87 protein-coding genes and 1 other annotated feature (1 of these 88 running past the window's edge) are annotated in these 115,343 nt (G+C 62.9%); of the genes, 68 read left to right on the top strand and 19 right to left on the bottom strand.

Annotation, left to right across the window (positions count from 1 at the left end):
* Positions 1-1,439 carry the 5' portion of a 2-isopropylmalate synthase gene (gene leuA / locus H7B90_RS05910; protein WP_185134926.1) on the bottom strand. Its footprint begins 238 nt before the window's first position, so the window shows 1,439 of its 1,677 coding nt (coding positions 1-1,439); the start codon lies at positions 1,437-1,439; the stop codon falls past the left edge of the window.
* A 78-nt stretch (positions 1,440-1,517) separates the two neighbouring features.
* Positions 1,518-1,784 (bottom strand) — a binding site (T-box leader).
* A gap of 175 nt (positions 1,785-1,959) precedes the next feature.
* Between leuA and H7B90_RS05905 the strand changes: the two genes are divergently transcribed.
* Positions 1,960-3,507 (top strand): MFS transporter, encoded by a 1,548-nt coding sequence (locus H7B90_RS05905; protein ID WP_221481930.1) that lies wholly within the window; start codon positions 1,960-1,962, stop codon positions 3,505-3,507.
* A gap of 156 nt (positions 3,508-3,663) precedes the next feature.
* Here the strand turns inward: H7B90_RS05905 and H7B90_RS05900 are convergent, their stop codons facing one another.
* Complete coding sequence (locus H7B90_RS05900) at positions 3,664-4,257, bottom strand: TetR/AcrR family transcriptional regulator (RefSeq protein WP_185134924.1); 594 nt, start codon at positions 4,255-4,257, stop codon at positions 3,664-3,666.
* Positions 4,258-4,538: 281 nt separating this feature from the next.
* On the opposite strand from H7B90_RS05900, the gene H7B90_RS05895 reads away from it, so the two are divergent.
* The gene (locus tag H7B90_RS05895) at positions 4,539-4,943 is read left to right on the top strand and encodes a VOC family protein (RefSeq protein WP_185135008.1); all 405 of its coding nucleotides are present in this window, start codon (positions 4,539-4,541) and stop codon (positions 4,941-4,943) included.
* Positions 4,944-5,003: 60 nt separating this feature from the next.
* On the opposite strand, the gene H7B90_RS05890 is transcribed toward H7B90_RS05895, so the two are convergent.
* Positions 5,004-5,960 (bottom strand): helix-turn-helix domain-containing protein, encoded by a 957-nt coding sequence (locus H7B90_RS05890; RefSeq protein WP_185134923.1) that lies wholly within the window; start codon positions 5,958-5,960, stop codon positions 5,004-5,006.
* A 200-nt stretch (positions 5,961-6,160) separates the two neighbouring features.
* Here H7B90_RS05890 and H7B90_RS05885 point away from each other — a divergent pair, with 200 nt between their 5' ends.
* The 23 genes from H7B90_RS05885 to H7B90_RS05775 all read left to right on the top strand — a co-directional run bounded on the left by H7B90_RS05885 (position 6,161) and on the right by H7B90_RS05775 (position 33,769).
* A complete protein-coding gene (locus H7B90_RS05885) occupies positions 6,161-8,284 on the top strand; it encodes a glycoside hydrolase family 52 protein (RefSeq protein ID WP_185134922.1) in 2,124 nt (707 codons plus the stop codon).
* Positions 8,285-8,603: 319 nt separating this feature from the next.
* Positions 8,604-9,752: a family 8 glycosyl hydrolase gene (locus H7B90_RS05880; RefSeq protein WP_185134921.1), complete on the top strand. Its 1,149-nt coding sequence runs from the start codon at positions 8,604-8,606 to the stop codon at positions 9,750-9,752.
* Positions 9,753-9,794: 42 nt separating this feature from the next.
* Complete coding sequence (locus H7B90_RS05875) at positions 9,795-10,874, top strand: hypothetical protein (RefSeq protein ID WP_185134920.1); 1,080 nt, start codon at positions 9,795-9,797, stop codon at positions 10,872-10,874.
* Between the two features lie 59 nt (positions 10,875-10,933).
* On the top strand, positions 10,934-12,259 hold the full coding sequence (locus tag H7B90_RS05870) for an AMP-binding protein (protein ID WP_185134919.1): 1,326 nt from the start codon (positions 10,934-10,936) through the stop codon (positions 12,257-12,259).
* Positions 12,260-12,272: 13 nt separating this feature from the next.
* Positions 12,273-12,536 (top strand): phosphopantetheine-binding protein, encoded by a 264-nt coding sequence (locus H7B90_RS05865; protein ID WP_185134918.1) that lies wholly within the window; start codon positions 12,273-12,275, stop codon positions 12,534-12,536.
* An 11-nt stretch (positions 12,537-12,547) separates the two neighbouring features.
* Entirely contained in the window at positions 12,548-13,546 is a 999-nt protein-coding gene (locus H7B90_RS05860; protein WP_185134917.1) for a Gfo/Idh/MocA family protein, read from the top strand.
* A gap of 32 nt (positions 13,547-13,578) precedes the next feature.
* On the top strand, positions 13,579-14,700 hold the full coding sequence (locus tag H7B90_RS05855) for a DegT/DnrJ/EryC1/StrS family aminotransferase (RefSeq protein ID WP_185134916.1): 1,122 nt from the start codon (positions 13,579-13,581) through the stop codon (positions 14,698-14,700).
* A gap of 29 nt (positions 14,701-14,729) precedes the next feature.
* Positions 14,730-15,011 carry an acyl carrier protein gene (locus H7B90_RS05850; RefSeq protein WP_185134915.1) on the top strand — a complete coding sequence of 94 codons (282 nt, stop codon included), beginning with the start codon at positions 14,730-14,732 and terminating at the stop codon, positions 15,009-15,011.
* On the top strand, positions 15,008-15,967 hold the full coding sequence (locus H7B90_RS05845) for a DUF6005 family protein (RefSeq protein ID WP_185134914.1): 960 nt from the start codon (positions 15,008-15,010) through the stop codon (positions 15,965-15,967). The genes H7B90_RS05850 and H7B90_RS05845 overlap by 4 nt, the downstream gene beginning before the upstream one ends.
* Positions 15,924-17,285: a glycosyltransferase family 4 protein gene (locus H7B90_RS05840; RefSeq protein WP_185134913.1), complete on the top strand. Its 1,362-nt coding sequence runs from the start codon at positions 15,924-15,926 to the stop codon at positions 17,283-17,285. Before H7B90_RS05845 ends, H7B90_RS05840 begins: the two co-directional genes overlap by 44 nt.
* Positions 17,272-19,083, top strand: coding sequence for an ABC transporter ATP-binding protein (locus H7B90_RS05835; RefSeq protein WP_185134912.1), 1,812 nt, complete (start codon positions 17,272-17,274; stop codon positions 19,081-19,083). Before H7B90_RS05840 ends, H7B90_RS05835 begins: the two co-directional genes overlap by 14 nt.
* A complete protein-coding gene (locus tag H7B90_RS05830) occupies positions 19,080-20,603 on the top strand; it encodes a class I adenylate-forming enzyme family protein (RefSeq protein WP_185134911.1) in 1,524 nt (507 codons plus the stop codon). Before H7B90_RS05835 ends, H7B90_RS05830 begins: the two co-directional genes overlap by 4 nt.
* Entirely contained in the window at positions 20,587-20,844 is a 258-nt protein-coding gene (locus tag H7B90_RS05825; RefSeq protein WP_185134910.1) for a phosphopantetheine-binding protein, read from the top strand. The genes H7B90_RS05830 and H7B90_RS05825 overlap by 17 nt, the downstream gene beginning before the upstream one ends.
* Positions 20,841-22,007 carry a phenylacetate--CoA ligase family protein gene (locus H7B90_RS05820; RefSeq protein ID WP_185134909.1) on the top strand — a complete coding sequence of 389 codons (1,167 nt, stop codon included), beginning with the start codon at positions 20,841-20,843 and terminating at the stop codon, positions 22,005-22,007. Before H7B90_RS05825 ends, H7B90_RS05820 begins: the two co-directional genes overlap by 4 nt.
* Positions 22,004-22,984, top strand: a complete 981-nt coding sequence (locus tag H7B90_RS05815) for a hypothetical protein (RefSeq protein ID WP_185134908.1) — start codon at positions 22,004-22,006, stop codon at positions 22,982-22,984. The genes H7B90_RS05820 and H7B90_RS05815 overlap by 4 nt, the downstream gene beginning before the upstream one ends.
* On the top strand, positions 22,974-23,834 hold the full coding sequence (locus H7B90_RS05810; RefSeq protein WP_185134907.1) for a sugar phosphate isomerase/epimerase family protein: 861 nt from the start codon (positions 22,974-22,976) through the stop codon (positions 23,832-23,834). The genes H7B90_RS05815 and H7B90_RS05810 overlap by 11 nt, the downstream gene beginning before the upstream one ends.
* Positions 23,831-25,132 (top strand): ATP-grasp domain-containing protein, encoded by a 1,302-nt coding sequence (locus H7B90_RS05805; protein WP_185134906.1) that lies wholly within the window; start codon positions 23,831-23,833, stop codon positions 25,130-25,132. Before H7B90_RS05810 ends, H7B90_RS05805 begins: the two co-directional genes overlap by 4 nt.
* Positions 25,129-26,397 (top strand): type III PLP-dependent enzyme domain-containing protein, encoded by a 1,269-nt coding sequence (locus tag H7B90_RS05800; RefSeq protein WP_185134905.1) that lies wholly within the window; start codon positions 25,129-25,131, stop codon positions 26,395-26,397. The genes H7B90_RS05805 and H7B90_RS05800 overlap by 4 nt, the downstream gene beginning before the upstream one ends.
* 71 nt (positions 26,398-26,468) lie before the next feature.
* Positions 26,469-28,079, top strand: a complete 1,611-nt coding sequence (locus tag H7B90_RS05795) for a response regulator transcription factor (protein WP_185134904.1) — start codon at positions 26,469-26,471, stop codon at positions 28,077-28,079.
* On the top strand, positions 28,076-29,842 hold the full coding sequence (locus tag H7B90_RS05790) for a sensor histidine kinase (RefSeq protein WP_246578654.1): 1,767 nt from the start codon (positions 28,076-28,078) through the stop codon (positions 29,840-29,842). The genes H7B90_RS05795 and H7B90_RS05790 overlap by 4 nt, the downstream gene beginning before the upstream one ends.
* A 119-nt stretch (positions 29,843-29,961) precedes the next feature.
* Entirely contained in the window at positions 29,962-31,683 is a 1,722-nt protein-coding gene (locus tag H7B90_RS05785) for a type 2 periplasmic-binding domain-containing protein (protein ID WP_185134903.1), read from the top strand.
* 130 nt (positions 31,684-31,813) lie between these two features.
* Entirely contained in the window at positions 31,814-32,764 is a 951-nt protein-coding gene (locus tag H7B90_RS05780) for an ABC transporter permease (protein WP_246578659.1), read from the top strand.
* A gap of 54 nt (positions 32,765-32,818) precedes the next feature.
* On the top strand, positions 32,819-33,769 hold the full coding sequence (locus tag H7B90_RS05775) for a carbohydrate ABC transporter permease (protein WP_185135006.1): 951 nt from the start codon (positions 32,819-32,821) through the stop codon (positions 33,767-33,769).
* Positions 33,770-33,910: 141 nt separating this feature from the next.
* Here H7B90_RS05775 and H7B90_RS05770 read toward each other — a convergent pair whose 3' ends face one another.
* On the bottom strand, positions 33,911-34,180 hold the full coding sequence (locus H7B90_RS05770; RefSeq protein WP_185134901.1) for a hypothetical protein: 270 nt from the start codon (positions 34,178-34,180) through the stop codon (positions 33,911-33,913).
* Positions 34,181-34,489: 309 nt separating this feature from the next.
* Between H7B90_RS05770 and H7B90_RS05765 the strand changes: the two genes are divergently transcribed.
* A complete protein-coding gene (locus H7B90_RS05765; RefSeq protein ID WP_376701717.1) occupies positions 34,490-36,466 on the top strand; it encodes a heavy metal translocating P-type ATPase in 1,977 nt (658 codons plus the stop codon).
* Between the two features lie 9 nt (positions 36,467-36,475).
* Here the strand turns inward: H7B90_RS05765 and H7B90_RS05760 are convergent, their stop codons facing one another.
* From H7B90_RS05760 to H7B90_RS05750, 3 genes are read right to left on the bottom strand one after another with little or no spacing between them, the layout of a single operon-like run.
* Entirely contained in the window at positions 36,476-37,615 is a 1,140-nt protein-coding gene (locus tag H7B90_RS05760; RefSeq protein WP_185134900.1) for a GerAB/ArcD/ProY family transporter, read from the bottom strand.
* The gene (locus tag H7B90_RS33810; RefSeq protein ID WP_260410785.1) at positions 37,612-38,805 is read right to left on the bottom strand and encodes a Ger(x)C family spore germination protein; all 1,194 of its coding nucleotides are present in this window, start codon (positions 38,803-38,805) and stop codon (positions 37,612-37,614) included. The genes H7B90_RS05760 and H7B90_RS33810 overlap by 4 nt, the downstream gene beginning before the upstream one ends.
* A complete protein-coding gene (locus H7B90_RS05750; protein ID WP_260410784.1) occupies positions 38,802-40,481 on the bottom strand; it encodes a spore germination protein in 1,680 nt (559 codons plus the stop codon). The genes H7B90_RS33810 and H7B90_RS05750 overlap by 4 nt, the downstream gene beginning before the upstream one ends.
* Positions 40,482-41,053: 572 nt before the next feature.
* On the opposite strand from H7B90_RS05750, the gene H7B90_RS05745 reads away from it, so the two are divergent.
* The 15 genes from H7B90_RS05745 to pqqE all read left to right on the top strand — a co-directional run bounded on the left by H7B90_RS05745 (position 41,054) and on the right by pqqE (position 55,358).
* Positions 41,054-41,194 (top strand): hypothetical protein, encoded by a 141-nt coding sequence (locus H7B90_RS05745; protein WP_185134899.1) that lies wholly within the window; start codon positions 41,054-41,056, stop codon positions 41,192-41,194.
* Positions 41,195-41,214: 20 nt separating this feature from the next.
* Positions 41,215-42,675 carry a spore germination protein gene (locus H7B90_RS05740; RefSeq protein ID WP_185134898.1) on the top strand — a complete coding sequence of 487 codons (1,461 nt, stop codon included), beginning with the start codon at positions 41,215-41,217 and terminating at the stop codon, positions 42,673-42,675.
* A gap of 25 nt (positions 42,676-42,700) precedes the next feature.
* Complete coding sequence (locus H7B90_RS05735) at positions 42,701-43,813, top strand: spore germination protein (RefSeq protein ID WP_185134897.1); 1,113 nt, start codon at positions 42,701-42,703, stop codon at positions 43,811-43,813.
* Positions 43,788-45,011 (top strand): Ger(x)C family spore germination protein, encoded by a 1,224-nt coding sequence (locus H7B90_RS05730; RefSeq protein ID WP_185134896.1) that lies wholly within the window; start codon positions 43,788-43,790, stop codon positions 45,009-45,011. The genes H7B90_RS05735 and H7B90_RS05730 overlap by 26 nt, the downstream gene beginning before the upstream one ends.
* Positions 45,012-45,194: 183 nt before the next feature.
* The gene (locus H7B90_RS05725) at positions 45,195-47,048 is read left to right on the top strand and encodes a cache domain-containing sensor histidine kinase (protein ID WP_185134895.1); all 1,854 of its coding nucleotides are present in this window, start codon (positions 45,195-45,197) and stop codon (positions 47,046-47,048) included.
* On the top strand, positions 47,045-47,848 hold the full coding sequence (locus H7B90_RS05720; RefSeq protein ID WP_185134894.1) for a response regulator transcription factor: 804 nt from the start codon (positions 47,045-47,047) through the stop codon (positions 47,846-47,848). The genes H7B90_RS05725 and H7B90_RS05720 overlap by 4 nt, the downstream gene beginning before the upstream one ends.
* Positions 47,849-47,988: 140 nt before the next feature.
* Entirely contained in the window at positions 47,989-49,338 is a 1,350-nt protein-coding gene (locus H7B90_RS05715) for an extracellular solute-binding protein (protein WP_185135002.1), read from the top strand.
* Between the two features lie 90 nt (positions 49,339-49,428).
* Positions 49,429-50,310: a carbohydrate ABC transporter permease gene (locus tag H7B90_RS05710; RefSeq protein WP_185134893.1), complete on the top strand. Its 882-nt coding sequence runs from the start codon at positions 49,429-49,431 to the stop codon at positions 50,308-50,310.
* Between the two features lie 16 nt (positions 50,311-50,326).
* Positions 50,327-51,208, top strand: coding sequence for a carbohydrate ABC transporter permease (locus tag H7B90_RS05705; RefSeq protein ID WP_185134892.1), 882 nt, complete (start codon positions 50,327-50,329; stop codon positions 51,206-51,208).
* Between the two features lie 118 nt (positions 51,209-51,326).
* Entirely contained in the window at positions 51,327-51,893 is a 567-nt protein-coding gene (locus H7B90_RS05700) for a DUF1697 domain-containing protein (RefSeq protein ID WP_185134891.1), read from the top strand.
* A 281-nt stretch (positions 51,894-52,174) separates the two neighbouring features.
* Positions 52,175-52,246 carry a pyrroloquinoline quinone precursor peptide PqqA gene (gene pqqA, locus H7B90_RS33835; protein WP_373315954.1) on the top strand — a complete coding sequence of 24 codons (72 nt, stop codon included), beginning with the start codon at positions 52,175-52,177 and terminating at the stop codon, positions 52,244-52,246.
* A 52-nt stretch (positions 52,247-52,298) separates the two neighbouring features.
* Entirely contained in the window at positions 52,299-53,204 is a 906-nt protein-coding gene (pqqB, locus tag H7B90_RS05690) for a pyrroloquinoline quinone biosynthesis protein PqqB (protein ID WP_185134889.1), read from the top strand.
* Between the two features lie 2 nt (positions 53,205-53,206).
* Positions 53,207-53,914, top strand: coding sequence for a pyrroloquinoline-quinone synthase PqqC (gene pqqC, locus H7B90_RS05685; protein WP_185134888.1), 708 nt, complete (start codon positions 53,207-53,209; stop codon positions 53,912-53,914).
* Complete coding sequence (pqqD, locus tag H7B90_RS05680; RefSeq protein ID WP_185135015.1) at positions 53,911-54,207, top strand: pyrroloquinoline quinone biosynthesis peptide chaperone PqqD; 297 nt, start codon at positions 53,911-53,913, stop codon at positions 54,205-54,207. The genes pqqC and pqqD overlap by 4 nt, the downstream gene beginning before the upstream one ends.
* Positions 54,180-55,358, top strand: a complete 1,179-nt coding sequence (gene pqqE / locus H7B90_RS05675) for a pyrroloquinoline quinone biosynthesis protein PqqE (RefSeq protein ID WP_185134887.1) — start codon at positions 54,180-54,182, stop codon at positions 55,356-55,358. The genes pqqD and pqqE overlap by 28 nt, the downstream gene beginning before the upstream one ends.
* 212 nt (positions 55,359-55,570) lie before the next feature.
* Here the strand turns inward: pqqE and H7B90_RS05670 are convergent, their stop codons facing one another.
* Entirely contained in the window at positions 55,571-56,095 is a 525-nt protein-coding gene (locus H7B90_RS05670) for a hypothetical protein (protein ID WP_185134886.1), read from the bottom strand.
* A 2-nt stretch (positions 56,096-56,097) separates the two neighbouring features.
* Between H7B90_RS05670 and H7B90_RS05665 the strand changes: the two genes are divergently transcribed.
* The 18 genes from H7B90_RS05665 to H7B90_RS05580 all read left to right on the top strand — a co-directional run bounded on the left by H7B90_RS05665 (position 56,098) and on the right by H7B90_RS05580 (position 86,215).
* A complete protein-coding gene (locus H7B90_RS05665; protein ID WP_185134885.1) occupies positions 56,098-56,940 on the top strand; it encodes a class I fructose-bisphosphate aldolase in 843 nt (280 codons plus the stop codon).
* Positions 56,940-58,106: a Gfo/Idh/MocA family protein gene (locus tag H7B90_RS05660; protein ID WP_185134884.1), complete on the top strand. Its 1,167-nt coding sequence runs from the start codon at positions 56,940-56,942 to the stop codon at positions 58,104-58,106. Before H7B90_RS05665 ends, H7B90_RS05660 begins: the two co-directional genes overlap by 1 nt.
* Entirely contained in the window at positions 58,103-59,341 is a 1,239-nt protein-coding gene (locus tag H7B90_RS05655) for a carbohydrate kinase family protein (RefSeq protein ID WP_185134883.1), read from the top strand. Before H7B90_RS05660 ends, H7B90_RS05655 begins: the two co-directional genes overlap by 4 nt.
* 43 nt (positions 59,342-59,384) lie before the next feature.
* Entirely contained in the window at positions 59,385-59,933 is a 549-nt protein-coding gene (locus H7B90_RS05650) for a D-lyxose/D-mannose family sugar isomerase (RefSeq protein WP_185134882.1), read from the top strand.
* Positions 59,934-60,025: 92 nt separating this feature from the next.
* The gene (locus H7B90_RS05645; RefSeq protein WP_185134881.1) at positions 60,026-60,796 is read left to right on the top strand and encodes a DeoR/GlpR family DNA-binding transcription regulator; all 771 of its coding nucleotides are present in this window, start codon (positions 60,026-60,028) and stop codon (positions 60,794-60,796) included.
* Positions 60,797-60,827: 31 nt separating this feature from the next.
* A complete protein-coding gene (locus H7B90_RS05640) occupies positions 60,828-63,161 on the top strand; it encodes a helix-turn-helix domain-containing protein (RefSeq protein ID WP_185134880.1) in 2,334 nt (777 codons plus the stop codon).
* Positions 63,162-63,532: 371 nt separating this feature from the next.
* Positions 63,533-64,444 carry an ABC transporter permease gene (locus tag H7B90_RS05635; protein WP_185134879.1) on the top strand — a complete coding sequence of 304 codons (912 nt, stop codon included), beginning with the start codon at positions 63,533-63,535 and terminating at the stop codon, positions 64,442-64,444.
* A 22-nt stretch (positions 64,445-64,466) separates the two neighbouring features.
* The gene (locus H7B90_RS05630) at positions 64,467-65,396 is read left to right on the top strand and encodes a carbohydrate ABC transporter permease (RefSeq protein ID WP_185134878.1); all 930 of its coding nucleotides are present in this window, start codon (positions 64,467-64,469) and stop codon (positions 65,394-65,396) included.
* A 73-nt stretch (positions 65,397-65,469) separates the two neighbouring features.
* A complete protein-coding gene (locus H7B90_RS05625; RefSeq protein ID WP_246578843.1) occupies positions 65,470-67,065 on the top strand; it encodes an extracellular solute-binding protein in 1,596 nt (531 codons plus the stop codon).
* Positions 67,066-67,614: 549 nt separating this feature from the next.
* Positions 67,615-68,667, top strand: coding sequence for a DUF4432 family protein (locus H7B90_RS05620; protein WP_185134877.1), 1,053 nt, complete (start codon positions 67,615-67,617; stop codon positions 68,665-68,667).
* A 243-nt stretch (positions 68,668-68,910) separates the two neighbouring features.
* Complete coding sequence (locus H7B90_RS32515) at positions 68,911-73,086, top strand: fibronectin type III domain-containing protein (protein WP_260410780.1); 4,176 nt, start codon at positions 68,911-68,913, stop codon at positions 73,084-73,086.
* A 146-nt stretch (positions 73,087-73,232) separates the two neighbouring features.
* On the top strand, positions 73,233-74,183 hold the full coding sequence (locus H7B90_RS05610) for an ABC transporter permease (protein ID WP_185134876.1): 951 nt from the start codon (positions 73,233-73,235) through the stop codon (positions 74,181-74,183).
* 17 nt (positions 74,184-74,200) lie between these two features.
* Positions 74,201-75,076, top strand: coding sequence for a carbohydrate ABC transporter permease (locus tag H7B90_RS05605; RefSeq protein ID WP_185134875.1), 876 nt, complete (start codon positions 74,201-74,203; stop codon positions 75,074-75,076).
* 31 nt (positions 75,077-75,107) lie between these two features.
* A complete protein-coding gene (locus H7B90_RS05600; protein WP_185134874.1) occupies positions 75,108-76,784 on the top strand; it encodes an extracellular solute-binding protein in 1,677 nt (558 codons plus the stop codon).
* Between the two features lie 92 nt (positions 76,785-76,876).
* Positions 76,877-82,324, top strand: a complete 5,448-nt coding sequence (locus H7B90_RS05595; RefSeq protein ID WP_185134873.1) for a sugar-binding protein — start codon at positions 76,877-76,879, stop codon at positions 82,322-82,324.
* A 42-nt stretch (positions 82,325-82,366) separates the two neighbouring features.
* Positions 82,367-84,316, top strand: a complete 1,950-nt coding sequence (locus H7B90_RS05590) for a cache domain-containing sensor histidine kinase (RefSeq protein ID WP_185134872.1) — start codon at positions 82,367-82,369, stop codon at positions 84,314-84,316.
* Positions 84,309-85,115, top strand: coding sequence for a response regulator transcription factor (locus H7B90_RS05585; protein WP_185134871.1), 807 nt, complete (start codon positions 84,309-84,311; stop codon positions 85,113-85,115). The genes H7B90_RS05590 and H7B90_RS05585 overlap by 8 nt, the downstream gene beginning before the upstream one ends.
* A 20-nt stretch (positions 85,116-85,135) precedes the next feature.
* Positions 85,136-86,215, top strand: coding sequence for a glycoside hydrolase family 88 protein (locus H7B90_RS05580; protein ID WP_185134870.1), 1,080 nt, complete (start codon positions 85,136-85,138; stop codon positions 86,213-86,215).
* Positions 86,216-86,274: 59 nt separating this feature from the next.
* On the opposite strand, the gene H7B90_RS05575 is transcribed toward H7B90_RS05580, so the two are convergent.
* Entirely contained in the window at positions 86,275-87,510 is a 1,236-nt protein-coding gene (locus H7B90_RS05575) for an LCP family protein (protein ID WP_185134869.1), read from the bottom strand.
* Positions 87,511-88,175: 665 nt separating this feature from the next.
* Between H7B90_RS05575 and H7B90_RS05570 the strand changes: the two genes are divergently transcribed.
* From H7B90_RS05570 to H7B90_RS05560, 3 genes are all read left to right on the top strand, one after another.
* A complete protein-coding gene (locus H7B90_RS05570) occupies positions 88,176-89,246 on the top strand; it encodes a bifunctional 3-deoxy-7-phosphoheptulonate synthase/chorismate mutase (protein WP_185134868.1) in 1,071 nt (356 codons plus the stop codon).
* A gap of 177 nt (positions 89,247-89,423) precedes the next feature.
* Entirely contained in the window at positions 89,424-90,008 is a 585-nt protein-coding gene (locus H7B90_RS05565) for a Uma2 family endonuclease (protein ID WP_246578841.1), read from the top strand.
* A gap of 24 nt (positions 90,009-90,032) precedes the next feature.
* Positions 90,033-90,938, top strand: a complete 906-nt coding sequence (locus H7B90_RS05560; RefSeq protein WP_185134866.1) for a LysR family transcriptional regulator — start codon at positions 90,033-90,035, stop codon at positions 90,936-90,938.
* A 789-nt stretch (positions 90,939-91,727) separates the two neighbouring features.
* On the opposite strand, the gene H7B90_RS05555 is transcribed toward H7B90_RS05560, so the two are convergent.
* From H7B90_RS05555 to H7B90_RS05540, 4 genes are read right to left on the bottom strand one after another with little or no spacing between them, the layout of a single operon-like run.
* Positions 91,728-93,176, bottom strand: coding sequence for an ABC transporter substrate-binding protein (locus H7B90_RS05555; protein WP_185134865.1), 1,449 nt, complete (start codon positions 93,174-93,176; stop codon positions 91,728-91,730).
* 32 nt (positions 93,177-93,208) lie between these two features.
* Positions 93,209-94,354, bottom strand: a complete 1,146-nt coding sequence (locus H7B90_RS05550) for an efflux RND transporter periplasmic adaptor subunit (RefSeq protein WP_185134864.1) — start codon at positions 94,352-94,354, stop codon at positions 93,209-93,211.
* Positions 94,355-94,400: 46 nt separating this feature from the next.
* Entirely contained in the window at positions 94,401-95,294 is an 894-nt protein-coding gene (locus tag H7B90_RS05545) for a carbohydrate ABC transporter permease (RefSeq protein ID WP_185134863.1), read from the bottom strand.
* Complete coding sequence (locus H7B90_RS05540; protein ID WP_221481927.1) at positions 95,291-96,166, bottom strand: carbohydrate ABC transporter permease; 876 nt, start codon at positions 96,164-96,166, stop codon at positions 95,291-95,293. Before H7B90_RS05540 ends, H7B90_RS05545 begins: the two co-directional genes overlap by 4 nt.
* 276 nt (positions 96,167-96,442) lie before the next feature.
* Here H7B90_RS05540 and H7B90_RS05535 point away from each other — a divergent pair, with 276 nt between their 5' ends.
* Both H7B90_RS05535 and H7B90_RS05530 read left to right on the top strand, forming a co-directional pair.
* Positions 96,443-97,135, top strand: coding sequence for a response regulator transcription factor (locus H7B90_RS05535; RefSeq protein WP_185134999.1), 693 nt, complete (start codon positions 96,443-96,445; stop codon positions 97,133-97,135).
* Positions 97,132-98,790, top strand: coding sequence for a sensor histidine kinase (locus H7B90_RS05530; protein ID WP_185134862.1), 1,659 nt, complete (start codon positions 97,132-97,134; stop codon positions 98,788-98,790). The genes H7B90_RS05535 and H7B90_RS05530 overlap by 4 nt, the downstream gene beginning before the upstream one ends.
* 100 nt (positions 98,791-98,890) lie before the next feature.
* On the opposite strand, the gene H7B90_RS05525 is transcribed toward H7B90_RS05530, so the two are convergent.
* Positions 98,891-99,523, bottom strand: a complete 633-nt coding sequence (locus tag H7B90_RS05525) for an FMN-dependent NADH-azoreductase (RefSeq protein ID WP_185134861.1) — start codon at positions 99,521-99,523, stop codon at positions 98,891-98,893.
* A 132-nt stretch (positions 99,524-99,655) separates the two neighbouring features.
* Between H7B90_RS05525 and H7B90_RS05520 the strand changes: the two genes are divergently transcribed.
* On the top strand, positions 99,656-100,015 hold the full coding sequence (locus H7B90_RS05520; RefSeq protein WP_185134860.1) for a winged helix-turn-helix transcriptional regulator: 360 nt from the start codon (positions 99,656-99,658) through the stop codon (positions 100,013-100,015).
* 100 nt (positions 100,016-100,115) lie between these two features.
* Here H7B90_RS05520 and H7B90_RS05515 read toward each other — a convergent pair whose 3' ends face one another.
* On the bottom strand, positions 100,116-100,337 hold the full coding sequence (locus tag H7B90_RS05515; RefSeq protein WP_246578840.1) for a DUF2642 domain-containing protein: 222 nt from the start codon (positions 100,335-100,337) through the stop codon (positions 100,116-100,118).
* A gap of 188 nt (positions 100,338-100,525) precedes the next feature.
* Positions 100,526-100,738, bottom strand: coding sequence for an alpha/beta-type small acid-soluble spore protein (locus H7B90_RS05510; protein WP_185134859.1), 213 nt, complete (start codon positions 100,736-100,738; stop codon positions 100,526-100,528).
* Positions 100,739-100,869: 131 nt separating this feature from the next.
* On the opposite strand from H7B90_RS05510, the gene H7B90_RS05505 reads away from it, so the two are divergent.
* Entirely contained in the window at positions 100,870-101,721 is an 852-nt protein-coding gene (locus H7B90_RS05505) for an ATP-dependent DNA ligase (RefSeq protein ID WP_185134858.1), read from the top strand.
* Positions 101,722-101,797: 76 nt separating this feature from the next.
* On the opposite strand, the gene H7B90_RS05500 is transcribed toward H7B90_RS05505, so the two are convergent.
* Together H7B90_RS05500 and H7B90_RS33320 are read right to left on the bottom strand one after the other, a co-directional pair.
* Positions 101,798-103,453: an extracellular solute-binding protein gene (locus H7B90_RS05500; RefSeq protein WP_185134857.1), complete on the bottom strand. Its 1,656-nt coding sequence runs from the start codon at positions 103,451-103,453 to the stop codon at positions 101,798-101,800.
* A gap of 5 nt (positions 103,454-103,458) precedes the next feature.
* Entirely contained in the window at positions 103,459-105,699 is a 2,241-nt protein-coding gene (locus H7B90_RS33320; protein WP_185134856.1) for a helix-turn-helix domain-containing protein, read from the bottom strand.
* 343 nt (positions 105,700-106,042) lie between these two features.
* On the opposite strand from H7B90_RS33320, the gene H7B90_RS05490 reads away from it, so the two are divergent.
* Both H7B90_RS05490 and H7B90_RS05485 read left to right on the top strand, forming a co-directional pair.
* Complete coding sequence (locus H7B90_RS05490; protein WP_185134855.1) at positions 106,043-112,480, top strand: lamin tail domain-containing protein; 6,438 nt, start codon at positions 106,043-106,045, stop codon at positions 112,478-112,480.
* A gap of 95 nt (positions 112,481-112,575) precedes the next feature.
* On the top strand, positions 112,576-113,760 hold the full coding sequence (locus H7B90_RS05485) for a HupE/UreJ family protein (protein WP_185134854.1): 1,185 nt from the start codon (positions 112,576-112,578) through the stop codon (positions 113,758-113,760).
* Between the two features lie 80 nt (positions 113,761-113,840).
* Here H7B90_RS05485 and fabV read toward each other — a convergent pair whose 3' ends face one another.
* Positions 113,841-115,031, bottom strand: coding sequence for an enoyl-ACP reductase FabV (gene fabV / locus H7B90_RS05480; protein WP_185134853.1), 1,191 nt, complete (start codon positions 115,029-115,031; stop codon positions 113,841-113,843).
* Positions 115,032-115,343 lie beyond the last annotated feature (312 nt).

The raw sequence follows: 115,343 nt of genomic DNA, 5'->3' as shown, positions 1-115,343 counted from the left end.
TCGAGCCGCCCGTTGCCGGAGCCCGTTATTTCCTTGACTTCGCCGCCCGTCCGGATCGAGACGACGGTCTGGAATTCCTCGTCGTCTGTAAAGCGGTATTTGACCAGTTCGACGGGCGCGTTCAAATTCACGTATTCCTTCAGGAAGATGTCGTAGATTTCATCCGGCATCAGCTCTTTCTGCTGGTGATCGGATACGTTTTTGACGCAATATCCGAAGTGTTCGCGCATTTTCGGCGGGAGATCGAGACCGTACTTTTGCTGCAGCACGTAACCGATTCCGCCTTTGCCGGATTGGCTGTTGATGCGGATAATGTCCCCCTCGTATTGCCGGCCGATATCCTTCGGATCGATGAGCAGGTAAGGGACCGACCAATGCGCAGGCTCCTTCTCTTCGCGCCACTTCATTCCCTTGGCGATCGCATCCTGATGCGAACCGGAGAACGCGGTGAAGACGAGTTCGCCGCCGTAAGGGTGTCTTTCGCCGACCCTCATCTTGGTCAGCCGTTCGTAGACGGACAGGATCCCGGGGATGTTCTCGAAGTTCAGCTTCGGGTCGACCCCGTGCGAGTACAGGTTCAGCGCCAGCGTGACGATGTCGACGTTCCCCGTCCGTTCTCCGTTGCCGAACAAGGTGCCTTCGACCCGCTGGGCTCCGGCCAGCATCCCCAGCTCGGCGTCCGCCACGCCCGTTCCTCTGTCGTTATGCGGATGAACCGATAAAATCACATGCTCCCGGAAGTTCAAGTGCTCGCTCATGTATTCGATCTGGCTGGCGTAGACGTGAGGCATCGACATGGACACCGTCGCCGGAAGATTGATGATGACCGGGTTCTCCGCCGTCGGCTGCCAGACATCGAGCACGCGGTTGCAGATGTCCAGCGCAAACTCGATCTCCGTGCCGGTGAAGCTCTCCGGCGAATACTGGAACTGGAAGTTCCCCTCCGTCTCCGCCGCGCACTCCTTCAACAGCTTGGCGCCGCTGACGGCGATATCGATGATCTCTTCCTTGGACTTGCGGAATACTTGTTCCCGCTGCGCCACGGAGGTCGAGTTGTACAGATGGACGACGGCTTTGTTCGCGCCTTTCAGCGATTCGAACGTTTTGCGGATAATGTGCTCTCTCGATTGGGTCAGCACTTGGATCGTGACGTCGTCCGGGATCAAATTTTGTTCGATCAATGCGCGCAAGAAGGCGAACTCCGTCTCCGACGCCGCGGGAAATCCGACCTCGATCTCCTTGAAGCCGATATCCACGAGCATCTTGAAGTATTCCAGCTTCTCCTCCAAGTTCATCGGGACGATCAAGGCCTGGTTGCCGTCGCGAAGGTCGACGCTGCACCAGATCGGCGCTTCCTCGATATATTCCTTCCGGGTCCAATTCAAGCTTGTCTTCGGAGGCATGAAGTAGCCTCTGGCGTATTTTTCGACATTTCTCATGAACGATCTTCCTTTCGTCGATTTCTATCGGGATCGGCAAAGCTTGAACGGACGCAAAAAAAGCCTCGCGTCTCCATTATCAGAGACGCAAGACTTTGACATCTTACGCGGTACCACTCCGAATTCACGCCGCTCGCGGCATGCACTCTGCGGATGCGGGGTCGCCACAAGCGGACGAATCCCTTATCCTCCCGATGGTAACGGCCAGGCTGCCGGCTCCGCTTACTTGGCTTGTTCAGCGAGCGACTCCAAGGCGAGTTCGGATTCCCTTCGCGGCTGCTTCGCACCGTCCAACAGCTCTCTGGTCGCTTGAGAAATCGTACTATTCCTTTTCAACGTCTTTGATTATTTGAAAGAATCTTATAGCTCCTTGGCCGCAATGTCAAGTGTTTTTCGGAATTGCGGGATGCGGAATGGGTACCAAAAATCTGTGTTGACCATAAACTGTTTAGATTATATACTGCGTACATGAACTACAGTGTATATGATAAACAGTAATCGAAAAGAGGAGAGGATTGCTTTGATTAAAGAAAATCGAACAGGGGCCCGGCTGGCGGGCCGCAAGGAATGGATCGCGCTTGCCGTTCTTTGTCTCCCGCTCATGGTCGTGTCGATGGACGTCTCCGTCCTGTTCTTCGCCGCGCCCGACATTGCCGCGGATCTGCAGCCGACCGCGAACCAGCAATTGTGGATCTTCGACGTCTACGGCTTCATTCTCGCCGGACTGCTGCTGACGATGGGCGCCGTCGGCGACCGAATCGGACGCCGGCGGCTGCTCATGATCGGCTCCGTGGGGTTCGCTCTCAGCTCGTTGTTCGCCGCGTACGCCCAGACGGCCGAAGCTCTGATTGCGGCCCGTGGGATTCTCGGGATCGCGGGATCGACTCTTATGCCGTCCACGCTCGCTCTCGTTCGCACGATGTTCCAGGACGACAACCAGCGCACCAAAGCGATGTCGATCTGGAGCGCGGTCATGGCCAGCGGCGTCACGGTCGGGCCGATTATCGGCGGCTTGCTCATTCAATCCTTCTCCTGGGGATCGGTGTTCCTGATCAACATCCCGGCGATGGCGCTGCTGCTGCTTATCGCGCCGTTCCTGCTGCCGGAGAACCGCAGCTCCTCGCCCGGCCGGATCGATATCGCAAGCTCGCTTCTGGCTCTCGCCGCCATCCTGCCCGTTACCTACGGCGTCAAGACGCTCGCGGAAGACGGATGGGCTCCGATTCCCGTCGCCCTTCTCGCGGCAGGATTGGTCGTCGGATACGCGTTCGTCCGGCGCCAACTGTCCATCGCGAACCCCTTGCTCGATATCCGGGCGTTGATGGATCGGCGGACCGGAGGCTCGATCCTCATTAACCTGATCGCCACCTTCACGCTTATGGCGAGCGCCTTGGTCAACACCCAATTCCTTCAATCGGTACTCGGATACTCTCCGTTCGTCGCTTCGCTGTGGAGCGTGCTGCCTTCGGTCGCCGTCGGGGCGGCGGCTCCGCTCGCCGCCAAGCTGTCGCTAACGCTCGGGAGGCCGCGCGTCATGGCCGGAGGCTTCGCGGTGTCGGCGATCGGATTCGGCATCCTGACCCAGGTGCGGCTCGACGGCTTCCTGCCGCTGGCCGTCATGCTCGTCGGAGCCGGATTGGTCGCGGCGGGAATCGTCTCCGTCATGACTCTCGTCGCCGATTACGTCGTGGGGGTCGCGCCGGCCGACCGCGCGGGAGCCGTCGGCGGCCTCATCGAGACCTCCAGCGAGCTCGGAGGGGCGTTCGGCATCGCGCTTCTCGGCTGCGTCCTGGCGGCCGTCTATCGGCATGCCGTAGCGCCTCTGCTGCCCGCCGGTCTCTCGCCGGAAGCGTCCGTCGCGGCCGGTCAGACGATCGCCGGAGCGTCGGCCGTATCCCATGCCTTGCCCGCCGAAGCGGCGACTCAAGTTCTGAACGCCTCCAAGGAAGCGTTCATGACCGCCATGCACGTCACCAGTCTCGTCGCCGGCGTCATTCTCTTGCTGGCCACCGCGGCTACGTTAACGCTGCTGCGCGACAAGAAGGCCGCCGTCAGCGCCGCCGCGTAACCTTCGAACGACCATGAAAAAAAAGCTATTTCCAGGATGGCGATCCATCTTGGAAATAGCTTTTTGCCGTTGGCCTCGTTGCGGAATTCTCGCAGCCGCTGCCATGTCCGCCCTCGATGCCCGGCCCCTGCCCGGTCAAGCAGCAGCCGTCTCGTACTATAGCGAAGCGAGCGCGAGTTTGATGATCGTCTTGACGAACGCGTCGTCGATCGGTTCGCGCGAGAACCAGCGGCGGTAGAAGAGCGGCCCCAGCAGGGCTGCGACGATCGTCGACGCGTCGGCGCGCGCCGGCAGCTCGCCCCTGTCTACCGCGCGCTGCAGAACCTCTCGCAGGGGGGCGGCGTGTCCGCGCTGAATCCGGCTGTGGATCTCCGCGAACTCGGGATTGCGCTCGGCGGTGTCGACGATGGACGGCAGGACGAAGGACCAGTTCGCCGTCGGCAGCAGGTGCGCGATCTCCATCAGGATGGCCGTGACGTCACCTTCGAGCGAGCCGGTGTCGGGCGTCTCCTGCTCGGCGATCATCCGTGAGCAGGCGTCGATCACGAGCGCTTCCCGCGTAGGCCAGTGGCGGTAGATGGTCGTCTTCGCGACGCCGGAACGGCGAGCCACCTCGTCGACGGAGAAGCTGGCCACGCCGCCTTCGCTGAGCAGTTCGAACGCGGCGGACAGGACGGTATGTCGGGAGCGTTCGACGCGACGATTCACCTTGGCCGACGTCTCGCGCTCGGAATTCTTAGACGGAGTCACGCTCTTCCCTCCAACATAAAAGGACTTAAACGGGGATTCGTTGCCTCGAAATAAAAGGTTCCTCCCATTATATCATAGGCGTATCCTCGGCGCCGGGTCCAGGACCGCTCCAGGTCCAGGACCGCTCCAGGTCCCGGGGACGATCTTGCAGGAGGGCGATTTGGCGCCGCTAAGATGGACGTTCGGGCAACGGCCTCTCCTTTTTGAATTGACTCCGGCGATCGGAAATGATACGATACGGTATCGTAGCGTAATAAACCATTTTGAAAGGACGATGTCTCGTGAATTTCGCTTCCGTACGCATCATTACCGACGACCTGGATCGACTCGTCGAGTTCTACGAGAGAGTCACGGAGGTATCGGCGAAGCGCCCCGCGCCTGTCTTCGCCGAGTTCGTTCTGCCATCGTGCACCCTGGCGATCGGCCACTCCCAGACGGTGCGAATGTTCGGCGCCGATTCCGTGCGCGCGGCCGACAACCGCACCGTCATCCTCGAGTTTCGCGTTCGCGACGTCGATGCCGAGTATGCGCGCTTGAAGCCGTTTGTCGACGAGTGGGTGCAGGAGCCGACCACGATGCCGTGGGGGAACCGCTCCGCGCTGCTGCGCGACCCCGACGGCAACCTCGTCAACCTCTTCGCGCCGGTTACCGAGGAGGCGCTCGAGCGGTTCAGCGGCAGGCCTTGAGGGGCGGCGTTCCTAAGCGAAGCGGACGAATGGGGGGAGCGGCGGCGAATGCGGAACGGTTCACCGCGATGAATCCTGCGCGCCGGGAGAGCCGGTCCCAACCAGAGCGCCGCGGCGATAATCGCTGGGAGCCATGCCGGTCCAGCGCTTGAATTGGCGGCTGAAATGCGCGATGTCGCGGTAGCCGAGAAGGGCGGCGATCGACTGCACCGTGAACCGCGGGTCGGCGAGCAGCTGCTTCGATTCGTACAGCACGAGCTCGGACCAGTAGGCGCGGGGGGACTTGTCGTAAATCTCGCGGAACACCCGGTTGCAGTAAGAGACGCTGATCCCGAGCTCCGCGGCGATGTCGCCGACGCCGTAATGGTCGTCGCCGGGCGTCCCTTGGCGGATGTGCTGGCTGGCGACATGCTGCAGGCGGCTCGCGATCTTGTGCGCCAGCTCGACCTTGCCGTAGGCATGCGGCGACAGCTGCAGCGTCTCGGCGGAGATCGCCTCCCACAGCTGGCCGAACAGCTCGAACACGGCCGACTGCAGCTTCATCCGGCCGGCGACGGACCGCGAATCCGCTTCGGCGTCCGCCGACAGCATCTTCGCCAGGACGGGCTCGACCTGGCGAGCGACCGCGCCGCCCGCGGGGAACAGAACCTGCTCCAGCCGGCCGAGCAGGGAGAGGAACAGCCGGTCGTCCAAGTCGAAGTGAAGGCAGAAGTATTCGAAGGGCTCCCCGTCGCCGCTGCGGCTCGAATGGACGTCGCCGGGACGCAGAAGCAGGAGGTCGCCGGGCTTCTGCTCGTACGCGGTGCCGTTGACGGTCATCGTCTGGCGTCCGGCCAGCAAGTAGTTGATCTCGTATTGCGGGTGCTCGTGGGTCGGATACGTCCAGTCCCCGGGAACCTTTCTCCGGTGGATGCCGAACAGGTTCAACGTCGTCTTCACGTCGGGATACATCGTTTCGTTCCCGAGGAATTCGGCCTCGGCCGGAGGGCCGGGTCGGATCGGAGAGGAGGAGGACATTCGGATTCGCCCCTTATCGGTCGTTCTTCTCCCAGACGGACCGCGCGGCTAACAAGCCGTGCCGGTCCGTTTTTGTCGTACCCCCAGTATAACCGATCCAGGCGCGATTTGGGTAAATATTCGTCCGTTTTGGCAATGGCTCCGATCGGACCGGGCATGGTAGGATGAACGTACCGGATGGAAGAAAGGGGTTACAACGAATGTCGAATTCGATCTTTTATAATGCGCATCATTCGCCGATCGGCGCGTTCGCCAGCTTCACGCTCGGGTTCCGCGGAGCGAAGGGGGGCCTCGGGCTCGAGCTCGGCAAGCCCGCCGACCAGAACGTCTACATCGGGCTTCAGTCGCGGGAAGGCGACGTCTTCGAGGCTCTGCCGTTCTTCGGGGCGGCCGAGGACGAAGCTTCGAGATACGACGTGGAGAAAAAGGGTAAGCAAGCGGCTTCGGTCCTCGTTCCGTTCGCCGCCTCGGCTATCTCGCGCGAGTTCCGGGCCGGGGTCGATACGTGGAAGGCCGGCGACCTGACGTTCACGGTCTATTCTCCCGTGCGCCCGGTGCCGGATCCGGCGACCGCCGGCGAAGAGGAGCTGAAGGCGGCGCTCGTTCCGGCGGTGCTCGCGGAGCTCACCGTGGACAATACGGCGGGCACGCGCCCGCGCGTCGCCTTCTTCGGCTACGAAGGCAACGATCCGTACAGCGCCATGCGCAGGCTCGGCGAATCGGAGGACGAGCCTTGCGTCGGCGTCGGCCAAGGCCGGAATACGGCGATCGCGGCTACACGGGAGAGCGGCATGACGGCAGGTCTCGGCTTCTCGTTGGAGCGGATCCTGAACCCGAAGCATCCGCAGAACCTGACGTTCGGCCTCGGCCGGACGGGCGCGCTGCTGGCGGAGACGCCGGCGGGCGAGAAGAGAACGTACCGGTTCGCGATCGCGTTCCACCGGTCCGGCATCGTCACTTCCGGACTCGAAGCTTCCTATTATTACAACCGCTTCTTCCCCCGCATCGAGGACGCGGCCGAATACGCGCTGGCGAACTTCGAGGCGCTGTCCGCGTCGAGCAAGGCGGCCGACTCGTGGACCGGAACCGAGAAGCTGTCCGAAGACCAGGCGTTCATGCTGAGCCACGCGATCCAGAGCTATTACGGCAGCACCCAGCTGCTGGAAGCGGACGGAGAGCCGATCTGGATCGTGAACGAAGGCGAGTACCGCATGATGAACACCCTCGATCTGACGGCGGACCAGCTGTTCTACGAGCTGAAGATGAATCCGTGGACCGTGCGCAACGAGCTGGAGCTGTTCGCGAAGCGGTACAGCTACGTCGACCGGGTGCGCTTCCCCGGAGACGCCAAGCTCTACCCGGGAGGCCTCGCGTTCACGCACGACATGGGCGTCGCGAACGTATTCTCCCGCCCGGGCCACTCGTCCTACGAGCTGGCGGGCATCGACGACTGCTTCTCCTACATGAGCCACGAAGAGCTGGTGAACTGGCTCGCCTGCGCCGCCGTCTACATCGAACAGACGAAGGACCGCGAGTTCCTGGACCGGATGCTGCCGACGCTCGAGGAGGGCTTCCGAAGCATGCAGAACCGGGATCATCCGGACCCGGCCCAGCGCAACGGGCTGATGGGACTGGACAGCGACCGCACGGACGGCGGAGCGGAGATCTCGACGTACGACAGCCTCGACGTGTCGCTCGGCCAGTCGCGCAACAACATCTACATGGCCGGCAAGTGCTGGGCGGTCTACGTCGCGCTCGAGAAGCTGTTCGCGGCCGAAGGGCGGTCCGAGCTGGCCGCCGAAGCCGGCGAGCAGGCCGATCGGTGCGCGGCTTCGATCGCGTCCCGCTTGAACGACCAAGGCTACATTCCGGCCGTCATCGGCGAGAACAACGATTCGCGGATCATCCCCGCGATCGAAGGGCTTATTTTCCCGTACTTCACGGGCAATCAAGAAGCTCTCGATCCGAACGGACGGTTCTCCGGTTACCTGAAGGCGCTCAAGACGCATCTGGATACCGTTCTCGTGCCGGGAACCTGCCTGTTCGAGGACGGAGGCTGGAAGCTGTCGTCCACGAGCGACAATTCCTGGCTTAGCAAGATCTATCTGTGCCAATTTATCGCCCGGGAAATAATGGGCCTGCCCTGGGACGAGCGGGGACGCGCGGCGGACGCCGCCCACGTCGCTTGGCTGAAGCATCCGGAGCTGTCCTACTGGTGCTGGAGCGACCAGATTCTGAAGGGCGAGATTATCGGAAGCAAGTATTATCCGCGAGGCGTAACGGCTGTTCTGTGGCTGTCCGAGACGCGGACGGGGAGCCGCTAAACGGCGCTGTCCGCCGTCATGGCTGCCCTGTGACGATCTGCCTACATCCTGGAAGCGGGCTAACCTGCATGCGGCCGCCGAATCCATCTACGGATTCGGCGTTTTGCCGCTTGGCCGGAAGTCGGACTGGCCTCGGAAGCGAGAAGCGTGGAGAAGAGAGCTATAGTTTTCGAAGGAAACCCTGTATTTTCTTCGGTAGGAGCAGGGCTTGCGTTGCGCTAGAATGAGGGGGCACGCCGGAATTTCCCTTTTTCGGATTAGTGAAAACGGTTGCAGAAGAACCCGGGAAGGGCGGACGGCCCCGATAAGGAGAGAGACGATGGGACAACGGCAAGGCGCATACGAGACGGGGACGTACAGGAACGTCTTCCTCGAGCTGGGCTATTCGGAAGAGGAGATCGCGGCCAGAGTCGAAGAGACGTGGAAGAGGCTGTTCGAAGGGCCGGAGGATACCCGCATCTATTACGAAGCGGGAGACCGGATGGGCTATCTGCTCGACACGGGCAATCTCGACGTCCGAACGGAAGGCATGTCGTACGGCATGATGATGGCCGTCCAATTGGACCGCAAGGACGTATTCGACCGAATCTGGCTGTGGTCGCATACGCACATGCTCATGAGCGAAGGGGAGAACGCCGGCTACTTCGCTTGGTCGTGCAACCCGGACGGCTCGAAGCGCGCGACCGGCCCCGCGCCGGACGGGGAAGAGTTTTTCGCGATGGCGCTGCTGTTCGCTTCGCACCGCTGGGGAGACGGCCCCGCGCCGTTCGATTACGGGAAGCAGGCGAGGGATTTGCTCCGGACATGCGTCCACAAGGGAGAGGACGGGGTCGGCTATCCGATGTGGAATCGGGACAACAAGCTGATCAAATTCGTTCCCAATTGCGAATTTTCGGACCCTTCCTATCATTTGCCCCACTTCTACGAGCTGTTCGCCTTGTGGGCGTATCCCGAGGACCGGCCGTTCTGGAAGGAAGCGGCGGAAGCCAGCCGGGCCTACCTGAGGCTCGCCTGCCACCCGCGGACGGGACTCGCCCCGGAATACGCCCATTACGACGGGACGCCGAACGACGACCGAGGCTACGGCAAGTTTTTCAGTGATTCGTACCGGGTCGCGGCGAACGTCGGGCTGGACTACGAATGGTTCGCGGCCGACGAATGGCAGCGCGGCCAAGCGGACCGGATTCAGGCGTTCTTCGCGGACATCCCCCCGGACGATTACCGCCGCTATACGATCGAGGGCGAACCGCTGGAGGAGAAGGCGCTGCATCCGGTCGGGCTGCTGGCGACGAACGCGATGGCTTCTCTCGCCGCCTCCGGCCCTCATGCCGAGGCCAGCGTCCGCCTTCTCTGGGAGACGCCCGTGCGGACCGGGGAGCGCCGCTATTACGACAATTGCCTCTATCTGTTCGCCGTTCTGGCGCTAAGCGGGCGGTATCGGATCTGGAAGCCGGCGGACGAACGGTAACGAGACGGCATTGTACCCTGCGGATGAAGGAGGCGGTCGGCGGTGGCGAGCGAATCGCTCCGGATCGAACCTTATAACGAGATGTGGCTCGATTGCGTCCATAACAACGTGATGTCCCTGTTGATCGGCGCGAACGAAGGGTTCCGGCGGATCCCTCTCTATCTGGACGTTCAGTACGCCAAGAAGATGACCGATCAGACCTTCGACGCCGAAGCGACCCGGACGCGGCTGCTGGCCGAAGGGTTCATGATCCCGAAGGTGCTGTACTCCATGGACGTCTTCAAGGACTTCCTGCTCAGCGAAGAGATCGAACTGGAATCGAACGAGCTGGAGAAGACTCTGGAGCTCGTGCGGACGGCGATCGGGGAAGGATTCTACGTCTTCCTGAAGGTGGACCGCTTCTTCTATCCGGCGGGCCGGGAAGCGGGGAAGACCCATCTGATCCACCCCGTGTTCATCTACGGTTACGACGACGAGAACCGGCAGCTCCGCGTCATCGAGGATTGCATGATGCCCGGAACGATGGACGACTACCTGCTGCCTTACGAGTCGGTGGCGAGATCGCTCGAGCATCTGATCGGCGAGCACCGGGTGACGCTCGTGAGATGCAGAAGCGCCGAGCGCCGGGTTCCCTCCTTCGAAGACCCGCTGGCGCCGGTCCGGGCGGCGTATGCCATGGCCCGGCGGCTGCTCGAAGGCAAGCCCTTCTACCTCGAACAGTACGATCTGCATTATCATGGAGGGCTTGCGAGTCTGGACAGCTACGCGGAGGAGCTCGAGCTTCTGTTCGGCCGCTTGGAAGACAGGCGGATGTTCGGGATGAGAACGCTGGCGTTCCAGCAAGTCCACGGGCGCAACGCGAACGTCGTGCGCTTCATGCTCGAGCGGGGCATGGCCGATCCCGGCGGCGCGGAGAAGCTCGCCCAATCGTACGGTCAGCTGCGGAAGCAATGGGAGATTTACAAAATCAAAAGCTACTATCTTCTGGATGCCAAGGCGGACGATCCTTCGAGGGTCGACGCCGATCGCTGCCGTCCGCTGCAGGCGCGGCTCGCGAATCTTCGGGCGTTGGAGGAGGAAGCCGCGGAGAAGCTCGCCCGCCTCTGCGAGCCGCTGCTCTAGAGAGTCGGCGCCTTCGCCTTCGAACAAGATAACGCATTCATTGATAGAAAAGGAGAAATATGTTCATCGTCAATAAACAGCGGTACAGCCGCGGCGACTTCGAACGGCGGAAGCGGGAATTGGCCGAGTCCATCCCCCGGGCCGGCCGGGAAGGCAAGCTCGTCGCGCTCTGCTTGACGGAACCGCTCGATATTCTGGCCGCCCTGGAGACGACGATAGACGGCGGCGGCTCCGTACTGCTGCTGAACGGCGAGACTCCCGCGGAGGAGGCTCGGAGGAAGGCCGAAGAAGCGGGCTGCGCCGGGATCTTCCATGCCGGCGGCGGACCGACGGCTTACACCGCGCTCCGTCCGTCCGCCCCGCGAACGTCCGCGGAGCCGTCGCTGCTTCAATACAGCTCCGGAACGACCGGAGAGCCGAAGCTGATCGAGCGTCCCTGGCGCGATGTCGTCGCGGAGATCGAGGCCTACAATCGGGCGTATCCCGGCGATTCGAACGATTCAAGCGGTTCGAGCGGCGGTTCGAGCGGCGGTTCGAGCGAATCGGGTGGTTCGGGCGGTCCGGGCGGATCTGGCGGCGGCTCCGAGACGCCGATCATTCTCGTTCCCGTCTCCCATTCGTTCGGGCTGATCGCGGGAGCGCTGGCGGCGCTTCGCCGCGGCGCCGAACCGATCCTCGTGACGGATAGAAATCCGAGATTCGCCGTCGGCCTCATCGAACGGACGCCCCGGCACGTCGTGTACGCCGTTCCGTTCCTGCTCCACGTCGTCGCCTCCTTGATGCGGGATCGGATCTCCTTGCGCAAGGTCGTCAGCTCGGGCTCCCCGCTGCCTCTGGAGCTGATGCGGCGCTTGGCCGATTCGGGCGTCCGGATCGTCCAGCAGTACGGCTGCACGGAAGCCGGCTGCATCGCGATCGGGGACAACCCCTCCTCTCCTTCCGACGTCGGACGGCCCCTCGATTCCGTCCGCGTCGAAGCGGCCGGGACGCCCGACACGCCGGCGGAAGTGACGGTCTCGGCTTCGGGAAGGCTCGTCCGGACGGGGGATCTCGGGTATGTGTCGGAAGGCCGGCTTCACGTGCTGGGCCGAATCGACGATCTGATCAACGTCTCCGGCCAGAAGGTGATTCCTTCCGAAGTAGAAGACGTCATCCTTCGGCTGGAGGGCGTGCGCGAGGCCGTCGTGCATCGGACGAGCCATCCGGTGTGGGGAGAAGCCGTCAAGGCCCGGATCGTTCCCGGCCGCCCCGACCTGACCGCGGCGGAAGTGAAGGAATGGTGCATGAAGCGGTTGCCGGCGTACAAGGTGCCGAGCGCGATCGAGTTCGCGGGCGAGATCCCGAGAACCGCGAACGGCAAGCTGATTCGACAACGACTGGACTAAGGAGATGAGCTTGATGAGCGACGCGACGATTCTGGATCGGCTGAAAGGGCTGATCGAGAACAACCTGGAGGTGGCGCTGCCGGAAGACGCGGCGGCGGGCCATCGGCTGTACGAGGATCTGAACATCGATTCGATCATGGTTCTGCAATTGGTCGTGTACATCGAAGAAGAATTCGGCGTGGCCGTTCCGGAAGAGGACGTCGACCCCGCCGTGTTCCAGACGCTCGGCTCGCTGGTCGACTTCGTCGAACGGCTCCGGGCGAATAGCGTCGCCTGAAGGGCCGTCCGATGAAGCAAGCGAAGCTGGGCATCGTCGGGTTCGGACGGATCGTCGAACTGGTGCACCTTCCGTTGATCCGGAGAGTGCCCGTCCTTCAGGCCGCCGGCGTGTTCGACATTACCGCGCAGCGGCTGGCGTTGGCGGAGAAGCGGGGCTTCCGCGCGTACGACAGGCTGGAGGACCTCCTCGACAGCGACGTGGACGCCGTCCTCGTCGCCACGCCCCCGAGCTCTCACAGCGAGCTGGCGATCGAGGCGCTTCGGCGCGGCAAGCACGTCATGGTCGAGAAGCCGGTCGCCGTCCGCCACGACCAGGCGGCGGAGGTCATGAACGCCGCGCGCGAGGCGGGGCGGATCGCGACCGTCTTCCATAACCGCCGCCTCGATCCGGACTTCCTGTTGGCGAAGGAAGCGATCGCGAGCGGAATGCTGGGCCAAGTGCAATTCGTGGAACGCAGGTGCCATCGGTTCGGCTCGGGAGCGTCCTTCGCCGTCAAGTCCTTCGACCCGGAATGGCGGAACAAGCCGGAGTACGGGGGCGGCGCGCTTCTGGATTGGGGCGTGCACCTGGTCGATCAGCTGCTTCAATTGAACCTGGGCCGGGTCGTTCAAGTTCAAGGCCTCGTCCGCCGTCTTCCGTGGAACCGGGGCGAAGCCGACGATTACGCGGTCGCCCGTCTTACGCTGGACAACGGCATCGTGCTGACGGCCGAGACGAACTTCGCTTCCCTGGCGCCGGAGCCGATGTGGGTTATCGGAGGGGACCGGGCGACGCTGTGCGTGGTGTCGGAGACGGAAGCCTATCTGCGGGAGCCGGGAAGACCGGCGCGGGCCTTGGAGACGGGACCGGTCTCGCGGTTCGCGGCGGCCGCGCTGTACGAAGCGTTCGCGAACGCGATTCTCGAAGGCGGGGAGCCGTTCGTCCCGATGGAGGAAGCGGTCGGCGCGATGAAGGTGCTGGATCTGGTCGAACGTTCCTCCCGGGAAGGCCGAACCGAATGGATGTAAGATTGCCGAATCGATAAGACGCGAGGTGCGCCATGGGAGTATTGTTTTCGGCCGCGTCCCGGGAGTTCGAGATCATCCGGGACGATTGGCTTCGGTCGCTGGAGGAGATCGCCGCTAGGGGAGCGTTCGTCGGCGGGCCCCCGGTGGCCCGGTTCGAGCAGGCCTTCGCCGGCTATATCGGCACGAGCGAAGCGATCGGGGTCGGGAACGGCACCGATTCCCTGTATCTCATTCTCAAGGCTCTCGGCGTGGGGCCGGGAGACGAAGTGATCACCGCGGCGAACACGTTCATCGCGACCGTCGAAGCGATCCACCATACCGGGGCGACCCCCGTCTTGGCCGATTGCCGCTCCGACGACTTCCTGATCGACGCGGAGCAGGTTCGCCGGCGGATCACTTCGCGGACGAAGGCGATTCTTCCCGTCCATCTGTACGGCCAAATCGCCGACATGGACGAGATTCTGGACATCGCCAGGGAGAGAGGAATCCACGTCGTCGAGGACAGCGCCCAAGCGGCGGGAGCGAGGCGGAAGGGCAAGGCGGCGGGAAGCTTCGGGATCGCGGGCTCGTTCAGCTTCTACCCGGACAAGAACCTGGGCGCCATCGGAGACGGCGGAGGCATCGTCACCTCGGACGCGAAGCTGGCCGCCTCCGTCCGCAAGCTGAGGAATCACGGCGGGGAGGTCCGCTACCAGCACGACGTTCCGGGCTTCAACAGCCGCCTGGATCCGATTCAGGCCGCGGCGCTGGAGCTTAAGCTGAAGCATCTGGACGAATGGAACCGCGCGCGCCGCCAGGTTGCCGGATGGTACGAGCACTATCTGGGGCCGATCGGCGGCATCGAGCTTCCCCGCCACCGCGGGGACGAGAGCCACGCGTTCCACGTCTACGTCGTCCGGGTCGACGAGAAGGCGCGAGATCGCGTTCGGAAGCAGCTTCAGAAAAAAGGGGTGTTGACGGCGGTGCATTATCCGCTGCCGGTTCACCTGACCCCGGCGTTCCGCCATCTGGGCCATCAAGCCGGCGATTATCCGGTGTCCGAGGCGTTCGCCGGACAAATTCTCTCCCTGCCGATGAACATCGCCGTCCGGGAAGAGGACGTCGCCCTGATCGCGCGGGAGCTCGCGTCGGCGCTCGGCGCCATTCACGTATAGAACGGATATAGAACGGAGGAACGACCGCAATGAGCCTAACTTACGAGCAACAGGAAGTCGAACGGTTCGTGAAGGAACGAATGGCCGACTTGATCTCGCGGCCGGAGCTCGCGGCGGAATTCAAGGAAGACACGGCCCTGGAGGAAGTCGGCATCGATTCCGTCCTGATGGTCAGCCTGATGGTTCAGCTCGAGCAGAAGTTCGATATTTTCTACGAGGACGACGAGCTGACCTCCGATAACTTCGCCACCGTCGGAATTATCGTGGAACGGCTGATGAAGAAGCTGTCCGTCGCGGAGGCCCGGCCGTGAGCGAGCCGGCGCCGAGCCATGCGCACTGCCTGCTCAGCGGCTTGGCCTACGGACTCGGGCTGGCCGGCCTGGACGACAGGCCGCTCTACATCGGCTCGTGGGACGCCCCGTTCGGCGTGACGGAGGACGGGATTCTCTCCTATTATTCCGCGGAGATCACTCCCCGAAGCCAGCTGGATTCGTTCGTCCGGCTCTACGGGGACGGGCTGTCCGAATGGTACGATCACGCCGCGGACAAGCAGGCCAATTACGGAAGCTGGCTGGAGACGCTCGGCGCCTACCCCTCGGAGGTCCATCTTCTCCAGCTGGATTTGTACTACCTGCCTTACGATAGACGCAGCTACCGGTCGGTTCACCGGCCGCATTACGTGATCGTTCGCGGCTTGCCCGGCGGCTCGTACGGGATTCGGGATCCGTACTTGGGATGGGAGGGCGAATTGGCCGAGGACACGGTCCGGGAGGCGTTCTTCGGGAACCCCCTTGGCGGCGGCATCCTCCTTCGTCCCGCCAAGCTGCATCGGCCGGAGGCCGGGCAGATCCGGAGCCTGTTCGAGGAGGCGACGGAAGACGAGGGGAACCCGCTGGCCGAAGCGGCCAGACGCCGGGTGCTCGATTCGCTGCCGCCCGAGAAGTTCGATCCGTCGACGCTGAAGGAGGCCTTCGCCCAATTGGGCATCCTCGCCCGGCGCAAGCTCGGGTATTCCCGGTTGTACGGCTACTTCGCGGAAGCGGTCTCCGAAGAGGCCGCGCCTTATGAAGCCGAGCTGGAGCGGCTCGTCAAGCTGTGGCAGTCGTTCGCTTATTCGGCGATCCGAGCCTCGATATCGGGGCGGGCCGAGCAGGTGAGCGGCCTGTTGGAGAAGCTGGATCGTCTGGAGCAGTTGGAGAACGAGCGGAGAGCGGAGTTGATCCATGTATACGAACGTTGGAAGATACGTGAGAATCGGCTGCATTAAGGGCCGGTCGCCCAAGGTGAACGAGAGGGCCATCGACGATTCATGGACGGGTTATCTCGGCCAATACGCAGACCTGGTCCGCATTCCTCCGATCCGGTTCGCGAAGTGCTTCGGCGGATCGCTCCGGAGCTGGGCCCGGAACGTGACGGAGTCGCTGCCGGCGGCGGCCGGGGAGCTGGCCCGGCTGACCCGCGAATACGGCGTCTCCCTGCTCTACGTGAACGCCCCCGCCTTCATTCCTTACCTGCTGATGGCGCGGAATTATGCGAAGCTGGACGTCGGCTTGCTGTTCATCGCCCATTCGGTCGGCTCCGCCTATTGGCTGAAGCAATGGCTGTCGATCGCTCCTTGGATCGGCGCCAAGGACGTCCTGCTGGCGAGCACGGAATCGAGCCGGCAAGCGCTTCTTCGGCTGTCGGGACGGTACGAGCTGGCGAACCGGATTCCGCTCTGCATCGATACGGCCGCCCGTTCGGAGGCCGACTTCCGGGAACGCGAGGGCAATCGGCTGCTGGCCATCGGAAGAATCGAAGACGTGAAGAACGTTCACGTGCTTCTTAGGTGCTTCGCGGAAGCGAAGCGGCGGGTTCCGGAGGCGGTCCTTACGGTCGCGGGAGCGTATACCGGCTCCTCGGCGGACCGGATCGACGAGTACCGGCGGCGGCTGGAGGGAATCGCGGCGGAACGCGGCCTGGGCGATTCCGTCGTCTTCGCGGGTCCGGTCGAAGGGGAAGCGAAGGAGCGGCTCTTCCGGGAGTCCGACGTCCTCGTCAACCTCTCCACCGATCCCGGCGAGACGTTCGGCTACAATCTGCTGGAGGCCAAGGCTTGGGGGCTTCCGGCGCTGTGCACGTATTGGGACGGATTCGCCGAGCTGGTCGAGCACGGGCGGGACGGGCTGTTCGCGAGCGTGGATTGGTCGGGGGATCGGCCCGTCATCCGCGAGGAAGAGGCCGTGGAGCATTGCGTTCGCTTGCTCCGGGACCGGGCGCTGCGGGAACGGATGTCCCGCGAAGCGCGGGCAAGCGCGGGCGAATTCGACTATCGCGCCGCGATGCCGCGAATCGTCTCGCTTCTGGAGAAGGCGCAGGCGAACCCGATCGGCGCCGATGAAGATACGCTAAGCGTCCTGTCGACGCCGCTCGCCCGGCTCGGCCATCTGTACGAACTCGACCGCCTCTCTCCGTTCGGCTGCTTGGATCGAACCCCGCTCTCCATTCTGGAGTGGGAGACGACCGATCGGCTGGAGGAGTGGATGCCGAAGGCCAAGCCGGTCATTCATCATTTTGCCGGGAGGGTGGAGCATGCACGGGTTTAAGCTGTTCATGAGATTGTCTCCGCACGTGAACGTCCGGTGGCCGCTGACGTCGACCGCCTACGCGTGCACGTTGATCCAGCTCGCATTGACGATGGCGCAGCCGATGATCTTCGCTTATCTGATCGACGACGTCCTGATCGAAGGCGACAAGGCTCTCGTGCTCCCGCTCCTGGGCTTGTCGCTTGGACTTGCGGTCTTGTCCATCCTGTTCTCCTTCGTCCGCTCCGGCCTGTTCCGCTACTTGGGCATTCGCCATACGCTGGACATTCGGGACGTCCTGCTCCGGCACACGCGCGCCATCCCCCTTCCCGACATCGAGAAGCCGGGGGCGGGCAAGTTCACGGCGCTGCTCGGCATGGACGCGGCCACCTTGGGCAACTTCCTGAATCACGTGATCGTGGAGATGCTGTCCCAGCTGTTCATGATGGTCGCGGCGTTCGGAATTCTGTTCTACATGGATTGGAGGCTCGGCGTCGTCGCCGTGGCCTGCAGCCCGTTCCTGCTGCTCTCGCCCAGACTGTTCCGACGGCCGCTGGCCGGCTATGCGGGGCAGGTGAGGACCCATAACGAAGAGATCGGGACGCACCTGTACGAATCGATCGAAGGCTCCAGGGAGATCCGCGTGTTCGGCCTGGAGGGCTGGGAGCAAGGCCGGAACGAGAGCATGTACCGCGGCCTGGTGCGGGCCAGCACCCGGGAGACGCTGTTCCGCGTCATGTCGTACCAGACGGGCGGGCTTCTGATCAGCGCCATTATCGCCGTCGTCTACTGGATCGGCAGCAGCCAGGTGTTGGACGGAGCCCTGTCGGTCGGCATGATGGTCGCCTCGGTCTCGTACCTGCATAACGCGCTTAACCCGATCCAGCAGTTGAACAACTTCTACGGCGAGCTGCAGAGCTCGGAGGTCGCCATGGCGCGAATCGAGCAATTCCTGGCGACGCCCGTCGACGCGTATGCCCGCAACGAACGGGCGGCCGAGGAGGCGGAAGCGGAGCCGGCGGGAGCGGAGCCGGCAGGAGCGGGAGTGGGAGTGGAGATCCGGGATTTGCAGGTGGAATACGACGGGGTTCGCATTTTGAAGGACGTGACGCTCTCGCTCCCGGCGGGCAAGATCTACGCGTTCGTCGGAAGGAGCGGGTCGGGCAAGACGACGCTGTTCCGAACGCTTCTCGGCCTTATGCCGATCAGCGGCGGAACCGTCGTCGTCGGAGGCCGGCCGCTGGAGGAGATGACCCGGAAGGAGATCGTCCGCCGGTTCGGGGCCGTGTTCCAGGAGTCTTACCTGTTCCGGGGAACGCTCTACGAGAATATCGCGATCGGGAGGCTGGACGCGACGGAGGAAGAAGTGGCGGAAGCGGCCCGGCTGGCCGATCTGGGCGCGCTGGTCGAGAGCTTGCCGGACGGCCTGCGGACGCGAATCGATCATAAGGGCTTCCAGCTGTCCGGCGGGCAGCGGCAGCGGATCGCGATCGCCCGGGCGCTGCTCCGCCGGCCCGGGATTCTCGTCCTCGACGAGCCGACCTCCGCGTTGGACCAGCTGACCGAGAACGAAGTGATGGACGCCATCCGTTCGTCAATGGCCGGCAGGACGGTCTTCGTCTCGACGCACCGGCTGCGAACGATCGAGAACGCGGACCGAATCATCGTCATGGAGCACGGCCGGGTCGTCGCGGAAGGCACGCACGCCGAGCTGATGCGAAGCTCCCGGCTGTACTTCGAGATGGCTTCTACGTTCGAGACCGAGCGGGAACCGCGCAGCGGCTCGAATGAAGCGGCAGAAGCGGGAGTCGGGGCATGATCGCGGTCCGGGAGCTGCTGCTGTCGCGGCGGAGAAGGGACCGGGGCGTGACGTTCGCCGGGCCGGAAGGGACGTCGAGCCTGTCGTACGACGAGATCGTCGGCCGCGGAATCGACTTCGCCCGGGAGATCGGCCGGAGAGCGGGACGCGACCGCTTCATCGGGCTGATCTGGATGAACCCGTCGATCGAATGCCTGATCGCCATGACGGCGGTCGTGCTGGCGGGCGGCATTCCGGTTCCCCTGCACGGTTACGCGGCCGCCGGCGACCTTCGGCGGACGGTCGGACGGCTGGAGCCGGACGTCGCGATCCTCTCGCCCGATAAGCTGGACCTATGGCGGCGGCTGCAGGCGGGCGGTCACCGGTTGGCCGGAAGGCTGTTCGACGGGGCTTCGGGCAGGGAGATCGACGCGGGGGACGGCGGGGCGGTCCGGGAGCGCCGCTACGTTCCGCCGGACGAGACCTGCATGGTCTTCCTGTCGTCCGGCTCGACCGGAGAACCGAAAGGAATCATGCTGAGCGACAGGAACATCGCGTCCAACCTGGACGCGATTCTGGACTATACGTCGCTATCCGACGAAGACAGGGTGCTGATCACGAAGTCGCCGGGCTATTGCTCCACCGTCACCGGAGAATGGCTCGCGGCCCAGGCGGCCGGAGCGGACGCGACGTTGACGGGGGGCCTCGTCCACCCGTTGGAGCTGGCGCGGCTCGTGCGGGATCACGCCCCTACCTTCCTGAGCACGGTTCCGCCTATCCTTCAGGCTCTCGCGGATTCCGCCAAGTGGAGCCCCGAGGAATGGGCGTCGCTCCGGATGCTGCAGGTCGCGGGCGGTCCGGTGCCGCACGGGACGCTCGTCCGGATGGCGGACCGGCTGCCGCGCGCGGAGCTGATCTTCGGCTACGGGTTGACCGAGGCGTCCCCCAGGGTCGCTTACCTGCCCTACGGGCAGCTGCGGAACAAGCCGGGCTCCGTCGGGATTCCGCTTCGGGGAGTGAGCGTCTCGATCGTTCGCGACGGCGCCGAAGCCGCCCGCGGACAGCCGGGCGAAGTCGTCGTCCAAGGGCCGAACGTCATGCTCGGGTATTACGGCGATCCCGAGCGCACGGCCGAAGTTCTCGATTCCCGGGGCTTGCGCACCCGGGATATCGGCCGCATGGACGCCGACGGGTATTTGTACATCACGGGCCGGGCCGACAACGCGGTCCATGTCGGGGGCCATACGATCTATCCGGAAGCGGTCGAGCTCGCCTTGTCCGAATGCCCCGGCATCGGCGAAGCCGCGGTCGTCGCCGTCGAGGACGACCGATGGGGCAGCCGCCTCGTCGCGGTGATCGCGGGAGAAGGGAGCGCGTCCGAGAGGGAGCTGCACGCCTGGTGCGGCCGGCAGCTGCAGCCGGCCATGCGGCCGCGGGAGTTCCGGTTCGTGGCGCGACTGCCCCGGACGCCGACAGGCAAGCTCGACCGAGTCGCCTTGAAATCCCTAGCGAAGGAGAATCGTCATGTCCATGGCCGCTGAGGCCCTAACGGGAAAAGTCGTCGACATTATCGCCGGCATCGCCAACCGGCCGGCCGCCGAGACGAGCGCCGGCCATTCGCTCGCCGAAGATCTGGGGATCGATTCCATCCTGATGCTGGAGCTGCTGGCCCGTCTGGAGGAGGAATTCGGGTTCGAGCTCGAGATCGACGATCTCCGGCCGGAGAAGCTTCGTTCCGTCGAAGCGGTCGTTCGGTTCGTCCGGGAGAAGGCGGGATCATGACGGATCGCCTCAGGGAGTGTCCGGCGGATCCGATGGAAGGCCGCCTCCGGAGTCTGGCGGACGAGATCTGCGCGCTCTATCCGTATTACAAGCCGTATGCGGGCCTCGGGTTCGACCGGCTCCCCGTTACGGACAAGCGCACGATGGCGGCCAGACGGGCGGAGTTCGAGCATCCGAACCCGGGGAAGCTGTTCGAATCGTTCACGTCCGGCTCGACGGGCGTCCCCTTCCGCTGCGTGAAGTCCGCGGAGGAGAGGTGGAAGCTGTCGCTGGCGCTGTACAAGCGGCGCAAGCGCTGGGGGCTTCCCGCGAAGCACGGCATGCTGCTGCTGAGCAACAGGCTGCTGGCGGAGCCGAAGTCGCTCGCGCGCTGCGCCGAGCGGCTGGCGAGGGAGCGCCCGCACTTCGTCCAGGGCAGAGCTTCGGCGCTTCACGCCTTGGCGGAGTTCCTGCTCGAGAGAGGGATTCCGGCTCCGGACTCGCTGCTCTTCGCGCAGAATTGGGGCGAATATCTGCATCCGCGGCAGAAGCGGGCCGTGGAAGAAGCCCTCGGCGTTCCGTTCGTCGATTATTACGGCTTGGAGGAAGTCTGGGGCGTCGCCTACTCGAACGGCCAAGGGAGTCTCGAAGTCGACGAGGATTCGGTCTACGCGGAAGCCGTCGATCCCGGGACGGGGCAGCCCGTTCCCGACGGGGAATACGGCGAGATCGCGGTCACCTCGTTCGCGATGCGGAGCCTTCCCTTCGTTCGATACCGGACGGGGGATATCGGTCGTCTCCGGACGGACCCCGAGACCGGCAAGCGATTGCTCCAGCTGCTCCCGGTGCGGGCTTCCCAGATCCGGCTGCCGGACGGCGCGATCCATGCGGCGACTCTCCGCTACTTGGACAAATTCTTCTGGGAATTGTCCGTGGAGCGCGGCGTCCGCCAATACCAGATCGTGCAGCTCGCTTATTCGGAATTCAAGCTTCTTCTGGCCACCGAGACGGATCCGCGCGAATTCGACGCGCTTCGGGACAAGCTGGTTCAGTTCCTCGGGCAGTCGATCGGCGCGCCGGCGGCGCTTCTCGTCGAGACTGTGCCGTTCATCGAGCCGGATCCGGACAGCGGGAAGGCGCACTCGTTCGTCTGCCGAATGGAGCCAAGGGAGGGAACGGGATGAGCATTCGCGCGGAGCCGGCCCTTGCGGCGGTGCCGATGTTCAAATTGGGAGCCATGGAGTGCGCGGCCTCTTGCATCATGACCTATCTGCGGATCGCGGGGCGAGAACCGGGCCGCTTCCTGCTCGATTATTGGAATCTGAACTGCGTCTCCGGGCTGCTCGTATCCAGCCGGAACGTCCGGTTGAATCAAGCGTTGTCGGACCTGTACGGCATTCGGCTCGAGCTCGCGAAGGGCTGCCCGGACTCGCTTCGGACGGCGCTCCGTCAGGGGCATTGCGCCTTGGTCCAAGCCAGGGCTTCGCGGCTGCGCTTCTTCCCCCCGCAGATGCTGGGGCACGAGGAGAGCGGCTTCGAGCACTTCGTATTGGCCGTCGGAGCCGGCGAGCGGGACGGCTTGGTCCGAGTCGTCGATCCGATCGCCGGCTTCGCCGGGACGATGACCGCGGACCAGCTTCTGGAAGCTTCGCCCGTATCGCCGGAGCTCGCCTACTACGTGCTGGCGGAGAAGCCCGGCCGGATGTCCGGCCCGACGAGAGAAGAGATGTTCGCCTACGCGGCCGGCCGCAACTACGATCGGTACGTGCGGGCGAGGCACAGCTCCGGCATCTATGCATACGAACGGTTCGAGGAAGCGTTGGAGCGGTCCGCGGAGGCGGACCGGGCGAGCCGGGACGGTTGGGTGTACCGCAACAACGTGACCCTCTCGTCCATCGTCAAAGCGCGGCCCGCCGTGTGGAACAGCTTCGCGGAGCTGGGCCTGCTGGACGGCGACGCCGTCCGGACGGGATCGGAGCGCGTCCGCGAGATCGCGAACGGCTGGACTTCCTTGAGCCTGCTGCTGATCAAATACAAGAACGACGCGGGCGAACGTTCCCGCCTGGAAGCCGTTCGGAGGAAGCTTCGGGAACTCCGCGAAGCCGAGACGGAATTCCTGGCGTGGATGAACCGGTTAGGATGTGCGTACGGTGCGGGTTAATCTGTGTTCCATCTCGTTCCGCCACGAGCTCGTCTCGTTCCGGGAGCTGGCCCGCTATGCGCTGTCGGCCGGCTTCGACGGCATCGAGCTGTGGGGCGTTCACGCGAGATCGCTTAACCTTCAGTGGCGGGACCGGCTGCGCGAGCTCGTCCGGGACGTGCGCGAGTCCGGCATGAGCATCGCGATGATGAGCGATTACGTCGAATTCATGGGCGACGAGCCGTTCGAGGAAGAATGGCGGGAGAAGGTCCGGACCGCCCGGGCGTTCGGAACGGACAAGCTCCGCATCTTCGCGGGCCGGAGAGGCAGCCGGTCCTTCGGCGAGGAAGATTGGAGCGTCTGCGCCTCCAGGCTGCGCGAACTCTGCAGGATCGCGGCGGAAGACGAAGTGTATACCGTCGTCGAGACGCATCCGGACACCGCGGCGGATAGCCTGGCTTCGACCCTTCGGCTGCTGAAGGAGGTCGACCACCCCGCTCTCCGGTTGAACCTGGACTTCCTTCACCTGTGGGAGGCGGGGGACGACCCGCTTCGCGCTTACGAGCAGCTCGAGCCTTACGTCTTGAACTATCACTTCAAGAACGTCTCGTCCCGAGAACGGCTGCCCGTGTTCTCGCCCGCGAACATCTACTCTCCGAACGGCAGCCGGGAGGGGATCGTGCCGCTCGCGGAAGGCGAGCTGTCCTATTCGCCGATCGTCCGGAAGCTCGCGGAGAATCCGACGGATCGTCCGGTCTCGATCGAATGGTTCGGGCCGGACCCGTTCGAGGCCGTCCGGAAGGAGCTGGAATGGTTGAAGAGAACGGAACGGGAAGTCAATCAACCGAAGGAAGGGGCGAACGTCCGATGAACCGCCATGCTTCGCTGTCGTTGAACCGTCTGACCGGACTTCCGGGTCCGAAGATCTGGTACTCCAATATCAACTGGGAGCAGACCAAATCGATGGAAGGAATCCGCTTGCCCCGAATCTCCAACGCGGAAGGCGATCGGCTGGTCGGCCAGATGGACCTCTATCAGATCTACTTGGCGGACGAGCCGGATACCGTTCTTCTAAGCAGCCGGCCGGACCCCGGGTTCCTCGATTACGTTCGCGGCGAAGGAGCGGCGCTTCCCCGAATCGCCATCGCCGCCGGCGACCGCTCCGGCCGGGACGAGCGCTTCGTCCGCTCCACGGCCGTGCCGTATCTGGTCGACGAGAAGGAGGAGCGCTTCCTGCGCTCCCACGAATGCGGGTGGATCGGCCCTCCCGCCGATCTCGCCCTGCGGCTGAACAGCAAGATCGAGACCCGCCGGCTGTGCGAGCGGGTCGGGCTCGACGTCAGCGACGGCCGCGTCTGTACCGGCACCCGCGATATCCGTTCCGCGATCGAAGAGCTGGACGCGCGCTTTCCCGGCAGCCGGCTCGTCGCGAAGACCGCTTACGGTTCGGCCGGGAAGAGCCTGTTCCATATCCGCCGGAAGCAAGACGCGGACGCGCTGCTCGCCTACTTCGAGCGGCAGGTCGCGAGGGGGAGCGGGGATCCCGTCGTCACGGTGGAGAGGTGGCATCCGGTCCGCCACCATCTGTCGGCGCAGCTGTTCCTATGGAACGGCGCCTGCGACGTTCTGGCCGTAACGGAACAGAAGCTGACCGACGCGGGCGTCTACCGGGGGAGCGATCTGTCGCCCTCCTTGCCGCCCGGCTTGGCGGAGCGCTACGAGGACCGGCTGCGCGAGCTCGGGCGCGTCCTGCTGTCGCAAGGGTATGCGGGGTTCCTCGGCGTGGATTCCATCGTGGACGATGGCGGCCGTCTCATCCCGGCCGTCGAGATCAACGCCCGCTTGACCATGGTCTCCTACCTGCTCAAGATCCGGGCGAGCTTGCTGGAACGCCGATATTCGCGCATCGAGACGCGCTCTTACGATTATAAGCTGGACCGCCGGATGGACTTCTCCGAGTTCGCCGAGAGAGTCCGGGAGAATCGCGACCCGGCCGACGACCGGAGCGGTTGGTTCGTCTACGGCTATCACCACGGGCGAAGCGAAGAGACGGACCGGCACGCATACCGGGTCTCCGTCCTGCATTGGGGAATCGACGGCGAAGCGGCCGGTCGTTCCCGCGAGTCCTTCGAACGCGTGCTCGGGCAATGGGGAGGCTTATCCGCATGATGATCAACGCCGCTTCTTCGGCGCCGCTTCCGGCGGAGCCGTGGGAGGAGCTCTTGCCCGCCGTCGCGGAGAGATACGGTTCTCCGCTCTTCCTCTACGACGAGCGACGGCTGGAGCGGGACTACTTCTCGCTTCGCGACGCTCTTCCGCGGGAGGTCGTTCTCTATTATTCGATGAAGGCGAACCCGAATCCGGCGATCTGCCGCCGCATTCACGACTGGGGATCGCCCGTCGAGGTCGCTTCGATCGGCGAATACGATGCCGCGAGAGCGGCCGGCGTCCGCCCCGAGACGATCGTCTTCACGGGACCTGGCAAGAGCGGGGAGGAGATCCTCCGCGTCTTGCGGCACGGAATCTACGCGATTAACGCCGAGTCCGCGTTCGAGCTGCTCGTCATCCAAGAGCAGGCGCTCCGATTGGGGAAGGAAGCCCCCGTTACGCTGCGCGTCAACCTGGACGTCGGCCGGCCGGGCTCGCGCATGGCGTCCGTCGGCGTCTCTTCCCAGTTCGGCATCGACGAGGCCGAGCTGGACGATGCCGTCCGGCTCGCGCTCTCGCTGGACGGCGTCAAGCTCCTCGGCTTGCACACGTACCAGGGCACGCAAAACTTCCATCTCGACTTCTACCGGGAGAGCATCCCGAGAACGTTCGCCTTGGTCCGGCGGCTGCAGGCCGAGTACGCCCTGAAGCTCGAATGCGTCGGGCTGGGCGGCGGCTTCGGCGTCCCCAGCTTCGAGGGGGACGAAGAGTTCCCCGTTCGGGCGTTCGGCGCTCTGCTGGCGGAGCAAGCGAAGGCGAACGAGGATCTGGGACTGAACCGCCTGTTCGTGGAGTCGGGCCGCCGGATCGCCGCGTCGATGGGACTCTACGTGACGAAGGTGCTGTACGCGAAGAGGTCGAGGGGCAAGGACTATCTGATCGTCGACGGAGGAACGCACCACCGCGCGTTCGATTCCGTCATGGGCCGCAGCTTCAAGCGGCCGCTGCCGATTCTGGCGTGGAAGAGAGCGGAAGGAAGAGGGTACGAGTCGGGCGCGGGCGACGGACGCGTCGCCTATCAGATATGCGGCAAGCTCTGCACCCCGACGGACGTCATCCGGAGCGGGACGGAGCTGCCGAAGCTCGAGCCGGGGGACCTTATCGGGTTCCCGGACGCGGGCGCGTACGGGCTGACTTGCGGCAACGTTCATTTCCTGTCGCATGAATTGCCCAGAGAGATTATGAGGACGAAGGAAGGCGGGTTCGCCGATATCAGCTGGCTGTAGAGCGCAAGCCCGGCCGGCATCTAGCAGGCGCTTCACTAATCGTTCGGAGCCGGAAGAGGAGGAATGGGAGCATGGAACGATTACGGGCTATTCTGGTGGACGACGAGAATTTTACCCGAATGGGTCTTCTGAAGCTGATCGACTGGGAAGGCTGCGGCTTCCGGGTCGTCGGGGAGGCGGACAACGGGGAGGACGCGCTGGAGGAGATTCGGAGGACGTCGCCCGATCTGGTCGTCACCGACATTCGGATGCCGGTCATGGACGGGCTGGAGCTGATCCGCCGCACGGCCGAGAAGGACGGGCCGCAGCCCGCCTTCATCATCGTGAGCGGATACGACGACTTCAAATATGCGCAGCAAGCGGTGCGCTACGGCGTGCACGACTTCATTCTGAAGCCGATCGACGAAGTCGAATTCGCCGCGACTCTCCGCAAGCTGAGCGACCGGCTCGCGCGCGAGAAGGAGGAGCGGCGGCGCGCGGAGAGCGGGCTGACCGGAGCGGCCATCGAGGCGCTAATCCTCGGAGAGTCCGACGATATCTCCGAAGCGGAATGGAGGCGGAAGCTCTCGCTCGCTCCGGGAGAAGGGGTGCGCTACGCCCTGGCCGAGCTGAACGACCGGCATTCCTGGCGCGAACCGGACGTAAGGACGCCGACGCTCGCCAAGTTCAAGGAGCGGATCCGCGAGGCGCTCCGCGCGCTTCCGGGCTCCGAAGAGGAGGAACGGCCGTTCTGGCTTCACGAGCATCGCAACCGCATCGGCATTCTGATCACGGACCGGATGCTTCGCCCGTTCGGAGGGGACGAAGGGAGATTCGGGGCGGAGCTGCGGAGGGCGATGGGCGAGCTCGGGGACGACACTTGGCTATACGTGGGTTCTCCCGTGGCGCAGCCGACCGAGCTGCGCCTCTCGTACGAGACGGCCAGACAAGCGCTGCAGTACAAATTCGCGATAGAAGGCGGGCCGGTGCTCGTCTTCGGTCATTTGCGGGGGATCGAGCTGCTCCATACGGCCGTCGACGCGGAGTTGATCGGCCGGATCGTCGAGCAGATCGAGGAGCAGGGCCCCGACCGGATCGAAGACGCGGTGGACCGGCTGTTCCGTTATATCCGGGAGCATCGGTTCGCGCCCGAAGCGGTCAAGATGTGCGTCCAGCAATGCGCGATCGCGCTCATCCGGACGATCCGCAACATGGAAGGAGACGAGAACGGGCTCGAATCCCTGAAGCCGATCGTCGGCTGGTACGACCTTCACTTGACGCCCGGAGAGCTCCGGCGGCTGCTGACGAACTTCGCGCGCGAGAGCGCGGCGTTGATCGAGAAGCTGCGCGGGGAACAGGCGATGGGCGGCATTCAGAAGATCAAGGCGTACATCGACGCCCATTATCGGGAGAACATCAACCTGAAGAGCATCGCGACCCGGTTCTACCTCAATCCGGCGTACTTGGGCCAATTGTTCAAGAAGACGTTCGGCGTCTACTTCAACGACTATCTGCTTCTTCTGCGGATTCAGGAAGCGAAGAAGCTGCTTCGCCAGACGGATCTGCGCATCTACGAGGTGGCCGAGCGGGTCGGCTTCGGCAGCGCCGATTACTTCGTGACGCAATTCGAGAAGCAGGAAGGCATGACGCCGACGGAATACCGGGGCCGGCTGACGCGCCAGGGAAGGGGAGCCGAAGCTTGAGACCGAGCCTGGACAACGTGCGCCTGCGGGACAAGATGCTGCTTCTCTACTTCATGTGCGTGTTCTTGCCGATCGTCGTGACGAACGTCGTGTTCTACAACGTCACGACGACCAACGTCAAGTCCCAGCGCCTGCAGGATATCACCCGGGCGCTCGAACAGGTGAAGAACGAGTTCCGCGCGGAGGTGGAGGCGGTGGTCGCCCTGTCCACCGTCTTCTATACGGACAATAACGTCAACGAGATCATGGACGACGATTACGCGCGTCCGCAGGATTACATAGAGAAATACGACTACTATCTGCGAAGAATCCTTAATCCCGGCTACAATTCCGTGCAGAACATCAAGATTTACGCCGACAACCCGACCATCATCCATTCCGGCGGCATCGGGCTGCTGACGGACGAAGTGAAGCGCAGCAACTGGTACCGGGCGGTACGGGAGAGCGATTCGTCTCTTCCGCTGCTCATCCGCACGCGCCAGGAGGAAGAGAGGTCGATCATCCAGAAGGACGGGGAGGACCGGCGGGACACGTTCAGCATCGTGCGGAAGATCGATTATTACCCGCCTTATAACAAGTGGGAGAAGATCATCAAGATCGACATGAAGACTTCGACCATCGCGCAAATTTTCTCCAATCTGAACTTGACCGGCCCGACCTACCTGTTGAACGACCGGGGAGAGATCGAATATTCGACGGACCCGAACCTCGATTGGGGAAGCGGGGAGATCCCGTTCGACCGGGTCGTCCTGCCCGAGCGATCGTACCTCTTCGACGAGACGTACGAGGGGGTCGCCTACCTGAACGGCTGGCGCATCGTCAGCGCGATCTCCGAAGACGAAGTCTATCAGGCGGTCCGATCGTCCCGCGAGTCCGTCTTCCTGCTGGCGATCTTCAACATCGTGTTCGCGACCGCGATCATCGTCTGGATCAGCCGCTCGATGAACCGCCGGCTCGTCAACATTCTTCGGCATATGAAAAAAGTGAAAAACCAAAACTTCGCCACGATCAAAACGGGCGAGTCGAGAGACGAGATCGGCCAGCTGACCGTGGAATTCAACCGGATGACGAACCAGATCAAGAGCCTGATCGACGACGTCTACGTCGCGGATATCCAGACGAAGGCGCTGGAGCTCGAACGCCGGCAGGCCCAGCTGAACGCGCTGCAGAGCCAGATCAACCCGCACTTCCTGTTCAACGCGCTCGAGACGATTCGCATGCGCAGCGTCATCAAGGACGAGACCGAGACGGCCAAGATCATCGCCAATATGGCGAAGCTGTTCCGGACGTCTCTGACGTGGAACAAGGACCGCATTACGGTGGCCGAAGAGCTGGAGCTTATCCTCTGCTTCCTCGAGATTCAGAAGTACCGGTTCGAGGATCGGCTCAGGTACGAGATCGACGTCGATCCGGACGTTCGCGGCCGGGTCATTCCGAAGATGATGTTCCTCCCGTTCGTGGAGAACGCGTGCATCCACGGCGTCGAGCCGAGGCGGAACGGGAGCCGGATCGACATACGCATCTCCCGGGAAGGAGAAGAACTCGTCTTCTCCGTCCAAGACAACGGGAACGGCATGTCCGAGGAGAACGTCGCCAAGTTCTACCGCTATATGGACAGCGAAGAGACGATCGGGGAGAGGATCGGCGTGCAGAACGTCATCTATCGCCTGAAGCTCATCTACCGGGACCGGTTCCGGATGCGGGTCGAGAGCCGGCTCGGGGAAGGCCTGTTCGTCGAATTGCGCGTTCCGGGCATCGAATAAGCCGATTCTCCTATGTTTTTCAAAGCAGGACCTATAGTTTACCCCGTCAACAGAGACGAACGGCCTCTTTTATAATGAAAGAGCTTACAAAACAAACGCGAGGAAGGGGCAAGATTTCGTTGGTCAAGAAATCATTGATCTTCTGCATGGCGGCCGTTATGGCGTTCACCTTGGCAGGGTGCGCGGGGGGCAAAAACGGCAATAACGGCAGCGGCGGACAGGCTTCGCCGTCGGGCGGCGCTTCGGCTTCGGGGGCAAGCTCGCCCTCGGCCTCGGAGAAGCCGCTGGACAAAGTCACCTTCACGTACTTCAACGGAGTGGCCGGGGCCAAGGATATCAACACGAACGAGACGACGATCGGCAAGATCCTCGAGGATCAGACCGGCGTCAACTTCAAGATCGAACACCTGGTCGGCGACCTGAACACGAAGATCGGAACGATGATCGCCTCCAACGAATATCCGGACGTACTGATTCCGGACGCGGCGATCGAGGAAGTGCTGAACGCGGGCGGGTTCATCGCGCTCGACGACCTGATCGAGAAGTACGGCCCGAACATCAAGCGCGTGTACGGCCAATACTTCAACCAGATGAGGGCGGCCGACGGCAAGATCTACTTCATTCCGTTCTCCAGCGTCGTCAACCAATTCTATCCGGACCCGGACATCAACCAGGGCGCCTTCTGGGTCCAGCGCCGCGTCCTGAAGGAAGCGGGCTACCCGAAGATCAAGACGCTGGACGAATACTTCAAGCTGATCGAGGACTTCGTCGCCAAGCATAAGGACGAGGACCTGACCGGATTTATCGCGCTGACGCACGACTGGCGGTTCTTCACGACGGCGAACCCGCCGATGCATCTCGAAGGGTATCCGAACGACGGCAACGTCATCGTCGACATGAACACGCTCGAAGCGAAGACGTACGCCGCCGCCGACTCCACGAAGCGCTGGCTGCAGAAGCTGAACGAGCTGAACGCCAAGGGGTTGTTCGACAAGGCTTCCTTCGTCGACAACTACGATCAGTACATCGCGAAGCTGTCCTCGAAGAAGGTCGTCGGCTACTTCGACTACGGCTGGCAGGTCGCTCTGGCGAACAACGTGCTGAAGGACGCGGCGAGAGCCGACCCGACCCAGGATGACTACGTGTACTTCCCGCTTCCCGTCACGTTCGACGGCGGCAAGGACCAGTACCTCGACCCGCCGGGCTTCGTCAAGAACCGCGGCATCGGCATTACGGTGAGCGCCAAGAATCCGGAACGCATCATTCAATACTTCGACAACCTGCTGAAGGAAGAGAACCAAGTCCTGAGAAGCTGGGGCATCAAGGGCGAGACGTACGAAGTGAACGAGCAAGGCCGCTTCTACCGGACGGCCGAGCAGATCGCCAAGATCGACGAGAAGTTCAACGACAAGTTCGGGTTCACGTACTACGACTGGGATTGGCCGCAATACGGCACGAACTCCACGTTCGCCGACGGCAACGCGGTGGCGCCGAATTTCCAGCCGGAAGTGTTCCAGATGAGATTGACCGACGGGGACAAGGAGATTCTCGGCAAGTACGGCGTGAAGACGTATTCGGAGATGTTCTCCCCTCCGGACGATCGTCCGTGGTTCCCGGCATGGGGCATCCCGAAGGAGCAAGGCTCGCCGCAGCAGATCTGGGAGACGAAGAAGGAAGAGCTCACGAAGAAGTACTTCCCCAAGCTCGTGCTGGCGAAGCCGGACGAATTCGAGAAGGTCTGGCAGGAATATCTCGGCCAGTTCGGCAAGCTCGACACGGCCGGCTACGAGAAGTGGTATACGGAACAGATCAAAGCCGTCGTCGAATCGTTGAAGAAGTAAACCGACATAGTTAGATGCGAAAGGCCGGTCATCGTGCTGCTGACGCGCATAGGTCCGGCCTTTCCCCCTTCCATCAGCCCGACCGATCCGAAGGAGATGAATGATGATGGAGAATCCGAACGCGCCCGCAATGTCTCCGAGGATGTTGCCGAAGAAGAAGGCGGGTCCGCACCTTTTTATCAAGAAGCTCGTTCAGCAGCGAACGCTCGTGTTCATGTCCGTCCCGTTCCTCGTCTGGCTGTTCGTATTCAAATATTGGCCGATCTGGGGCTGGACGATCGCCTTCCAGGATTACAAGCCCGCCAAGAAATTCGCGGAGCAGACTTGGGTCGGTTGGAAGCACTTCGAGTTCCTGTTCCAGGATGAGCGGTTCTTCCGCGTCCTGCGGAACACGCTCGCCATGAGCGGCATCAACCTCGTGCTCGGCTTCGTCACGGCGATCACGCTCGCTCTGCTGCTCAACGAGATCCGAAGGCTCGCGTTCAAGCGCCTCGTGCAGACGGTGAGCTATCTGCCGCACTTCATCTCGTGGGTCGTCGCGGCGAGCATTATCCAGTCGACGCTGTCTCCGGACGGCATCATTAACGAACTGCTTATTCGGCTCGGCTTTATCGCCAAGGGAGAAGAAATCTTGTTCCTCGGCAAAGGAGAATGGTTCTGGGGCATCTTCGGGGCCAGCTCCGTCTGGAAGGAAGTCGGCTGGAACACGATCGTCTACCTGGCGGCGATCACGATGATCGATCCCGCGCAGTACGAAGCGGCGGAGATGGACGGGGCCGGGCGGCTCAAGCGGATGTGGTACATCACGCTGCCGGGAATGAAGCCGGTCATCGTCGTCCTGCTGATCATGAACATCGGCAATCTGCTCGAATCGGGGTTCGAGCCGCAATATCTGCTCGGCAACGGCATGAACGTCGACTTCTCCGAGAATCTGGACATCTTCGTCCTCAAATACGGCATCAACCAGAACAACTTCTCCTTGGCTACGGCGGGGGGCATCTTCAAGACGGTCGTCAGCTTCGTTCTCCTGTTCTTCGCGAACAATGTCGCGAAGCGAATGGGAGAAGCCCGGCTGTTCTGATCGCGAAGTCGTTACACTTGGAAGGAGAGCATGAACATGGCGGACACGGCAACGATGACGGACGGCCAGCGGGCCTCTACCGGCGCGAAGCGCCGCAAGCGCTCGTACCGGGACAGCTCGCTCGGCGACCGTATTTTCGATATTTGCAACCATACTTTTCTCGTATGCCTGATGATCGTGACGCTATACCCGTTCGTGAACACGCTGGCCGTCTCGTTCAACGACGCCGCGGATTCGCTGAAGGGCGGCGTCTACGTATGGCCCCGGGATTGGACGCTGGAAAATTACACGTACGTCTTTAACGAAGCGACGATACTGGGAGCGACGGTCATCTCGGTGCTTCGGACGGTGATCGGAACGGTCGCGACGGTGTTCTTCTCGGCGATGGTCGCCTATACGATCAGCCGGCAGGAGTACGTGCTGCGCAAATTCGTCTCCATCGCGTTTATCTTGACGATGTACTTCAGCGGCGGCTTGATCCCGACCTTCCTGCTCGTGCGGGATCTGGGCCTGATCAACAGCTTCTGGGTATACATCTGGCCGGGCTTGATCGGCGTCTTCAACCTGATCGTCATCCGCTCCTTCATCGAAGGGCTGCCGGAGAGCGTCATCGAGTCGGCCCGGATCGACGGCGCGGGGGAATTCCGGACGTTCATCAGCATCGTGCTGCCGCTCTGCGTGCCCGTGCTCGCGACGGTGGCGCTGTTCACGGCCGTCTATCAATGGAACTCGTGGTTCGACGTGTTCCTGTACAATTCGTCCAAGGTCGAACTGAGCACGCTTCAATACGAGCTGCAGAAGATTCTGCAGAACTCGAACGCGACCGCTTCCCGGACCGCGGCGGACGCCTTCGCCAGCTCCGGGAACGGTTCCTCGAACAAGGTGACGCCGTTGTCCATCCGCGCGACGATGACGATCGTGGCGGCCGTTCCGATCATCCTGGTCTATCCGTTCCTGCAGAAGTATGTGGTGAAGGGCATGATGGTCGGAGGCGTCAAAGGCTGATCGTGAAGTCGATGAGGGCTGATCGCAGAGGCGTCACAGGCTGATCGCGCTTCTCGTTCGGCGCTCGAGTTCGGCGTCGGCAATAAGCCATCCGCGGCGTTCCCGCCGGGATGGCTCTTCGTCGTCGCCGCGGATATCGGCTTAATCGAGGTCGGCCGGATTCACCTCGTACGTCTCTTGAATGTCCCGTACGATCTCGCGCACCGCGTCGTCTTCCCGGTTCACGCCCGCCGCCGCTTCGTTCGATCGGAGCGTCGATGCCTCGTCGGCCGAGTCCCCGTTGTCTGCCGGATGCCGTGCAAACCGCGCTTCCGATTGCTCCGCCGCCTGCCCGGTATAGGGGTCAGCCGTTCGGACTGCCCGGTCGCGCTCCGCTTCTTGGCGTTGCGTCTCTTCGCGTCCCCCGCTCAAGCCGATTCCTCCTTCCTCAACGTCTCCCGTTAAGATGCGGCAACCCCGGAGATCCCATTCAAGGCCGCGGCGCTCCAGAAGGAGATTCAAATTCCTCTATCCGGTGTAAGAACTTGTAGCTTGTCGCAAAATGGTCTTTACAATTCAGCAATTTGGAATTATTCTAAAGAAGAAACGGCAACGCCGAACTTAAATACCGATACCGACGGGGGTAATCCCCGACCGACATGCTGTCCCTTCGCGGGGGCAGCATGTGCCATTTTCAGGGACTTAATAATGGGAGTCATTCTCACTGGGGGGAATCGCAGTATGAATATCGCAACCCGCGACGCGGATAACCGCATGACGACGTCCGAGACCTTAACCGTCTCCTCCGCCAAGGCGAGAAGAAGCGGGAAGGAGTGGCTGGAACGCTACGGGGAAGGGATGGCGGCCTTGGCGAGCGGCGTTCTGATCGCCGTCGCCTGGACCTTGGAGAAGCATACGCATGGCGTGGCGGTCGCCTTCTACCTGCTGGCCTTCGCGGTCGGAGGGTTCGTCAAGGCGAAGGAAGGCCTGATGACGCTGATCGAAGAGCGGGACCTCGACGTCAACCTGCTTATGATCGTCGCCGCGATCGGAGCGGCCTGCATCGGCTATTGGACCGAAGGCGCCGTGCTCATCTTTATTTTCTCGCTGAGCGGGGCTCTCGAGACGTACACGATGGACCGCAGCAGCCGGGACATCTCCTCGCTCATGGACCTGAAGCCGGAGACGGCCGTCCGTTACGCGGACGGGGCCGAGACCGTCGTGCCGATCGAGCGGCTGGCGGTCGGGGATCTCGTCGTCGTGAAGCCCGGCGAACGCATCCCGGCGGACGGGGTCGTCAAGGAGGGAGCCTCCTCCGTCAACCAGGCTTCCATCACGGGCGAATCGATTCCGGTCGATAAGGGAGCGGGAGACGAGGTGTTCGCCGGAACGCTGAACGGCCAGGGAGCGCTGTTCGTCGAAGTGGCCAAGACGAGCGAATCGACCCTGTTCGCGAAGATGATCCGTCTCGTTCAGGAGGCGCAGAGCGAGAAGCCGGCGTCGCAGCTGTTCATGGAACGGTTCGAGCGCATCTACGCCCGCCTCGTGCTGCTCGTCTCCGCGATCCTGATCGCGGTTCCTCCGTTCCTGCTCGGCTGGTCGTGGGAGGCGACCTTCTATAAAGCGATGGTGTTCCTCGTCGTCGCGTCGCCTTGCGCGCTGGTCGCCTCGATCATGCCGGCGATGCTGTCGGCGATCTCTTCCGGCGCCCGGATCGGCGTCCTGTTCAAGGGCGGAGCCCATCTCGACCACGTCGCCGGGGTGAAGGCGATCGCCTTCGACAAGACCGGGACGCTGACGGCGGGCAAGCCCGTCGTGACGGACGTCGTCGCCTTCGGAGGCTACGAGGCGGACGAGGTGCTGCGGATCGCGGCGTCGCTGGAGAGCCTGTCGGAGCACCCGCTGGCCAAGGCGATCGTCGGGGAAGCCCGGTCCCGCGGACTGGCCTACGGCCGGCCGACCGACTTCCGCGCGCTGACCGGCTCGGGCATTCAAGCCAGGTGGGACGGGGACCTGTGGAAAATCGGCAAACCCGCCTTCGTGGACGAAGCTCTTCGCTCGGAAGAGCTGGCCTCCGCCGTCGACCGGCTCGAAGAGGAAGGGAAGACCGTCGCCGTTCTGCACCGCGAAGGCGAGCTCGTCGGCGTCGTGGCCTTGCGGGACGAGATTCGTCCCGAAGCGAAGCGGGCCGTCGCCAAGCTGCGCAAGCTCGGCATCGAGGTCGCGATGCTCACCGGCGACCGGAGCCGCACGGCGTCCGCGATCGCCCGGGAGCTCGGCATCGGCCGCGTCTACGCCGAGCTGCTGCCGGAAGAGAAGGTGGCGAAGGTCAAGGAGCTTCGCCGGGAATACGGCTCCGTCGCGATGGTCGGCGACGGCGTCAACGACGCGCCGGCGCTCGCGTCCGCGACCGTCGGCATCGCGATGGGCGGAGCCGGCAGCGACGCCGCCCTGGAGACGGCGGACCTGGTGCTCATGAACGACGACATCGGCCGCATCGCCGACGCCGTCGCGCTCGGGAGACGGACTCGGAGGATCGTGAAGCAGAACGTCGTTTTCGCCCTCGCCGTCATCCTGGCGCTGATCGCCAGCAACTTCTCGCAAGGCATCGCGCTGCCGCTCGGCGTCGTCGGGCACGAGGGGAGCACCATCCTCGTCATCCTGAACGGCCTGCGGATGCTGCGGCTCGGGAAGAGAGCCGAGGCGTCGGGCGGTTGAGGCCGGGCGTTAGACGTCTCGCCCGCGGGAACGTCCGGCCCGGCCGCGGAGCGCCGTAACCGCCGCGATCAGAAGCAGCGGCGCGACATAGACGAGATTGTCGAGGAGAGGCCAGACGATGCTCACGATCTCCTCCATCTTCGCCTCTTCGGTATAGGTCGTTAGCGACAGGAGCAGACAGAGGAGAGCGACGGGGAAGACGAGGATTCGCTCGTTCGGCAGCCGGAACGCAAGCCCTAGAGCCCGGACCAGGATGTGCAGCAGAATCGAGGTTTTGAAGTAGAACCCGACGATGAGCGAGAATCCGATCACCGACTCGATCCGCTCGATGATCTCCCGGATGAAGATAAGCCGGGCCAACTGGTAGAGGGAATATTTGAGGTCGCCGGACAGCGGGCCGAGCACCATGATGCTGCACGCGACGGAGACGAGAAGCGTCAATCCGTTGACGGCGAGCGCGAGATACAGGCGCTTGCCGATCTTGGCGGAATCGCGTTCCTTCACGTCCGCGAGGATAAACGCGAATACGGCGAGTTCGGCGTAAGGGAACCCGTAGGCGATGTAGGCCGCGTTCAGGATAGGGCCGATTCCGTCCGGCATGACGGGCATCAAGTATTCCGGATGGTACAACGGGCCGACCAGGGCCAGAACCAGAACGATAGCCCCGAACATGAGCCCGAGGAAGACGGAGGCCATCCTGGCCATGACTTCGAGGCCGGCGCGCACCGTCAAGGCAATGGTGACGAGGAGAACGGAGTTCACGGCATAAGTAGGCGTCTCTTTCAGCATCGTGCTTTTGAAAAAAAGACCGATCTCGATCACGATGCCGGCTACGTGCCAGAACATGACGCAGAGGAACGGGGCGAGCAGCAGGGCGGTCCCCGCGTTCCCGAGCGCTTCGCGTCCGTATTCGAACAGCGATCGGCCGGGATATCGCCGGTTCAGATAGAGGACGCAGGCGAGCAGAAGCGCTCCCGCCGCCCACGCGATCAGCAGGGAGAGCCAGGCTCCGTTCCCGGCGACGTTCGTCAGGGGCGCGGGAATGATGACGATTGAAGAGCCGGTCATGAAGAACAGGAAGAGGACCGCCATCTGGACGGAGCCGATGCGATCCTGCTTGGCCGCGGCGCTTCCCGCTCCCCGGTTCATGACGAGGCGGCGGGATTGAGCCCGCCGACGATCCGCTTCGCCGGTGCCGCGAGCAGATCGAAGAGCGCGTCCAGATTGGGCCAAGGCCATTGCGTCACGAACAAGAGGCCCAGATAGAGAAGGGGCGCGGCCAGCGCTCCGTAGACGATCCGTTCGCGGCGGCCGGCTTCGCGCAGAGCCTGTCCGTCCGCTAGCAGCATCGCGGCTCCCAGAACGAGCAGACATACCATTTTTCCATACATCGCTACTTCCTCTCCTTCGTACCGAACGGCGTTCCGACGTTTAACCCCGTGCTGAGCATGCGAACCTCCACCCGGACCTGGAACCGGATGCGGGCGAACCGATCGTCCCAATCGGGCTCGAGCCGTCTCCAGAGCTTCGGATTCCTTCTGTAAATCTGGGTGCCGATTCCGAGGGCGTCCAGCTTCTCCCGCTTCAGAACGGCGATCCCTTCCTGGAGCCTCCGTTCGACTTCCCGTCCGATCTTCGGCGTCCTTCTCTTCCAGGACGTGCGCCAGCTTGCCTTGTTTGAAGAAGGCCACCTTGGAGATAACGACGTCGCCTCCGGGGCCGCTTCTGTGAATATAAGCGACGGCGGCCGTCCTCGAAGGATTCTTCAGATGGATGGCCAGCTCGTACAGCGGGACTCTGGACGTCTTGGCGGAATACTGGGAGCCGTCGGTCTCCATCTTCTTGAACTGCTGCCCGATGGTCTGTTCGATGAACGGCTTGATCTCGAGGTACTCGCCCGCATCGCCGTCCGCGATCAAAGGCAGCACGGTTCCGCGAGGCTCATGGTCTCTCGAGAAGTAATCGAGCACTTCGCCGATGTTCTGGGTGCGGACGAGACGCTCGCCCAGCAGAATGATTCGCATATGGTCCCACTTGGCCTTGCGGCCTAACTTCATCGGAATATCGCGGATCGCTTCGAAGATCGTGTCTCCGCTCGTCCGGATATTAATCCCCTTCTGAGCGGATTTCGAGTTCTGGGCGGACTTCGCGCCTTCGCCCCCTTCCGACTTGCTCGACGGATTGTAGAAGTGAGTCGTCAACTTGATCCGCCCGTCGTCCTGCCGGTCGATGGCCACCGCCTGGACGAACCCGTATTCGTCCAATTCGCGATTGTCCCAGCAGCCGGCGGCAACCATCGACATCAGCCAGATTACGGTCAGGCGAGCGAATGTTCTCAAGGCATGCTCTTCTCCCTCATAGGCTCCTTGTTCGGGCGCCGGTTCCGGGACGAACGAAGCAACGCGCGGCGGGGCAGAACGATGAACGCGTCCCTCAGCCGGCGAACTTCCTGCGGGGTCGGCGCGGCCAGATACGGCTGTCCCAGCGAGCGAAGCGTCGCCAGGTGAAGGTAGACGAGGATGACGCCGGCCATGATGCCGAGTCCCCCGAAGGTGGCGGCCAGCAGCATCAGCGGGAACCGCAGGATGCGAAGGGCGATCGCCATGTTGTACTGCGGGAGGGCGAAGGATGCGATGCCCGTCAAGGCGACGACGATGACCATGACCGGGGAAGCGATCTGCGATTGGATGGCCGCCTGGCCGATGACCAGCGCCCCGACGATGCTCACCGCCGAGCCGATCGGCCGGGGCAAGCGGATGCCGGCTTCCCGCAGCAGCTCGAAGAAGAATTCCATGATGAGCGCTTCGACGAGCGCCGGGAACGGGATGCCCTCTCTCGTGTTCAAGATCGCGAGCAGCAAGACGGTAGGGATGAGCTCGGAATGGAAAGTCGACAGGGCGATGTACGTGCTCGGCAGCATAAGCGCGATTAGAAAGGCGGCCACCCGAAGCCACCGAATCAAGGTAGAGTAGATCGGACGGTAATAATAGTCTTCGCTCGCCATGAAGAACTCCAGGAACCTTCCGGGACAGATCAGGATGGACGGGCTGCCTTCCACCAAGGCGATAATCTTCCCGCCGAGCAGCGATGCGACGGCCGTGTCGGGTCGTTCCGTATACCGGACCTGCGGGAAGGGAGAGTAGAGAGAATCCCCGATCCACTCTTCCAGATAGGAGGTCTCGAGAATCTCCTCGCCTCCGATCCGTTCGACCCGCTTCTCGAACTCGGCCAGCGTCTCCGGCTGGACGATTCCGTCCATGTAGCCGTAGGCGATCCGTCTGCGCGTATCTTCCCCGGCCGTGCGGAAGACGAATTTGAGCTTGGACGATTTGAGCAGGTTGCGAATGACGCCGATGTTGCTGTCGATGCTCTCGATCGTGCTCACGTGCGGCCCGTGCACGCTCGGCTCCGTGATCGGTTCGGACGCCTGCCGCTGTTCGACTTCGAGCGCCGAGAAACCCAGGGCGCAGCTCCAGCCTTCGAAAAAGACGACGATCTGCCCGTCCAGAACCTCCTGCACGGCGAGGTCGAACCGGTCGATGGGCTTCGCCGGAGTCGAGGAGGCCCCGCGGTCGTTCAGCCGGCGAATCGCTTCCTCGGCCGTGTTCGCCGCGTCGGCATCCTGGAAGACGAAGCTTCGCAGCGTCTCCGCCAGCTCCTTCTTCGCATTCGTCCGGACCAGCGTATCGAAGCAGACGGAGAAGGCCGGCAGCTCGGAATTCGGTCCGAATCGCCAAGGACGGATCTCCAGGTCTCCGCAGCCCGCGAAGCGGCTCTCCATCCGCTGCCGGTTGTCTTCCAGACGGGAGGAGACGGCTTCGGACGACGGGGCTTCCGACCGGGGATCGGCTTCCGGCGCCGCCTGGGACGGCGAATCCGGCGGACGATCGTTCGGGTTCGGGCTCCGGCTCTGGTTTTGGTTCGGGACCGTGTTCGAGCTAGAGTTCGAATTCAAGTTCGAGTTCGAATTTGGGTTCGTATCCGGGCTCGGATTCGGGTTCGGATGCTTCCTCATGCTGTGCTCCTCGGGGGTGCGGCTTCCGGAATACCCGCTAGCTTTTCCACCTTTTGGGAAGATCATTCGATCCTTGAACGTACGTCTTGATTGTTGCGGAAGATCGGGTATAATGATGATAATGATTATCATTATTTACGTTCGTTAAGGAGCTGCCCCGATGGATTATTTGCTTCCCGTCACGACGGTCGTTTTGATTTTCCTGGGAGCGTTCTGCCTGTTCGCCGCGATGGCCAACGACCGCAGAAGCCGCGAGATTTAACGGCTCGATCGGACCCGCCATACATTCATGCCCGCATAAGCGACGCCTCTCTTCCGTACGAGCGGAGGAAGAGGCGTTTTTTTGTGCGACTGACCATTCGCCTCTAGAACGATTCGGGGGGAAGCGCTAGCGAATCGTACGGTCGCGTTTTCGTGCCGGACGCCCAATAGCATCTCCGGAGTTCGTTAGAGAACGGGGTCTATGAACCGGAGCGATCGCGGCCTGCCGACCACGTTTAAACGCGGCCTGCGAAGCCCACAATGGAGGCAGATATGGATGCCGAGACTTTGGCAAGACCGGCGGGAAGCGGGTGAGGACGACGGCGAACGCGTGGCGATCGTTGGGGCGGCTGCTCGGAGATCTGGATTTTTATTTGCAAGCCGCGGCGGTGACGGGGGTTCCGATCCTTCTGGCGGCGTTGGCCAAGCGGATTCGGAATCCTTATACCTGACCGGATGGTGGGGATGACGCATGAAGGCGGACTCTTGGAGCGGAGACTTCGACCTCGATATCGGACGGTTCCGCGAGCAGACGGCGATCCACTCGGATCTTCGCCTCCGGGAGCTCGAGCTGGGCGGCGCTCCGTTACGGGCCGCCCTGCTCTTCGTCGAAGGGCTGTCCGACAAGGAGTTCATCGACCGGCATCTGATCCGGATGCTGATGAAGGGTCGCTTCGAGCCGCCCGTAACGGCCGAATACGTGAAGAACCGCATTCTGAGCGTCGGCGCCTTGACGGAACGGCTCTCGGCGTCCGGCTGGCTGGCGAAGACGCTGTCGGGACATACGGCGCTCCTCATCGAAGGGATTCCGGAGATCTTCCTGATCGACACGGTCCATGCGGGCAAGCGCGCGCCGCAGGAGCCGGAGTCGGAGGGATTGGTGCGCGGGCCTCGGATCGGATTTAACGAGTCGCTGTCCGACAATACGGCCATGCTCCGAATGAGCGGAGAGAACGAGTCTCTCGTCATCTCCAAGAGAACCGTCGGCCGAAGGGTCAAGAGAGAGCTCGCCGTCGCCTATATGAGCGACATCGTCGACCCGGAGCTGCTGCGCGAGGTGCATCGCCGGCTGGACCGGATCGATCTCGACGACTTGCCCGAGAGCGGGTACGTGGAGCAGCTTATCGAGGACAACCGTCTCAGTCCCTTCCAGCAAGCGCAGAATACGGAGAGGCCGGACCGGGTCGTCGCCGCTCTTCTGGAGGGAAGGGTGGCCCTGCTTCTCGACGGGACTCCGTTCGCTCTTATCGTCCCCGTCACCCTAAGCATGCTGCTGCAATCTCCCGAAGATTATTACGAGCGTTGGCTGCCCGTCTCCTTCATCCGCATTCTGCGGTTCGTGTCCGTCGCGGTCTCCATGCTCCTGCCTTCCATCTACATCGCCTTCATCTCGTTCAATCCGGGACTTATCCCGACGAAGCTCGCGGTTACCATCATCGAGACGCGGACGGGGGTTCCGTTCCCCGCTTACATCGAGGCGGTCTTCATGGAGATCGCCATCGAGGTGCTGAGGGAAGCCGGGCTGCGGCTGCCGAAGCCGATCGGGCCGGCGATGGGCATCGTCGGGGGGCTTATCATCGGAGAAGCCGCCGTGCAGGCCGGCTTCATCAGCCCGATTCTGGTCATCGTCGTCGCGGCGACGGCGATCACGTCGTTCACCATTCCTTCCTACAGCGCGGGAATTACTTTCCGCTACCTTCGATTTTTCGCCATGCTGGCCGCCGCCCTGTTCGGCCTGTTCGGCGTTGTCATGTTCCTGCTGCTGATCGGCAGCCATCTGGTCAAGCTGAAGAGCTTCGGGGTTCCCTACCTGAGCCCCGCCGTGCCGTACCGGCTCTCCGACTGGAAGGATCTTCTCGTGCGATTGCCGACCGCGGCGATGAAGAAGCGGCCGAGGATCTTGAACCCGAAGGATCCGACCCGCGGGGGATAATCCCGATACGAAGGAGGGAGATAGGATGATCCAACCGGAAGAACGCATCCGCGCCGCGCAAGCCGCCGTCATCGTCTCCAATCTGATTCTAGGGGCGGGGATTCTGACGCTGCCCCGTTCCGCGTTGGAGAACACCCATACCCCCGACGCCTGGATCGCCGTTCTTCTGGCCGGAGCGCTCGCTCTCCTGGGCGGCTGCGGCATCGCCCTGCTCAGCCGGAGATATCCCGGGCAGACGGTATACGAATTCGCGGGCCGCATCGTCGGCAGAGCTCCCGGATTCGTCCTGTCCGTTCTGATCGTCGCTTACTTCTTGGCCACCGCCGCTTTCCAGGTGCGGTCGATGTCCGAGGTGTCCTCGTTCTTCCTTCTGGAGGGGACGCCTACTTGGGTGATCACGGCGATTTTCCTATGGGTCGGCCTCTATTTGACGGTCGGAGGAATCGGTCCCATCGCCCGGCTGTTCGAGATCATCCTCCCGGCGACCGTCGCTTTTCTGGCGCTGTTGTCGGTGCTCAGTCTCCGGATCTTCGAGCCCGATCGTATCCGGCCCGTCCTCGGCGAAGGCATCGCCCCCGTCCTTCGCGGGTTGAAGGCGACGAGCCTGGCCTATTCGGGGTCCGAGATCATGCTGATCCTGACGGCGTACATGCGTTCTCCCAAGCAGGCGGTGAAGGCCGTCGCGGCGGGAATTCTCGTTCCGATCGCGATCTACGTCCCGATCGTCTTCATCGCCGTAGGGGCGTTGTCCGTCGAAGGGACTCTCTCGAGAACGTGGCCGACGATCGACCTGATCCGCAGCTTCGAGATCGGCGGGCTTATCTTCGAACGGTTCGAATCGCTGTTGCTGATCACGTGGATCCTGCAAATTTTCTCGTCGTTCACGATCGCCTATTACGCGGCCTCTCTCGGCGTCTCCCGACTACTAGGAGGGAGGAGCGCGAGGCTCTGCTTATACGCCTTGCTCCCCGTCGTCTATCTCCTGATCCGGGCTCCCCGGAATATCCGGGACGTGTTCGGGTTCGGGGATGTCATCGGCGAATGCTACATCTGGATGTTCGGAGCGTTGCCGTGGGCGCTGCTGATCCTATCCGTCTGCAAGGAGAAGTGGAATGCGAAGGGCCAGCCTTCTTCTTAGAGCCGCGATCGCGCTGCTCGGCGTCTTGTCGTCGGCCGGCTGCTGGAGCAGCGGGGAGATCGAGACGCAGAGCGTCTACATCGGAATGGCGATGGACAAGTCCAAATCCGACGAGACGGAAGCCGCCCTCGACCGGAAGGGAGGCTCATACCCGAAGCGCGACGCGATCGCTTCGACGATCCAGATCGTCGCCGTGCAAACGGCGACGGGAGCCTCTCCGAAGCAGGCCGGCGGCGAGAAGAAGCAATCCTTCCGCAACTTGACGTTGACCGGAGATTCCGTGCTGGAGATTCTTCGAGAGGCGTCCCTGCGGCTGGATCGTCCTCTGATCGGGCATCACTTGAAGGTTATCGTCATCGGCGACCGCCTGGCGCGAGACGCCTCGATGGGCCAACTGCTGGACTTCTTCCTGACCGATAACGACATCCGCATGAGCAGTCTCGTGTTCGTCAGCAACGGCCATGCGTCGGAGGTCATGGAGAGCGGCGTGAAGGAGGAGGTCCCGGCCTTCCACTTATGGGGCCTCGCGAAGAACCGATACCGGAATATCAAGATCCTGCCCTCCCGCTCGCTCGCAACCGTGAACGGGTTCGTTCAAGCCGGGGACAACTTCCTGCTGCAGAACGTCATCGCGGCCAAGGGGGAGATGAAGCTGGCGGGGGCCGGCGTATTCGACGGCCGAAGCGGCAAGCTTCGCGGCTTCCTGAACGAGGAGGAGGTCCAGTCCTGGGTCTGGCTGACCGGAAGGGGCGAGGGCGGCGTCTTGAAAATAGACGACGAACGAACCCGGCAAGTCCTCGCGTACGAGATCGAGACGATGAGCAGCCGGACGAAGGCCAGCGTCTCCAAGGACGGGGATATCTCCTTCGACGTCCGGGTCGAGTCGCGAGGCAGGCTTGCCGAGAATTGGACGTCTTCGATCCGGCAGAGCGATTCTGCGTCGATCAAGAAGGCGGAAAGGATGTTCGAAGAGGCCGTGTCGAACGGCATCGGCTCGCTTCTCCGCAAGCTGCAGCGGGACTACGGGATCGATGCCGCGGAATTCGGCAACCAGCTGCGAATCCAGCATCCGAAGACGTGGAACAAGGTCAAGAACGATTGGAACGACCGGTTCCGCCAGGCTTCGATCCGCTGCCGAGTTCAGATCACGATCGCGGACTCCGGCGCCAAGGCGGATCCGGCTCCGAACGCCCCGTAGAAGATAGCCCGGCTTCCGCCCGGCGCCCGCCTTGCGTCCGAAGGACGCAGGGCTGTTCCTGTTGGGCCCGGTTCCGCCTTGGCAAGGGCGTCTTGCTAGGAAGATAGCCTTTACATTATGGCGGAGCGGTGACAAAATGATCGAGGGCAACTAATGTCAGGACCGAAGGAAAGGAAGAACGGCATGAGGTGGACTTCTCTCGCCAAGTGGAACACGCTGCGCAACCAGATGCTGATCGGATTCCTGCTCGTCATGTTGATTATCCTGACGGTCGTCGGCGGGATCACCTTCAATTCCGTGTCCACCCTGCTGAAGAACAACGCGGAGAGGCATATCCAGCAGACCGCGGTGCAAGCGAACGGCCGGCTCGACGCCCTGCTGGACAAGGTCGATACGCTGACGACCCAGATCGCCACGAACGACTACGTCCAGAAGCTGCTGCTGCGGGAAGCCGCCGGAATCCCGTCGGGGTTCAACGAGCGCCAGTCGCTGCTGCAGATCGCGAACAGCTATATGGCCTACTCGTCCGGCATCCAGTCGCTCGAGCTGTATACGAAGGATTACCGGCGCCTGTTCCCGCTGGACGAGATCGACCTGGGCAGCCGCGTCGACCGGGATTGGATCGCCGCCGCGGACGCGGCCAAGGGACGGCTCGTCTGGGTGGGCATCGATCCCCGGCAGCCGAGCATGGTGCTCGCGATTCGCCGCGTCAGCCTGATCGACCGCTCCTATTCGGCGGGCGGCTATCTGACCGTTCACCTGAACCGCGATTACTTCGTCATGAACGACGACTTGGCGAACGAGGCGCCGCGCGACGGCGAATTCATGCTGCTCGCGGACGGCAAGGGCACCCCGATCACGTCCGACCTGAGCCTGGACGACGCCCGATCGGCGCTGGAGCAAGAGGGTCGGGACGTGCGCCTCGGCGGGGAGGAGCTGATCGCCGTCCGGCAGAGCTCGTCCACTTCCGGGTGGACGCTCGTGCTGCTGACGCCGGTTCACGCCACGACCGAAGGGATCTCCGTGCTGAGAACCGCCATCCTCGTCTCGGTCGGGATCGGGGCCTTCCTGTTCGCGCTGCTCACCTTGCTGCTCTCGACGATGATGACCCGGCCGATCCTGAAGCTGATGAAGACGATGCGGGGAGCGAGATTGGGCGGCCTGAAGCCGAATCCGTCGCCGGCCCCGGCGGTCGCCGCCCTCGAGATCCGGGAGCTGAACAACACGTACAACCAGATGGTGACCGACATGAACGAGCTCATCCGGGTCGTGTACGAGAAGGAGCTGACCCAGAGCCGCACCGAGTTGAAGGCGCTTCAGGCCCAGATCAACCCGCACTTCCTGTTCAACACGTTGGAAGCGTTCTATTGGTCGTTGGAGGACAAGGGAGAAGAGGAGCTGGCCCGCATCGTCGTCGCCATGTCCGGGTTGTTCCGCTACGTGATCGGGGGGGCGAGCGGCGACGAATGGGTGACCGTCCGCGACGAGCTGGAGCATGCGGAGCGCTACCTGCAGATTATGCAGATGCGGCTGGGCGACCGGCTCAGCTGGCGCATCGAAGCGGATTCGGGACTGGAGGAGGTCCCGATTCCGAAGCTGCTCGTGCAGCCGCTCGTCGAGAACGCCATTCTGCACGGAGTGGAGAACAAGCTCGGACCCGGGACGGTCACGATCGAGGTCGCGCGGTCGGAGCGGCCCGGTTACGCGGTCGTCGTCGTCCGGGACGACGGGCCGGGCATGGACGAGGAGAAGGTGGCTTCGCTTCTGAAGGGAGCGGAAGGCCGGCCGGCGGGCTCGTCCCGAGGGACGGGCGTGGCGATGGCCAACGTGCAGCGGCGGCTTAAGCTGTACTTCCCGGAGGCGGAAGCCGAAGGGGAGCGGGAAGGCGACGAAGGGCGAAGCCAAGGACAACCCGGATTGCGGATCGAGAGCGAGCCGGGACGGGGGACGACGGTCAGCTTCGAGATCGCGCTGCCGGGCGAGAAGTCGGACGGCAAAACAAGCGAGAAACCAGGGGAAGAGGGGGACCGGGCATGAAGACATTGTTGATCGTCGACGACGAACCGCGGACGAGGCAGGGCGTTCGCAAGACGCTCGAAGCCTGGTCGGCGGGGCGATACAGAATCGAGACCGTCGAGAGCGGCGTCGCGGCGCTCGAATGGCTGAAGGAGCATTCCGCGCATCTGATCATCACGGACGTCCGGATGCCGGAGATCGGCGGCTTGCAGATGCTGGAGGCGATTCAGGACGGCGCCGGCGGAAGCGGAAGCCACCATAAGCCGGTCGTCATCGTCATCTCCGGGCATGCCGAATTCGATTACGCGCAGAAGGCGATCCAGCTCGGCGTCGTCGAATATTTGCTGAAGCCGCTGGACAAGCTGAGGCTGATTCAGGCGGTCGAGAAGGCGCTCGAAGCCGAGGAGGAGCGGCACCGGATCGAGCGAATGGAGAAGCTCGTCGATCCGAAGCTGCTGGAAGCCGGACAGGAGGCGAAGTACGGCCAGCCCGTCCGGGACGCGATCGCGTTCGTCGAGGAGCATATGCGCGAGGCGATCGGCATGAAGCAGGTGGCCGACCACCTGCACCTGAACGCCAGCTACTTCAGCGTCCTGTTCAAGGAACAGACGGGCTTCACGTTCAGCGAATACTTGACCCGGCGGCGGCTTCAGCGGGCGAAGGAGCTGCTCGCGCAGACGAGATTGCCGATCGGGGAGATCGCCGAGCAGGTCGGCTACCAGACCGCCAAGTACTTCATCAAGGTGTTCAAGGACAGCGAATCGATCAGCCCGAGCCAGTACCGGCGGCAAGTGTCCGACGAGGACGACGCGATCCAATAAAAGTGGAATTTCTCCCAATGGCTATCTCCTTATGCGACTAAAGGCCGGGTGCTAGAATATTGACAGCGGTTACAACCGAGGCCGCGCACATCGTCAAATAGGGGGATGTAAACGTGAACAAGAAAGCGATTGCACCGATCATGCTGGTAACGGGCCTGTCCGTGGCTCTGGCGGGCTGCGGCGGCGGCTCCGACAACGGGAACGCTTCGCCGTCGGCGTCTTCGGCCGGAAGCTCGTCGGCTTCGGCATCGGCATCGGCGCCGGCGTCTTCGCCCGCGTCGTCGGACAAGAAGGTCACGATCAACATGATGCATCTGTGGCCGGAGGGAAGCTCCGCGCAGCAGAACAAAATCGTGAACCAGATTATCAAAGAGTACCAGGACGAACATCCGAACGTGACGATCAAGCAAGAAGTGCTGGAGAACGAGCAATACAAGAGCAAGATGAAGGTGCTCTCGGCCTCGAACAAGCTGCCGGACGTCGGAATGACGTGGGCGGCGGGCTACCTTCAGCCTTTCGTCGAAGGCAATCTGTTCGCGCCGGTCGACGATCTGCTGCAGGGCGAGCTGAAGGACAAGTTCGTCTCCGGCACGACGGAAGCGTACGCCATCAACGGCAAGACGTACGCGCTTCCGCTGGAGTTCAACATCACCCCGGTTTATTACAACAAGAAGATCTTCGAGAAATACAACCTGAAGGCTCCGACGACCTACGCCGAATTCCAGGAAGTCGTGAAGACGCTGACCCAGAACGGCGTCGCTCCGATCGCGCTGGGCAACAAGGACCGCTGGACGGGTTCGCTCTGGTACATGTACCTGGCCGATCGCATCGCCGGCTCCCAGACGCTGGCCGACGCGATTACCGGCAAAGTCTCGTTCAAGGACGCCGGACTCGTCCAGGCGGCGAAGGAAGTGCAGACGCTCGTCGACGAGAACGCCTTCAACAAGGGCTTTAACGGATTGTCCAACGACGAAGGCAAGTCCGAGTTCCTGAACGGCAAAGCGGCCATGTACATGATGGGCACGTGGGAGCTGCCGAACTTCACGACGAACCAGGACATCCCGCAGGAGTTCCGCGACAGCGTCGGCTTCTTCAAGTTCCCGACGGTGGACGGCGGCAAGGGCAACATCGACAGTTGGGTCGGCGGCCCGGGCGTAGGCCTGTTCGTCGCCGAGAATTCGGCCGTCAAGGAAGAAGCGAAGTCGTTCGTCGAGTACTTCGTCAAGCGTTGGGGCGAGCAATCGGTGACGGACGCGGGCGTCATTCCGGCGACGAAGGTCGACACCGCTTCGATCCAGCTGCCGCAGCTGTACATCGACCTGCTGAACGAGATGAACAAGGCGACGAGCATCACGCTGTTCGCCGACGTTCAGATGAAGGCCAGCGCGGCCGAGACTCACTTGAATCAGATTCAAGCGCTGTTCGGCAAGGCCGTCACGCCGGACCAGTTCGCCGACGAGCACGACAAGGCGATCGCGGCGGGCCAATAACCGGCATCATCGCTTGATTCGGCGAGACCTGCCCGCGGCGTTCGCGGGCAGGTTCCGCCTTCCATGATACGAGGAAAGGGGTCGGCCGCATTGGACAAAGTCATGTCGAACAAGTGGGCCATCGCGCTGTACGTTCTGCCCGCCCTGGTGTTGATCCTGGGGCTGATCTATATCCCGATCGCGATGACGGGTTATTACGGCCTGACCGAATGGAACGGCATCGGAGCCCAGAAGTGGATCGGCTTCGACAATTATTCCGCGTTATTGCAGGACAGTGTTTTTTGGAAAAGCGCGCTGCATTCCTTGCTGCTCGCCGCGTTCTCTTGCGTCAGCCTGCTGCTGTACCTGATCGTCGCCCTGATCCTGTCGGGCCGCATCAAGGGAGCGAATCTGCTCCGCAAGATTTACCTGATTCCGATGCTGCTGTCTTCCGTCGCTATCGCGCAGCTATGGCTCAAGATCTTCCACCCGACGAACGGGGTGCTCAACTCCGTCCTCGTCTCTCTCGGCTTCGACAATCCGCCCGCGTGGCTCGCCGACACGTCGCTCGTGCTCTATGCCATCTTCATTCCGATTCTGTGGCAGTACGCGGGCTTCTATATCCTCATCTACTACGCCGCCTTGAAGAACATTCCTTCTTCGCTCGAGGAGGCGGCCCGGATCGACGGGGCGAACGCCTGGCAGATCGCCTTCCGCGTCAAGCTCCCGCTTATCATGGAAGTGATCAAGGTAACCATCGTGCTCGCGTTCGTCGGATCGCTCAAGTACTTCGACCTGATCTACGTCATGACGGACGGCGGGCCGAACAACTCCAGCGAAGTGATCGCCTCCTACATGTACCACAAAGCGTTCAAGGCGTTCGACTTCGGCTACGGAAGCGCCGTCGGCTTCTTCCTGCTCGTCGTCTGCCTCGTCGCCACCTGGCTGATCCGGCGCGCGACCGCTACCAAAGACAGCATCCAATATTCTTGAGACAGGAGGGCTTCGGATGAGCGTCGCCCATACCGCCCCTCGCCCGGCCGCGGCCGAGACGGGGAAGGGCTTCGGCCGGACGATCGGCTTCGCCCTTCTCTACGTCGCGCTTGCCGCCGTAGCGATACTGCAAATTTTGCCGCTCGTATGGCTCTTGTTCTTCTCGTTGAAGAATAACCAGGAAGTGTTCGACACCCCTCCGCTGTCGCTCCCGACGCATTGGCGCTGGGAAAATTACGAGAAGGTGTGGACGCAAGGGAACATCGGCATCTACTTCCTGAACAGCGTCTGGCTGACCGTCGTCTCCACCGCGCTCACCGTGCTGGTCGCGAGTCTCGTCACGTTCGCCGTCACGCGCATGAAGTGGAAGGGAAGCAAGCTGGTGCTCGGGCTGTTCATGACCGGTCTTATGATCCCGGTTCATTCGGCCTTGATTCCGCTGTTCAGCGTGTTCCAGAACCTCGGCTTGATCGACCATCCGGCGTCGCTCGTGCTGACGTACGTGGCGTTCAACATGCCGATCACGATCATGATCATGCTCGGCTTCTATACCTCGCTGCCGAGAGAGGTCGAGGAAGCGGCCGTCATCGACGGCTGCTCCGCGCACGGCATCTTCTTCCGCATCGTCTTCCCGATGACCGCGTCCGTCATCGCGACGACGGCGATCATCAACATGATCTACAACTGGAACGAGTTCATCTTCGTCAACACGTTCATCAGCACCGACACCCTGAAGACGCTGACGGTCGGGGTTCAGAACTTCGTCGGCCAGTATACGACCGACTGGGGAGCCATCGGCGCTACGCTGATGGTCAGCATCCTGCCGATTCTTCTCGTGTTCTTCCTGCTCAGCAACCGAATCGTGGAAGGCATCGCGGCCGGCTCCGTCAAGGGCTGACCCGGATGCATCGTGCGGCGCGAGCCCCCGGAGGGGTTCGCGCCGTTCGTTTTTGGGGCGGCGGGATGGTATAACTATAGACAGCATGATATCCGATTTGAGGGGAAGAGGTGGCCGGATGGCGACGTACGTCGCCCTGCTGCGGGGCATCAACGTAGGGGGCAAGAACAAGATCAAGATGGCCGATCTGAAGCGCGAATTCGAGAATCTGGGGTACGGGAGCGTCCGGACGTACATCCAGAGCGGCAACGTGCTGTTCGAATCGGACGAAGGGGAAGCGGCGCTGCGGGAGAGTATCGAAGGGAAGATCGATTCGGCCTTCGGCATCCCGGCGAAGGTCATCCTCCGGACGTCGGACGAGCTGAGCCGGCTCGCCGCCGGCTGCCCCTTCTCGCCCGAGGAGATCGCGGAGGCCGAAGCGCTCGGCCAGGGAGAGAGCCTGTACGTCTCGATGATGGCGGACGAGCCTTCCGCCGAAGGCGTCGCGAAGCTGGCGGCCGCCTACCCGGCGGACGGCGAGGACAAGTACGTCATTCGAGGCCGGGACGTCTATCTGCTGTTCCGAGGCAGCGTGCGAGACTCGAAGCTGGCGATGCATCTGGGGAAGCTGGACGTCCCCGCCACGACGCGCAATTGGAAGACGCTGGGCAAGCTCGTCGAGCTGGCGGGCGTCGGGAAGGCATGACGAACGCATGGCAACAGGGCGTTAGCCTGGCATGACGAACGAACGGCTGTCGGGCGATGACCAGGCTAGATAAACGAACCGCTGTCGGGTCTCTCCCGGCTCCGTTCGACGACCGCTCCAGTGGGAGCGGTTCTTTTTTTTGCTGGAACCTGTTTACGAAGGCGCCGTTATTTTTCGGTATTAATGGACAAATCGCGGCACATACACTGAATTGCGGGCGCAAGCCCGGAGACGGCGAGGAACGGAGGCCGGCTTCGAGCAAACGCGAGGGAGGTGGGAGCATGTGGGTGAAGCCCGCGTTCGAAGTGATCGAGGTGTGCGCCGAGGTGACCGCATACGCCTACCAGAAGTAAGCCGACATGCCGGAGCCATCCGGCATCTTCTATGTAGAGGGGAGGCCGGCTCTTGCGGATTCTAGTATTGGGAACGGCCGCGGGCGGAGGGTTCCCCCAGTGGAATTGCGGGTGTCCGACCTGCCTTCTCGCGAGGAAAGGGGAGGGCGCGGCACGAGCCCGGACGAACGATTCGCTGGCGGTCAGCGACGACGGCGAAGCCTGGTACCTGATCAACGCGACGCCGGACGTCTGCGCGCAGATCGAATCGGCCCCGCAGCTCCATCCCCGTTCCGTGCGGGGAACTCCGATCGCCGGCGTCCTGCTGACGGACGCGGAGCTGGACCATACCGTCGGCCTGCTCAGCCTGCGCCAGGGGACGCAGCTCGACGTTTACGCCTCGCTTCCGGTGCTGGAAGCGCTGGCCGGCGCCTTCCCGGTGCGGCGGATCGTGGAGCCTTACGCCGATTTCCGTTGGCGGGCCGCGATGCCTCGGGAATCTTTTCCTCTTTTTGGGGGGAATCTAATCGTGGTTCCGTTCTCTCTCGGCCGCAAGCCTCCCCGTTACGCTTCGGGAGGAAGAGAGGAAGAAGAGGCGCCGTGGGTGATCGGCTACCGGATCGAGGACGCGCGAACGGGGGGCGCCGTCGTCTACGCGTCCGGCATCGAAGAGTGGACGGAGGAGCTGGACCGGCAGACGGCGAACGCGGATTGCGTCTTCGCGGACGGAACGTTCTGGCGGGGAGACGAGCTGCGCGGCTTGGGCGTCTCCGAGCGGACGGCGGCCGAGATGGGACATCTCCCGATCGCCGGGCCGGGGGGCAGTCTGGAGCGGCTTGCGAGACTTCCGGCCAAGAGGAAAATCTACATTCACGTCAACAATACGAACCCTATTCTGCACGAGAGTTCCGCCGAACGTCGCAGACTTGAAGAGAAGGGAATCGAGATCGGCTTCGACGGAATGGAACTGGAGGTCTGAACGTGCCCGAACCATGGTCCAACGAACAATTCATGGCGCAGCTCCGGAAGGTCGGGGAATCGCGTTATCACGACAAGCATCCTTACCACGTCCGGATGCACGAAGGGAAGCTGAGCCCGGAGCAGGTGCGAGGCTGGGTGGCGAACCGATTCTATTATCAGAAAAACATCCCGGTGAAAGACGCGCTTATACTCTCGAAGCTTCCGAGCCGGGAAGACCGCAGAGACTGGATTCAGCGGATCATCGATCACGACGGGCGCGGGGACGACGAAGGCGGCATCGAAGCCTGGGTCCGATTGGGCGAAGCCGTCGGCATCCCGCGGGAGGAGATGCTGGACGAACGGCACGTGCTGCCCGCGGTTCGCTTCGCCGTGGACGCTTACGTGAACTTCTGCCGGCTTCGGCCGTGGCCCGAGGCCGTCGCTTCGTCGCTCACGGAGCTGTTCGCCCCGACGCTCGTCTCGAGCCGGATCGGCGTGTTCGAGAAGCTGTATCCCTGGATTCGGCCGGAAGGACTCGAATATTTCCGCGCCCGGCTTCAGCAAGCGCCGCGCGACGCGGATCAAGGGGTGGGACTCGTCATGCGGGAATGCAAGACCCGGAAGGAGCAGGAGGCGGCCGTGGCCGCGCTCTCGTTCAAGTGCGACGTGCTGTGGGCGCTGCTGGACGCGCTGAGTCTCGCGTACCCGGACGAGGAGAACCGGGCGTGACGGCGCCGGTGCCGACCGCGCGGCCCAAGCTGCGCAGCCCGGCCCGGCTCCGGTACGACGAGGCGCGGCAGACGGAGCTGCTGCTGCTCCCGGAGCGGGTCGTGCGGCTGAATCCGACGGCGGGAGCCATTCTTCGGCTCTGCGACGGAACGAGGACGGTCGCCGGGATCGTTGAGCGGTTGGAGACCGAATATAACCAGAAGGGGCTCGAGCCGGACATCGTCGATTTCCTCGCGGAAGCCGCGGATAAAGGATGGGTGGAGTCATGGGAGAGGAGCTGCCCTACGCCTTGACGGCGGAGCTGACGCACCGCTGTCCGCTTCATTGCGTCTACTGTTCGAACCCCGTCGAGCTTCGGAAGCGGGAAGAGGAGCTGGATACCGGCGAATGGCTCCGGGTGCTGGAGGAGGCGAGCGGGCTCGGCGCCGTGCAGGTTCACTTCACGGGAGGGGAGCCGCTGCTGCGGCCGGACCTGGACATTCTCGCCCGCCGGGCGCGCGAGCTGGGGATGTTCGTCAACCTGATCACGAGCGGTATCGGGCTCACGGAAGAGAGGATCGTCCGACTCGCGGAAGCCGGCGTCGACAGCTTCCAGCTCAGCGTGCAGGCCTCCGAGCCCGGGCTGGCGGACCGGCTGGCCGGGTTCCGGGCCCATGACCGGAAGAGGGAAGCGGCCGCGGCGATCGTCGCATGCGGGCTTCCGCTCAACATGAACGTCGTGCTGCACCGCCATAATATCGGCCAGATCGAAGAGATCGTCGACCTGTGCGCCTCATGGGGAGCGAACCGGCTGGAGCTCGCCCATGCGCAATATTACGGGTGGGCGCTTATGAACCGCGATGCCCTTCTCCCGACGCGAGAGCAGCTCGCGGCGGCGGAGGAAGCGTTCGCGCGCGCGAAGGAACGGCACGGGCGGAGCCTCGAGCTGATCTGGGTCGTGCCGGACTACTACGAGGACTATCCGAAGCCGTGCATGGGGGGATGGGGCAAGCTGTCGCTCGCGGTCGCTCCCGACGGGCGGGCGTATCCCTGCGTCGCGGCATCCTCGATTCGAACGATGGAGTTCGAATCCGTGCGCGAGCGGAGCCTGGGTTGGATCTGGCGGGAATCCGCCAGCTTCAACGCGTACCGCGGCTTCGGCTGGATGCCGGAGCCGTGCCGAAGCTGCGATCGCCGCTTCCAGGACTTCGGCGGCTGCCGCTGCCAGGCTTTTCTGCTGACGGGCGACGCCTCGGCGACGGATCCCGTCTGCCACCGCTCGCCGCATCATCGCCTGATCGAGGAGGCGGCGGTATCGGCCGCCCGGCTGAGCCGGAGGGAGCGGGCCGAGCAAGGAGAATGGGCCGAGCAAGGAGAATGGGCAGAGCAAGAAGAAGGGGCAGAGCAAGGAGAACGAGCAGAGCGTGGAGTGCCCGGCCTATCCTATCGCGGGCTCGCGAAATAGCCTGGCTTGGAAAAAGGGACGAACCGGAGCATGCTCTCCGGCTCGTCCCTTTTTGCGATCCGGTCGCACGATACGCCGCAGCCCCCGAAATCTGCGCAACCTAACCTCCAACTAACGAAACATTCGTTGCAGTACCCAATCCCCGTCAACTTGCCATGTAACTAACGAAACATCCGTTGCAGCTCCCAATCCCCGTACAACGTGGCCTTTAACTAACGAAACATCCGTTGCAGCACCCAATCCCCGTCCAACTTGCATACAACTAACAAAAATTTCTGTTGCAGTTTCAAGCTTATATCGAAAGAACCGCCCCCTCTTAAGTGCGCCGCAAGTAGCTGCATCCACAAAATAGATTTTTGGCTTGGCCCAGTAACCGAGTTCTTAGTAACAACCAAAATGGCGGTTACAGAGGGCGACGCGGCCAACTCGACTGCTGCAACCGCCAAAATGGCGGTTACAGAGAGCGTCACAGTCAGTTCGGCTGCTGTAACACCCAAAATGGCGGTTGCAGAGGGCGACGCGGCCAACTCGGCTGCTGCAACCGCCAAAATGGCGGTTACAGCAAGCTCCAAGGTCCCCCACGGCGGCCGTAACCTCCAAAAACGGCCGTGAATGCCGCCGTCGAGCAACCTGCAAGCGAGGCGCCGCTCCATTTTCAGGATTGAAATGTTCATAATGAATATGATAATGTTATAAACGAACATAATCATGTTATTATCGAAAAGGAGCTGCCGCACCCATGTCCGCCAAAGCCCGATTAAACCGCATGTTCAGCGCCCAAGGCAAATGCTTCGACGTCGCCATCGACCATGGCTTCTTCAACGAATTCTCCTTCTTGTCCGGCATCGAGAATATGAAGTCCGCGATCGAGACGGTCGTCCAGGCCGGCCCGGACTGCATCCAGCTCAGCTCGGGGCAGGCTCGCCTCCTGCAGGACATCCCGGGCAAGCAGAAGCCGGGGCTCGTCCTGAGAACGGACGCCGCCAACATCTACGGCGACACGCTGCCGAGGCACCTGTTCAGCGAACTGATCGATCGCGCGATCGAGCAGGCCGTCCGCCTGGACGCGGTCGCGGTCTGCGTCAACCTGCTGCTTCTCCCCGACCAGCCGGAGCTGCACCGGCAGTGCGTGCGCAACGTCATGCTGCTGAGGTCCGAGTGCGACAAATACGGCATGCCGCTCATGGTCGAACCGCTCGTCATGCTGCCGAACGAGGTGAAGGGCGGCTACATGACGGACGGCGACTTGCGCAAAATCATGGCGCTCGTCCGCCAAGGCGTCGAGCTCGGAGCGGACGTCATCAAGGCCGATCCGACCGACGACGTGGACGAGTACGACCGGGTGATCGAAGTCGCCTCCGGCGTCCCCGTGCTCGTACGGGGCGGCGGACGGGCCAGCGACGAGGAGATTATGCATCGGACGGAGAAATTGATGAAGAAGGGCGCATCCGGCATCGTCTACGGACGCAACGTCATCCAGCATGACAATCCGGCCGCGATGACGTCCGCCTTGATGGCCATCGTCCACGATGGGGCGTCCGCCGAGCAGGCGCTCGCGATTCTGAGAGGAGGCCGGTCCTGATGGACAAAAGAATCATTCGCTTCGGCGTCATCGGCTGCGGCCTGATGGGCAAGGAGTTCGCCAGCGCGGCCGCCCGCTGGTGCCACCTGACGGGGGTCGACTTCGAACCCCGCATCGTGGCCGTCTGCGACGCGAACCCCGCGGCGACCCGCTGGTTCGAAGAGAACGTGCCGAGCGTCCGGCGTGCGTACGCGGACTACCGGGAGCTGCTCGCCGATCCCGACGTCGAAGCCGTCTATTGCGCGGTGCCTCATAACCTGCACGAGCGGATTTATATCGATATCATTCAAGCGGGCAAGCATCTGCTGGGCGAGAAGCCATTCGGCATCGACCGGGAAGCGAACGAAGCGATTCTGAAGGCGATCCGCGAGAACCCCGGCGTCGTCGTTCGCAGCTCTTCCGAATTTCCGTTTTTCCCGGGTGCCCAGCAGATCGTGAAGTGGGTCGAAGAAGGCCGGTTCGGCCGGATTATCGAAGTCGAAGCGGGCTTCTGGCACTCCAGCGACCTCGATCCGACGAAGCCGATCAACTGGAAGAGGCGCATCGCGACCAACGGCGAGTACGGCTGCATGGGCGATCTCGGCCTGCACGTGCTTCACTTGCCGCTTCGCTTCGGCTGGAAGCCTAGCACCGTAAGAGCGCTTCTGACCAAGATCATCGAGGAGCGTCCCGACGGCCAAGGAGGAACCGCGCCGTGCGAGACGTGGGACAACGCGATTCTCGCCTGCGACGTGTCGACGGATGGGCAGCAGTTCCCGATGATCCTGTCGACCAAAAGAATCGCCCCCGGACACGCGAACACGTGGTTCATCCGGATTCAGGGCACGAAGTGGTCGGCGGAGTTCACGACCAAGAACCCGAAGCAGGTCGCGTCCCTCCCCTACGAAGCCGGCGGGCCGCAAGCGTGGCACGTCGCCGACGCGCCCTACCGTTCGGCTTACGGAACGATCACGGGACCGATCTTCGAATTCGGCTTCTCCGATTCCATCCTGCAGATGTGGGCTGCGTTCTGCGACGAGATCGCGCACGGAACGGAGGGGATGTCGCAGCCGTTCCGCTGCGCGACGCCGGAGGAAGCGGCCGGCAGCCACCGGCTGTTCACCGCGGCGCTCGAGTCGCACCGGACGGGCGGAACGGCCGCCGTCGATTGGGGGGCTCCGGCGTGAGCGCGAAGCCGACCGAGCACGCTGCGGCCGATATCGTCGTCGCCGGCCACATCTGTCTGGACGTCATTCCTTCGATCGCCGGAGCCAAGCCGGCGTCCGGACTGGGCGACCTGCTCGTTCCGGGCAAGCTGGTCGAGGTCGGACCGGCGGTGCTGTCCACGGGCGGGTCCGTCTCCAACACCGGTCTCTCCCTTCATCGCCTCGGCTTCCCGGTGAAGCTGATGGGCAAGGTGGGGGACGATCCGTTCGGCGATCTCATTCGGAAGAAGCTTCGCGAACACGGCGAACGGCTGGCGGACGGAATGATCGTCGCTTCCGGCGAGACGAGCTCGTATTCCGTCGTGATCAGCCCTCCGGGCGTGGACCGGATCTTCCTGCATGCGACGGGCGCGAACGATACGTTCGCCGCGGCGGACGTACCGGCGGATTCGCTTCGGGGAGCGAAGGCGTTCCACTTCGGCTACCCGCCGCTGATGCGCCGGATGTACGAGGACGGCGGCGCCGAACTCGAATCTCTGCTCGCGAAGGCGAAGGCCGAAGGGCTGACGGTCTCGCTGGACCTGGCGAGGCCGGACCCCGAGTCTCCGGCGGGACGGGCGGATTGGCGGGCGATCCTCGCCCGGGTTCTCCCGCTCGCGGACGTCTTCCTGCCCAGCTTCGAAGAGATTCTGTACATGCTTCGGCCGGACCGGTACCTCGAGCTGGTAGAACTTCACGGAACGTCCGAGCTGCTCGCCTATGCGGACGGTCCGCTGCTTGGTTCTCTGTCCGAGGAGCTGCTCTCCATGGGAGCGGCCATCGTCGGCCTCAAGCTCGGCGAGTTCGGCTTCTACCTGCGGACGACGGCGGATGCCGGACGCCTCGGAGGCATGGGAGCTTGCGCGCCGGCGGGAGAGAAGCTGGCGAAGTGGCTGGACCGGGAGCTGCTCGTTCCTTGCTACGAAGTCGAGGTCGCCGGCACGACGGGAGCCGGGGATTGTACGATCGCGGGCTTCCTCGGCGGGCTGCTGCGAGGGCTCGATCCCGAGGATGCCCTGCTCGCCGCGGTCGGAGCGGGCGCCTGCAACGTGGAGCGGGCGGATGCGGTCAGCGGCGTGCGGAGCTGGGACGAGATCCGGGAGCGGATCGCCTCGGGCTGGCGGTCCAGCGAGCGCGTTCCGTCTTTGCCGGGATGGTCCCGCGTAAGCGAAGGAGGAAGCGGAAGCGGCATCCGGGAGAAGCGCCGATCGAATTGAAGGCGTTGTCATTCCGCCATGTTAAGAAGAAGGGGATGAGCCGATGAAAAGAAGCGAAGTAAAGAAGGCGCAGGAGCGAACGGCGGAGCTGTTCGCGCGGGCGGGCATCGTACTGACCGAGGAGGAGCGCGGTCGGATCGAGGTCGCGGGCTTCGGGCTCGGCCGGCTGGAGGAGCAGGGGCTCGAGCTGATCACTTACGTCAATACGGATCGCTATTGCGCGAAGGAACTGGCGCTTTTCCCCGGACAGACGTGTCCCGAGCATCTCCATCCTCCCGTGAACGGAGAGCCCGGCAAGATGGAGACGTTCCGCTGCCGTTGGGGAACGGTCTACCTGTACGTGGTGGGAGAACGCGCGGGCGAGATCCGGGCGGCCGTGCCCGCGGGCAGCGAAGCCTGGTATACGGTCTTCCGCGAGATCGTCCTCGGGCCGGGAGAGCAGTACACGATTCCGCCGGGCACGAAGCATTGGTTCCAGGGAGGACCGGAGGGCGCGATCGTCTCGGAGTTCTCCAGCACGAGCCGGGACGAATTCGACGTGTTCACGGACCCGTCGATCGTGCGGATCCCCGTTATCGAAGAGGACGAATAGTTCCGGCCGGCGGCGCGATCGGTGTTGAACGAATCGCCGGGCCAAGCGATAATAGAGGCACGACGAACTAGACAAGCGGGAGGCCGCAAGGCATGAAGCAGGAAGCTCCACTGATATTGAACGCCAGACAACGACAGATGCTGGACCTCATCTCCCGACAGGGCGAAGCGAGAATCGCCGACCTGCGGGAAGCGTTCCAGGTGACGGAGATGACCATTCGGCGCGACCTGGAGAAGCTGGAGGAGGCGGGCTCCGTCCGTCGCACGTTCGGCGGCGCGATCTTCGTCGGGCAGGACGTGGCGCTGAAGGAGCGAACCGGCTTATCGATGGAAGAAAAGGCGAGAATCGGCCGCAAAGCCGCCTCGATGATCCGGCCCGGGGAATCGGTATTCCTCGACGGAGGCACGACGACGCTTCAGGTCGCGCGCTTCCTGCCGGCCGGGATGAAGGCGACCGTCGTCACCAACGCCTTGAACGTCGCCGCCGAGCTGGCCGCCAAGCAGATTCCGACGATCATGACGGGCGGCACGCTGCTCGAGGCGACGCATTCCCTCGTCGGGCCGATCGCCGTCCAGTCGCTGTCCGGCATGGCGTTCGACCGCGCGTTCCTCGGGGCGACCGGGGTCAACGCGGAGCACGGCTTCAGCAACTCCAACCTGTACGAGGCCGAGATCAAGCAGCTCGCCATCCGCCAAGCCGCCGAGGCCGCGATCGTGCTCGACCACAGCAAATTCGGCGCCAAGGTGCTTGTGTCCTTCGCCCCGCTGTCGGGCGTGAGCCGGCTCGTGACGGATAAGCTGCCGGACGACGCGCTGCTGCAAGCATGCAAGGAGTCGAACGTGCAGGTCGACGTCGCCGATTGACATCCAAGCCCGACAGGAGGTTCGACCTTGCATGCGCCAACCGTTCTCGATGGGGCTTCGGCCGATCGCGGAGCTGAGCCGGTTCGTTCCGAGACGGACGTACCTTCGCATATTCCTCGGCATCAGCCTTCTTTTCGCGCTCGTCTCCGTTCCGATCGTCTATCTGATGACGAACCAGTTCTCCCGCTACGCCATGGAGCAGATCGACAAGGTGAACCGGACGGAGATCGAGCATTCGCGGGACAACGCCAAGTTTATCTTCGACAAAATGATCGCCTACGGCTTCAATATGTACTCGGACAGCAGCATTCAAGCCTGGCTGACGGCCGAGTCCGAATCGCGGACGGCGGAAGTGGAAGCGCTTGCGGCCGCGGCCAAGTACAAGACGACCGAGCCGTTCCTGTATAACGCGTATTTGCTGAACATGCGAACCGAGCACGCCATCGACCTGAAGTACGGAATCTCTTCGTTCGAGAGCTTCGCGGACCCGGAGATTCTGGCGTTGGCGAAGGCTCCGCGAAGCGCCTACCAGCGACTCTTCGTTCACCGGACGAACGGGGAGCGGCGCCTCGCGATCATGATTCCGACGGTGCCTTCCGGCCAGCCGTCGTTCGGCTATCTGGTGCTTCTGCTGGACGACGAGGTCATGAAGCAGTACTTGTTGAAGGGCGGCGACGGCAACGCCGCCGGGTTCAAGTCGTTCATTCTCGACGAGAAGGGCGAAGTCATGCTCGGCTCCGCCGGTGCCGATGCGGCCGAGCCGAACGCCGAACCGAACGCCGAACCGAACGCCGAGCTATACGCCGAGCTGGCCGCCAAGGCGTCGGAAGCGGGCTCGGGGAACTTCACGGAACGCTACGGGGGCCAGTCCTGGGCGGTTCGGTACGAGCTGATCGAGCCTCAGGGCTGGAAGCTGTACCAGATGGCCGAGCTGAAGGGGATCCGCGCCGACTTCCTCGTCTTCCGCACGCGAATGATCGCGATCCTGTCGGGCATGATCCTGCTCCTGATCGCCATCCTCTTCTGGAATTCCCGGCGCGCCTTCCGGCCGTTCTCGCAGCTCGCGAACCAGCTGGAGCAGAAGCTGGGTCCGAGTCTTGCGAGCAGGTCCGGCGACGGGCCGCTCGAAGAGATTCGGGTTATCCGGCAAGGAATCGAGCTGCTGGAGGACCGGATGGTCCGTCTCGATTCGTCGATGCGGGAGCACCGGAACGTGATCAAGTCGGAATATCTTCGGCAGTGGATTCTGCAGGGCAAGCTGATCGCGCCGGTCGAGCCGTATCTTCGGGAGCAGTCCGACTTGTTCGGCGGCGAGTCCTTGTATCTGTGCGTCATGCGGATCAACGGCTACAGCGCGTTCAAGGAGAAGTACGGGTTCGCCTCTCGCAAGCTGATGAAGTACGCGATGGGCAACATCGCGGAGGAGATCGTCCGCCGAAGCGGCTTCGCGGAAGCGGTCGACCTGGGCAGCGATCACCTGGTCCTGCTGGTCTCGGGGGCGTCGATCTCTCCGGACAGCCTGACGGCTTCTCTCGAAGAAGCCAAGGAGCAGATCGCCCAGTGGATGCAGGTTCGGGTCGCGGTCTCCTTCGGCGGGCCGGTCGCGTTCGGCGACGACCTTCGCGCGGCGTACCAGCACGTCCACGAGCTGACGATGCTTCGGTTCGTGTCCGGGGAGGACAAGATCTTCCGGGAACGGGACTTCGAGAACTACATGCGCACCGTTCAGCCGCTGCACGACGACCGTCTGCTGGACGAGCTGATCCGCAGCGTCCGGGCGGGCCAGCGGGAGGAGATCGCCGCCGGGCTGGACCGGATCTTCGCGGACATGCAGGCGATGCACTATGCGCAGAGCAAGTTCCAGCTGTCGCTGATGCTTTATACGCTTTTCAAAACGTTCAACAAACTCCCGTCCGTCGAATCGGTCGAAGGCATCGAGAACCTGCTGGAATCGTTCGACACGCTGGCCGGCGTCCGCGGGTGGCTGGAGCGGGAGCTGCTCGGCATCCTCGACGACTTGAGCAACAAGAAGGGCTCGAGCCGCCGGGACGAGGTCGCGGCCGAGATCGTCGAATACGTGAAGAACCATCTGCACGACCCGATGCTGACGATCGAGGAGATCGCCGAGCACGTGTCGCTGTCGACCCGGCACGCGCGCCAGCTGTTCAAGGAAGCGCTCGACGTGACGCTGGCGGATTACATTCTGCAGGAGAGAATCGCCAAGGTGAAGGAGCTGCTGGCGACGACCGACTGGACGGTGACGGACATCGGGGAGAGGGCCGGCTTCCAGACGAAGAGCCACTTCTTCACGGTGTTCAAGAAGGCGACGGGGCTAACGCCCAGCCAGTACCGGGATCAAGCATAGAGAAGAGGGGCTGCCTCGCGGGAGGCGGCCCCTTCGCGTTGCATGCCTCATCTCGTTGTACGCCCCTTCGCGATGCATGTTCTTTCTCGTTGCACGCCCCCTCGCATTGCACGCTCCTTCGCAGCGCCGCGATCGGTCGGAGCTCCGCGATAGCTGGAACTGCGCCCCGGCAAGGCCCCGATCCCCCTCCCGAACCCCCGATCTCCGCGACGCGAACCCGGCTTCCGGATTCAGAACCTTCGGGAATCTCGCGATATCGCGGGATATCCGGCCGAATCTCCCGGATGAGAACTATACAGACCGTTCGAACGAACCGTAAGCTTGGGTCATAGCAAACCGAATATCGCACCGGGAGAGGAGACGTTGCGCAAGTGGCAATAGCCAGAGAGATCGCCAAAAACAAATATTTATACCTGCTGGCCGTACCCGGACTGCTGTTCCTGCTCGTGTTCGCTTACGTGCCCATGGCCGGGCATCTGATCGCGTTCAAGAAGTACCGGCTGTCGGACGGGCTGTGGGGGAGCAAGTGGGTCGGCTTCGACAACTTCAAGTTTTTCTTCATGAGCAGCGACTGGTACACGGTCACGTTCAACACGATTTTCCTGAACGGACTGTTCATCGTCTGCGGGCTCGGAATCGCGCTGATTCTCGCGATCTTCCTGAACGAGATCGCCAGCCGCCTCTATAAGAAAATCGCGCAATCCTTCATCTTCATGCCCTACTTCATCTCGTGGCTCGTCGTCAGCATGATGGTGTTCGCCTTCTTGAACACGACCGACGGCATCCTGAACCGGACGCTCGCCGCCAACGGGCTGGAGCCGCGCAACTGGTACCTGATGCCCGGCATCTGGCCAGCCGTCCTGACGATCGTCTACGTCTGGAAGTTCGCGGGCTACTACTCGATCATCTTCCTCGCGGCGATCGCCGGCATCTCCGGCGAATATTACGAGAGCGCGAGGATCGACGGAGCGACCCGATTCCAGCAGATCGTCCATATAACGATCCCGCTTATCCGCAACGTGCTCATCGTCCTGGCGCTGCTCGGGGTCGGCCGGATCTTCTACGGGGACTTCGGCATGATCTACGGCATCGTCGGCGACACGGCGCCGCTCTATCCGACGACCGACGTCATCGACACGTATTCGTACCGGGCGCTGCGGCAGCTCGGCGACTTCAGCAAGTCGTCCGCCGTCATACTCTATCAATCGGTCATGGGACTCGTCACGATCGTGATCTTCAACGCCGTCGCCAAGAAGATCGATCCGGATTCCAGCCTATTCTGACAAAAGGAGGACGACACGCCTCATGGAAAACTCCATTCCCCGGGTCCGAACGGCCCGCGCGGTCAAGGTCCGCACCGACCGTTCCTTCACCGAGAAGACGTTCGTAGTCTTCCTGTACGCCTTCACCGGCTTGTTCGCGCTCGCCTGCTTCGTGCCGTTCTGGCTCGTCCTGATCAATTCGTTCGCGGACGAGTCGGCGATCAAGCGGCACGGCTACCAGCTCTTGCCGAAGGACTTCTCCTTGTCCGCCTATCAATTCGTCATGCACGGCAAGCAGGTGGCGAGCAGCTACTTCGTCTCCACGACCGTGACCGTCGCCGGAACCGTGCTGGCCGTCCTCGTGACGTCGATGTACGCCTACGTCCTCGCCCACCCGAAGGTGAAGTACCGCAGCGCGCTGTCGTTCCTGACTTATTTCACGATGATTTTCGGAGCGGGGCTCGTCGGCTTCTATATTCTGATCGCGAATTGGCTGCATCTGAAGGACACGCTCTGGGCGCTTATTCTTCCGTACCTGCTGAACCCGTTCTTCGCCTTTATCATGGTGTCCTTCTTCCGCACGCTTCCTTACGAGATCAACGAAGCCGCGACGGTCGACGGGGCGAACGACCTGAAGATCTTCTTCCGGATCATTCTCCCGATCTCGAAGCCGGTCATCGCGACGGTGGGGCTGTTCTACGCGCTTCAGTATTGGAACGATTTTTTCCTGGCGCTTATGTTCATCGACGATTACAAGCTTCACCCGCTGCAGATGATGATCCGCCAGCTCATCTCGAACATCAATATCAGCGCCTACGTGGGAGGAAGCCAGACGGTGTACAACCAGCCGCTGCCGACGTACGGGGTCCAGCTTGCGACCGTGTGCCTGACCATCGGCCCGATCGTCTTCCTGTACCCGTTCATTCAGAAATATTTCGTCAAGGGGATTACGATCGGCGCGCTGAAGGGGTAGTCTTGACTCGGAGACATCCGGTTGAGAATAGAAGCAATCGAGAGTAGAACAACGACACTGGGAGGTCACTGCAATGAGAATGGGAAAAAGTGTGGCGACGATGGCGGCCGCTTCTCTGGTCCTGGCCGCGCTCGCCGGATGCAGCTCCAAATCGAACGACTCGGGAGGCTCGTCCCCGGGTGCCTCCGGCACCGGCAACGCTTCACCGTCCGCGACGGCTCCTGCGTCGGATTCCGGGTCCGGGTCCGCCAAGCTCGATCCGGTCACGCTGAAGATCGTGCTGCCCGGCGACCGGCCGGCCGACATGGACGCCGTCATCAAGGAAGCGGAGAAGCGCATGGCCGACACGATCAACGTCAAGCTCGACGTCGTGTTCGTGCCATGGTCCGATCTCGCCCAGAAGACGCAGGTCATGCTCGCGTCCGGCGAAGACGTGGACCTCATCTTCGACGCGCCGTGGCTGCACATCCAGCAGATGATCAGCGCGGGCTACTTCGAGCCGCTGGAGGATTTGCTCGCGAAGTACGGGCAGGACGCGGTGAAGGTTCGCTCGCAGCAGATGTTCGACGCCAACAAGTTCCAAGGCAAGATCTACGCGCTGCCGATGGGCAACACGCATCTGGCCGGACGCACGTACCTCGTTCGCAAAGACCTGCGCGAGAAGTACGGGCTGCCTCCGATTCGCACGTACGACGAATTGATCCAATTCGCTTATAAGGTGAAGGAGAACGAGAAGGACGTCATCCCGCTGCTCGCCTACGGCCAAGGCAGCTCGACGGACGTCTCGTGGGGAGCGTTCCGCGCGTTCATGGAATACGATCCGCAGATTCTGCGGTCGGACGCGCTCGGCCAGAGCCTCGTGCTGTACTACAAGAACAACGACGGCAAGGTGTACAACCTGTTCGACGAGATGGAGCCGCGCGTCTGGTCGTGGATCCAGGATGCCCGCAAGCTGTATACGGACGGCCTTATTCATCCCGACATTCTGGCGCTTAAGGACATCGACTCGGTCATCCAATCGGGCAAGGTCGCCGTCGCCGTGCACAACGAATTCGGCGTGCCGTCCAGCATGGCCGCGGCTATCGCCGCCAACGCTCCGGGAGCGGAGCTCGAGCCGGTCACCTTCGTCAAGATGGAGAAGGGCGCCAACATCACGAACTTCCAGCAGGCGAACTTCCTGGCGATCCCGAAGGTCAGCAAGCACAAGGAGCGCGCCATGATGTTCCTGAACTGGACGGCGCAGAAGGACAACTACGACCTGCTCGCCTACGGCATCGAAGGCAAGAACTTCGAGAAGATCGGCGACGACCAGTACAAGCAGCTCGACGCGAACTATCCTCCGTTCGGCTACGCCTGGGTGTGGAACCCGACGCTGGACCGGCTTAACGCCGGCTTCGACGAAGAGACGATCGCGCACTACAAGTTCAACAAGGACGCGTCCAACCTGACGCCGAGCGTTCTGACCGGCTTCTCGTTCGACCCGACTCCCGTCATGAACGAGATCACCTTGTACAACACGACCGCGGACAAGTATTACAACGCCCTGTTCGACGGCGTCGTCGATCCGGACTCGACGTGGGCGAAGTTCAAGAAGGAAGCCGAAGGCAACGCCAAGAAGATCCAGATCGAGCTCCAGAGGCAGATCGACGAATTCCTGGCGAACAAATAAGCCGAGACGATTCCGACGCGCCGCTCTTCCATTCCAGACGGGTATTTCGGCCGCTTCCGCACCGAGTGCCCGTCTTTCTTTTCTGTGGATGATTTGCGTGATTTTTCATCCAACATTTAGGTGAATCGCGTTGATAAATCCTAATTTATATGATTTTTCATACAACCTTCATGCAAGACGCCTTCCTGAAGCAGATTTTGTACGATTTTTCGTACACCGTTTAAGTATGGCGCCTTCTTGAAGCAGATTTTGTATGTTTTTTCGTACAACATTCGAGCAAGGCGCCTTTCTGAAACAGATTTTGTATGATTTTTCATTCACCACCTCAAGTAAGGCGCCTTTCTCAAGGCAGAATCGAGTTGGAATCCAGATTTATCCAGGATGAGTTCCGATAGTGTTTGGGTCATCCACAGTTTTATTTGCCTGAGCGGAGGCGGAAGGCATCAACATGGGCGGCCGAAGGGTGTGACAGGGGGAGGGCGGATGCACGGACGAGAGAGCGCTGAGGACCTTCGGCTGACGAGGGCTACAAGCGAGGAGGATGAGAGGATGAGCTGCGCGAACGCGGCGGAAGCGGTGAAGGTCGAGGTCGAAGGCATCGAGGCGGTTCGGCTGGAGAACGAATGGCTGCGGGCGGTCGTGCTCGTCGGCAAGGGGACGGACGTGTGGGAGCTGACGTACAAGCCGCTAGCCGCCGACCTGCTCCTGAAGACGAAGAGCGGACTCGCGCCGCTGCGGGGAAGGGACCTGCGGACCGACCGGTTGACGCACTACGCGGAAGCGTATCCCGGCGGCTGGCAGGACATCGTTCCGAACCGGGCGCGGTTCGGCGGCCGGGAGGTCGACCGGCTGCGGGAAGGCGAGTCGGCCGGGATCCCGTGGGAGTACGAGATTCGGAGCGAGGGGGCGGACGCGACGTTGGTCTGCCGGGCGAGCTTGCCGTTCGCCCCTCTCGCGATCGAGAAGACGTTCCGGCTCGCCGCCGGGGAGCCCGAGCTGGTCGTGACGGAAGAGGTGACGAACGTCGGAGGGGAGGACATTCTTTTTATCTGGACCCACCATCCGGCTTTCGCCAGCCCGCTTGTCGGCGAGAGCGCCCGGGTGATTTTGCCGGAAGGAAGCCGGGTGTTCAACGTATGGCGGTACGAAGAGGAGAAGCTTGAGGGGGGCGAGTCTCGCGGCGCACTTGAGGCTCTGGAGAAGTTCGAAGAAGAGCCGGGCGAGGTGCGGCTTGCCGGCGGCGGACGCAAAGATCTGCGCAAGGTAGAGCCGCCGTCGCCGAACGGAGGGGATTGCTACGCGCCTCTGTTCGGATTCCGCGAAGGGGAAGCGGGCATCCGCAATCCGGCGCTCGGGCTGCAACTGAAGCTGAGCTGGGACCGCGAGACGTTCCCGTGCCTGCGCTATTGGTCCCGGAACGACGAGGACCTCTACACCGTCGCGCTGGAGCCGTCCACGTCCCGGTTCTCGGACATCGACGACGCCATCCGGTGCGGGGACTGCTTGCGGCTCGGCCCGGGGGAACGCCGCCCGGCCTGGATCCGGGTGCGGGTCGAGCCGGATCTCGGGAACATCGGGGAAGCGGCGCCAAGAGAGGCATGAGATTGCGCACATGGGCGACATATCGGATGGAGGCGCAATGAGATCCATCCGATTACGCACATAGGCGGAATATCGGATGAGAAGCACCAGAGCGCCGGAGCCGGAGCGGCAGAGAGGAGGTGATGCCGGCAGGGGAGGCCGATAAGCAGCGGATTTGGCATCGACGAGCATTAAGGGAGGGTGTTTCGGTCGCATTTTTGCAAGCGCTTACAGGATTTTAATCCAATTACGGAGGTCGGATCAATGAGGAAAAGAAGAGTCGCGGGTTGGCTGCTGGCGATGACGCTGCTGGCGGGATACGTGCCGGGCGGTCAAGCGTCCGCGGAAGATGAGGCCGGCGCAGAGTCGTCGACGGTCAACCAGCCGGCAGAGGTTGGAGGCGGCGCAGAGCCGTCGACGGTCAACCAGCCGGCAGAGGATGGAGGCGGCGCAGAGCCGTCGACGGTCAACCAGCCGGCAGAGGATGGAGGCGGCGCAGAGCCGTCGACGGTCAACCAGCCGGCAGAGGATGGAGGCGGCGCAGAGCCGTCGACGGTCAACCAGCCGGCAGAGGATGGAGGCGGCGTAGAGCCGTCGACGGTCAATCAGCCGGCAGAGAATGAGGCTGGTACGCAGGCGATGGTCAACTGGCTGGCGGCGGACATGGACGCGCGCTTCGACGGAGGTGCGAGTCCGTTCGTCCTGTCGAACGCGTCGTCCGGAGGCAGCCAGCAGATCGTGCAGGTGAACGGGAACAACGCGCTCGAGCTGCGGGACGCTTCGAACGGCTCGAACGTATCCAGCTATTTTTACTATCGCACCAATACGGGGAACCTGAAAAATCGCATCAACGAAATCTACAGCAAGCCCGTCGGCAGTCCCGCGGTCGAGTTCGTGCTCGAGTACAAGCTCCGCCGCAGCGCCGCGAGCGACAAGCCGGTCGCCAAGGACATCTACGCGCAAATCCAGTTCGGCAACTTCGACAACAACCTCGTTCCTCGTTTCCCGGTGGCGGCGACGACGATCGCCGGAACGGCGGCCTATCTGAACGCGGCGCCGGATACGCTTCAGGCGGTGAACGACGCCGACATCTCCGCCTACCGGTTCGCGATCGTGCCGAACGGCGGGCAGCGCGTCATCTCCACCTTCGAGCTGGGCTTCTCCGTCCGCGTCGACACCGGCGGCACGGACGAAGCGTACGTCGTCGACGATCTCGCCGTCTACGAAGTGGGGACGGTGCAGGACGACGAGGCTCCGACGGCGCCCGCCAACCTGACGGTTGCGGGCAAGACGGATACGAGCGTAAGCCTGAGCTGGACGGCTTCGACGGACAACGTCGGCGTCGCCGGCTATGACGTCTACCGGGACGGCGTCTTGGCCGCCTCCGCGAGCGGGACGTCGACGAGCGCGGAGGCGACGGGCCTCTCGCCGAACACGGCCTACCAGTTCGTCGTGAAGGCGAAGGACGCGGCGGGCAACGCCTCCCCCGCGAGCAACGCCGTCTCCGCGACGACGAACCCGTCGGCGAGCGGGCTGCCGGAGCCGTTCGGGGACCGGGACGTCGGCGCCGTCGGCATCGCGGGGAGCGCGAGCTACGACGCGGTCACGGGAACGTTCGCCGTCCGGGGCTCCGGCGCCGACATCTGGGGAACCGAGGACGCGTTCCGCTTCGTCTACCGACCCTGGACGGGCTACGGGCAGATCGTGGCGCGCGTCGCCGGCGTGCAGAACGCCGCCGAATGGACGAAGGCGGGCCTTATGATCCGCGCCGACATGACGAAGCAGTCGCCGTACGCGTTCATGGCGCTGACGCCCGGGCACGGATCGATCTACCAATCGCGTCTCCAGCCGGGCGGGGCTTCGACCCTGACGAACGGCTCGTCGACGGCGGCGCCCTATTGGGTGAAGCTCGTCCGCGACGAGAGCGGGATCAGCGCCTTCGATTCCAGCGACGGAACGAACTGGATGCCGATCAAGCGGGAGACGATCGCCCTTCCGGAGACGGTCTACTTCGGGCTGGCGGTGACGAGCCATACGAACTCGAGGCTGGCGGAAGCGACGTTCGACCATGTAACCATTAGCGAAGCCCCGCCGATCGAGAGCTCGTACGCTCCGTTCCCGGGGACGATCGAGAGCCGGAAGCAGTGGCTGTGGGACAAGACGAAGACGATGCAGGAGGAGAGCGGCCCGATCAACATCGCCCAATACGTCGCCCAGATCCTCGACGGCCAGAATACGGCGGGCAATCTGCGGAAGCTGGACGCGATGTTCCAGACGTACGACTGGGAGCAGTACAAGACGGTGGCCAAAATGTACGCGTACCTGATGGTCGGCGACCGGTTCGACGCCGCCATGATGGACCACGTGCGGTCGTACTTCGCGTCGTACGCTTACGCCGCCCTCCCGCAGACGGAGAACCTGCGGATGAGCAATTATACGGCCGGATACCTGGTCGGCCAATACTTCCCCGATCTCGCCGACCTGAACGGCAATTCCGGAGCGGCGCTCAAAAGCCTCAACAAAGCGAACATCGAAGCGATGATCGATGCCGGGGTGCATAAGGGCTGGGCCGAATACGAGAGCCCGGAATACACGTTCATGACCTACTTCTGCCTGAACGCCCTCTACCAGTATTCGGACGAAGCGGATTTAAGGCAGAAGGCGAAGATGGCGATGGACGTCATGTGGTTCGAATGGGCGAACGACTGGATCGACGGCTATTCCATCTCGTCCATCAGCCGGGCCAAAGGCGATTCGGTATCGGCGAACGACCCGTCCTGGCGCGGCAGCGACCATACCTCCCTCGCCTGGGCTTACTTCGGGGGCCATCGCGCCCAGCAGGCAGTCGGCGAGTCCGACAGCTCGGCTCCTTCGATGTACCGCCCGTTCCTCGAATATTTGGGCTTCGTCCTCTACGACGGCATGAATTACGAACCGCCGGAGATGGCGATCCGCATCGGGCAGAAGACGGACAAGGACTATACGTCGCGCAAGACGAACCTGCAAAACTCGAGCGGCCGCGCCATGAGCATCTACCGGCAAGCATACGTGAAGCCGACGTGGGGGCTGGCGACGGAAGTGCAGTATAACAGGGTCGACAACTGGATCGAGGATCTTCCCGTCGTGCTGCGCTGGCATTCCGATGCGCCGAACCCGCTGTTCCGCCTGTCCACCGACCAGGGCACCGCCCCGATCGGCAATTACGACCAGCCGGCGACGCACCGGATTCTGCAGAACGGCAAGACGGCGATCGGCGTCTTCAAGCTCGAGAACAGCCCGACGACGAACTTCGTCAACGCCTTGTTCCCGGACACGGGGTCGATCGTCGCCCGCGACGAGCAAGGGGGATGGGTGCTGTGCGATGCCGGCACGATGTACTTCGCGTTCAAGATGGTCAAGCCGTACTCCTGGTATTACCAGACGTCGACCGATCCGGCCAACAAGGTGAAGACGACGGCCCAGCTTCACCCGACGGCGCAGCTGCTGTACAGCTACAACATTCTCCGCAGCCAGGCCGACAAGAACGGCTGGGTGCTGGAGACCGCCGACGCCTCCGAGTACGAGAGCTTCGCCGCGTTCAAGAACGCGGTTCTCGCGAACGCGACGGTCGACGCCAGCCATATCGACGAGACGAACCCGCGTCTGATCTACCGCGGCTTAAACGGGGATACGCTGGACATCACCTTCGATTCCGCCGCGGCCGCCTACAACAACACGCATCGGATCAACGGAACGCCGATCGGCTACGCGTCGTTCAAGCTGTTCGACACGCCTTGGCTGACGCAGGACCGGAATTCGAATACGTTCACGGCATCCGAGGGCGGAGAGACGCTCACGTACGACTTCGCGAACTGGACGGTAACCGTGGGAACGGGTCCGGCGGAAGAGCCCTTGTTCGCGGACGACTTCTCGGGAGGACTCGGGAACTGGGACACGTTCGGCAGCGCGGCCTGGCAGACGCAAGGCAGCGGAGCGGCCGCCGCTCTGACGGGGACGACGACGCAGACGTTCCCGCAGCGGGCGGTCGTCAAGCCGGCTCGGCTCCCGTACGCCGCGCAGGATTACAGCCTCGAATATACGGCGCGGGGAGACCGCTTCCGGACGATGTTCCGGTATTCTTCCGGGACGAGCTATTACTTCCTGGAATTCAAGAACACCAGCGTCGTCGAGCTCTGGAAGTACGCCGGGTCGTCCACTCCCGTACAGGTCGGAGCCGCCGTCGATATCGCCGGCGCCCTGCCCGGCTTCTCCCTAACGGATGACCATGCCTACAAGTTGAACGTCGACGGGAACGCCTTCGCGCTGTCGGTCGACGGGACGCCGGTCGCCTCCTTCGCCGATTCCGACCTGACGTCGGGAGGCGTCGGCTTCGCGCTCAAGAGCGTCGGCCCGGCCGTCTCGCTGACGGTAGACGGGGTGACGGTCAGCCCGATCGGGTAACCGGCACCCGAACGATGCGACTTTTCCCGGGGAATATCGTCCTTCGCTCCGGTTTTCCATATCCTCTCCATCCTTTAATCTTATAACTGTAAGCACTTTCATTCGATCGATGGAAGAGTAGAAAGAGAGGGGATGGAGGAGGGACGATGGAACTCGTCACGGCGAGGGTATCCGATACCCGGGAGACGCCGCTCAAGCGGCAGACAAGGAGGATCTGGAGGTACAAATGGCTGTACGCGATGCTGCTTCCCGCGCTCGCCTGGGTGCTTCTGTTCGATTACTTGCCCTTGTACGGGATCAGCATCGCGTTCATGGATTACAACGCCATCCAAGGCTTCTCCGGGAGCGAATGGGCCGGGCTGAAGCACTTCCGCGAGCTGTTCGAATCCGAGATGTTCCGGAACGCCTTCAAGAACACGCTTATCATCAGCTTGTACAAAATGATCAGCGGCTTTATTTGCCCCATTCTGTTAGCGCTTTCGCTGAACGAGATCCGGGCCCGCTGGTTCAAGAAGACGCTGCAAACCGCGGTGTACTTGCCCCGCTTCGTGTCCTGGGTCGTCTATGGAGGCATCATCGCGCTGCTGCTCTCCCCGGAGACCGGCATCGTGAACAAGATCGTCGAGCTGTTCGGCGGGAAGCCGGCGTACCTGCTCGTGGAGCCAAGCTACTTCCGCACGATCCTCGTCGCGACCGACGCGATGAAGGAGATGGGCTGGGCCGCCATCATCTACATGGCCGCGATCGCGGGACTGAATCCCGAGGTGTACGAGGCGGCCGTCATGGATGGGGCGACGCGGTTCCGCCGCATCGTCCACGTGACGCTGCCGGGAATCTCGGGGACGATCATCGTCATCTTCATTCTAAGAGTCGGCTACCTGATGAGCGCCGGACTCGATCAAGTCATCAACCTGTACAACCCGATGGTGTTCGAAGTCGGGGATATTCTCGACACCTACATCTACCGGGTGGGCATCGAGCAGTTCAGCCTCAGCCTCGCGGCGGCGGCGGACGTCATCAAGGGAATCATCGGCCTCGCGATGGTGCTGGCCGCCAATCAAATCGCCAAGCGGATCAATGATTCCGGCATTTTCTGACAAGGGGGAATCGGCCGATGAAGCTCACGCGAGGCGAGACCGCGTTCGTCGCGACCAACTACGTCGTCCTGACGCTCGTCACGATCGTCATCGTCATTCCGTTCTGGTACGTGCTCACCGTATCGGTGACGCCTTACTCGACGTTCAGCGCGAAGGACGGTCTCGTCCTGTTCCCTTCTTCCTTCAGCTTCGATTACTACGCCTACCTGCTGAAGAAGGGCTCGCTCATCTACAACGCCTACGGAGTCACGATTCGCAACACCTTGGGGGGCGTCCTGCTGGCTCTGCTGCTGACCGCCATGAGCGCCTACGCGCTGGCGGAGAAGAGATTGCCGGGCCGCAAGCTTCTCATGCTCGTCTTCGTGTTCACGATGCTGTTCAAGGGCGGGCTCATCCCGACCTACATCACGGTCAAGCAGCTGGGACTTCTGAATACCGACTACGTGCTCATTCTGATCATGGCGTACAGCGCCTTCAACATGATCATCATGAAGTCGTTCTTCGAAGGCATCCCCGACAGCCTGAAGGAGTCGGCGGCCATCGACGGGGCGTCCGAGATGCGCATTCTGCGATCGGTCGTGCTTCCGATGTCGATGCCCGTGCTCGCTTCGATCGGCCTGCTCTACATGGTGACGTACTGGAACGACTTCTTCAACGCTCTGCTGTACGTGACGGATTGGCATAAGGCTCCGGTGCAGCTCGTTCTGCGCACCATTATCGCCAGCTCCAGCCTTCCGCCGGAGCTGCTCGAGGCGGCCGGCCGAACGCCGCCGCCCACGATCGGCATCCAGATGGCGGCCATCGTCATCGTCGCGCTGCCGATGATGGTTCTCTATCCGTTCATTCAGAAGTACTTCGAGCAAGGCATGCTGATCGGTTCGGTCAAAGGTTAATCGATCGATTCTAGAGGGGGATTACGGGTTCATGGCCAACAAAAGCAGAAATTGGGGGTACGGGGCGTTCGCCGCCCTTCTGATCGGAACGATGTCGCTCGCCGGCTGCGGCGACGGCAACGGGAACGCGGGGAGTTCGTCTTCTTCGCCGGAGGTCTCCGCTTCGGCTTCCGCGCCGGCATCGGCTTCGTCTTCGGCGTCGCCGTCCGCGTCGGCCGCGGAATCGCAGCCGTACGAGCTGAAGTGGCTGAAGGCGCAGGACATCTCCTTGCCGTACGATCCGTCCAAGGACGCGGTCAAGCAGGCGATCGAGAAGAAGCTGAATATCAAGATCGTCCCCGAGATGGTGGACGTGCAGCAATACAAGACGAAGCTGAACCTGAAGATGTCCAGCAGCGACATTCCGGACGTGGCGCGGATCGACTTCGCCGACGACTTCCAGAAGTACGCGCAGCAAGGGGCGTTCGTCGACCTGACCGACCTTCTGAACGAGAAGGACACGCCGAACATCTTGAAGGAGGTCCCTCCGGAGGTGTTCGAGCAGGCGAAGGTGAACGGCCGAATCTACGGCATTCCGTATCAAGGCGGACCGGGCGCCGGCTATCGGTGGAACCTCGTGCTTCGCAAGGATTACATGGAACAGGTCGGCGCATCGGCTCCCAAGACGCTCGACGACTATTACAACCTGCTCAAGAAGATCAAGCAGGAGAAGCCGGACGTCATCCCGCTCGGCGGCTACACGGCCCAGATCGGCCAGGTCAAATACGCGAACAACTCGTTCGACAACATCTTCGGCGCGTTCGGCGTCACGCCGGGCTTCTTCACCGAGAAGGACGGCAAGTTCAGCAACTACGACATCGATCCGAGGATGAGGGACGCCCTGCTTTTCCTGCAGAAAATGTACAAAGAAGGGCTGATCGACAAGGAGTTCGCGACGATCAAGGAAGAGCAGCTGAGGGCGAAGCTGTACAGCGGCAAGCTGTTCTCCTGGATGGGCTGGTGGTCGACCGCGAACGATTACGACACCCAGGTGGAGACGAACGAGCTGATCAAGAGCGGCAAGCTGGCCGCGGACGGCAAGCTTCCGAACCAGGCCGAACAGCCGTTCAAGTATTTGACGTTGCTCGGTTCGCTCGTCGGGCCGGACGGCAAGGCGGTCGCCCCGATGGGAGCCCCGTTCTCGCAGATGAACGCGATCAGCGCCAAGACGAAGGACCCGAAGCGCGTCCTGTCCATCATCGAGGATTCGTTGTCGCCGGACAACCAGATGCTGACCGTCTGGGGCATCGAAGGCGAAGATTACAACCTCGTGGACGGCAAGCTGAAGACGGTCACCGACCTGGTCGATCCGCAGACGCAGCAGGACAAGAACGGGAACTTCCGCGGCACGCAGAGCTATCTGTTCGCCCCGGGCCTGAACGGGTGGCCGCATTACCTGGAGTCGCTGCCGCTGCGGTTCTCCCAAGCGCTGGACGTGGCGATCAACAACCCGTACCAGATCACGGACGCTTCCAACTATCTGGATTCCCCGACGAAGATCGCCAAGCTGGTCGAGCTGAACACGATGCGCGACTCGGTATTCACTCAGATCATCATGGGCGGCGACATCAAGAAGTTCGACGACTTCGTCGAGAAGTGGAAGTCCCAGGGCGGCAACCAGATTTTGAGCGAGCTCGAGGAGTCCTTTAAGAAGAAAGCGGGCAAGTAAACATTTTCGATAATGGTCGACAGCCTCAAGGCGACGCGGACGCGCTCCGGTCGCCGGAGGCTGCTTTGCCATTCGACGGAGGCGATTCGGGAATGGGTTATCGGTTCGGAATGGTTCGTTGGCTCTTGGTCGCGGCTCTTCTTCTTCCGTCTCTTCCTAGCCCGGCGGGCGCGGAAGAGGCGGCCCCCCTCGCGGCGGAAGCGGCCCCTCTGTTCGAAGACGGCTTCGACGGGGGGCTCGGCAACTGGGATCTGTTCGGCAGCACGGCCTGGCAGGTTCAAGGAAGCGGCGCGGAGGCGCAGCTAACCGGCTCCACGACGGCGACGTCTCCCCAGCGGGCGGTCGCGAAGGCGTCGAAGCTCCCCTACTCCTCGAAGGATTACGCTTTGGGGTTCGACGCCAAGGGCGACCGCTTCCGGGCGCTGTTCCGGTATTCGTCCGGCACGAGCTATTACTTCCTCGAATTCAAGAACGCCAGGCAGGTCGAGCTGTGGAAGTACCCGAACTCCTCGGCCGCCGCCATAGTCGGCGATCCCGTCGATATCGGCGCCGCGCTGCCCGGGTTCAGCCTGACGGACTGGCATTCGTACCGCGTGGAAGCGAGAGGAGGCGCGTTCAAGCTGGCGATCGACGGGACGCCGGTCGCCGAATTCGCGGATTCGTCGCTCGCGAGCGGGGGGATCGGCTTCGCCTTGAAGAGCGTAGGGCCGGCGGCGACGGTGAGCGTGGACAACGTCGCCGTGCGCGGGCTTCAAGGCGATCCGCCGCCGGATCCGGCGACCATCGTCCATACGCCGGCTTCGCAAGTTCCGTATAACGCGGACTTGCCGATCGCCTTCACCGTCGCCGGGCTCGCCTCCTCCGCCGAAGCCGCCATCCACTACGGCTACGGAGCCGAGCCGACGGACCGGGTTGTCGAGGCGCGCGGGGACGGGAACGGCTCGTTCGCGGGCACGATTCCGGGCACGAACCGGGCGGACTCCATCCGGTACTACTTGACGGTCGAAGAGCAAGGCGGCGGCTCGGTCCGTTATCCGGAGACGGGCGACGTCGCCGTGCCGATCGAAGCGATGGAGCCTTACTCGAACGACTTCGAAGGGGAGACGCCGAACTCCGCGCCAGCCGGATGGACGACCGGAGGAAGCGCGAAGGTGCTGGAGCTGCCGGACGGCAACAAGGTGTTCAGCCTGAACGGCTCGGGAAGCGCCAAGCTGAACCTGCCGATGTACAGGAACGCGGACAACTTCGTCGTCCGGTTCAAGGCGAAGTACGAGCGGACGAGCGACGCGGTCCAGAACACGTGGAGGCTGAGGTACCGCGCCGCCGACGACGCCAACAACAACGCGATGGAGTGGGCGACGCACAATTCGAAGTATTTTCTGATGCGCAAGACGACGCTTGGGGGCAACTACTACATCGCCAATTACGTGAAGTCGCTGCTCGGCGACTGGCACGACTACGAGCTGAGGATCAGCGGAATCAGCCACAAGCTGTACATCGACGGCGAGTTGGCCGCGAGCGGCGACGATTCGGACGCCCTCGCCAGGGAGAAGGGCTACTTCCAATGGAACGTCGTCGGCGGCATCAACCTGCAGATCGACGACTTCGCGATCGAGCCGATTCCGCTTCCCTACGTCGTCGATCTGCAGCCGTCGGGCACCTATGCCGGCATCTACGAGCAAGGAGAAGCGCCGGGTCTCGCCCTGGCGCTCGACGCCGGATCGGCGGCGCACGAATTCCGGATCGACTACGCGGTCCGGAGGGCGGACGGCGACAAGGCGCTTGTCGCGAGCGGGAGCGAGACGTACGAATTGGCGAAGGGAGAACGGCGTTCGGAGTCCATCAGCTTCGCGCCGGGCGTGAGCGGAATCGGCACGTACGACGTCGCGGCGGAGTTCTCGGTGGACGGGGCCGCGGCGCCTTCGCTGACGAAGCGGATGCGCCTCGCCATCGTGGACGAAGCCGCTCCGGTCCAGGAGCCCGACCTCGACAACGAGAGCGTCTTCGGGCTGAACACGCACTACGCGCTCAACTGGAGAGACGACATCATCGACGGAGCCCGCAAGCTCGGAGCCCGGCACCACCGCTCGGGCCTGTCGTGGGAAGCCGTCGACCGGAACGCGAAGGATTCGGCCGGGAACGCCGTCTACGATTACGCCGCCGCCGACGCCCTGCTGGGCAAGCTGGAGTCGTACGGCTTCAACCAGATTACCGTGCTCGGCATCGACAAGAACGCGGCCTATCAGAGCGGAACCGCGAATACGCCCGCCGCCCTGAAGGCGATGGGAGACTTCGTCTACGACGCCGTCAGCCGGTACAAGGGACGGATTCGGCAGTGGGAGATGCCGAACGAGCCCGAGATTTTCTCCAAGCCGTACGTTCCGGAAGAATTCGTGCAGATTCAGAAAATCGCCTATCTCCGCCTGAAGCAAGCCGATCCCGACGCGATGCTGCTCGCCGGCGACCACACGTCCAGCGTGCTGAGCGTGCTCCCGAGAGAGCTCGAGCTCGGCTCCTACGACTACGCCGACGCGTATTCGTTCCATCCGTACGTGTACAATTCGATGCCGGACGGGAACCTCGCGAACCTGCTGAACGGCGTCAAAAATCTCGTCAACGCTTACGGAGGCTGGAAGGACTACTATCTGACGGAAGGAGGCTGGCCGACGGCGAACGCCGGCTACCCGTCGGTCTCGGAGGAGACCCAGCGGGATTATATCGTCCGCGCCTTTCTGACCTATCTGACGACCGATCAGGTGAAGGCGTACGAATACTATAATTACAAAAACGACGGGACGGACGATCGCTACTACGACATCTTCTGGGGAATCACGGACAACGACGGCCGGCCGAAGCTGGCGTACGCGGCGGTCCATCAGCTGATGACGACGCTCGACCGGGCCAGATATATCGGCACCTGGGACGCCGGAGACCCGGCCGTCGCCGCCGAGCTGTTCCTGACCGACGCCGGGGAGCCGGTTCTCGTCGCCTGGAAGAGGGTCGATCACAAGGACGATCCCGACGCGAAGCCGCCGACGAGCGAGATCGCGCTGCCCTTCGGAGCGGCGGGAACGACGGCGAAGGACATCAATGGCGTCGGGTTCCCTCTGGCGGAATCCGGCGGCAAGGCTCATCTGACGGTCGGAAGCTCGCCCGTCTACGTGACGGGATTGCCGGCCGGATTCGTCTACGAAGCCGCCGCGCGCCTCCTCGCGGGCAAGGCGGAGGACGCGGCGGCCAAGCTGGAAGCGCTGCGGACGGCGGAGAACGGAGCGCTAGTCGACGCCGACTCGGCGAAGCTGGACGCAATCTCCGCGACGTACGCGGAAGCGCTCGGCTCCTCGGCTCCGGCCGCCGGATTGGAGCGGGGAATCAAGGCTATCTACGCGTTGATGGAGACGATGGCCGGCCGGATCGGGGACGGGGCGTACGAGCGGGCGCCCGGCTACGTGGCGTTGGAAGCGCTCTACAATGAGGCTGAGAGAGCGTCCGTTCCGCTGTCCTACGCGATGGGCGGCCTGGATTCGGCCGTCGTCCCGGATTACGGCCCGGCCGCGCAGGCCGCGACGGCGGCGCTCGACGCCAAGAAGGGCGAATACGGCGTCATGCCCGTCTCGACGGCGGCGGTTCTGAGAACGAACCGCTACGGCAGGCTGGCGGAAGCCGCGGCGGCCCGGGGCGCATACGCCGCGAGCTATGCCTACAACCTGCTGGCGAGGGAATTTGCCCCGGCGGCGGAGGCGATCGTCGCTTCCGAGCCTTCCAAATTCATCGGCGTCATGGCGAGCGTCGTGCCGACCCAAGCGGCGGGGGAAGCGGGCGGTACGGCCGCGCTCTCGCTTGCGCTCGCGAACGACACGGACTCCCCGCGAACGGTCGGCGTGGCGATGAAGCTGCCGGACGGCTGGGAGGCGGCGCAGACGAGTCCGCGGGAGGCCGAATACGAGATCCCGGCCGGCGGCTCGCTCGAGGAGGCGTACGAGGTGCGCATCCCGGCCGACGCCGTCAAGGGTCGGTACGACATCGCGTTCGAAGTGTACTACGAAGGGGCCCTGCTGGATACGAAGACCGTCCGGTTGACCGTGGAAGACGGGATCGGCGTCCGGCTCGTTCCGGTCGCGAAGACGATCGCGGACCTGGACGTTCTGACGGTCGAGCTGACGGGCACGTCGTCCCTGGCGAAGACGGGAACCGTCACCGTCGTCGGCCCGGACGGCGCCGCGCTCGCGCCCGTCTCGACGAACGCCTTCGGGCCGCTGAACAAGGGAGGCAAGGTCCGGCTCGACTTCCAATGGACGTACCGGGAGCGGAAGCCGGGCAACGAATATCCGGTCGACGTCCGGGTCGAGGAGGCGGCGACGGGCAAGACGATCTTCCGCGATGCCGCCATGCCCGTCGACTTCCTCTTGGCGCAGAAGGCGAGAGGCGTCGAGGTGGACGGCGACCTGTCCGACTGGCAGGACGCGTTCCCGTTCCATCTCCGCTCGAGCGCCCAGAACGCCGGCGGTTACCACGACCCGGATAACCTGGAGGCGACGGCTTACGTCAAATGGGCCGACGACGGGCTCTACGTCGCGGCGGTCGTCCGGGACGACATTCACAAGCAGTCGGAGAACGCTTCGAACCTGTGGAAGAACGACTCCGTTCAAGCGAGCCTCGATCCGCTCGACGACGGGGGATCGCCGTACGGCCCGGACGACGTCGAGTGGGGCTTCGCGTTGACCGACGACGGCCAGAAGCTGACGAACGTGTTCAGCTCCTCGGCTCCCAATCCGAACGGCGATATCAGCGGGCGAGTGCCGTTCGCGGCGGTCCGGGACGAGACGGCGAAGAGGACGATCTACGAGATGAAGTTCCCGTCCTCCTTCGTTCGGGACCTGCGGCCCGCCGAAGGCGCCCGCATCGCCTTGAACGTGGCGGTCAACGACGCGGATCTGCAGAACGGCCGCGACGACTTCATCCAATGGACGCCGGGGACGGCCGATTCCAAAAATCCTTCGCTCTACGATTCGTTCCTGCTCGTCGACGAGGACACGATCGCGCCCGAGCTCCGTATCGACGGTTCCTTGACCTTGTCCCGGCTCGGACGAACGACGCTGACCTGGGAGGCGTCGGATTCGCACGGCGAGGTCGAGAGCGCGAGCGTGCGTCTGGACGGCCGGCCGATCGGCAGTCCGTACGAGATTCGGCCGCTCTCGCTCGAGGCCGGCGAGCACCGGCTGAGCGGGGAAGCCGTCGACCGGGCCGGCAACCGCTCCGTTCTGGAAGCGACGCTTCGGGTGACGTTCTCCGTCGGGGAATTGGACGATATGCTGAACTACGGCTTCGCCCAAGGGTGGATTCGGAACAAGGGCGTGCTGAACAGTCTCCTGGCCAAGGCGGTCAAGATCCAGAAGGACGCGGCCAAGGACAACAAGAAGGTCGACTTCAAGCCCTTGATTCAGGAGATCGAGGCGCAGAGCGGCAAAAAAATAACGGCCGAGTTCGCGGCGAGCTTGCGGAAGGACATCGATTATTTGCGCGGGCCGGCGCCCGGATGAGGGCGGTCCGCGATTCGCTTCGGCCGACGGGGAGGGGAGACGATGAACGCCGCATCCGGGAGAAGACGAAGCCGGCCTTCCAGCCTTCTGCTTCGTCTGAGCCTTCCTATTTTCGCCCTGATCGTGACCTTCATCGCCTTGTTCGCCGCGTCGGCGAGCTACATCCTGATCCGGGTCCAGAACGACCACATCGCCCAGATGGCCGAACAGTCGATGAAGTTCCTCTATCGGAACGTCGAGTATCAGCTTGATACGATGAGCAACATGGCGGCTTTTATCCTGTCGAATCAATCGATCGAGAACCTGCTCGAGAGCGAGCATCCGGAGCCGTTCGAGGCGGTCGGCGATCTCTTCGCGCTGCGGGGCAACCTGGAGAACCTCTCCCTGCTGTCCCTGCTCGGCGGCTCCGGCTCCGGCCCCGCGCCCGGCGCCTTCGTCCAGCAGACGTACGAGGTGTCCGTCGCGGTCGAGAAGGAGAGCGGCCTGTACCCGATCGCGACCGACCGCTACTATCCGGCGACGGGCGTCTTCAAGAGCGACGACCTGAAGAAGGAGGCGTGGTACCGGGCGCTGAGCGGCGGGGAGAGGCAGACCGTCTGGTGGGGGCAAAGGTCGGGGCGCGCGGGCGCGCCCATGATCTATTCGGCAACGAAGAAGACGAGCATCAAGGACGGCCGCGTCATCGGAACCGTCCTCGTCGGGGCCGACGTCGGCAGCGTCCGCGCCCTGTTCGACAACGCCTCGCTGGCGAAGGGCTATCATCTGCTGCTGGATACGGAAGGACGCGTCCTCGTCAGCGAACGGTACGGGTTCCTGGAGCCGGTCGGCGAGCTCCCGTACCTGCGCGACCTGGAGGGCTCCGGCGGATCGGCGGCAGTCCGCGTCGACGGAGAGCGGAACCGGGTCATGTACGAGACGCTGGCGAACGGCTGGAAGCTGCTGACCGTCGTTCCCGAGAGCCACTTGGGCCGCTATACGCTGGCCATCTCGGCGATCGGGGCCGTCGCCGCCGCGGCCGCCCTCTTGATCGCGGGCTACTGGCTGCGCCGCATCGTCGCGAGGGTGACGGTGCCGATTACCCGGCTCGTGGGCGCGGTGCAGCGGCCGGAGGTGCTCGAGTTCAAGGAGCCGCTGCCGGAACCGAATACGGGCATCTACGAGGTGGATACGTTGAACCGCAAGTTCGATTCGATGCTCGTCACCTTGCGCGGGCTGATCGAGAAGTCGTTCGCGGAGGAGATCGAGAAGCGCCAGCTTCAGCTCGAGCTGCTGAACGCGCAGATCAACCCTCATTTTCTGTACAACACGCTCGATCTGATCAACTGCCGGGCGATCATGGCCGGGGACCGCGAGACGAGCTCGATCGTCCGGTCGCTCGCCAACGTCTTCCGGTACGGGCTGAACCGGGGGCAGGCGTGGATCTCCCTCGAGGGGGAGCTCAAGCAGGCGGAGGCTTACCTGCACATTCAGCGGATGATGATGGACGATCTGAGCGTCGAGATCCGGGCGCCGGGCGACCTTCTGTCGGCGCGAATTCCGCACTTCTGCTTGCAGCCGCTGGCGGAGAACGCCATCGTTCACGGCTTCGCGGGACGGACGGCCGGCTGCCGCATCGCGATCTCGGTCCGGCTGGACGGGACGTCGCTCGTACTCCGGGTGGAGGACAACGGCCGGGGCTGCGATGCCGAGACGATGAACCGGGCTCTGCGGGAAGCGGCGCAGCCGAACGATTTCGGTTCCGGCTCCGGCTCCGGGATGGGTCAAGGCCCTGGTTCCGGGGTTGATTCGGCGTCCGTGTCAGGGTCTGGAACCGGGTCAGGGTCCGGCTCCGGTTACGGAACGATGAACGTGCATAGGCGAATTCAGCTGCTGTGCGGGGAAGCGTACGGATTGCGGTACGTGCCGGCGGAGGAGGGAACGCGCGTCGAAGCCGTTCTGCCCTTCCGCCCGCCCTACCCGCGCGACGAAGAGAGGGGGCCGGCCGATGTTTAAACTGCTCATCGCGGAAGACGTGAAGACCGTCCGGGAGACGCTCGCCCGCTCCATCCCGTGGGAGGAGCTGGACATCTCGCTGCTCGGGACCGCCGAGAACGGAGAGGAAGCGCTGCGAATGTTCGAGCGGGAGGAGCCGGACCTGCTGCTGACCGACATCGGCATGCCGAAGATGAACGGGCTCGAGCTGATCGAGGCCTGCAAGCGCCGCAAGCCCGACATCCGGTGCGTCATCCTGTCCGGCTTGAACGAATTCGAGCACGCCAGGCAGGCGATCCAGCTTCAGGTGCGGGAATACGTGCTCAAGCCGATCGACCCGGACGAGATCGTCAAGGCGTTCGCGAACGCCGTCCGGGAGCTGCGCCGGGAGAGGGAGGAGCGCAGAGGGATCGCGCTGCTCGAGCAAGGGCTCAAGGAGAAGCTGCCGAATCTGCCTGGGGCGCTGCCGCCGGGCGAATGGTCGGGCGGGGCGAAGAAGATGAAGCTGGTCGAGCAGGCGATGCGGTACTTGAAGGAAGAATACGCCCGCAAGGATCTGGGGCTCGCGGACGTGGCCGCCGCCGTCGGCCTGAGCGAGAAGTATATGAATCTCTTGTTCAAGGAAGTGACGGGCGCCACGATCAACCAGACGATCGTCCGCCTTCGGCTGGAAGAGGCCGCGAGGCTGCTGAAGGATCCGTCGATCCGGATCTACGAGGTGTGCGACCGGATCGGCTACGCGGACCAGGATTACTTCCGCGAAGTGTTCAAGAAGCAGTTCGGGCTGACTCCGACCGATTATCGCAATCAGTATTTATAAGATGCCTTGGGGGGATACGGGTGGAACGAACGAGAATAGAAGAAGCGGCCCGCCGCGTTTATCGGTTCATGACGCGCAGCCAGCCGGAGCAGTGGGGAGACCACGAATGGACCGACTGGGCGATGAACATGGACCGCTGGGACTGGAATTCGGGGGTCGGCGTCATCGCCGCGGCCGAATTCGGCAGGACGGCGGCGGGCGCGGCAGAGGGAGCTCTGCGGGAGGTCGAGGCATGGGTCGAGAGGAATCGCGGCCGATCGGAGGAGGTCCGGGTGATCAACTCGATCGCTCCGTTCGCCGTCTTCCCGGCGCTGTTCGAGATGACGGGCGATCCCTTCTACGCGGAGAAAACGGAAGAGATCGCAAGATGGCTGATCGACGAAGCCCCCCGCACGAGGGACGGCGCCTTCGAGCATACCGTGACGGAGCGAGCGACGTTCAGCGAGCAGATCTGGGCGGACACGGTATTCATGGCCGTCCTCTTCCTGGCCCGGGCGGCCCGCCTTCTTGGGGACCGCCGGATGGCCGGGGAGGCGCTGGAGCAGGCTTGCCTTCACCTGCGCGCCCTGCAGGACGAGGAGAGCGGCCTCCTGTTCCACGGCTGGAACTGCGCGGCGGGCAACTGGATGTCCGCGGCCCTCTGGAACCGGGCGAACGCCTGGAACGCGGCGGCGGTCCCGATGATTCTGGAGGAAGCGGAGGACTTGTGCGACGATGCCGGACTGCCGGACGAGGTTAAAAGCAGATACCGCAGGCTCGCCGAAGGCCTTCTCGCTGCGCAGAACGAGAGCGGCCTATGGCCGACCGTGCTGGACCGTCCGTCCTACTACGAGGAGACGTCGGGCTCCGCCGGCATCGCCTTCGGCTTGTACAAGGCCGTCCGTCGGGGCCTCGTCCCCGCCTCCGCGCTCGGCGCCGCGGACCGCGCCCTCTCCGCCGTTCTCGGGAAGATCGAAGAAGACGGCGCGGCGGGAGGCGTGTCCGGGGGGACGCCGGTGCTCGCGAGCGTCGAGGCGTACAACGAGGTTCCGATTTTCCCGACCTTGTACGGACAGGGATTGACGCTGCTGCTGCTCTCGGAAGCTCTGAACCGGGGCTGATCGGAACGGCCTGCCCGCCGGATGGCACGAACCGCGCGGAACGGCCGGAGCGGCCGCCCTCAGGACAGGGCGGAATCGGCGGCGGACGCGGTTCCCGAATCGAAGTAGAGATAGCGCTGCATCTGCTTCTTGAGCTGCTTCAGGTCCGTCTCGAGGACCGATTGGCCGTCGTCCGTTCGCGCCGAACGCCAGGTGCCGTCGAGCGGGAACCGGTTCTGTTCGGTCTGCATGTCCTTCTCCTTGAAGTAGCGATAGGCGAGCGACAGAATGGCCGAGCGATCGAGCGACGTCTCGACTTCCGGCGCGAGCTTGAGCAGCAGCTCCGGAACGGCGGCGGCGCCGCGCTCCTTCAGCTCGCCGATGATCGCGGCCAGCACGCGGCGCTGCCGCTCCGTCCGCTCGAAGTCGGCGTTGCCGACGTACCGGATGCGGGCGTAGGCGACGGCCTGCATGCCGCCGAGCTTCTGGAGCCCCGCTTCCTTCACGGGAGCGGGGCTCTTGCCGTCGCCCGCCAGATCCCTAAGGTAGGCGTTCAGCACCGGAATCTCGTCGGCGCGAACGTCGATGTCGACTCCGCCGACGGCGTCGACGACCTTCTCCATCGCTTCGAAGTCGACCGCCGCGTAATCGCGGATGTCCGTTCCGAAGGTCTTGTTGATCGTCTTCAGCGCCAGCGCCGCTCCTCCGTACGAGTAAGCCGCGTTCAGCTTGGCCATGCCGTGGCCTTCGATGGGGACGTACAGGTCCCGCATCAGGGAGGTCAGCTTGAGCTTGTCGTTCGCGTAATCGAAGGACAGGATGAGGATGACGTCGGACCGTCCCCGTTCCTTCGGGCTCCGGCGGTCGAGTCCGAACAGCGCGATGCTGCGGACGTTCTCTTGCGGCTTGACGTTGGCGGACGCCGCCCGGGCCGGCTTCGGGTTCCCATTCGCGGCGGCTTGCGGTCCCGCCTGATCGGATGACGGTTCCTTGTTTGAAGCGACGGATGAGGAGCGGAGTGCTATGTCGAAGGGGGCATCTAATGGAGAGTCGATTGGAGAGTCGATTGGAGAGTCGATTGGAGAGTCGATTGGAGAGTCGATTGGGGCATCGGCGGAGACGGCGGCCAGGGGCTCGATTCCGAGCGCTTCGTCGGACCGGTCGAGCCGGACGTAGTGGAAGGCCGTCGCCTTCCAGAACCCGGCGAAGACGAGTCCCGACAAAATCGCCAGGGAGATGACCGGAATCCAGATCCACCGCTTGCGTCTTTTTGATGGACCGTTGGGACTATTGTCGCAATCGCTCGAATGGTCCATTATGTATCCCTCCATTCCGATTTTCGGTTTGTAAAGCGCATATTTACCTAAATGTGAAACATATCGTATCATTTTATCCACAGAATTAGCAATACGTTTAGGGCAAATTGCCTATGAAAAAGAGAATGAAAATGGCCGGCCGTCCGGACCGGGCCAAGCCGGTCTCCCCGCCATTTATTCTATTGCGGAAGGGATTCCGAAATTCGCCGGGCCGGCTATCGGACGAGGCTCGGTCGGCGAGGCAACTGCGCATCCGTCGGGCGCTTCACCGCGGCAGAGCTTCGAAGTTGTCCGGCTTCGCCGCGCATTCTTGCACGAATTCGAGCGTTCTCCTATACTATGGAACAACAATCGATTGGCAAATGAATACATGCACAGACGATGAAGGAGAAGAGTAAGCGGGAACGGCCCGATCAGGGACGGCGCGCCGGGGACTGAGAGCGCGCCGCGGGAGACGTCCGCCGAAGTTCGCTCCGGAGTCGGCTCCCGAACGTCCTCGTCGACCGGCAGGGAGTCCCGGTTCGCGCCCGTTACCGCGCCCGAGCGAGAAGCGAGTTATCGAAGCTGTCTAACAAGGCTGGTACCGCGGGAGGAATCCCGTGCCTTGATAGGCGGCTTTTTGGCGCTTTATATCGCATCCGAAAAACAAGAGGGAGAGTGCGGACATGGAACGGTTGGAGACGTTGCGAGGCAGGCTGGACGAAGTGAATTCGAAGCTGCTCGGGTTGTTGAACGAGCGGGCGGCGATCGTGCGCGAGATCGGCGAGGTGAAGGAAGAGCTGGGGATGGCCAAGTACGACCCGGCTCGCGAACGCGAGATGCTGGAACGTCTCGTCGCCGCGAACGAGGGGCCGTTCAGCGACGATCAGATCAAGCATCTGTTCAAGCAAATTTTCAACGTATCGCTCGGTCTTCAGGAATCGAATCGCAAGAAGGAGCTGCTCGTCCGCCGCAAGCGGGGCCAGGAGGACACCGTCGTCCGGGCGAAGGACGTGGCGATCGGCGGCCCGGCGCAGACGCTGATCGCCGGTCCCTGCTCGGTCGAATCGTACGAGCAGCTGCGGGCGGTCGCGGCGTCTCTGAAGGAAGCCGGCGTCCGGGTCATGCGAGGGGGAGCGTTCAAGCCGAGAACGTCTCCGTACGACTTCCAAGGGCTCGGGGAGGAAGGGCTGGCGATGCTGAAGACGGTCGCCGGCGAATTCGGCCTCGTCACGATCAGCGAGATCGTCAATCCGGCCCATATGGAATTGGCGGAGAAGTATATCGACATCATTCAGATCGGCGCGCGCAACATGCAGAACTTCGAGCTGCTGAAGGCCGCGGGGGAGACGAGAATGCCGGTCGTCCTGAAGCGCGGCATCTCGGCCACGATGGAGGAGTTCGTGCTGGCGGCCGAATACATCGTCTCGCGGGGCAACGGGCAGGTCATTCTGATCGAACGGGGAATCCGCACGTACGAGAAGTGGACGAGGAACACGCTGGACATCTCCGCGGTGCCGATTCTGAAGCAGGAGACGCATCTGCCGGTGCTCGTCGACGTCAGCCATTCCACCGGCCGCAAGGACATTCTCGTCCCGTGCGCCAAAGCGGCCCTCGCGGCGGGAGCGGACGGCATCATGGTCGAGGTGCATCCCGATCCTCAGGTGGCGCTTAGCGACGCGGACCAACAGCTCGACCTGGGGCAATTCCGCTCGTTCTGCGACGCCGTCAAGCAATCGGGATTGCTGAAGGCTTAAAGTGGGGGATCGCGCGCCGGAAGAAGGACGTTCGCGGAGGGGTTCCTCTGTTGACAGCCTTATTCCGATTGGCGATAATGGGATTAATAGATGACGGGGAAGCACCTCGCGCAGAGAGACACAGTCGTGTTCCTTTGTCGGGGTGCTTTTTTGAATATTCGGGGGAGGATGGCCGCGGTGGATTCGAAGAAGAAGGAAGAGGATCAGGTTCGGGAAGCGCCGTTCACGTACGAGATGTACGCGGAGATGCCGGACGACGGGCAGCGCTACGAGATCATCGACGGGAATCTGGAGTTGATGTCTCCGGGTGCTTCCTTTTCGCATCAGGCCGTGGGAGGGGAGCTGGAGTATCTTCTCAAGCAAAGCTGCAAATCGGAATATATCATCTTGGATGCACCCTTAGATGTGATCTTAAGCCCGACGAACGTGCTGCAACCCGACTTACTGATGGTTCGCCGCAGCCGAATGCACATCGTGACGAATCGGGGAATCGAAGGTCCGCCCGACCTGGTCGCGGAGGTGCTCTCCCCCAGCACCCGCAAGCGGGATAAGATCAAGAAGGCGGCCGCCTATGCCCGATTCGGGGTGGAGGAATATTGGATCGTCGACGGCGATAGTCGAACGTTGGAGCAATATCGGCTGGACGGGGACGGCAAGTACGAGCTTCATAACCTGTTCGAGGGAGACGACCTCGTCTCGTCGGACAAGCTGCCCTGCGTCAGCTTCCGGGTGAGCGATCTTTTCGTAGACGTCATCGATTGATAAGAAGAGAGGAAGAAGACTCCATTGACCCTGCAGCAATTGAAGTACGTCATCGAGATCGCGAACCGGGGCTCGATGAACGAAGCGGCCAAGCGGCTGTTCATCTCCCAGCCGAGCCTGTCGAACGCGATGAAGGATCTCGAGGAGGAGCTTGGCATTACGATTTTCGAGAGGACGAACAAGGGGATCACGCTGTCGAAGGAAGGAGCGGAATTCCTCGGCTATGCCCGGCAGGTCGTCGAACAGGCGGAGCTGCTCGAGAGCCGGTATTTGAACGCCAAGCCGGCCCCGCAGCACTTCTCCGTCTCGACCCAGCATTACGCGTTCGCGGTGAACGCCTTCGTCAACCTCGTGAACGAGTACGGCCAGGAGGAATACGAGCTCGCCCTGCGCGAGACGAAGACCCACGAGATCATCGAAGACGTGAAGACGATGCGGAGCGAGATCGGCATCCTGTACTTGAACGAGTTCAACTCGAAGGTCATCAACAAGCTGCTCCAGTCGGCGAACCTGGAGTTCAACCCCTTGTTCACGGCGAAGCCTCACATCTTCATCAGCGTGTACAATCCGCTCGCCAAGCTGCCCGCGGTGACGATCGACCAGCTCCGGCCGTATCCGTATCTCAGCTTCGAGCAGGGCGAGTACAATTCGTTCCACTTCGCGGAGGAGATTCTGAGCACGCTGTCCCATCCGAAGAGCATCCGGGTGACCGACCGGGCGACGCTGTTCAACCTGTTGATCGGGCTGAACGGGTACACGATCTCCACCGGCGTGCTGAGCGCCGACCTGAACGGCAACGAGATCATCCCCGTGCCGCTCGAATGCGACGAATCGATCCGGGTCGGCTGGATCCATCACAAGAACGTCTCGCTCTCCAAGCTGGCGTCGGCCTACGTGGAGGAGCTGAAGCGCGCCATCGCCGAGCCTTGAGCGGGCGGGACGCGGCGCGGTGCGGCGCGGCGGCGAAGCGGGAGGAAGCGGGAGGAAGCGGGAGGAAGCGTCCGGATGCGATCCCGGATGGAGAGCGGACCTCCCGCGGCGGGCTCCAATAGCGGACATTTCGCGATTCGGCGGCCGACCGCGCCCCGCGGCCCCTCCATTGGCGAGAATTTCGCCATTCAGCGGGCATCCGGCGCCACCGGACCTCTACAATGGCGAGAAATTCGCCATTCAAGGGAAGTGAGGCAGCGAGAGTAGCCTCCAATGCCGAAAAATTCGGCATTGGGAAGGGGAGCGCTGCCGCGGGAGGGCTCCAATGCCGAAAAATTCGGCATTCGGAGGGAGAGCGCAGCCGCGGGAGGGCTCGAATGCCGAAAAATTCGGCATTCAAGGGAAGTGAAGCACCGAGAGTAGCCTCCAATGCCGAAAAATTCGGCATTCAAGGGAAGTGAGGCACCGAGAGTAGCCTCCAATGCCGAAAAATTCGGCATTCAGAGGGGAAGCGCAGCCGCGGGAGGGCTCGAATGCCGAAAAATTCGGCATTCGGAAGGGGAGCGCTGCCGCGGGAGGGCTCAAATGCCGAAAAATTCGGCATTCGGAGAGGGAGCTCGCCGGCAGAGGCGCCTGCGCGCCGTCCGCCGCCCGCCAAATTGGAATCAGCCTGCCGACGAATAAGTCGGACAGGCTGAGTATGGGGCTGGCTCGATCAGAGTATGGGTCTAGCTCGCGCCGTGGTCGGGTCCCGTTGAGAATTCGGGATTACCCGTTCAAAGCTCGCGCCTACTCGTTCAAGTAAGTATTGACGCGGCTCGCGACCGCCTTGGCGACGGCTTCCGCCGACTTGCCGCCGGAGAAGAAGGAGGCGGCCTCTTCCTTGACCATGGCGATTACCTTGTCGTCTTTGTGCTGGTATTTGCCAACCGACGGGAGCAGGGCGAGCGCCGATTCGATCTGTTCTTCGGTGATCGACAACGATTGCGCCGGGCCGCCGTCCTTGTTCTTGATCATCATCTTCATGCTGCCGCTTTGGAGCTTCTCGGCGAAGTCCTCCAGCTTCGCCCTCGCCGCGGCTTGGTGGACCGGGAACGACATCAACGCGGGGGAAGACTGGATCTCCTCGGAGAGCAAGAACTTGACGAACTCCCAGGCGGCCGGTTTGACCTTGGAGCGTTCGTTCAGGGCGAACGCCAGGTCGGATTCGAACGGAATTCCTTCGTCCTTGCCGGTTCCGGGCGGGTTCAACACTTCTCCTTCGCTGCGTCCAATCGCGCTCGGCAGCATGGCCAGCTCCGACAGTCCCTTCATGCTCACCGGGGAGAACACCTGGTTCGCCTTGCCGAGGTCTTCGCCCGACGCGGCGCCGCTGTCGTACAACCGCTGGATTTGCTCGAGATAACCGCGGAACGCCGCCTCGTCGAACGACGAAGAGTTCCCCTCGCGGGTCACGAGCTTGTCGTACACCGTCTCCGTCAAGTAGCCGAGCAGGTCCTCCGGCTTCATGCCTCCCAGCGCGGGCGACGTCCCGTCCGCTCCGCCGTTCTTGGCGATTTTCTCGCATAAGGCGATGAACGTCTCCCAATCCCACGTCTTGTCGTCGACGCCTCCCGCCTTCTCGACGGCCGGCTTGTTCCCGATCAGGACGTCCAGCGAATAGCCGATCGGAATCGCATACCACCCTTTGTCTCCCGACATCCCTTTCAGAACCCTCTCGTAATAGTCGGAGGCCTGGAAGCCGGCGTCTTGGCCCGCGATCCCGTTCCAATCCGAGAACATCCCCTTAGCCAAATATTTGTCGACCGGAAGGTAGCTGGTCGAGATCAGATCCGCCGCGTTGCCCGACATCAGCGCCGTTCCGACGGAGTTGACGTATTTGTCCTTGTCGGCGGCGGAAGGACCGTCGTCCGGACCTTTCTGCATTCGAATCTGCTTGCCGTCGCTCAGATCGGTCGGCACCGTCTCCTGGATCTGGACGTCGATGTCCGGATGGGCCGCTTCGAACTTGTCGACGGCTTCCTTCAGGAAGCGGTCTTGGGTGAATACGGCCACCGTCAGCGTCTGCTTGCCGCCCGCGCCGGACGGCGAATCCGCGGAAGGGGAAGCGGCGGCCGGCGCCGAGCCGGACGGGGAATCGCCGGGTTCGTCGCCGCCGGACTGGCAGGCGGATAGGGCGGCAGTCAGAAGCAGGGCGGACGACGCGGCGGCCGTCCATTTCAGTTTTGCTTTTCTCATAGCATGGTTCCTCCTCATAATTAGGCTATCGATTAATCCAACCGAACGCGGTCGCCGTCGCTGAGCGGTTCGCTCGAATCGGTGACGATGCGCTCTTCGGGCGTCAATCCGTTCAGGACGACGACGGTGTCGTCGTTCTGCTCTCCGGCGTCGACGTACGCTTTCTCCGCGTAATAGGACGATCCGAGAGGTCCTTCCTTGGTCGTCACGACGAACACATATGTGCCGCTGTCGTCGCTATGGAGCGCGTCGGCGGGAATTTTGAAGCCCGGACCGCGGCTCTCTTGCGGAATGTAGACGGAAGCCTTCAAGCCGGGCGACAGGCCGGTTCCGTCCACGTCGATCGTCACTTGCTTCGCGTCCGAGCCGGCATCGCCACCGGAACCTCCGGAACCTCCGGAGCCGCCGGACGCGGCTTCGATCGAGGAGATCGTGCCGGCGAGCTGCCGGACGCCCATCCCGTCGAACTTGATCTTCGCTCCGTCCCCCTCTTGCGGGACGTCGGCTTCGTTCACCTCGACGGTCACTTCCGTTCCGATCCGAAGCGCGTCCGCGGCGTCGCCGGAGGCGGAGATGACGAGCTGATAGCCGGAAGCGTCGCTCGCGATCGCGCCGACCGATTGGCCGGCGCCCACGTTCGCTCCTTCCTCGACGTTCAGCGAAGTGACCACCCCGTCGACCGGCGCGCGCAGCACCCGGCCGTCCCGGAGCAGCTTCTCCAGATCGGCGATCTTCCTTCGGGCGATCTCCATGTCCAGCTTCTGGACTTGCAAGTCCTTCTGCAGCTTGTCGATGGCCTCGTCCTGCCCGCCTTCTCGCCACAGCGGCTTCAGTTGGGCTTCCGACTGCTCGAGCCGGATGCGCTCCTGCTCGTAGCGGGTTCTCTCGTCCTCCAGCGAGCGTTCCGTCGTTGTCGTATCGAACGTGATCAGCGGATCGCCCTTCCGGACGCGGTCGCCCTTGTCAACGTGAACCCGATCGACCTTCCAGCTGCCGAGCGGCGCAAGCGGCGCCGAATACGCGGGCTGCAAATACCCGTCTTCGGTCACGCTGAGATCGAGGCTCCCCAGGCTCGGCTTCTCGACGGCGACCTTCGGGAGCGTCAAGCTTTGAATCGTATTGGATAGGAACGTAAGCACAAGCAAGATTCCGAAAAACAGGCCGATGGCCCAGCGCAAAACTTTTTTCCTCCGAACGATCGTTCTCTCCTCCTCTCCCGCCGCTTCACCCTTTGATCCCCGATCGTCCGATGCCCTCGACGAGCCGATCCTCCCCGTAGAGGAACAGCAGCACCATCGGCGTCATGTACAGAGCCGACGAGGCGAACGCCACGCCCCGGTCCCCCGATGCGATCTGGGACAGATAGACGGACAACGGCTGGCGGAACGGTTCGGTCAGGAACAGCAGCGGCTGCTCCACCATGTTCCAGTTGTCGGCGAACGCGAGCAGCGCCAGCGCGGTCATTCCGGGCCGAACGATCGGCAGCACGATGTAATAAAAAGCGCGGAAATACCCCGCCCCGTCGATACGGGCCGCTTCGAGATACGCGTCGGGAATCCCGGCCGCGAATTGCCGCATCAGGAACACCCCGAACGCCGCGAACACGCCCGGCCAGACGATGGCCCCGTACGAATGCAGCATCCCGAGCTTCTCCGCGACGAGATAGTTAGGGACGAGCGTGACCTGGAACGGCATCAGCATCGTGAGCAGATACAGGAAGAAGAGCTTGTCCCGGCCCGGGAAAATCAGTTTGGCGAACGCGTAGGCGGCCAGCGTCCCGACCGCCGTCTGTCCGAGCACGATCGGCGCCGTCAGGCGGACGGAGTTCCAGAACAGGGTCAGGAATTTGGGCCTCTCGAACAGTACGTCCGCGAACGCGCCGAGAGTGGCCGCTTCCGGAACCCAACGGATCGTCACCCGCTCCGTCGGCATCGCCGCGGGATCCTCCGATTCCTTCGCGTCGGCTCCGTCCAGCGCGCCGTAATGGTGGGCGATCTCCCGCTCCGACATGAAGGCGTTCGTCAAAGTCAGGGCGACCGGGAACAGGACGAGGGCGGCCAGCGCGAGAAGCAGCGCCAGCTTGGCGCCGGTCGCGACGCTTCTGCCGACGGCCGTCATTCCGAGACCTCCCTCGCGTGCCGCTCCGCGCGGAACAGGATATAGACGGCGGCCCCGATGACGAGGGCCAGCAGCACGGCGGCCGATGTCAGCTTCGGGTAGTCCAGGTTCTGAAAGCTGTTGTTCATGAAGTGCTGCAGCGTGTAGATCGCGTCGTTCGGATAGGAGCCGGCGACCATGTACGTCTCGCGGAACACCTTGAACGAAGCGACGATCGACATGACGACGACGAAGAAGGAGACGGGCGCGAGCCCCGGCCAGGTGATCGACCGGAACCGCCGCCACGGCCCGGCTCCGTCGATGGAGGCGGCTTCTCGCAGCTCCGTCGGAATGTTGGCCAGCCCCGCCAGGAAGAGGATAAGGTTGTAGCCGGCGTTCTTCCAGACGTAAGCGAGGACCATGACCGCGAAGGACCAGCGGCTGTTCATCCAGTCGACCGGGGACTGCCCCCACTTGGCGAGTAGGCCGTTGATCGCGCCGTCCCAGTGGAACAGCGCCTGCCAGACGAGGGCGATGGAAGCGACCGGGACGACAAGCGGCAGCAGGAACGCCGTCCGGAACGTCCGGCGCAGCGGCACGGCCCGGGAGAGCAGCAGGGCGAGGCCGAGGGAGACGGCGAACAGGATCGGCACGCCGACTCCGGCGAAGGCGATCGAGTTGCCGAACGCCTTGCGGAACGACCCGCTCTCCCAGAGCGTCCGGTAGTTGCCGAAGCCGACGAAGCGGCCTTCGATCGGCGCGTCGACGAACGAATAGTAGACGACCGCGCCGAACGGAACCAAGTAGAACAGCAGGAAGCCGGCCAAGCTCGGCCCGAGGAACGTCAGCGCGGCGGCGGCTTCCCGCAGCCGAGGCGAGCGAAGCGGGGCCAAGGGAATACCCTCCTTTCCGGTTCTGGGGTTCAAACGACACCCATCATAGCCCGTCAATGTGACAGCCGTGTGACAGCCGGAAGCGTGACAAGAAGCGGAGATTCCCGCTACAATGAGGCTACATAATCGGCGTATTCGGCGCGTGCGCGAGGTCAGCCGCGCGCGGTAAAATGCGCACGGTAAATTGCGTGCGGTTATGGAGCGAGATGATCGAGCGCGTCTGCAGAGAGGGTTGCAGAAGAAGAGAGACCCTGTAGGGCGAGGAGGAAGAGGATGTTGAACAAGACGGTGCTGATCGTCGAGGACGAACGGAAGCTGCGGGAATTGATCGCCGACTACCTGGAGGCCGAAGGTCTCTCGTGGCGGGAAGCCGCGAACGGGGACGACGCGGTGTCGTTGTTCCGCGACATCCGGCCGGACCTCGTCATTCTCGATATTCTGATGCCGGGACTCGACGGATACGACGTCTGCGAAGAGATTCGGAAGCTGTCGGACGTTCCGATTCTGTTCCTGACGGCCAAGAGCGAGGAAGAAGACAAGCTGCTCGGCTACGACCTCGGCGCGGACGATTACATGACCAAGCCGTTCAGCCCGAAGGTGCTCGCGGCCAAGGTGAAGGCGCTGCTGCGGCGATCGGAGACGTCCCGGGCCGAGCGGGCCGTCGCGGAAGGGAAGCTCGTGAACGCGGGGCCCTTAAGCATCGACGTCTCCGGCCGGGAGGCGGTGCTGGACGGGGAGCCGCTGGCGCTGTCGCCCAAGGAGTTCGACCTGCTCCTCTACTTCGCGAATCATAACGGCATCGTCCTGAGCCGGGATCGGCTTCTTGAGCGGGTATGGGGCTACGACTACGAAGGCGATGCGCGCACGGTCGATACGTACGTGCGCCGGCTGCGGCTGAAGCTGAACGACCGAGCCGATTGGATCGCGACGCTTCGCGGCAACGGCTACCGGTTCAAGGCGGCGCCATGACGAAGCTGCGCCACTCGATCGCCTTCCGTCTGTTCGCCGTCACCTTCGCCGCCATGCTGCTGTTCGTCGGCATTCTGCTGCTCGCTCTGGCGGGCGGGTTCTCCTCCTTCTACGAGCGGCAGCAGAAGAAGGATATCGCCTCCGATCTGAACAAGATTCGCGACCGGTACGCGAATGCCGCGCAGCTGTTTCCGGGCAAGGGCGGATTCCCTCCTTACTTCGGACAATTCGAGGACGAATACTCCGCTACGCTCGCGCTGGTAACGCTGCAGGGGGGCTTGACGCAGATCATGATCGGCGGAGGGGGAGCTCCTGCTTCCGGTGCGGGAGCTCAATCCGTCCCGCTGAAGATCGGCAACCGGGACAGCGCATCCGTCTTCGTCCTGCCCAAGGGGCCGAACATGGACCGGGCGGAGCGGCTGGGGACGGCGTTGGAGAGCTGGAGGCAGGATGCCGGCGCCTTCTCCGGCGTCATGCGCGAAGGCAAGACGCTCGTCTATCGGGCGGATACGGGCGGCGGGACGGCAGGCGCCCTGCTCATCGCCGTAACGGCTTTGACGACCGACGGAACCGGGAACGGGAAGGTTCTGTTCGCCCTCTCGTCGCTGCAGCCCGTCACCAATGCGGCCAGCGTTTTCCGGGATCTGTCTCTCTACGTGTTCGCCTTCGCCTTCGTCGTCGTGGGTCTGCTCGCCGTCGGCTACGCGGCGCTCGTCACCCGCCCGCTTCGCCGGTTGAACGGGATCGCCGGCCGGCTCGCGAGTCTCGACTTCTCCACGAGGAGCGGCTGGAAGCGCAAGGACGAGATCGGCGAGCTGTCCCGGACCTTCGACTTCCTGGCGGACAATCTGCAGGGCACGCTGGCCGAGCTGACGTCCGCCAACGAGAAGCTGAGGCTAGACATCGAGAACGAGAAGCGGCTCGAGAGGATGCGCCGGGAATTCGTCGCCGGCGTGTCGCACGAGCTGAAGACGCCGCTCAGCTTGGTCGGCGGCTATGCGGAAGGGCTGCGCGACAACATCGGCAGCGGCGCCAAGCGGGAGAAGTACGCCGAGGTCATTCTGGAGGAGACGAGGCGGATGGCGTCCATCGTCGGCGACATGCTCGATCTGTCGCAGCTGGAGTCGGGCCGCTACTCGCTGAAGCGGGAAGCGTTCGACGTCGCCGAGCTGCTGAACGAGGCGGCGGATCGCGCGGAAGCTTACGCCGCGGGCTCGGGCAAGAGCGTTCGCGTGAACGTCCGGCTGCCCGAGCCGCCGGCGGAGCCGCCGCGAGCCTACGCGGACCGGCTGCGGATCGGCCAGGTGCTGACGAACCTGGCGACGAACGCGGTTCGGCATGCGGCCGAGGGAGGAGCGATCGAATTCTCGGCGGCGCCCGAGGGGGGCCGTTGGACGATCTACGTGCGCAACGACGGGGAGCCGATTCCGGAGGAGGAGCTGACCCGCATCTGGGGACAGTTCTACCGGATCGACCGGTCGCGGAGCCGGGACAGCGGCGGCACCGGCATCGGCCTGGCCATCGTCCGCCAGATTCTCGAGCTGCACGGGAGCCGGTACGGCGTCCGCAACGAACCGGGAGGCGTCGTCTTCGCGTTCACGCTGCAGACGGCGGACGGCGATGCCGGCGTTCGGAACGAAGAGAGAACGGGGTGAGTCCCTGGCGACGCCGCAACATAAAAAGAAGGAAGGCGAGGTTCGCCTTCCCGGCCTGTTGAAAACCTTCGACAGGCATTTTTTTTTATGTTTTTGCGAATTAGAATCGTTGGGCGACTTCCTTGGCGCGCGCTATTGCTCTTTCTTTAATAGCCGGAGCTCGCTCCGACGACGCCGTTCCTTCGACCCAGATGGCCTCGATCGATTGAATCCCATAGAACCCTAACACCTTTTTCAGATAGCTGTAGCCCATTTCGATCGAAGCCAGAGGACCTTCCGAATATACGGAACCGCTGGCTTGGATGTGCAAGGCTTTCTTGCCGGGCAACAGACCTACAGGACCGTCCGAGGTATATTTGAACGTCTTGCCCGGAATGGAAGTCGCATCCGTGTAGGCTTTCAAAACCGGCGGGATCGAGAAATTCCACATGGGGGAGACGTACACGTACTTGTCGGCGGCCACGTATTGATCGACGATCTCCTCCAGACGGGTTACTTTTGACCTCTCGGCATCGGACAGTTGATCGAGAGCGGAACCCGACCGAAGCTTTGCCCAACCGCGCAACACATCGGCGTCGAACGGCGGAATATTCTCTTTGTACATATCGAGATGAACGACTTCATCCGTCGGATTGGCTTCGCGGTACGCTTCGATAAATCGCTCGCCTACCGCGAGGCTGAACGATTCCTGGGGATCAAGGGGATGAGCGGTGATGTACAGGACGGTTGCCATGAACGTAACTTCCTCTCTGATATTTAGTGGAGCGCGCTTCCATGGCTAATCATATAATATGAACTTACGAATGGTAAGTAGGAACAATAATGTGGTATAGTATGAAAAAAGGTACTGCAACGGAGGCCAACGATGCCAAACAACCCTGTCCAATGTCAATTCGTCGCGGCGCTGGATTCGATCGTCGGCAAATGGAAGCCGCTTATTCTGTATCATCTGCTTCAAGGCAAACCTTTGCGGTTCAATGAGCTAAGAAGATTGCTGCCCGACATTACCCAAAGGATGCTAACGCTCCATCTGCGCGAATTGGAGGAGGAAGAGCTCGTGAGACGAGTCATTTACCCGCAAGTCCCGCCGAAAGTGGAATACTCGATTACGGAATACGGCATGAGCTTGTCTCCGGTGTTGGAAACCTTGCATCGATGGGGAGCGGCCCATGTCGAACGCAAACGGCTCATACAGGAGCAAAAGGAACAAGCGGATACGGACTAGCGTCGCGGACCGCCGGAACCGAAAAGAAGATCGCCGATATCCTGGCCAAGAAGGCTGGAGGATAGGCGATCTTCTTCCGTTCATTCTGAGTCGTTGGCGGCTACAGAGGCATCGTCCATACGATCTCCGCGATCCGGACGCACGCTTGATTCCCATGCAGCTGCAGCAGCACGTGGTCCGGCTTCACGTCGAGGATCGTTCCTTCGATTCGGCCGCGGGTCGTCTCGAAGCAGACGTATCGGCCCGCCAGCCGCATCAAGGCTTCGACGACATAGGGGTCGACCACCGACACCGTTTTTATCGGATTGGATGAGTGCAGCAAGAATGGACCTCCTTCGGTTCGATTCGCCTTAGCATATGCGAATACCCAGGCCTAGGTATGGGCCAACGCACAGAAGGCGCGATTGTTGTCGCCTTCCGGCCGAAGAAGAGGCCGAACCTCGCCTCCCGAGTCCCTCCAATCGCCGACGCCCCGCCTGGGGAAGGCGGGGCGCCGGCGCGGGCGGCCGATTACGAGAAGCGACCGGCGATCTGCTGCTCCGCCATCTGGACGAGCCGGCGGGTGATGTTGCCCCCGAGACGACCGGCATCCCGCGTCAGCATATTGCCGTAGTAGCCGTCCGCGGGAATCTCGATGCCGAGCTCCTGGGCGATCTCGAACTTCATCTGCTCCAGCGCCGCGCGCGCGTTCTGGACCACGAGCTGGTTCCGGTTGTTCGCCATGCCATTCACCTCCACGATTTACCGCTAATATGCGATAACGCGCTTCCTTTTATGCGAACATTTACCGGAACCCTTGATCCTCCGGCGGTGCTACAATCGGAATAACGATGATGATCGGCAGGTGCAACCGCATGTATCTTCCCCCGAGCCTACCCGAGCGCGCCGAACTCCCGTTCGACGACGAGCGATACGTATTCGAACCCAAGATCGACGGGCAACGTCTGCTCCTGTCCCTGGAGAACGGGACGGTCCGTCTCTATTCGCGTTACGGGCGGGACGTCACCGGACTGTATCCGGAGCTGAGCCGGGTGCCGGTCCGGGACGGATCCGATCTCGTGCTGGACGGCGAGGTCGCGATGCTCGAGCCCGATACCGGCTTCCCCCGGTACGAGGATCTGCAGATCAGGTTCCGGCTGCGCAAAGAGCTGGACATTCGCGAGGCGTCGGTCCGCCGTCCAGTTCACTACTTCGTCTTCGACGTTCTTCGTTATCGGGGACGGGATCTGAGAAGCCTCCCGCTCGCCGAGCGGAAGGCGATTCTCGCCGAAGCGCTGGACGACAACGGCGTCTTCAACCGGCTCGCGTTCGTTCGGGGCGGGGGCAGGGACGTATTCGAATCGATCCGGAGGATCGGGCTGGAGGGCATGGTGGCGAAGCGGGCGGACCGGCCTTACGTCGCGGGCCGAACCGGAGATTGGCTCGCCATCCCGAACTACCGGTTCGCGAATTTGCGAATCTCGGGTTACCGCAAAGACCCGTTCGGGTGGCTGGTGGAGAGGGACGGAGAGGCGGAAGGCGTTCTCGACCGGAACATCCCGGCCGCCTACCGGCAGGCGTTCCAAGGAATCGCCAAGGAGCTCGCGACGGGAGAGGACCGGAACTTCGTCTACGTGAAGCCGGCGATCGAAGCCCGGGTGCGTTACGTCCGGCGGACGAAGGCGGGACGTCTGTGGGAGCCCGAGTTCCTGGGGTTCGTCGTCTAGCCGCCCGCTGGGCGCGCAGCGGGCGGACCGTTCGATTTTCGAATGGCACAACGTTCCCTTCCAAGCCCGCACCCGATTATGCCTTGCGGTAGCGTTCGTAGGCGGATTCGTAGGCCCGCATGTACTCGGCGAGCCCCATGTCCTCGACGTTCCGGACATACCGATCCCAGTAGCTCAGCGGCACGCTGCCGCCGACGAACCCGCGCTCCATCTCCGCGACGTACGTCTCGATGCGCCGGCCGACGGACCCCATCGTCTCCTGCTCCGCTTCGTCGAAGTTGAAGGCGTACCAGAGGTCGCGCACGGCGTATGGCTTGGCCTTCCCGGCGGCTTCCGCGAAGTTCGGCAGCGTCTCCGATCCCTTGAAGTAACGCTCCCGGACGTATCCCGGGTAGCTTCCTCCCATCCAGGTGACGTACTTCCTCAAGACCTGCTCCTGGGTCAGGCCGTCCGGATTGTCCGTAATCTCGGCGACGTAACGCCATTCCCCGTCTTCCGTCTTCTCGTAGGTAACGCCTTCCAACCCCATGAAGAAAAAAGCAGCTCCCTCTTCGCCGTAAAAATAGTCGATCCACCGCATCGTCGCCGCCGGATCGGGATTTTTGTCCGTGATCGCGAACGCCCCGACGTGCGCCATGGGCGTCTTGACCTGCGAATAGAGCCGATCCCCGCGCGGGCCTTCCAACGCCCCCAGCCCGACGAATTCGCTGCGGCCCATCAGCGTCTGCGGATTCGGCACGATCGTCGACCCGAGCAGGCCGTCCTGGCCCTTCGCCAGCAGGGCGTCGTAATCGAGGGTGAAGATCTCCTTGTCGATCAGGTTCTCCCGGTACAGCCGATTCGCGAATTCGAGAAGCTCCCGGTATTCCGGAGACGTCTTGATGAAGCGCAGCCCGCTTGTCTTCGGGTCGACGTCCACGAGCGGATGCCCGAGGCCCCGGTTGCCGAGCCCCCAGGCTCCCTTCAATTGATTGATCAAGTCCCCGATTCCGTTGTCGCTGAAGGGAATCTCGTCCGGCCGCCCGTTGCCGTTCAAGTCGGTCTTCTTCACGGCCTTCAGGTAGTCGTACCATTGCCCGACGGTGACGGGCTCGTCCATGCCGAGCCGGTCCAGCCAATCCCGGTTCACCCACAGCGGAACGCCGATCAGCATCGGGAAGTCTTCCGGGTCGTAGAACGAAGGCAGGGAGTAGATGCGGCCGTCCGACATCGTAAGTCCCTTGCGGATCTCGGGATACCGTTCCATCAGCTTCTTGAAGTTCGGAGCGTACCGTTCGATGAGATCGTTCAGCGGGAGCAGGATGCCCTGCCTCCCGTAGCGGTCCAGTTCCCGGGCGGAGAGCCGGGCCGCGTAGAACGCGTCGGGATAGGAGCCGTCGGTCAACGCCAGATTGCGCGCCGCCTCCAGATATTCGAACGGGACGAGATCGAACTTCGCCCGGACGTTCGTCTTCTTCTCGTATTCGCTCCAGACGAGCGTGTCTTCGTAAGGACCCGGCAGGGCGGTGCCCGTCAGAAAAGAAAGGGACAACGGGGCGCTCTCCGAGGGCGCCCCCGCGAGGCCCGCGCTTCCGGTCGCGGCCTGGGGCGAGGAGGGCCGGTCCAACGGTCCGGCCAAGGCGGCGAGCTCGCGGGAGTTCCCGCAGCCCGCGAGCAGGACGATCGTCAGCACCCCCCGCAACGCGCGAAAGCCGAAGCCGAAGCGCCTCCCGGTTCCGATGGCCTGTCTCATTCCGATCACCCGATTCGATGGATTTGCGCGATTTGCCGCTTCCGGTATTCGCCCGGCGTCATGCCGGTCTGCTTCTTGAACATCCGGTTGAAGGACGTGAAGTTCGAATACCCGACTTCCGCGCTGATGTCGTTGATGTTCTTGTCGGTGGAGACCAGCAGCTCCTGCGCCTTGCGAACCCGAATCGAGTTCAGGTGCTCGCTGAAGTTGGCCCCCGTCTTCTCCTTGATATAGACCGACAGGTACGCGCTGGACATGTTGAGCAAGTCGGCCAGATAGCCGAGCGAGAGGTCCTGCGAATAACGCGTCTCCAGGATGTTCATCACAAGCCCGGCGACCGGGTCCGCTTCTTCGCGTCCGCCGCGGACCCGCTCGGCCGAATAGCGAACGGCTTCCCGGCATACTTCCTTGAACTGCTCGGCGGTGCGGCAGCGCGCGAACGCTTCGCCGAACGCTTCGAGCCGCTTGTCGTCGGCGTCCTCCGACGGCGAGGGCTCCAGCGTCCGGATCTTGGCGAGCAGCAGCCGGGCCAATTCGGCGTACGTTCCGACGCCGGCGCCGCCTCTGGCCATCCGGTCGACGTGACCGTCGAGCAGCCGGCAGGCGCCGTCGGCGTTGCCGTCCTGCAGGTGCGCGCTTAACGCGCGGTCCTGCTTCGGGCTCAGGCCGAATACCGGCGCCGCCGCCGGCCTGTCGACGATCTGCGTCTCTTCGGACAGGGGCGCCTGAAGGCTTAACTTCTGCACCTGCTCGTAGGCCGGCCCGAATTCGGACGGATGCTCGAAGCGGTCACCGATCGCGATCGTCACGGAACGGACATGGGCCTCGCGGTCCAGCGGCTCCTTCAAGGCGCGCAGGTGCGAGACGACGGCCTCGCGCTCCCCGCCGGCGAACACGGTGACGACGCGGTCGCTCTCGATCTGGAACGTATGGGCGGAAGGGAACCGCCCGGCGACATGGTCGCGGAGCCGGGCGAGCAGCCGGCGGACGGCTAAGCCGCGGGCTTCCTCCGGGAGCTCGGCGGCTCCGGGGGATCCGAAGCGGACCGTGAACAGCGCGACGATGAAGCCCGGGTCTCTCGCGGGAAGCTCTCTCCATTCCAGCGCGTCGCCCGGGATGTTTTTGAGCCGATTCAAATAGCCGTAGCTCTTCAGCGCGGAATCCCGGCTTCTCAGCTGTTCGGAGATTCGCGCCTTCTCGCCCAGCAGGTCGTTCACCTTCTCGTGGATGACCCCGAACTCCTTGAAGGAGCCGCCCGGGGGAGGAGCAGGCTGCAGGCTGAGAACGGTGGCGAGCAGGTTCTTCACCGGCTTCCGGATGCGCTCGCTGACGGCGTAAGCCGCGGCCAGGCCGATGGCCAGCGCTCCGGCCAGAATGAGCAGCAGGAGACGCGAGAGGCTGCCTGCGCCCTTCGTCATCCAGCTCGAAGGAACGACGAATACATAAGTCAGACCGGCGGCGTTTTTCTTATAGATATAATGATTGCCCGCGCGGCGCGCGATACCTTGTCCGGTCTCCATACGGGGCGGCGCGGCGGCCGTCAAGCTTCCGCTCCGGTACAGCTCGGTTCCGTCCCGGGCCATCACGATCCATTCGCCCGGCTCGGCCAGCCCGACGGTCTCTTCGTCTATCTTCTCCATGTCGAGAAGCGCGATCATCTGGTAGTTGCTCGCCGGCTGGCGGAACACGACCGGCAGGGCCGTTCTCGTCCGGCCGTCCACGACGAACGTCCCGGCGGGCAGGAGCTCGAAGTTGCGTCCTCCGGAGAGGCGGCTTCGCCAATCGTCGAACGAATAGTCCGGGCTGGCGTACAGGCGGTCGAACAGGAGCCGGGCGTCGGCGCTGCCTTTGTGGGACAAGGCCAGGGACGCGGAGCGGAAGTGAACGATGACCGCCAGCAAGGCGTTCTGCGGTTGATAGACATAGCTCTGAAGGGAACGGATGACGCCGCGCGCCGGAAGGTAGTCGATCTCGTCCGCTGGGCGGGTCGATAATTGCCGGTCGAAGCCGACCAGGTCGGGATTCTCGCTCAGCTCGAACAAGAACGATTCGATCCGCTCCAGATGGCCGTCGAATCGTTCGGAGGCATGGAACAGGGCGGCTTGGCTCTCGCGTTCCCTCTCGCGGATCATCGTCTGCTTGAAGAGGGAGAGCGCGATCGTCCAGACGAGAGAGAAGAGGACCATGACGGCGAGAAAACAAGCGAACACTTTAAAGAAGAGAGATTTTCCCGTCCATTCCTTCACGAATCCGCAACCCCTTTCGATGACCGATGCGCGAGCGATAGCAGAGGGCATTCAGAATCTATCATAGGCCATGAACGTTAGCCGGGCGTTAGAGGAACGTCATCGCAGCGTTAAGGAACGGTTGTCATCCTTTTAGATTGCTGACGATATTTATGAGATTCGGGCGAATCGCGAATCCGGCTAAATAAAGGCGACAGATCGAATAACATGTCAATAGGCATCCCGCTTCTCCCGGTTTATGATCGGCTTGGTCCACGCTTGGTCCGCGTCTGGCTCCATGTCGGCTCCATGCTTGGTCCGCGGTTCCTATTACGTTATGCGGGAGATGAATGGGAGAATGAAAATGATGGGAAGGAAGGCCAGCCGGGTCGTCTCGGGGTTGCTGGCGATCTCGCTTGCCGCTTCCGGCCTGCCGGGCGCGGCGAAGTTCGCCTCGGCCGAGGCCGTCGCCTATCCGGAGCTGATGATTACGGAGATCGTCTTCAATTCCGTGAACTACAGCGCCGTCGTGAAGGACGGCAACACGGTAGGGGACGTCGGCGCCTGGGAGTACGTCGAGATTTACAACAGCGGCTCCGAGCCCGTATCGCTGGGCGATTACTACATTTACCGCGAGAATTACAATAGCGGAACGAATTACAAGTGGCCGATCCAAGCCGGCAAGACGATCCAGCCTGGCCAGACGGTCGTGGTGAGGGGCGTCAGCAAGGACGTCAAAGGAGGAGCGGGCAATGCCGTTCCCGTCGACGATGCCGTCATCAACGGCCTCGACTTGTTCAATACCGCCTACGGGACGTCGCTCTCCGAAGACCAGGTCGCGACGATGGACCAATCCGGCGGCGGCAACCTGCCGAACACGGGAACGTACACGGTGTCGGTCCGCCGGGCGTCGGACGACGCCGCGATCGTGTCCGCGAGGTACAACGACGCCGCGATCAACTCGACCGAGAACGGGGACGACTCCAACGGGAAGGGCGTGACGTACGCGTACGATCCGGCCGGCGGCGCGGCGATGAAGAAGCTGGCGGCGAAGCAGGCGCCGACTCCGGGCAGCCTGCTGGACGGACAGGTGCCTCCGGCTTCCGTGCCGGGGCCGGACCCGGAGCCGACGCAGAGCCCCGAGCCGACGGCGAGTCCGGAACCGACGGCGAGCCCGGAGCCGACTTCGAGCCCCGAGCCCACCGCAAGCCCGGAACCGACCGCGAGTCCCGAGCCTACCGCGAGCCCGGAGCCTACGGCAAGTCCGGAGCCTACCGCGAGCCCGGAACCGACGGGCAAGGGACCGTATCTGCTCATCTCCGAGATCGTGTTCAACAGCCCGAACGTGAACGGAGGGGACGTCAACTCCTGGGAGTACATCGAGATCTACAACAACGGGGACAAGCCCGTACCGCTCCAATATTACAATATCAATTACGCCGACCTTAGCAACAAGACGGTCCAGACGTGGGAATTCAAGGACGACAAGACGATCCGGCCGGGCCAGACGATGGTGATCCGCGCCTACGCCGACGACGCCAACGGAACGGCAGCCAAGTTCAACGAGGCCTACAAGGCGTCTCCGGCGCTGACGGACGACGACATGGCCTACTTCACCGGCTCCGGCAACCTGGAGAACGGTCCGGGACGCACCGTCTCGATCGTCGCCAAGTCGGGCGAGACGGTCGTCTCCGCCCAATACAACGTGTCGGGCAACAACGCCGACGACCTGAACAACACCGGCGTCACGTACAAGGCGGACGAGAACGGCGGCGTCCTGATGACGAAGCTCGCGAGCAAGGTTCCTCCGACGCCGGGCAAGCTTCTCCCCGAGCAGACGCCGGCCGCGCCCGTCGCGCTCCCGGACGACTTCGTCTCCCCGGTCATCGTGCACGCGCAGGCGGCCGGTTCGACGATGGTCAAGGACCTGACGATCGAAGCGACGGTTCTCGACGACAAGGGCGTCCGGGAAGCCCGCTTGTTCTATCGGACGGACAAGACGAGCGAGTACGCTTCCGTCAAGATGGCGGCGGGAGAGGCCAACCGCTTCGAAGCGGTCATCCCGGCCGAAGCGCTAAAGGACGCTCAGCATCTCTACTATTACCTGGAGGCGACGGATGGCACGAACGTCGCGACTCTTCCCGCGTCGGGCGGCGAGCCTTACGACGTGCGCGTGTTCCAATCGGCCGGCTCCTCGGTGCCGGGGCTGCTCATCACGGAGCTCGTGCCGGACAACAAGGGAAGCGACGCCTACGAATACGTCGAGGTGTACAACAACTCGACCGAGAGCGCGAATCTGAGAGACTATCAGCTCGTATACGAGTTCTATCACGGAAGCACCATCCGCTGGGATATCGCGGACGATCTGACGGTGCCGTCCCAAGGGACCGCCGTCGTGTGGGTGCAATCCAACCTGACGGCCGGCAAGCCGGTATCGGACTTCAATGCCCACTGGAAGACGAATCTTCCGGAGACGAAGGTCGTCTCGCTGTACTCCATCGGGATGTCGAACAGCGCGGAGGGACGCATTCTGATCGCGCCGGACGCCGAGTCCCCGGTCGATCATGCCCGCGGCGCCGTCTCGCAGGCTTGGTACAACGTCGGCCTGGACGAAGTGAACGACGACGGCAAGAGCGTCGTGTACGAATACCCGAAGGACGGCACGAACCGGATGTACAAGCGGTCCGCGGGCCAGACCGCGACGCCGGGAGTCGTGCTGGAAGGCCAAGTGCCGGAAGCGCCCGTTCCCGCCCCGGAGGATAAGGCGAAGCCGGTTATCGAGTTCCAGCCGGCCTCCGGAACGCAGCCGTTCGGCGATTTGACGGTCAAGGCGAAGGTGACGGACGACGTCTCCGTCAAGCGGGTCTCCTTGATGTACAAGAGAGCGTCCGACGCGGATTACCGCGAAGCGAACCTCGTCCGTTCCGCGGCGAAGCCGGACGAGTACGCGGGCACGGTTCCGAAGGAACTGCTGCTCGGCGCGGAAGCCGTGGATTATTACATCGAAGCGACGGACGGACGCAACGTCGTCCGCACGACGGACGGCGGAGCGGCGGCGTATAAGCTCGCTTACGAGCCGAAGGGAGCCCTGTGGCTGGACCTGGCGCCGGGCAGCTTCCTGAAGGGAACCGCGACGCTGCAAGGCAACGCGGCGGAAGCGGGACGGACGCTGGCCCTGACGGCGGACGGACAAGCCGTTCCGGCCGGGAAGGCGCTCAGCGAGGACGTCTATCTGGCCTTCGCGGCGGACGACATGCAGAAGTCGTTCAAGAACGGGGTCATCGTGAACGGCGAGCTGGCGACCTATCTGCCGGACGCGACCAACCTGGATCCGAAGTTCGTCGCCATTCCGAAGAAGTTCCTGAAGCCCGGAGAGAACAAGCTTCTGATCACCGCCGGCAACGGGAAGTCCCCGCTGGATACGGAAGGCAATAACGATGACTACCGCATCGAGAACATCCGGATCCTGCTCGGCGACGGGACGAATCAGCCGATCGCGTCGGCCCGCGGCAAGGCGCTGAACGCCGACGCGTTCACGGCGGTCGATCCGATCGAACGGCAGAAGGTAGGCGACAGCTCGGGCTACTTCGAATACCTGGAGCTGACCGTGGTTCTGCCGGACGGCGTCTTCCACGGCGTCTCGGGCGCGGTGGACACGACGAAGCTGGCGGACGGCGAGCACGTCTTCGAGGTGTTCGCGGGAGCGGACGCGAAGGCATCCGTCAAGGCGATCGTGGACAATACCGCTCCGGCGATCGAATCGTTCTCCGTCGAAGACGGCAAGCTGTACCGCGGGACGATCTCCCTGAACGCGACGGCGAAGGACGCGACGTCCGGCGTCGCTTCGGTCACCGCCGCTCTGGATGGCATGGAACTGACGCTCCCCGCGCAGATCAAAGCCGTACAACTGGCGGACGGAGAACACGTCTTCGAGGTGAAGGCCAAGGACAACGCGGGCAACGAGACGGTTCGCTCCGCGACGTTCAAGACCGCCGGCGAGCATCCGGACAAGCCGGTCGTCGTGGCGCCCGTCGACGATGCCGCGAACGTGGACCGCAGCGCGAGCCTGAGCGTCAAGGTCGCCGATCCGAACGGCGATCCGCTGAACGTCTCGTTCCGCCAGGCTTACCGCTACGACTTCAACGAGAAGTCGGACATCAAGGCGTTCTCGAACTCGACGGACCGTGAACCTCCGCTTGAGCTGAACCCGGAAGGCGAGACGGCGTTCGCGGCGGAAGCGATCGCCCAGACGGCGAAGAAGGACGGCTCCTACTACGTCACCGACGCGGAAGGCCTGTTCCCTTACCAGCGGTACGAGTTCAAGCTGAATCAGGAACCGCAGGCGGTCGCGGAAGTCGAGGTTGTCTGGGAAGGCCATTCGCTGCCGGATCGGCAAGTGACGATGTACACGTGGAATTTCAATACGAAGAAGTGGGTGGCCGCGGCTTCCGGCGTCGGCGACAAGGACTTCCGTCTGGCGGCCAAGGTAAGCGCGGCGGACATGGTGAAGGACAAGACGATCCACGTCCTCATCCAGGACCTGGTTCCGACGTCCGGCGACGGCGTCGACTTCACGTTCGCCTGGGCGAGCGATACGCAATATTACGCGGACTCGTATCCCGAGATTTTCGATAAGGAAATGAAGTACATCGCCGACATGAAGGACGAGAAGAAGATCGCCTACTCGATTCATACCGGCGACCTCGTCGACGACTGGGACCGTCCGGACGAATGGAAGGTAGCGAGCGACAGCTTCAAGCATTTGGAGCAGGCCGGCATTCCGTACGGCGTCGTGGCGGGCAACCATGACGTTCATCACGACGACGCGAACTACTCGGAGTACTGGAAGTACTTCGGCCGCGACCGGTTCGAGAATCAGCCGACCTACGGCGACGACTTGAACAACAACCGCGACCACTACGATCTGCTGTCCGTCAAAGGTCAGGACTTCATCATCCTGTACCTGGGGTGGAACATCCAGGACGAGACGGTCAAGTGGGCGAACGAGGTGCTGAAGAAGTACCCGAACCGCTACGCGATCATCGCCACCCACGAATACATCTCCCCGAGCGGCGCTTACTCCGGCCAAGGCGAGATGATCTGGAACGAGATCGTCGCGAAGAACGACAACGTGCAGATGGTGCTGTGCGGCCACTTGCACGGCGTCGCGTACAACGTGAAGCATGTCGGGGAGCGCACCGTCATCGAGATGCTGGCGGATTACCAATCCGGTCCCCAAGGCGGACAAGGCTACATGCGGTTCCTCGAGTTCAATCTCGCGGAAGGCAAGATTCACGTCAGCACGTATTCCGCGTACCTGGACGACTACAACTACTTCGAGGAAGCGGGCAAGGACGACTTCGACCTGCCTTACAAGACGCAGAACCCGAGCAAGCGGGTCGCGACCGACTACACCGGCGTGAACGTCTACGGAACGAAGGAGATCGGCAAGAAGAGCAACGTGAAAAGCGGGGATACGGCCACCGTCAAATGGTCCAATCTGGCGGCCAACTCGTCTTACTTCTGGTATGCGGTAGCGAGCGACGCCAACGAAGGGACCGCCGCTTCCGACGTCTCGCGCTTCTCGACGGGAACGAAGAACTCCGGCTCGAGCCCGGGCACGTCCGATCCGGGCCCGTCGAACCCGGGAACTTCGGATCCGGGCGCATCCAACCCGGGCACGGGCACGAAGCCGGCGAAGATTCAGGACGTTCCGGCAAGCTCGATTCCGGAAGGAAGCGGCCCCGCGGCGATCGAGATCGCCTCGGACGCGACGGCGGTGTCGCTCTCCGCGGACGCGCTCGCCAAGCTCGGCGACCGCGGCGCGCTGCTGAAGAAGCCGGACGGCTCTACGGTTGCCCTGTCGGGCGCGGATCTGCAAGCGCTGGCCGGACTTGTCGCCGGCGGCAGCAAGCTTATCGTGTCCGCGGACGCCGTGCCCGCGGCGACGGTCGCGCAAGCCGCTTCGGCGGCGAGCGGCAAGCTCGCGGCGAACCTGACCGCGGCCGGCTCCTCGCTGAACCTGACGGTCGGCCAAGCGGACGCTTCCGGCACGGTATCTTCGATCGCCTTCGCGAAGCCGATCGCGATCGAGCTGGCGGCCGGCTCGGTTCGCAACGCCCGGCTCGCCGGCATCTACCGCATCGACGCGAACGGCGGCGCGACCTGGATCGGCGGCGAGTACAAGAACGGAGCCTACAAGGCGACCGTCGACGGCCCGGGCCCATACGCCGTGCTGGCTTACCGGAAGCCTTACGGGGACTTGGCCGAAGGCAACTGGGCTTACGATTACGTGCAGGAGCTGAGCTTCAAGGGAATCGTCAGCGGCATGAACGAGACCTCGTTCGGTGCGACGCAGCCGACCACCCGGGCGGAGTTCGTCTCGCTGCTCGTCCGCGCGCTCGATCTTCCGGCCGCGTCCGGAGGAGCGTCGTTCTCCGACGTTCCGGCGGACAGCTGGTACGCTTCCGCCGTCTCCGCGGCCGCGGCAGCGGGACTCGCGACCGGTCTCGATTCGAACCGCTTCGCTCCGAACGCGCGCATCTCGCGCCAAGAGATGGCCGTTCTGATCGTGCGCGCTGTAGAACTCCGCAAGGGAGCGATCCCGGCCGGCAGCGTTCCTTCGTTCGCGGACGGCGGGCACATCGGCTCCTGGGCCGAGGAAGCGGTCGCCAAGGCGTACGCGGCGGGCATCATGACCGGCAAGGACAACAACCGGTTCGCTCCGCAGGATCAAGCGACCCGCGCGGAGAGCGCCAAGGTCGTTTACGAATTGCTTCGCCAATTGAATCCGCAAGCTTAATCGATATTCGCCCCGCGGAAGAGTCCCAGCCCGGCCCGCCCGCCTCGCCGGGACTCTTCTTCCCGGGACGCCGACCATGGAGAGGATCTGAGTCTATGTTCAAGTACAGGTTCGAATCGGCCCGACGTTCCTTATACGCATCTCGCCTGGCCCGCCGGGCTCTGGCGTTGTCCCTGCTGCTCGTCTTCGCGTTCGGCTTGACGCAGGCCCCGCAGCGGGCTTCCGCCCATCTGAACACGTTCGGGTATTCGGATATCGAGCTGCAAGGCCGCGAGATGGTCTACGAGCTCTATCTGGACCCGCGCGAGGTGGCGCAGTGGATGGACATGCGTTCGGGCGGAGTCTTCGTCATCGACTCGAGCGTCCCGGCTTCCTCCGCCCCGTCGGGGGAAGCGGCCTGGACGGAAGAGGAGCTGAGACCTCTCGTCTCCGAATCGTTAACCGTGCAGGGAGGGGATCAGGAGCTGACGCCGGCGATCGGCGGCATCTCGATGGAGGAGAGAAGCGGGGCGCCGTATTTGCGCATGAAGCTGGACTACGACCTCCCCGAAGGCTCGGAGACGTATTCGATCGATTATCGTTTTTTCTATGAAGAAGACCCGAAGCACCAGAACTACGCGACGATCCGCGCCGGGGAGACGTCGAAGGATCTCGTCTTCACCCGCGAGAGCCACGGCTTCTCGGGCAGCCTGGCGGCGGCCGAAGCGGGCCGGTCGGGGACGACCGTGACGGTGCCGGATTGGCTGGCCGCGATGTGGACGTATATCGGCGTCGGCATCGAGCACATTCTAACGGGGACGGACCATCTGCTGTTCGTGGCGGCGCTCGTCCTCGCCAAGCAGCGCAAGTGGGATTACGTCAAGGTGCTGACCGCGTTCACGGCCGGACACAGCGTCACGATCGCGCTCGCCGCGCTGGAAGTCGTCAATTTGCCGGCTTCGTTCGTCGAACCGGTCATCGCGCTGAGCATCGCCTACGTGGCGGTCGAGAATATCTGGTTGAAAAGGATTCGTTGGAGATGGGCGGTCGCCATGGGCTTCGGTCTGATCCACGGCTTCGGCTTCGCCCAGGTGCTTCGGGGAGCGATGAGCGACCGGTTCCTGCTCACCTTGTTCTCGTTCAACGCGGGAGTCGAGATCGGCCAACTGGCCGTGCTGGCCGTCCTGCTGCCGCTGCTGTGGTGGGCGGGGAGGATGCGGAATTATGCGTACGTCAATTATGCGGCTTCTTCCTTGGTGGCGCTCATCGGGCTTTATTGGTTCGTGACGAGATTGATGTAAGCGGAGCTGTTCGAAAATAAAGGAAGCCCGGAGACGGCCTCGCGGCCGCTTCCGGGCTTCTCTCGCTCATGAGGGAGCTCTTATCGCAAATTCGGGATCTCGACTTCCGGGTTGGCGTCGGCCTCGTAATCGATGCCGTCCGTCTCGAAGCCGAACAGTTGGAAGAACTCGCGGCGGTAGCCGGCGATGTCGGACAGCTCGTCGATGTTGTCCGTGGACAGCTGCGCCCAGATCCGGTCGACTTCGGCCTGGACGTCGTCCCGCATCTCCCAATCGTCGAGGCGGACGCGGCCTTTCTCGTCCACGGGGGTCGAGCCGGCGGCGTAGAGCCGCTCGGAGAACAGACGGTACATTTGCTCGATGCAGCCTTCGTGAATGCCCTTCTCCTTCATGACCTTATACAGGGCGGAGATGTAGAGCGGGACGACCGGAATGGCGGAGCTGGACTGCGTCACCAGCGCCTTGTTGACGGAGACGAAGGCTCGTCCGCCGATCGAGCCGAGCTGGTCGTTCAGGCGCAGCGCGGTCGCCTCGAGATCGTCCTTGGCGCGTCCGATCGTGCCTTCGCGGTAGACGGCGTGCGTGATCTCCGGCCCTATGTACGAATAGGCGACGGTCGTCGCGCCTTCGCTCAAGGCGTCGGCTTCGCGGAGCGCGTCGATCCACATCTGCCAGTCTTCGCCGCCCATGACGGCGATCGTCTGCCGGACTTCGTCATCCGTGGCCGGCTCGATAGTCGCGACCGTTACTTCGCCCGTGTGGAAGTTGACCGTCTTGTTGGAATAAGCGGGGCCGATCGGCTTGATGACGGAGGAGAACGTCTCTCCCGTCTTCGGGTGCGTGCGGCGAGGGGAAGCGACGCTGTAGACGACCAGGTCGATCTTGCCGAGCTCGGTCTTGATCAGGTCGATCGTCTTCGCCTTGATCTCGTCCGAGAAGGCGTCGCCCACGACGCTGAACGACTTGCGGCCGGATTCCTGGGCGGCCTGCTCGAACGCGGCGGAGTTGTACCAGCCCGCGGTCGCGGTGCGGGAGCCTTCCGCCGCCTTGTCGAAGTAGACGCCGATCGTGTTGGCGCCCGCCGCGAAGGAGGCGACGATGCGGGAAGCGAGGCCGTAGCCGGTCGAAGCGCCGACGACGAGCACGTTCTTCGGACCCGCGATGGAGGGCTTGGACTGAACGTAATCGATCTGGCGACGGACTTGGCGGGCGCAGCCTTCCGGATGCGCGGTCGTGCAGATGAAGCCGCGTGTTTTCGGTTGGATGATCATATTGGAGTTGTCCTTTCATTAATAGAAGTCAAATGCGAGCTACCTTTTGATTTTACCGAATTTTGTCCCGGGAGGGAACCGAGCGCGGCGAAAAGATGTGGAATAAAATACCTGTTGCGTTCAGGTATTGTCCCGTGATAAATTAGTTCTCGCACCAAAAACGCGTCGCTCTCGCGGCAATCGACAATGGATACGTTCCGAACCGATTGGAAATCATTGTGGGTTGCAAACGAATGTCGAATGCGGTAAGATAAAGTTCCTGCTTCGGCGACGGGGCAGCGATACAAGAGCAACGAACTTGTTCCTTGAAAA

It is taken from the genome of Cohnella xylanilytica (assembly GCF_014212175.1).
Taxonomy (GTDB): Bacteria; Bacillota; Bacilli; order Paenibacillales; family Paenibacillaceae; genus Cohnella; species Cohnella xylanilytica.
The sequence above is the reverse complement of the archived record's forward strand: the minus strand, read 5'-3'. Positions and strand labels throughout refer to the sequence as shown.

Coding starts and splice junctions, on each gene's coding strand:
- H7B90_RS05890 (WP_185134923.1), bottom strand. CDS start 5,960: ATGTCCTCCTCCTCTCCGATCCGACCCGGCCCTCCGGCCGAGGCCGAA.
- H7B90_RS05885 (WP_185134922.1), top strand. CDS start 6,161: ATGTCGAATTCGATCTTTTATAATGCGCATCATTCGCCGATCGGCGCG.
- H7B90_RS05880 (WP_185134921.1), top strand. CDS start 8,604: ATGGGACAACGGCAAGGCGCATACGAGACGGGGACGTACAGGAACGTC.
- H7B90_RS05870 (WP_185134919.1), top strand. CDS start 10,934: ATGTTCATCGTCAATAAACAGCGGTACAGCCGCGGCGACTTCGAACGG.
- H7B90_RS05865 (WP_185134918.1), top strand. CDS start 12,273: ATGAGCGACGCGACGATTCTGGATCGGCTGAAAGGGCTGATCGAGAAC.
- H7B90_RS05860 (WP_185134917.1), top strand. CDS start 12,548: ATGAAGCAAGCGAAGCTGGGCATCGTCGGGTTCGGACGGATCGTCGAA.
- H7B90_RS05855 (WP_185134916.1), top strand. CDS start 13,579: ATGGGAGTATTGTTTTCGGCCGCGTCCCGGGAGTTCGAGATCATCCGG.
- H7B90_RS05850 (WP_185134915.1), top strand. CDS start 14,730: ATGAGCCTAACTTACGAGCAACAGGAAGTCGAACGGTTCGTGAAGGAA.
- H7B90_RS05840 (WP_185134913.1), top strand. CDS start 15,924: ATGTATACGAACGTTGGAAGATACGTGAGAATCGGCTGCATTAAGGGC.
- H7B90_RS05835 (WP_185134912.1), top strand. CDS start 17,272: ATGCACGGGTTTAAGCTGTTCATGAGATTGTCTCCGCACGTGAACGTC.
- H7B90_RS05830 (WP_185134911.1), top strand. CDS start 19,080: ATGATCGCGGTCCGGGAGCTGCTGCTGTCGCGGCGGAGAAGGGACCGG.
- H7B90_RS05825 (WP_185134910.1), top strand. CDS start 20,587: ATGTCCATGGCCGCTGAGGCCCTAACGGGAAAAGTCGTCGACATTATC.
- H7B90_RS05820 (WP_185134909.1), top strand. CDS start 20,841: ATGACGGATCGCCTCAGGGAGTGTCCGGCGGATCCGATGGAAGGCCGC.
- H7B90_RS05815 (WP_185134908.1), top strand. CDS start 22,004: ATGAGCATTCGCGCGGAGCCGGCCCTTGCGGCGGTGCCGATGTTCAAA.
- H7B90_RS05805 (WP_185134906.1), top strand. CDS start 23,831: ATGAACCGCCATGCTTCGCTGTCGTTGAACCGTCTGACCGGACTTCCG.
- H7B90_RS05800 (WP_185134905.1), top strand. CDS start 25,129: ATGATGATCAACGCCGCTTCTTCGGCGCCGCTTCCGGCGGAGCCGTGG.
- H7B90_RS05795 (WP_185134904.1), top strand. CDS start 26,469: ATGGAACGATTACGGGCTATTCTGGTGGACGACGAGAATTTTACCCGA.
- H7B90_RS05780 (WP_246578659.1), top strand. CDS start 31,814: ATGTCTCCGAGGATGTTGCCGAAGAAGAAGGCGGGTCCGCACCTTTTT.
- H7B90_RS05775 (WP_185135006.1), top strand. CDS start 32,819: ATGACGGACGGCCAGCGGGCCTCTACCGGCGCGAAGCGCCGCAAGCGC.
- H7B90_RS05765 (WP_376701717.1), top strand. CDS start 34,490: ATGAATATCGCAACCCGCGACGCGGATAACCGCATGACGACGTCCGAG.
- H7B90_RS05760 (WP_185134900.1), bottom strand. CDS start 37,615: ATGAACCGGGGAGCGGGAAGCGCCGCGGCCAAGCAGGATCGCATCGGC.
- H7B90_RS05750 (WP_260410784.1), bottom strand. CDS start 40,481: ATGAGGAAGCATCCGAACCCGAATCCGAGCCCGGATACGAACCCAAAT.
- H7B90_RS05740 (WP_185134898.1), top strand. CDS start 41,215: ATGAAGGCGGACTCTTGGAGCGGAGACTTCGACCTCGATATCGGACGG.
- H7B90_RS05735 (WP_185134897.1), top strand. CDS start 42,701: ATGATCCAACCGGAAGAACGCATCCGCGCCGCGCAAGCCGCCGTCATC.
- H7B90_RS05730 (WP_185134896.1), top strand. CDS start 43,788: ATGCGAAGGGCCAGCCTTCTTCTTAGAGCCGCGATCGCGCTGCTCGGC.
- H7B90_RS05725 (WP_185134895.1), top strand. CDS start 45,195: ATGAGGTGGACTTCTCTCGCCAAGTGGAACACGCTGCGCAACCAGATG.
- H7B90_RS05720 (WP_185134894.1), top strand. CDS start 47,045: ATGAAGACATTGTTGATCGTCGACGACGAACCGCGGACGAGGCAGGGC.
- H7B90_RS05715 (WP_185135002.1), top strand. CDS start 47,989: ATGCTGGTAACGGGCCTGTCCGTGGCTCTGGCGGGCTGCGGCGGCGGC.
- H7B90_RS05705 (WP_185134892.1), top strand. CDS start 50,327: ATGAGCGTCGCCCATACCGCCCCTCGCCCGGCCGCGGCCGAGACGGGG.
- H7B90_RS05700 (WP_185134891.1), top strand. CDS start 51,327: ATGGCGACGTACGTCGCCCTGCTGCGGGGCATCAACGTAGGGGGCAAG.
- pqqE (WP_185134887.1), top strand. CDS start 54,180: ATGGGAGAGGAGCTGCCCTACGCCTTGACGGCGGAGCTGACGCACCGC.
- H7B90_RS05665 (WP_185134885.1), top strand. CDS start 56,098: ATGTCCGCCAAAGCCCGATTAAACCGCATGTTCAGCGCCCAAGGCAAA.
- H7B90_RS05660 (WP_185134884.1), top strand. CDS start 56,940: ATGGACAAAAGAATCATTCGCTTCGGCGTCATCGGCTGCGGCCTGATG.
- H7B90_RS05650 (WP_185134882.1), top strand. CDS start 59,385: ATGAAAAGAAGCGAAGTAAAGAAGGCGCAGGAGCGAACGGCGGAGCTG.
- H7B90_RS05645 (WP_185134881.1), top strand. CDS start 60,026: ATGAAGCAGGAAGCTCCACTGATATTGAACGCCAGACAACGACAGATG.
- H7B90_RS05640 (WP_185134880.1), top strand. CDS start 60,828: ATGCGCCAACCGTTCTCGATGGGGCTTCGGCCGATCGCGGAGCTGAGC.
- H7B90_RS05630 (WP_185134878.1), top strand. CDS start 64,467: ATGGAAAACTCCATTCCCCGGGTCCGAACGGCCCGCGCGGTCAAGGTC.
- H7B90_RS05625 (WP_246578843.1), top strand. CDS start 65,470: ATGAGAATGGGAAAAAGTGTGGCGACGATGGCGGCCGCTTCTCTGGTC.
- H7B90_RS05620 (WP_185134877.1), top strand. CDS start 67,615: ATGAGCTGCGCGAACGCGGCGGAAGCGGTGAAGGTCGAGGTCGAAGGC.
- H7B90_RS32515 (WP_260410780.1), top strand. CDS start 68,911: ATGAGGAAAAGAAGAGTCGCGGGTTGGCTGCTGGCGATGACGCTGCTG.
- H7B90_RS05610 (WP_185134876.1), top strand. CDS start 73,233: ATGGAACTCGTCACGGCGAGGGTATCCGATACCCGGGAGACGCCGCTC.
- H7B90_RS05605 (WP_185134875.1), top strand. CDS start 74,201: ATGAAGCTCACGCGAGGCGAGACCGCGTTCGTCGCGACCAACTACGTC.
- H7B90_RS05600 (WP_185134874.1), top strand. CDS start 75,108: ATGGCCAACAAAAGCAGAAATTGGGGGTACGGGGCGTTCGCCGCCCTT.
- H7B90_RS05595 (WP_185134873.1), top strand. CDS start 76,877: ATGGGTTATCGGTTCGGAATGGTTCGTTGGCTCTTGGTCGCGGCTCTT.
- H7B90_RS05590 (WP_185134872.1), top strand. CDS start 82,367: ATGAACGCCGCATCCGGGAGAAGACGAAGCCGGCCTTCCAGCCTTCTG.
- H7B90_RS05585 (WP_185134871.1), top strand. CDS start 84,309: ATGTTTAAACTGCTCATCGCGGAAGACGTGAAGACCGTCCGGGAGACG.
- H7B90_RS05575 (WP_185134869.1), bottom strand. CDS start 87,510: ATGGACCATTCGAGCGATTGCGACAATAGTCCCAACGGTCCATCAAAA.
- H7B90_RS05570 (WP_185134868.1), top strand. CDS start 88,176: ATGGAACGGTTGGAGACGTTGCGAGGCAGGCTGGACGAAGTGAATTCG.
- H7B90_RS05555 (WP_185134865.1), bottom strand. CDS start 93,176: ATGAGAAAAGCAAAACTGAAATGGACGGCCGCCGCGTCGTCCGCCCTG.
- H7B90_RS05545 (WP_185134863.1), bottom strand. CDS start 95,294: ATGACGGCCGTCGGCAGAAGCGTCGCGACCGGCGCCAAGCTGGCGCTG.
- H7B90_RS05530 (WP_185134862.1), top strand. CDS start 97,132: ATGACGAAGCTGCGCCACTCGATCGCCTTCCGTCTGTTCGCCGTCACC.
- H7B90_RS05525 (WP_185134861.1), bottom strand. CDS start 99,523: ATGGCAACCGTCCTGTACATCACCGCTCATCCCCTTGATCCCCAGGAA.
- H7B90_RS05520 (WP_185134860.1), top strand. CDS start 99,656: ATGCCAAACAACCCTGTCCAATGTCAATTCGTCGCGGCGCTGGATTCG.
- H7B90_RS05510 (WP_185134859.1), bottom strand. CDS start 100,738: ATGGCGAACAACCGGAACCAGCTCGTGGTCCAGAACGCGCGCGCGGCG.
- H7B90_RS05505 (WP_185134858.1), top strand. CDS start 100,870: ATGTATCTTCCCCCGAGCCTACCCGAGCGCGCCGAACTCCCGTTCGAC.
- H7B90_RS05500 (WP_185134857.1), bottom strand. CDS start 103,453: ATGAGACAGGCCATCGGAACCGGGAGGCGCTTCGGCTTCGGCTTTCGC.
- H7B90_RS05490 (WP_185134855.1), top strand. CDS start 106,043: ATGATGGGAAGGAAGGCCAGCCGGGTCGTCTCGGGGTTGCTGGCGATC.
- H7B90_RS05485 (WP_185134854.1), top strand. CDS start 112,576: ATGTTCAAGTACAGGTTCGAATCGGCCCGACGTTCCTTATACGCATCT.
- fabV (WP_185134853.1), bottom strand. CDS start 115,031: ATGATCATCCAACCGAAAACACGCGGCTTCATCTGCACGACCGCGCAT.